The 100,263-nt window shown below is 64.5% G+C and carries 94 protein-coding genes and 1 tRNA gene; 49 read left to right on the top strand and 46 right to left on the bottom strand.

The features are described from left to right. Positions 1-268 precede the first annotated feature (268 nt). The 3 genes from IVB46_RS00470 to IVB46_RS00460 form a co-directional block, all read right to left on the bottom strand. The gene (locus tag IVB46_RS00470) at positions 269-1,456 is read right to left on the bottom strand and encodes an aminotransferase class V-fold PLP-dependent enzyme (protein WP_247314790.1); all 1,188 of its coding nucleotides are present in this window, start codon (positions 1,454-1,456) and stop codon (positions 269-271) included. Between the two features lie 103 nt (positions 1,457-1,559). After that, the gene (locus IVB46_RS00465; protein WP_085403671.1) at positions 1,560-2,285 is read right to left on the bottom strand and encodes a thermonuclease family protein; all 726 of its coding nucleotides are present in this window, start codon (positions 2,283-2,285) and stop codon (positions 1,560-1,562) included. Between the two features lie 159 nt (positions 2,286-2,444). Beyond that, positions 2,445-4,172 (bottom strand): hypothetical protein, encoded by a 1,728-nt coding sequence (locus IVB46_RS00460; RefSeq protein WP_247314788.1) that lies wholly within the window; start codon positions 4,170-4,172, stop codon positions 2,445-2,447. Positions 4,173-4,593: 421 nt separating this feature from the next. On the opposite strand from IVB46_RS00460, the gene IVB46_RS00455 reads away from it, so the two are divergent. Beyond that, positions 4,594-5,445, top strand: a complete 852-nt coding sequence (locus IVB46_RS00455; RefSeq protein WP_247314787.1) for a caspase family protein — start codon at positions 4,594-4,596, stop codon at positions 5,443-5,445. Positions 5,446-5,705: 260 nt separating this feature from the next. On the opposite strand, the gene IVB46_RS00450 is transcribed toward IVB46_RS00455, so the two are convergent. The 3 genes from IVB46_RS00450 to IVB46_RS00440 form a co-directional block, all read right to left on the bottom strand. Then, positions 5,706-6,593 (bottom strand): HlyD family efflux transporter periplasmic adaptor subunit, encoded by an 888-nt coding sequence (locus IVB46_RS00450; protein ID WP_028149312.1) that lies wholly within the window; start codon positions 6,591-6,593, stop codon positions 5,706-5,708. Positions 6,594-6,940: 347 nt separating this feature from the next. Next, entirely contained in the window at positions 6,941-8,071 is a 1,131-nt protein-coding gene (locus IVB46_RS00445; RefSeq protein ID WP_247314785.1) for a lactonase family protein, read from the bottom strand. A gap of 124 nt (positions 8,072-8,195) precedes the next feature. Further along, positions 8,196-8,333 carry a hypothetical protein gene (locus tag IVB46_RS00440; RefSeq protein WP_155257792.1) on the bottom strand — a complete coding sequence of 46 codons (138 nt, stop codon included), beginning with the start codon at positions 8,331-8,333 and terminating at the stop codon, positions 8,196-8,198. Between the two features lie 143 nt (positions 8,334-8,476). On the opposite strand from IVB46_RS00440, the gene IVB46_RS00435 reads away from it, so the two are divergent. Next, a complete protein-coding gene (locus IVB46_RS00435) occupies positions 8,477-8,653 on the top strand; it encodes a hypothetical protein (protein ID WP_247314783.1) in 177 nt (58 codons plus the stop codon). 86 nt (positions 8,654-8,739) lie between these two features. Further along, the gene (locus IVB46_RS44795; RefSeq protein ID WP_256376446.1) at positions 8,740-8,862 is read left to right on the top strand and encodes a hypothetical protein; all 123 of its coding nucleotides are present in this window, start codon (positions 8,740-8,742) and stop codon (positions 8,860-8,862) included. 30 nt (positions 8,863-8,892) lie between these two features. Here IVB46_RS44795 and IVB46_RS00430 read toward each other — a convergent pair whose 3' ends face one another. Further along, positions 8,893-9,189, bottom strand: a complete 297-nt coding sequence (locus IVB46_RS00430) for a transcriptional regulator (protein ID WP_247314781.1) — start codon at positions 9,187-9,189, stop codon at positions 8,893-8,895. Here IVB46_RS00430 and IVB46_RS00425 point away from each other — a divergent pair. Both IVB46_RS00425 and rpsU read left to right on the top strand, forming a co-directional pair. Beyond that, positions 9,149-9,475, top strand: a complete 327-nt coding sequence (locus tag IVB46_RS00425) for a hypothetical protein (protein ID WP_247314796.1) — start codon at positions 9,149-9,151, stop codon at positions 9,473-9,475. The genes IVB46_RS00430 and IVB46_RS00425 overlap by 41 nt on opposite strands. A 186-nt stretch (positions 9,476-9,661) precedes the next feature. Further along, the gene (rpsU, locus tag IVB46_RS00420) at positions 9,662-9,943 is read left to right on the top strand and encodes a 30S ribosomal protein S21 (RefSeq protein ID WP_063980487.1); all 282 of its coding nucleotides are present in this window, start codon (positions 9,662-9,664) and stop codon (positions 9,941-9,943) included. Here rpsU and IVB46_RS00415 read toward each other — a convergent pair. From IVB46_RS00415 to IVB46_RS00405, 3 genes are all read right to left on the bottom strand, one after another. Continuing rightward, complete coding sequence (locus tag IVB46_RS00415; protein WP_028149308.1) at positions 9,933-10,211, bottom strand: DUF1488 domain-containing protein; 279 nt, start codon at positions 10,209-10,211, stop codon at positions 9,933-9,935. The two genes, rpsU and IVB46_RS00415, sit on opposite strands and share 11 nt — an antisense overlap. Before the next feature lie 117 nt (positions 10,212-10,328). Then, the gene (locus tag IVB46_RS00410; protein ID WP_028149307.1) at positions 10,329-10,625 is read right to left on the bottom strand and encodes a hypothetical protein; all 297 of its coding nucleotides are present in this window, start codon (positions 10,623-10,625) and stop codon (positions 10,329-10,331) included. After that, the gene (locus IVB46_RS00405) at positions 10,618-10,884 is read right to left on the bottom strand and encodes a hypothetical protein (RefSeq protein ID WP_063986001.1); all 267 of its coding nucleotides are present in this window, start codon (positions 10,882-10,884) and stop codon (positions 10,618-10,620) included. The genes IVB46_RS00410 and IVB46_RS00405 overlap by 8 nt, the downstream gene beginning before the upstream one ends. Before the next feature lie 352 nt (positions 10,885-11,236). Between IVB46_RS00405 and IVB46_RS00400 the strand changes: the two genes are divergently transcribed. Next, complete coding sequence (locus IVB46_RS00400) at positions 11,237-11,578, top strand: hypothetical protein (RefSeq protein WP_208089604.1); 342 nt, start codon at positions 11,237-11,239, stop codon at positions 11,576-11,578. Positions 11,579-11,613: 35 nt separating this feature from the next. Here the strand turns inward: IVB46_RS00400 and IVB46_RS00395 are convergent, their stop codons facing one another. Continuing rightward, complete coding sequence (locus IVB46_RS00395; RefSeq protein ID WP_247341609.1) at positions 11,614-14,277, bottom strand: EAL domain-containing protein; 2,664 nt, start codon at positions 14,275-14,277, stop codon at positions 11,614-11,616. 158 nt (positions 14,278-14,435) lie between these two features. Then, positions 14,436-15,131, bottom strand: a complete 696-nt coding sequence (locus tag IVB46_RS00390) for a hypothetical protein (protein ID WP_247314777.1) — start codon at positions 15,129-15,131, stop codon at positions 14,436-14,438. A gap of 187 nt (positions 15,132-15,318) precedes the next feature. Between IVB46_RS00390 and IVB46_RS00385 the strand changes: the two genes are divergently transcribed. After that, positions 15,319-16,344 (top strand): LysM peptidoglycan-binding domain-containing protein, encoded by a 1,026-nt coding sequence (locus IVB46_RS00385; RefSeq protein WP_247314775.1) that lies wholly within the window; start codon positions 15,319-15,321, stop codon positions 16,342-16,344. 142 nt (positions 16,345-16,486) lie between these two features. Next, the gene (locus tag IVB46_RS00380; protein ID WP_247314795.1) at positions 16,487-17,755 is read left to right on the top strand and encodes a Spy/CpxP family protein refolding chaperone; all 1,269 of its coding nucleotides are present in this window, start codon (positions 16,487-16,489) and stop codon (positions 17,753-17,755) included. Here IVB46_RS00380 and IVB46_RS00375 read toward each other — a convergent pair whose 3' ends face one another. The 3 genes from IVB46_RS00375 to IVB46_RS00365 all read right to left on the bottom strand — a co-directional run bounded on the left by IVB46_RS00375 (position 17,756) and on the right by IVB46_RS00365 (position 23,572). After that, a complete protein-coding gene (locus tag IVB46_RS00375; RefSeq protein ID WP_247314773.1) occupies positions 17,756-18,622 on the bottom strand; it encodes a hypothetical protein in 867 nt (288 codons plus the stop codon). A gap of 212 nt (positions 18,623-18,834) precedes the next feature. Then, complete coding sequence (locus IVB46_RS00370; RefSeq protein ID WP_247314771.1) at positions 18,835-21,282, bottom strand: adenylate/guanylate cyclase domain-containing protein; 2,448 nt, start codon at positions 21,280-21,282, stop codon at positions 18,835-18,837. A 247-nt stretch (positions 21,283-21,529) separates the two neighbouring features. Continuing rightward, positions 21,530-23,572, bottom strand: a complete 2,043-nt coding sequence (locus tag IVB46_RS00365; RefSeq protein ID WP_247314769.1) for an AsmA family protein — start codon at positions 23,570-23,572, stop codon at positions 21,530-21,532. A gap of 247 nt (positions 23,573-23,819) precedes the next feature. On the opposite strand from IVB46_RS00365, the gene IVB46_RS00360 reads away from it, so the two are divergent. After that, a complete protein-coding gene (locus IVB46_RS00360) occupies positions 23,820-24,494 on the top strand; it encodes a Crp/Fnr family transcriptional regulator (RefSeq protein WP_028149299.1) in 675 nt (224 codons plus the stop codon). 141 nt (positions 24,495-24,635) lie between these two features. Here IVB46_RS00360 and IVB46_RS00355 read toward each other — a convergent pair whose 3' ends face one another. The 4 genes from IVB46_RS00355 to IVB46_RS00340 form a co-directional block, all read right to left on the bottom strand. After that, positions 24,636-27,770, bottom strand: coding sequence for an efflux RND transporter permease subunit (locus IVB46_RS00355; RefSeq protein WP_063980494.1), 3,135 nt, complete (start codon positions 27,768-27,770; stop codon positions 24,636-24,638). Beyond that, a complete protein-coding gene (locus IVB46_RS00350; protein ID WP_071908567.1) occupies positions 27,770-28,699 on the bottom strand; it encodes an efflux RND transporter periplasmic adaptor subunit in 930 nt (309 codons plus the stop codon). Before IVB46_RS00350 ends, IVB46_RS00355 begins: the two co-directional genes overlap by 1 nt. A gap of 160 nt (positions 28,700-28,859) precedes the next feature. After that, positions 28,860-29,531 (bottom strand): OmpA family protein, encoded by a 672-nt coding sequence (locus tag IVB46_RS00345; protein WP_166346490.1) that lies wholly within the window; start codon positions 29,529-29,531, stop codon positions 28,860-28,862. Between the two features lie 146 nt (positions 29,532-29,677). Further along, entirely contained in the window at positions 29,678-31,198 is a 1,521-nt protein-coding gene (locus tag IVB46_RS00340; protein ID WP_247314767.1) for a caspase family protein, read from the bottom strand. A 367-nt stretch (positions 31,199-31,565) separates the two neighbouring features. On the opposite strand from IVB46_RS00340, the gene IVB46_RS00335 reads away from it, so the two are divergent. After that, complete coding sequence (locus IVB46_RS00335) at positions 31,566-32,372, top strand: N-acyl homoserine lactonase family protein (RefSeq protein WP_247314764.1); 807 nt, start codon at positions 31,566-31,568, stop codon at positions 32,370-32,372. A gap of 19 nt (positions 32,373-32,391) precedes the next feature. On the opposite strand, the gene IVB46_RS00330 is transcribed toward IVB46_RS00335, so the two are convergent. After that, positions 32,392-33,156, bottom strand: coding sequence for a methyltransferase domain-containing protein (locus IVB46_RS00330; protein WP_247314762.1), 765 nt, complete (start codon positions 33,154-33,156; stop codon positions 32,392-32,394). A 44-nt stretch (positions 33,157-33,200) separates the two neighbouring features. Continuing rightward, positions 33,201-33,743, bottom strand: coding sequence for a MarR family transcriptional regulator (locus tag IVB46_RS00325; protein ID WP_247314760.1), 543 nt, complete (start codon positions 33,741-33,743; stop codon positions 33,201-33,203). A 110-nt stretch (positions 33,744-33,853) separates the two neighbouring features. Here IVB46_RS00325 and IVB46_RS00320 point away from each other — a divergent pair, with 110 nt between their 5' ends. The 5 genes from IVB46_RS00320 to fahA all read left to right on the top strand — a co-directional run bounded on the left by IVB46_RS00320 (position 33,854) and on the right by fahA (position 39,521). Then, positions 33,854-35,470, top strand: a complete 1,617-nt coding sequence (locus IVB46_RS00320; RefSeq protein ID WP_247314758.1) for an FAD-dependent oxidoreductase — start codon at positions 33,854-33,856, stop codon at positions 35,468-35,470. An 8-nt stretch (positions 35,471-35,478) separates the two neighbouring features. Continuing rightward, positions 35,479-35,703: a DUF2783 domain-containing protein gene (locus tag IVB46_RS00315; protein ID WP_014490505.1), complete on the top strand. Its 225-nt coding sequence runs from the start codon at positions 35,479-35,481 to the stop codon at positions 35,701-35,703. A gap of 23 nt (positions 35,704-35,726) precedes the next feature. Then, a complete protein-coding gene (locus IVB46_RS00310; RefSeq protein ID WP_247314756.1) occupies positions 35,727-36,683 on the top strand; it encodes an MBL fold metallo-hydrolase in 957 nt (318 codons plus the stop codon). Between the two features lie 2 nt (positions 36,684-36,685). Further along, positions 36,686-38,032: a homogentisate 1,2-dioxygenase gene (gene hmgA, locus IVB46_RS00305; RefSeq protein ID WP_247314754.1), complete on the top strand. Its 1,347-nt coding sequence runs from the start codon at positions 36,686-36,688 to the stop codon at positions 38,030-38,032. A gap of 217 nt (positions 38,033-38,249) precedes the next feature. Beyond that, complete coding sequence (fahA, locus tag IVB46_RS00300; RefSeq protein WP_247314752.1) at positions 38,250-39,521, top strand: fumarylacetoacetase; 1,272 nt, start codon at positions 38,250-38,252, stop codon at positions 39,519-39,521. Positions 39,522-39,622: 101 nt separating this feature from the next. On the opposite strand, the gene IVB46_RS00295 is transcribed toward fahA, so the two are convergent. Beyond that, a complete protein-coding gene (locus tag IVB46_RS00295) occupies positions 39,623-39,934 on the bottom strand; it encodes a DUF1272 domain-containing protein (RefSeq protein WP_063980502.1) in 312 nt (103 codons plus the stop codon). A 73-nt stretch (positions 39,935-40,007) separates the two neighbouring features. Beyond that, complete coding sequence (locus IVB46_RS00290) at positions 40,008-40,487, bottom strand: Lrp/AsnC family transcriptional regulator (RefSeq protein WP_038959069.1); 480 nt, start codon at positions 40,485-40,487, stop codon at positions 40,008-40,010. A gap of 119 nt (positions 40,488-40,606) precedes the next feature. Here IVB46_RS00290 and hppD point away from each other — a divergent pair, with 119 nt between their 5' ends. After that, the gene (hppD, locus tag IVB46_RS00285) at positions 40,607-41,725 is read left to right on the top strand and encodes a 4-hydroxyphenylpyruvate dioxygenase (protein ID WP_085403706.1); all 1,119 of its coding nucleotides are present in this window, start codon (positions 40,607-40,609) and stop codon (positions 41,723-41,725) included. Positions 41,726-41,855: 130 nt separating this feature from the next. Here the strand turns inward: hppD and IVB46_RS00280 are convergent, their stop codons facing one another. From IVB46_RS00280 to IVB46_RS00265, 4 genes are all read right to left on the bottom strand, one after another. After that, positions 41,856-42,962, bottom strand: a complete 1,107-nt coding sequence (locus tag IVB46_RS00280) for a CaiB/BaiF CoA-transferase family protein (RefSeq protein ID WP_247314750.1) — start codon at positions 42,960-42,962, stop codon at positions 41,856-41,858. Between the two features lie 196 nt (positions 42,963-43,158). Beyond that, entirely contained in the window at positions 43,159-43,959 is an 801-nt protein-coding gene (locus IVB46_RS00275) for a xanthine dehydrogenase family protein subunit M (RefSeq protein ID WP_247314749.1), read from the bottom strand. A 13-nt stretch (positions 43,960-43,972) separates the two neighbouring features. Next, positions 43,973-46,315: a xanthine dehydrogenase family protein molybdopterin-binding subunit gene (locus tag IVB46_RS00270; protein WP_247341607.1), complete on the bottom strand. Its 2,343-nt coding sequence runs from the start codon at positions 46,313-46,315 to the stop codon at positions 43,973-43,975. 84 nt (positions 46,316-46,399) lie between these two features. Next, positions 46,400-46,885: a (2Fe-2S)-binding protein gene (locus tag IVB46_RS00265; RefSeq protein ID WP_247314747.1), complete on the bottom strand. Its 486-nt coding sequence runs from the start codon at positions 46,883-46,885 to the stop codon at positions 46,400-46,402. A 341-nt stretch (positions 46,886-47,226) separates the two neighbouring features. On the opposite strand from IVB46_RS00265, the gene IVB46_RS00260 reads away from it, so the two are divergent. The 5 genes from IVB46_RS00260 (at position 47,227) to IVB46_RS00240 (ending at position 56,029) form a co-directional block, all read left to right on the top strand. Then, positions 47,227-49,266 carry a HAMP domain-containing methyl-accepting chemotaxis protein gene (locus tag IVB46_RS00260; protein WP_247314746.1) on the top strand — a complete coding sequence of 680 codons (2,040 nt, stop codon included), beginning with the start codon at positions 47,227-47,229 and terminating at the stop codon, positions 49,264-49,266. A gap of 213 nt (positions 49,267-49,479) precedes the next feature. Next, on the top strand, positions 49,480-51,513 hold the full coding sequence (locus IVB46_RS00255) for a HAMP domain-containing methyl-accepting chemotaxis protein (RefSeq protein ID WP_247314745.1): 2,034 nt from the start codon (positions 49,480-49,482) through the stop codon (positions 51,511-51,513). A 504-nt stretch (positions 51,514-52,017) separates the two neighbouring features. Then, positions 52,018-53,505 (top strand): MFS transporter, encoded by a 1,488-nt coding sequence (locus IVB46_RS00250; RefSeq protein ID WP_247314794.1) that lies wholly within the window; start codon positions 52,018-52,020, stop codon positions 53,503-53,505. Positions 53,506-53,508: 3 nt separating this feature from the next. Continuing rightward, positions 53,509-54,330, top strand: coding sequence for a trehalose-phosphatase (gene otsB, locus IVB46_RS00245; protein WP_063980508.1), 822 nt, complete (start codon positions 53,509-53,511; stop codon positions 54,328-54,330). Positions 54,331-54,565: 235 nt separating this feature from the next. Continuing rightward, positions 54,566-56,029 (top strand): trehalose-6-phosphate synthase, encoded by a 1,464-nt coding sequence (locus tag IVB46_RS00240; protein ID WP_247314744.1) that lies wholly within the window; start codon positions 54,566-54,568, stop codon positions 56,027-56,029. 37 nt (positions 56,030-56,066) lie between these two features. On the opposite strand, the gene IVB46_RS00235 is transcribed toward IVB46_RS00240, so the two are convergent. Beyond that, positions 56,067-56,408 (bottom strand): hypothetical protein, encoded by a 342-nt coding sequence (locus IVB46_RS00235; RefSeq protein WP_247314743.1) that lies wholly within the window; start codon positions 56,406-56,408, stop codon positions 56,067-56,069. 196 nt (positions 56,409-56,604) lie between these two features. Here IVB46_RS00235 and IVB46_RS00230 point away from each other — a divergent pair. Beyond that, positions 56,605-56,694: transfer RNA gene (locus IVB46_RS00230), tRNA-Ser, on the top strand. 147 nt (positions 56,695-56,841) lie between these two features. Here the strand turns inward: IVB46_RS00230 and IVB46_RS00225 are convergent. Next, on the bottom strand, positions 56,842-57,804 hold the full coding sequence (locus IVB46_RS00225; protein WP_247341605.1) for a helix-turn-helix domain-containing protein: 963 nt from the start codon (positions 57,802-57,804) through the stop codon (positions 56,842-56,844). A gap of 300 nt (positions 57,805-58,104) precedes the next feature. Between IVB46_RS00225 and IVB46_RS00220 the strand changes: the two genes are divergently transcribed. From IVB46_RS00220 to IVB46_RS00190, 7 genes are all read left to right on the top strand, one after another. Continuing rightward, complete coding sequence (locus IVB46_RS00220) at positions 58,105-58,638, top strand: PaaI family thioesterase (RefSeq protein WP_247314740.1); 534 nt, start codon at positions 58,105-58,107, stop codon at positions 58,636-58,638. Between the two features lie 157 nt (positions 58,639-58,795). Then, the gene (locus IVB46_RS00215; protein WP_247314738.1) at positions 58,796-59,656 is read left to right on the top strand and encodes an SDR family oxidoreductase; all 861 of its coding nucleotides are present in this window, start codon (positions 58,796-58,798) and stop codon (positions 59,654-59,656) included. Positions 59,657-59,797: 141 nt separating this feature from the next. Beyond that, positions 59,798-60,220, top strand: a complete 423-nt coding sequence (locus tag IVB46_RS00210) for a tautomerase family protein (protein ID WP_247341604.1) — start codon at positions 59,798-59,800, stop codon at positions 60,218-60,220. A gap of 184 nt (positions 60,221-60,404) precedes the next feature. Continuing rightward, a complete protein-coding gene (locus IVB46_RS00205; RefSeq protein WP_085403633.1) occupies positions 60,405-60,725 on the top strand; it encodes a hypothetical protein in 321 nt (106 codons plus the stop codon). A 125-nt stretch (positions 60,726-60,850) separates the two neighbouring features. Next, on the top strand, positions 60,851-61,012 hold the full coding sequence (locus tag IVB46_RS00200; protein ID WP_247314734.1) for a hypothetical protein: 162 nt from the start codon (positions 60,851-60,853) through the stop codon (positions 61,010-61,012). A gap of 347 nt (positions 61,013-61,359) precedes the next feature. Then, positions 61,360-63,093, top strand: a complete 1,734-nt coding sequence (locus IVB46_RS00195) for a long-chain-fatty-acid--CoA ligase (protein WP_247314732.1) — start codon at positions 61,360-61,362, stop codon at positions 63,091-63,093. Further along, complete coding sequence (locus tag IVB46_RS00190) at positions 63,026-63,352, top strand: hypothetical protein (RefSeq protein WP_247314730.1); 327 nt, start codon at positions 63,026-63,028, stop codon at positions 63,350-63,352. The genes IVB46_RS00195 and IVB46_RS00190 overlap by 68 nt, the downstream gene beginning before the upstream one ends. Positions 63,353-63,447: 95 nt before the next feature. Here the strand turns inward: IVB46_RS00190 and IVB46_RS00185 are convergent, their stop codons facing one another. Continuing rightward, positions 63,448-64,008 carry a TetR/AcrR family transcriptional regulator gene (locus tag IVB46_RS00185; RefSeq protein ID WP_247314727.1) on the bottom strand — a complete coding sequence of 187 codons (561 nt, stop codon included), beginning with the start codon at positions 64,006-64,008 and terminating at the stop codon, positions 63,448-63,450. 100 nt (positions 64,009-64,108) lie between these two features. Between IVB46_RS00185 and IVB46_RS00180 the strand changes: the two genes are divergently transcribed. The 3 genes from IVB46_RS00180 to IVB46_RS00170 all read left to right on the top strand — a co-directional run bounded on the left by IVB46_RS00180 (position 64,109) and on the right by IVB46_RS00170 (position 67,333). Beyond that, positions 64,109-65,518, top strand: coding sequence for an amidase (locus IVB46_RS00180; protein ID WP_247314725.1), 1,410 nt, complete (start codon positions 64,109-64,111; stop codon positions 65,516-65,518). 228 nt (positions 65,519-65,746) lie between these two features. Next, on the top strand, positions 65,747-66,712 hold the full coding sequence (locus IVB46_RS00175) for a LysR family transcriptional regulator (protein WP_247314723.1): 966 nt from the start codon (positions 65,747-65,749) through the stop codon (positions 66,710-66,712). Between the two features lie 186 nt (positions 66,713-66,898). Next, positions 66,899-67,333 carry a cupin domain-containing protein gene (locus tag IVB46_RS00170; RefSeq protein ID WP_014490468.1) on the top strand — a complete coding sequence of 145 codons (435 nt, stop codon included), beginning with the start codon at positions 66,899-66,901 and terminating at the stop codon, positions 67,331-67,333. Positions 67,334-67,380: 47 nt separating this feature from the next. Here IVB46_RS00170 and IVB46_RS00165 read toward each other — a convergent pair whose 3' ends face one another. Continuing rightward, positions 67,381-68,331 carry a LysR family transcriptional regulator gene (locus tag IVB46_RS00165; RefSeq protein WP_247314721.1) on the bottom strand — a complete coding sequence of 317 codons (951 nt, stop codon included), beginning with the start codon at positions 68,329-68,331 and terminating at the stop codon, positions 67,381-67,383. 98 nt (positions 68,332-68,429) lie between these two features. Between IVB46_RS00165 and IVB46_RS00160 the strand changes: the two genes are divergently transcribed. Together IVB46_RS00160 and IVB46_RS00155 are read left to right on the top strand one after the other, a co-directional pair. After that, positions 68,430-69,611, top strand: coding sequence for an MFS transporter (locus tag IVB46_RS00160; protein WP_247314719.1), 1,182 nt, complete (start codon positions 68,430-68,432; stop codon positions 69,609-69,611). 10 nt (positions 69,612-69,621) lie between these two features. Continuing rightward, positions 69,622-70,656 carry an aldo/keto reductase gene (locus IVB46_RS00155; RefSeq protein ID WP_247314717.1) on the top strand — a complete coding sequence of 345 codons (1,035 nt, stop codon included), beginning with the start codon at positions 69,622-69,624 and terminating at the stop codon, positions 70,654-70,656. A gap of 7 nt (positions 70,657-70,663) precedes the next feature. On the opposite strand, the gene IVB46_RS00150 is transcribed toward IVB46_RS00155, so the two are convergent. Both IVB46_RS00150 and IVB46_RS00145 read right to left on the bottom strand, forming a co-directional pair. Further along, the gene (locus IVB46_RS00150; protein ID WP_247341602.1) at positions 70,664-72,274 is read right to left on the bottom strand and encodes an amidohydrolase family protein; all 1,611 of its coding nucleotides are present in this window, start codon (positions 72,272-72,274) and stop codon (positions 70,664-70,666) included. Further along, the gene (locus IVB46_RS00145; protein ID WP_247314712.1) at positions 72,271-73,089 is read right to left on the bottom strand and encodes a uracil-DNA glycosylase family protein; all 819 of its coding nucleotides are present in this window, start codon (positions 73,087-73,089) and stop codon (positions 72,271-72,273) included. The genes IVB46_RS00150 and IVB46_RS00145 overlap by 4 nt, the downstream gene beginning before the upstream one ends. A gap of 264 nt (positions 73,090-73,353) precedes the next feature. Between IVB46_RS00145 and IVB46_RS00140 the strand changes: the two genes are divergently transcribed. The 5 genes from IVB46_RS00140 (at position 73,354) to recQ (ending at position 80,535) form a co-directional block, all read left to right on the top strand. Then, positions 73,354-74,928 carry an amidase family protein gene (locus tag IVB46_RS00140; protein WP_247314710.1) on the top strand — a complete coding sequence of 525 codons (1,575 nt, stop codon included), beginning with the start codon at positions 73,354-73,356 and terminating at the stop codon, positions 74,926-74,928. A gap of 273 nt (positions 74,929-75,201) precedes the next feature. Further along, on the top strand, positions 75,202-76,503 hold the full coding sequence (locus IVB46_RS00135) for an O-acetylhomoserine aminocarboxypropyltransferase/cysteine synthase family protein (RefSeq protein WP_247314708.1): 1,302 nt from the start codon (positions 75,202-75,204) through the stop codon (positions 76,501-76,503). Positions 76,504-76,515: 12 nt separating this feature from the next. Then, the gene (locus IVB46_RS00130; protein WP_247341600.1) at positions 76,516-77,517 is read left to right on the top strand and encodes a homoserine O-succinyltransferase; all 1,002 of its coding nucleotides are present in this window, start codon (positions 76,516-76,518) and stop codon (positions 77,515-77,517) included. A gap of 106 nt (positions 77,518-77,623) precedes the next feature. Beyond that, a complete protein-coding gene (locus tag IVB46_RS00125; RefSeq protein ID WP_346016101.1) occupies positions 77,624-78,367 on the top strand; it encodes a polysaccharide deacetylase family protein in 744 nt (247 codons plus the stop codon). 302 nt (positions 78,368-78,669) lie between these two features. Continuing rightward, on the top strand, positions 78,670-80,535 hold the full coding sequence (gene recQ, locus IVB46_RS00120; RefSeq protein WP_247314703.1) for a DNA helicase RecQ: 1,866 nt from the start codon (positions 78,670-78,672) through the stop codon (positions 80,533-80,535). 187 nt (positions 80,536-80,722) lie between these two features. Here the strand turns inward: recQ and IVB46_RS00115 are convergent, their stop codons facing one another. Next, positions 80,723-81,736, bottom strand: a complete 1,014-nt coding sequence (locus tag IVB46_RS00115; RefSeq protein WP_028153143.1) for a 1-aminocyclopropane-1-carboxylate deaminase — start codon at positions 81,734-81,736, stop codon at positions 80,723-80,725. Between the two features lie 163 nt (positions 81,737-81,899). On the opposite strand from IVB46_RS00115, the gene IVB46_RS00110 reads away from it, so the two are divergent. The 3 genes from IVB46_RS00110 (at position 81,900) to IVB46_RS00100 (ending at position 84,243) form a co-directional block, all read left to right on the top strand. After that, a complete protein-coding gene (locus IVB46_RS00110) occupies positions 81,900-82,364 on the top strand; it encodes an Lrp/AsnC family transcriptional regulator (protein WP_247314700.1) in 465 nt (154 codons plus the stop codon). A gap of 45 nt (positions 82,365-82,409) precedes the next feature. After that, positions 82,410-83,573 carry a PLP-dependent cysteine synthase family protein gene (locus IVB46_RS00105; protein WP_247314698.1) on the top strand — a complete coding sequence of 388 codons (1,164 nt, stop codon included), beginning with the start codon at positions 82,410-82,412 and terminating at the stop codon, positions 83,571-83,573. A gap of 109 nt (positions 83,574-83,682) precedes the next feature. Next, entirely contained in the window at positions 83,683-84,243 is a 561-nt protein-coding gene (locus IVB46_RS00100; RefSeq protein ID WP_166060847.1) for a carboxymuconolactone decarboxylase family protein, read from the top strand. Positions 84,244-84,258: 15 nt separating this feature from the next. Here the strand turns inward: IVB46_RS00100 and IVB46_RS00095 are convergent, their stop codons facing one another. Together IVB46_RS00095 and IVB46_RS00090 are read right to left on the bottom strand one after the other, a co-directional pair. Continuing rightward, complete coding sequence (locus IVB46_RS00095) at positions 84,259-84,459, bottom strand: diguanylate cyclase (protein ID WP_247314696.1); 201 nt, start codon at positions 84,457-84,459, stop codon at positions 84,259-84,261. Then, positions 84,459-84,755: a hypothetical protein gene (locus tag IVB46_RS00090; RefSeq protein ID WP_247314694.1), complete on the bottom strand. Its 297-nt coding sequence runs from the start codon at positions 84,753-84,755 to the stop codon at positions 84,459-84,461. Before IVB46_RS00090 ends, IVB46_RS00095 begins: the two co-directional genes overlap by 1 nt. A gap of 181 nt (positions 84,756-84,936) precedes the next feature. On the opposite strand from IVB46_RS00090, the gene IVB46_RS00085 reads away from it, so the two are divergent. Then, positions 84,937-85,185 (top strand): hypothetical protein, encoded by a 249-nt coding sequence (locus tag IVB46_RS00085; RefSeq protein WP_063986016.1) that lies wholly within the window; start codon positions 84,937-84,939, stop codon positions 85,183-85,185. A gap of 108 nt (positions 85,186-85,293) precedes the next feature. Here the strand turns inward: IVB46_RS00085 and IVB46_RS00080 are convergent, their stop codons facing one another. Further along, positions 85,294-86,229 (bottom strand): alpha/beta hydrolase, encoded by a 936-nt coding sequence (locus IVB46_RS00080; protein WP_247314692.1) that lies wholly within the window; start codon positions 86,227-86,229, stop codon positions 85,294-85,296. Between the two features lie 104 nt (positions 86,230-86,333). Here IVB46_RS00080 and IVB46_RS00075 point away from each other — a divergent pair, with 104 nt between their 5' ends. Continuing rightward, complete coding sequence (locus tag IVB46_RS00075) at positions 86,334-87,221, top strand: branched-chain amino acid aminotransferase (RefSeq protein WP_247341598.1); 888 nt, start codon at positions 86,334-86,336, stop codon at positions 87,219-87,221. A gap of 21 nt (positions 87,222-87,242) precedes the next feature. Here IVB46_RS00075 and IVB46_RS00070 read toward each other — a convergent pair whose 3' ends face one another. Next, entirely contained in the window at positions 87,243-87,860 is a 618-nt protein-coding gene (locus tag IVB46_RS00070; protein ID WP_247314688.1) for a class I SAM-dependent methyltransferase, read from the bottom strand. 103 nt (positions 87,861-87,963) lie between these two features. Then, positions 87,964-88,563 (bottom strand): polyhydroxyalkanoate synthesis repressor PhaR, encoded by a 600-nt coding sequence (phaR, locus tag IVB46_RS00065; protein WP_247314686.1) that lies wholly within the window; start codon positions 88,561-88,563, stop codon positions 87,964-87,966. 304 nt (positions 88,564-88,867) lie between these two features. Between phaR and IVB46_RS00060 the strand changes: the two genes are divergently transcribed. The 3 genes from IVB46_RS00060 (at position 88,868) to IVB46_RS00050 (ending at position 91,988) form a co-directional block, all read left to right on the top strand. After that, positions 88,868-90,046 carry an acetyl-CoA C-acetyltransferase gene (locus tag IVB46_RS00060; RefSeq protein WP_166346296.1) on the top strand — a complete coding sequence of 393 codons (1,179 nt, stop codon included), beginning with the start codon at positions 88,868-88,870 and terminating at the stop codon, positions 90,044-90,046. Positions 90,047-90,292: 246 nt separating this feature from the next. Beyond that, positions 90,293-91,018, top strand: coding sequence for an acetoacetyl-CoA reductase (gene phbB, locus IVB46_RS00055; protein ID WP_028149509.1), 726 nt, complete (start codon positions 90,293-90,295; stop codon positions 91,016-91,018). Positions 91,019-91,118: 100 nt separating this feature from the next. Then, positions 91,119-91,988 carry an EamA family transporter gene (locus tag IVB46_RS00050; RefSeq protein ID WP_247314792.1) on the top strand — a complete coding sequence of 290 codons (870 nt, stop codon included), beginning with the start codon at positions 91,119-91,121 and terminating at the stop codon, positions 91,986-91,988. Between the two features lie 51 nt (positions 91,989-92,039). Here the strand turns inward: IVB46_RS00050 and IVB46_RS00045 are convergent, their stop codons facing one another. After that, positions 92,040-92,462: a cupin domain-containing protein gene (locus IVB46_RS00045; RefSeq protein ID WP_247314684.1), complete on the bottom strand. Its 423-nt coding sequence runs from the start codon at positions 92,460-92,462 to the stop codon at positions 92,040-92,042. 23 nt (positions 92,463-92,485) lie between these two features. Continuing rightward, positions 92,486-93,253 carry a hydroxyacylglutathione hydrolase gene (gloB, locus tag IVB46_RS00040; protein ID WP_247314682.1) on the bottom strand — a complete coding sequence of 256 codons (768 nt, stop codon included), beginning with the start codon at positions 93,251-93,253 and terminating at the stop codon, positions 92,486-92,488. Positions 93,254-93,360: 107 nt separating this feature from the next. On the opposite strand from gloB, the gene IVB46_RS00035 reads away from it, so the two are divergent. Then, positions 93,361-94,101: a methyltransferase domain-containing protein gene (locus tag IVB46_RS00035; protein ID WP_014490441.1), complete on the top strand. Its 741-nt coding sequence runs from the start codon at positions 93,361-93,363 to the stop codon at positions 94,099-94,101. Between the two features lie 57 nt (positions 94,102-94,158). On the opposite strand, the gene IVB46_RS00030 is transcribed toward IVB46_RS00035, so the two are convergent. Beyond that, entirely contained in the window at positions 94,159-94,953 is a 795-nt protein-coding gene (locus IVB46_RS00030) for a DUF4167 domain-containing protein (RefSeq protein ID WP_247314680.1), read from the bottom strand. A gap of 464 nt (positions 94,954-95,417) precedes the next feature. Then, complete coding sequence (gene prmC / locus IVB46_RS00025; RefSeq protein WP_175617952.1) at positions 95,418-96,314, bottom strand: peptide chain release factor N(5)-glutamine methyltransferase; 897 nt, start codon at positions 96,312-96,314, stop codon at positions 95,418-95,420. A gap of 90 nt (positions 96,315-96,404) precedes the next feature. Here prmC and IVB46_RS00020 point away from each other — a divergent pair, with 90 nt between their 5' ends. Continuing rightward, positions 96,405-96,857: an HIT family protein gene (locus IVB46_RS00020; RefSeq protein ID WP_247314678.1), complete on the top strand. Its 453-nt coding sequence runs from the start codon at positions 96,405-96,407 to the stop codon at positions 96,855-96,857. A 107-nt stretch (positions 96,858-96,964) separates the two neighbouring features. Here the strand turns inward: IVB46_RS00020 and IVB46_RS00015 are convergent, their stop codons facing one another. The 3 genes from IVB46_RS00015 to IVB46_RS00005 form a co-directional block, all read right to left on the bottom strand. Then, positions 96,965-97,906, bottom strand: a complete 942-nt coding sequence (locus IVB46_RS00015; protein ID WP_247314676.1) for a DUF5996 family protein — start codon at positions 97,904-97,906, stop codon at positions 96,965-96,967. A 155-nt stretch (positions 97,907-98,061) separates the two neighbouring features. Next, the gene (locus tag IVB46_RS00010) at positions 98,062-98,760 is read right to left on the bottom strand and encodes an ABC transporter ATP-binding protein (protein ID WP_071908500.1); all 699 of its coding nucleotides are present in this window, start codon (positions 98,758-98,760) and stop codon (positions 98,062-98,064) included. Continuing rightward, positions 98,757-100,263: branched-chain amino acid ABC transporter ATP-binding protein/permease (locus IVB46_RS00005; protein WP_247341596.1), on the bottom strand; the 1,507-nt coding region annotated here is incomplete at its 5' end. The genes IVB46_RS00005 and IVB46_RS00010, both read right to left, overlap by 4 nt.

Raw genomic sequence — 100,263 nt, 5'->3', positions numbered from 1 at the left:
TGCATCCGCTACGTCGGTCTGATCAAGGCGACCGGACAAGTCGTGCTCGCCTCGATCGCCTTCAACATGAGGCGGTGGGCCACGATCGCCGCGTGAGCCCCCCTCCGAGGGCGACAACTACAGATCTTGGCAGGCAATTGCCGGGACCAGGGCATTTGCTCCTGACGTCTTCAGCCTCAAGAGCCGATAACGCAACAGGCCCACAAGGGGAGAAGGAAGAAAGAAGCCGTGCGTTCGCAGGAACGACGGAGGTGCTTGTGGCTTACCGCTACACCGCCACCTGCTCGCCGAGATACGCGACCGCGGCTTCCAGCCCGCCCTTGCCGTGCGGGATCTTCAGCGCATTCAGCCCGATCTCGACCACCCCCAACGTGCCGAGCAGCATCGGCGCATTGACGTGGCCCATATGGGCGATACGGAAGGCTTGTCCCGAGAGATCGCCGATGCCGGTGCCGAGCACGACGCCGCACTTGTCCTTGCAATAGCGCTGCAGCAGCGCGGGGTCATGGCCATTGCTCATGGTCACCGTAGTCACGGTGTTGGAGCGCTCGCTCGCCTCCGCGACGTTGAAGCCGAGCACCTGGCCTTCCGACCAGGCGGAGACGGCGCGGCGCGCGGCTTCGCCGAGCAGGCTGTGGCGGCGGAACGCGTTTTCCAGCCCTTCCTCGTGCAGCAGGTCGATCGCCTTGCGCAGCGCGAACAACAGATGCACCGGCGCGGTGCCGGCATATTTGCGATAATTCTCGCTGCCCTCGCGCTCGCTCCAGCTCCAATAGGGCGTCGACATGTTGGCCTTCTTCTGTACCTCGAGTGCGCGCGCGTTCGCCGCGACGAAGCCGAGGCCGGGTGGCGTCATCAGGCCCTTCTGCGAGCCGGACATCGCGACGTCGATGCCCCATTTGTCCATCTCGAACGGCATGCAGCCGAGCGAGGCGACAGTGTCCACCATATACAGCGCGGGATGGTCGCTGGCCTTGATCGCCTTGCCGATCGCCTCGATGTCGTTCTGCACGCCCGAGGCCGTGTCGACCTGGACGACGACGACGGCCTTGATGGTGTGCTCCTTGTCGCGGCGCAGGCGCTCTTCGACCTCGTGCGGCCGCACCGCGCGGCGCCAGTCGCCCTTGAGCACCTCGACCTCGGCGCCCATCAGGGCGGCGGCGTTGCCCCAGCCGATCGCGAAGCGCCCGCTCTCCAGCACCAGCACCTTGTCGCCGCGCGACAGCACGTTGCTCAGCGCGGCTTCCCAGGCGCCATGGCCGTTGGCGATGTAGATGTAGGACTTGCCCTTGGTCGCGAACAGCTTCGAGATGTCTGCGAGAAGTGTATCGGTCAGCTCGTGCATCTCTTTGGAGTAGATGTCGATCGCCGGACGATGCATCGCCTGCAGCACCTCGTCGGGCATCGTGGTGGGCCCGGGGATGGCCAGAAATTCCCGGCCCGCGCGAACGGTCATTGCTGTTGGTCCTTGTTGCTTGAGAACAGGCTGGTGGGTCGCTGACTCACGTTCTACGCGCCGTGGAAGCCCAAGAAAAGCACGCAAAACGCAGGTCTGGGGCTCATCTCTTGGTCTCGCGGCAGCCGGCGGCTTCGGCCTCTTCCACCGAGCAGAACCAGCGGGTGCCCTTGCTGATCTTCATCTTGATCTGGGTGTACCAGCGGCTGGTCGGCTGGTGATAGATGCACTCGCCGGCGGTGTTGACGTTGCCCTTGATAGTGCAGTCCGGCGAGGGCGCGACCGGCCCGGAGGCCGAGGCGAGCAGCACCGCATGCGCGCCCTCGGGCGGCTTGGTCGCGCCCAGGATGGTGGTCTTCTTGTTGCGGACGCGCCAGTCCCATGGTGCGATGAAGGCGCCCTGCCACATGCCGGCCTTTGCCTCGCGCGCGGCGGCCTCATCGGGTTCGTAGTCGTGAGAGACGCGGGTGTAGGCGAGTGCCCAGCCGCTGCGCACCAGCCACTTCTGGATGTCCTCGCCGCCGACCTCGCAGCGCGCCACAGTGCGGCCGCGCCGGTCGATCGCGCGGGCGTGGCAGACCCAGCTCTTGCCTTCGGTGTATTTGGCGAGCTCGTCGCGCGCCGCGATGCCGCAGGTCCAGCGCTCGGTTTTTGTATTGAGGCAGAGCTGGTCGACCGCGGGCGCGTCGATGCCGCCGAGCCGGACCCGCGTGTTCCCGATCAGGACGGAATCGCCGGAGCGAACCTTTGCGGTGCCGGTGATGTCGGCGGCCTCGGCCAGCGAGGGGATGGCGAGCAAAGACAGCGCAATCAGGAATTTTCGCAACATGCCGGTCCGCGTGTGAGGAAAATCTCGATAGACGTCGCAATTGTGGTCGGCTTTTGGCCGCCGGGCCAGCGCCTGCCTAACGATTGAGCTTTCAACTTCCCGTCATTGTGGCGGGGGCTTGCTTACCCTCCCCCTCCAGGGGAGGGTAAGAGCGAACCCTCACCCTCGCGCCATCGCCCGCTTCGCCACCGCCAGCCCCATCAGCACGAAGGCCGACGTCACCTCGGGACCGCCGACCAGAATCCGCGTCGGCGTCTTCATCTTGTTCCATTCATAGGCGCGGAACGGGCCGCGGCGGCCGCCTTCGCCGAGGCTCGCGACGATTACGTTCAGCGCCGGCGCGAAAGCGCGCGGGTCGGCGCCGAGATGGCCGAGCGCGATCAGCGCCAGCGCCGCGTCGAACACGTTCATCTCCGCGGCCATCAGCTCGCCCTTGACGTAGGAGAGCACGCGATGGCGGATGAAATCGAAATCGCCGTCGGGGTCGATCGCGGCCTGTGCCGCCAGCGGCAGTGCGAGGAAGGCCGCATAGCAGCGGCCGAAATAGGCGCTGTAGAGCTCGGGCAGATAGTAGATGTGCGAGCGCGGATTGGCGAAGGCGCCGCTGGCGGCGAGCCGCTTCTGGAAGCCGATGATGCGATGCACGGTCGCCAGCCGCGCCGGCGTCTCCAAAATCTTCCAGCGCGCGAGGTTGCGGAAGCTGACCTCGAGAATGTCGAGATTGAGCGTCGGATCGAGATCGTTGCCGTAGGGCCGCTCGCCTTTGAGGTTATCGATCCAGGTCGCGACGCCGCCCTCGTAGTCGATGTTGTCGTTGAGCGGCACGGTCACGCGCGGTTCGTTGACGCCGGCGAGCACCTGATAGCCCGAATAGAAGTCCAGCAGCGGCTGGTCGATGATCGGATCGGTGCAGCCGGCTTGCGTCGCCGCCGAGATCGAGCACGCCGTGGTGTCGCAATCCGGCACGTAGACGCCGAAGCCGAGGTCCTGTTTGATCTGGGCGAAGAAGCGGGAGAAGCGCGGATGCGGCGCCGGCGCGAGCGCGGTGATGACATTGAAGCGCGTGCCGTCGATACCCTCGACCTCTTCGCGGCTAATGTTGACGCAGAAATCGACCATGTCGGTGATCGCACGCTCGGATGCAATCTTGTCGGCCGGCGAAGCGAGCCCGGTCTCGACATAGCTCAGCAGCGCCTCGATGAAGAACGCGTCGTAATAGGCCGAGCGGTGTCGGATCTGCACCGGCTCCCACATCGGCTCGGCAATGCCGCTCCAGGGCGGATTGACGACGGCCGCTGCCTGTGAGCGCGCGATGAAGACGCGGGCGAGGTTGAACAGCAGCGAGGAGTTCTTGTAACCGCGCGCGTTCAGCCCCGTCAGCGCCATGGTCAACTCGCGCCCGCGGACATCGGGGTCGCCGATCAGGTTGAAGGCGGCATAGGTCGGCAGGAAACCGTTCTTGCGGTACGAGCCGAGCAGATGCTGCGCGCAGTCGCGGATCACGCCGTCGATCTGCGCTTGTTGCGGCGCTAAGCCGGTGAATATCGCCGGCGGCGGCTTTGGATGGTCGAGCGCGATGCTGTCGACGAGATCGGCGACGGGCTGGCCGACCGCCGCCCAGTCGGGCTCGGCGTCGTCGCGTGCCCGCACCAGTGCCGTGCGAAGCCGGGTCAGCTTCGCCTCGTCGCGCAACTCGGGCAGCCCGGCGCGACGGAGCAGGATCCGCAATGCGGGATTGCCGAGCGCGGTCTTGTAGAACTTGGCCAGATGCGGATCGCCGCTGGCTGGGCCCGACAATACGGGATCGCAGACGTCGTAAAGCGAGGGGCCGTCTTTTCGCGCCGTCAGCGCCCGGCAGGCGGCGCCGGCAAAATAATGAAAGCTCATGAAATACCTGGTCGCGGGGCTTTGGCCGGGGGCCGGCCGGCGCGCTCCCATCTGCGCGCCACCCCCTCCAAGTCTTTGAAAAAGCTACCCGGATTCGCGGGAAATTCAAATGTGATGGCGGTCACGGAAAAATCCGGCACGGGAGCTGCTTGATTAAGGCCGTTACAAGGGGCTCGCGACGAAAAAACGTGCAAATTCTGCTCGGAGGATTAACCAATATCCTCAGTCACTTAGCTCAAATTTTGGGCGATCTATTGCCGGGGAGGAGATATCCGGTTAAGGCTTTGTTTGGTGCGGCGCCGCAAATTGCGCGCAGTTCGGGGGCACATCCCCGGCCAATCCCTCAAACCTGAAGCCACCATCGCGCTACTCAACCATTGTGCGCGCGCTTGGCTGGTCTTTGGCACAGGAACGAACCGAGATGAATGTAAGGCAGCTCGAGCTTTCCAGACGCACGATTGCGGTGGCCGCAGCCCTCATCGGCACGGTGTCGCTCGTGATCGGCGCCCATGCTGCCCTCAACATGCGCGCGATCGATGCCGCCAAGGCCGTGTCGACCGACCTGGTCACCGGCTCGATCGGCCAGTCGTCCCGCCTCGCCCTCGTCATCGGCAATGGACATTATCCCGACGCCAGCGCGCCGCTGACGCAATCGATCAACGACGCCCGCGCGCTGTCCTCGTCGCTCCGCAAGAGCGGCTTTGACGTCGATATGGTGGAAGACGCGACCAAGGACGACATGGTCCGCGCCGTCAATCGCCTGAAGTCCCGGATCAAGCGCGACACCGTCGTCATGCTGTTCTTCGGCGGCTACGGCGTGCAGGCCGGCCGCGAGAGCTACATGCTGCCGGTCGATGCCGTGATCTGGAAGGAAAGCGACGTCCGCCGTCAGGGCGTCTCCATCGACGGCGTGCTCGACATGATGAAGGAGCAGGGCGCCAAGGCCAAGCTCGTCGTCGTCGACGCCTCCCGCCGTAACCCCTACGAGCGCCGCTTCCGCTCCTATAGCCACGGCCTCGCGCCGATCAGCGCGACGGACAACGCGTTGATCCTTTCCTCGGCTTCGCCCGGCAAGGTCGTCGACGACGGCAAGGGCGAGCACAGCGTGCTGGTCGGCGAGTTCCTCACCAACCTCACTGCGCAGGGCAGCGCCGAAAGCGTCTTCAACAAGACCCGCGTCGCCATCTCCCGCGCCTCCGAAGGCGACCAGGTCCCGACCATCTCCTCCTCGCTGCTCGAGGACGTCCATTTCGGCGAAGCAGCCGGCGGCTAGCCGCAAATTGTAGGGTGGGCAAAGGCGCAAAGCGCCGTGCCCACCATCTCTCCAAGAATTCGACAGAAGACGTGGGCACGCTTCCGCCTTCGCTCGCCGAGCTACGGCGGACAAGTCGCTTTGCCTACCCTACGGTCTGCGTGTGTAACGCACCTCTGCCCCCACATCGTCATTGCGAGCGCAGCGAAGCAATCCAGGGTCTCTCCGCGGAAAGATTCTGGATTGCTTCGCTTCGCTCGCAATGACGGTTGAGGCGAGACTTACTTCGCGGCTTCCGTGGCCATCACTGGGCGCACCGGATCGCCTTCGCGCAGGATCGCGCCGGCGCGGGCGACGACGATATCGCCTTCGTTGAGGCCGTCGCGAACCTCGATATTGCCGCCCGACATCAGCCCGATCTCAACCCGCTTGGTCTCGACGCGGTTGCGGCGGATCACCTGCACCACGGTGCCGGCGGTAGAATACTGCACCGAGGTCAGGGGCACCGCGACGTTGCAGCTCTGCCCGGTCTTGATCAGCGCGCGCCCGCTCGCGTTCAGCAGCAGCCGCTTCTGCGAGGAGATGCCGATATAGACCATGCCCTGCTGGATGTTCGGCTCGACGGTCGGTCCGATGCGGCGCACCTTGCCGTCGAGATCGCCCGCGCCGGCAATGCGCACGGTCGCCTGCTGGCCGACCGCGAGCTTCCGAATATCGGTGGTCGCGACCAGGCCGACGAGATCATATTCGCTGCGCGCCACTATCGTGAACAGCGCCTCGCCCTTGGCCGAGGCGAGGTTGCCGATCTGCGCGGTCGACGTCGCGATCACGCCCGCCACGGGGGCGGTGACCTGAAGCGTGCCGCCTTCGGGCAGCGCCAGCCGTGCCAGCACCTGGCCGGCCGTGGTGGTGTCGCCGGCTTCCGCCAGCACGTCCGTGACCTTCAGGCCGGGACGTTCCGGCCGCACGGAGGTCTCCTCGCGCGCGATGATCGTGCCGGTGGCCTCGACGATGTCGGAGAAGCAGGATTTTGCGACCTTCAGCACCGTGACCGCGGGCCCCTTGGGCGCGTCGTCATCGGCGGCGCGCGCGGGCTGGGCGGACAGCAGAACCAGTCCGGCGAGAGCAACGAGTTTTTTGGGAAAGGAACGCGCAGGCAATGGACGCATCGGTCATTCCGGTTGGGGCCTTGACGGCCTCATCGTTAGCAGAAGCAACCGCGGCGGACCATGGGCCGGCCGGATGAGAATGCCGCAGCGCAGGCGGCGCGATGCCGCTTGGTAGATTAGTCGTGGCGCGAGCCAAGAGGTTCGTTGTCTCTTACCCTCCCCTGAAGGGGGAGGGTCGATCGCGCGCAGCGCGAGCGGGGTGGGGTGATCTCTCCACTCGGGTACTGTCGGACGTGGAGGCACCGTCACCCCACCCCGCTATGCATTTCGCTTCGCTCAATGCCTAGCGACCCACGAGCGAGCTACGCTCGTCTCGGACCCCTCCAGGGGAGGGTAGGAAAGTAGCCTCACGGCAGCGTCAAAAACTCCACCCAGTTCGGCTTCTTGCCGGTGGGATAGGATTTCAGCTTGGCGAGCGTGCCGCTGCTTTGGTCGATCGCATAGACCGTCATGCTGTCGGAGAGCTCGCCGACCGCGGCGAGGTAACGCCCCGATGGATCGATGTGGAAGCCGCGCGGCTGCTTCTCCGTCGGCACGCTGCCGATCGTGGTCAGCTTGCCGCTTGTTGCGTCGACCTTGTAGCCGGCGAGCGTGTTGGTGGTGCGCTCGGAGGCGTAGAGGAAGCGGCCGTCCGGGGTGATGTGGATGTCCGCGGCCCAGGGCTTTTTATCAGAATCCTTGCCAGTAAAGCCTTCCGGCAGCGCGGTGGTGCGCTGGATCTCGTCCCATGCGCCGCTCTTGGCCTCATAGCTGAACGCCGCGACGTCGCCGTTCAGTTCATGGATGAGATAGACGAACTTGCCGTTGGGATGAAACACGAAGTGCCGCGGTCCCGATTTCTCCGGCACCTTGGTCACCGGCGGATCGCTCGGCGCCAGCGTGCCCGCGACTGCATCGAACGCGAAGGTCAGCACCTGATCCGAACCGAGATTGGTCGCGAACACGAAGCGGTTGTCGGGCGAGGGCAGGAAGGCGTGCGCATTCAGCCCGGTCGGAATCACCTGCTTCGGCTCGCCGGCGACGCCGTTGGCGAGCAGCGGATTGAGCGCGACCTTGTTGCCGCCATAGGAGGCGCTGAACAGAAATTTGCCGCCGCCGTCGACGGCGATGTTCGCCATGCTGTCGGCGAGCGGCCCGTTGCCGATAGGGCTGAGCTGGCCCGTCTTGGGATCGATCGCAAAGCTCACCGCGAGGAACGGCTGCGAGCGCACGCCGGCAATCAGCACGCGGTGGTCGGGCGTGATCGCGAGCGGTGTCGAGGAGCCGGGCTTGTCGACGCCGGTGAAGGCGGCGGTCTGCACCGGTGTCATCTCGCCGCTCTCGGCCAGCTTGAACACGCTGATGTCGTTGCTGTCGGCGTTGCCGACATAGGCGAAGGTCTCGGCCATGCCGGGGCGGACTCCTGAAACGAGGGTGAGGAAGGCGAGGGTGGTGGCGATCGCAGCGCGTGGCGCGATGCGGCGTGTCGGTCTCGGCATGGGGCTCCTCCTTACAGCGTTACGGCCTTGTCGTTTTGTCCGGAGGATAGCGGGAGCCGTGCCGCCGTACCAAGTTCCGGTTGAAGATCGATCGATGCCGAAATTGTATCGGTCGCGCGGGTGGCTACCGCACTGCGGCCGTCTGGCTGCGGGAGGGCAGGTGCGGGCCGGCCCCAGTGTTGGGTGCCCCGAGCAGGCCCCACACGGCCACCGCGAGCAGCGCGCAGGTCAAAATGGTCCAGGCGACCAATCGTTTCCGCATCAAGCCAAGTCCATCCGTTGTTTGAAACCCCGGGGCCCGCACATGATCGTGCACTGCAAACGGCGACGATCCTATGAACTCGTTCACAGGCACAACATCGCATCGGCATTGCGAACCAATGCCGCGGGAGTGCATTGACCCATATGCCCCGTGAAAACGACCTCGAAGGCAAGACCGACATGGGTGGCAAGCATGGCGGCCAGAAAGGCCAGCCCAAGCCGCCGCCGCGCCCGCGCGAGGGTCCGCGCGATGAGGACGTCGTGGCAAAGCGCCACACCGGCCAAACCGATCGCACGCCGCCGCCGACCAAACAAAAATAGCGCTGTATTTCGCGCCGGGAACATCAGCCTCGCCTTGCCGTTATGCTGATCCCGCAAGCGGACGAGGTCGAACCGGAGGCTGGCACGTGTTTTGGATCTATTGGAACACCGCTTGGTCGCTCATCATCAGCGGCATCATGTTCACCACCATCGTCACCCATCCCGACGCCGAGTTCGCCGAGATCCGGGCGGCAAAGCAGGCGAAGTGAGCCCGCGCGCCTGAGGCCCGATCTCCGGGGCTATGAACCGTTCGCGGGTAGCGATGGCTGCTCCGTCGCCGGCGTCGAAGACGGCTTTCGCGCCGCTCTGCTCGCGCGCTTCCTGACCGTGGGCGCCGGCAAGGTCGCCTGAAGGGCTGCGTCGGCCGCTTGCTTGGCCTCGCGTGCCTCTCGAAGCCGCGCCATGTTCTTGCGAATCTCGATGGACAGCCTTTCGACGTCTGCCATTGCAAGTGCTCCCTCTTCGGCGGCGAGGCGCCTGCGATTGGAGCGCGCGATGCTTTCGGGTGACAGCTCGGCGGATTTCCTGGCGCTCATGCTTCACTCGGTTGTGCAACCGGCAAAACCCGCGCGATCCGGGGATCGAACGGGCTGGCGCGCGACAATCGCGCGAACGCTTTCAACTCCGTCGATGTCTTTGGAAAAGGTGCCCGCGGGCGCATTCAACAAGGCACAGCGGCTGATCGAACGCCCTCGATATATGTCTCGTTCGATTTTCTGCAAGGACGGCAAGGCCGATTTGGCTCAGCCAGGCAGCTCCGGCGCCTCGATCGAGAGGCTTCACACGATCCGGTCGAGGTACAGCCAAGGCTTTATCGATTGACAGGGCTGCACTGGAGTGGTCACGTGCCAGCGCGAAGTTGCATCGCTGTGACAAGCGCATCGACTTGTCCGAAGCTGGCGACGAATGTCGCAGCGCTATCCTCAAAATTCGCAATGAAGCTCCTGCGCAATTGGCTGCCATGCAGGGCGTGTCGCATTTGCAGCCCCAAGCGAGGAGGAGGATCGATTGCAGGTACTCGTCAGAGACAACAATATCGAGCAGGCACTCCGTGTTCTCAAGAAGAAGATGCAACGCGAGGGCGTCTTCCGGGAAATGAAACAGCGGCGTTCCTACGAAAAGCCCTCGGAGAGAAAGACTCGCGAGAAATCCGAGGCCGTTCGACGCGCCCGCAAGCTCGCGCGAAAGCAGGCAATCCGCGAAGGATTGCTGCCCGCGCCGCCGAAGAAGAAGCCGTTTGAGCGCAAGCCGCCCCTGCCGGATGTCAAGGCCCGGGTCCCTATAGCCTGAAGTCGATGCCTCGCAGCACGATGCCGGGCGGCGTACCTTCGAACTCCGTCGCGCGATATTTGCTTGCCGCGCGTGCTTCGATGCGATCCCGCAGGCGAGTGAACTGGGCTTCACGTTGCTCGGGCCTGACCTGCGGGCTGGGCTCGAGGTAGTCCATCGCCGAGGTCGAGATTGCGCAAGGAATCTCCCTGGCACCGTCATGCATCGAGAACCGGACGATCATCCGATCGTATTCGTGGCCGATAAAGCGGCCGCTGGTCAATGTCATGGCTTACTCCGTCACCTGATTGCTTCTTGGCATGATTGTCCCTCAAATCATCGCCGCCCGATTCCCGGTTGGCCGGAGCATGGCGCGCGTCGAGACTGCAGGCGGTCGTCGTTTGCCTCAGTCATCCCCCGACAGCCGGACGAAATCGTCCAGCAGCGCCGCCACCAGCGCGCGGTGGCGTGTGTCCTCGGCGGGCAGGCTCGCAGCATAGAGGTTGAGCAGATGGCGCGCCTTCACCGCCGCTTCCGGCCAGGACGTGGCGGGCACCGTCATCATACGGTTCTCGAGATCGGCCTCGCGCTCGCGCAGTTCCCTGACATTTGCCTCGACCTCCGCCAGCGCGCGGCGCAGGTCGGTCGCCTTCTGCGCGGCCATGCCCCGGTGCTTGTCGAGATCGACGGTGCGGTCAGTCATTCGCCACGCTCGCGTCTGCGGCCTGCGCGTTCGCAAGATCAACCGAGCCGATCGACAGCATCTCCAAGGTTCCGCGGGGGCCTTCGGCGGGCACGGTGATCATCGTGGCAACGCGGCGATAGGCCGCGAAGGTCAGGCCCTCGATCGCCTCCTCGTCAGTGACGACCTCATAGGCGCCGGCCGGCAACATGCGCTCGACGCCGCGGATGCGGAACGGATGCCTGAAGGTGACGGTTTCACGCCGCGAGCGGATGGTCATGCACGCCTGCCTTTCGCAAGTGAAGCCCCAACCGGTGCCGGCCGTCACGACCATGCGCGCTCGCCGCGGCAATAGCCAGTACTATCGTCGCCGGGCCGGCAAGCGACGATGTCACAGCAGCCATTGTTTCCGCAGCATTTTAACCCTCGCTATTGGCTCGGTGCGGGCGTAGGGTCGCTGCCATCACCGCACGTCTCAACGGCTTCGACCGGTGACTGAGGGGCACGTGTGCTCCCGCCGAAGGCTTCGCAGGAGCGTTCGATGGCGTGCGTTCGCTTCGCGGATCGGATCGTGCCGCCGGTGATGGTTCCGCGGTTTCTTCTGCTTCTCGTCGGCGCGGCCGCCATCTTCAATGGCTAGGGCAACAATTGTGCCGTATCTGGTCAGCGGGACCAACGAATACGGCAGCTCCAATCTCGGTCGCGGCAAGGCGACGTTCGCGCTGCGCCTCGCTCGAAAACTGCTGCGCGAAGGCTACATGGACGTCAGGGTCTGCACCCCTCGTGGACGGCTGCTGCAATCGGATGAGCTCGACGAGCTCGAACCAACGGAGAGCGACATGGCAAAGGGTCAGCAACGCGGTAATCGCGAAACCAAGAAGCCGAAGAAGGAAAAATCCAAGGTGATCGCGGCGGCGCCGAGCCGCAAGGAAGCCGCCTGGCAACCGGATTTCGGACCGGCGAAGAAGAAGTAGCGAGGCGTCGGCGAGGGATGGGGTGACTGGCCGCGCTAAGCCGCCACCGCCTGCGCCGACAACAGCTGCCTCAGCTTCGCCGCCGGCACGGCGGGGCTGAACAGCCAGCCCTGCATCTGGCTGCATCCGAGCTGCCGCAGCACCTCGCGCTGGGCTTCGGTCTCGACGCCTTCGGCCGTCGTCGCCATGTGGCGGGCGGCCGCCATGTGCACCACCGCCTGCACGATCGGAGAGGAATCCTCGGACCGGCCGATGTCGCTGATGAAGCTGCGGTCGATCTTGATCTTGTCGAACGGGAAGCGGTGCAGATAGCTCAGCGACGAATAGCCGGTGCCGAAATCGTCGAGCGCGATGCGCACGCCGAGCTCGCGCAGCTGCTGGAGAATCGTCAGCGCCTCCTCGTCGTCGCGAATGAGCACGGTCTCGGTGACCTCGAGCTCGAGCCGTCCGGGCGCAAGTCCTGACTCCGCGAGCGCGGCTGCAACTTTGAGCGCTAGCGTCCTGGCGCGGAACTGCACCGGCGAGACGTTGACCGCAACGTGGATATCGCCGGGCCAGCTCGCGGCCTCGGTGCAGGCCTGCTTCAGCACCCATTCGCCGATCTCGCCGATCAGTCCGGTCTCTTCCGCGACCGGAATGAAGTCGGCGGGCGAGATCATGCCGCGCTCGGGATGGCGCCAGCGCAGCAGCGCTTCGCAGCCGTTGACCACATTGGCCGCGAGATCGACCAGCGGCTGGTAGTGCACCTCGAACTCGCCGCGGGCGAGGGCCTGGCGCAGGTCGAGCTCGAGCTGGCGGCGCAGCCGCGCCTTGGCGTCGTATTCGGGCACGAAGAGGCGGAAGGTGCGGCGGCCTTCGGACTTCGCGGCATACATCGCGAGATCGGCGCGCTTGAGCAGATCGTCGAGATTGTCGCCGTGATCGGGCGCGATCGCGATGCCGATGCTGGCATCGGTCGGGATCTCCTGGCCCTTGCAGTCCACGGGCGTACGCAGCGCTTTCAGGATGTTTTCGGCAAGCGCCGTCAGCTCGGCCCGGTCGCTGGTGCCGGCCTTGACGATGGCGAATTCGTCGCCGCCGAGCCGCGCAATGAGGTCGTTGCCGCTGACGCAGGCGCGCAGGCGGTTGGCGACCTGGCGGAGCAGCTCGTCGCCGACCTCGTGGCCGAGCGAATCGTTGACGCCCTTGAACTCGTCGACGTCGATGTAAAGGATCGCGAACGGCTGGCCCTGGGCAAGCTCCGCGATGCGGCGCTCCAGATGGCCGCGCATCAGCACGCGGTTGGGCAGGTCGGTCAGCGCGTCGTAATGCGCCATATGCGCGATGCGCTCGTCGGCGCGGATGCGCTCGGTGACGTCGTCGTGGGTCGCGAGCCAGCCGCCGGCGGCACCGGGCTGGTTCTTGATCTCGATCAGGCGGCCGTCCGCGGTCTCGACGACGGCGCTCTGGGTTCGCCCGGTATTGCTCAGAATGTCGTCGCAATAGGACGCGACGTCACCGTGGAACGATCCGGTGTCATAGCGATGCTGGATCACGTCGCGGAAATAGGCGCCGGGCTTCACCACGTCGGCCGACAGTCCGTACATCTCGATGTAGCGCCGGTTGCAGACGATCAGCCGCTCGTCCTGGTCGAACATCAACAGGCCTTGCGTCATGGTGTTCATCGCGGTGTCGAGCTGCTGCTTCTCCGCGGCGAGCCTGCGCGTCATCTGGCGGAAGATCAGGAACAGCGTGAGCACGAGCAGGCCGATCGACAGCACGGCGACGGCGACGAAGAATTTTGTCTGCGTCCGCCAGGTGGCCAGCGTCGCGTCCAGCGATTTGGTCGCGACCACGACCAGCGGCTCGCCGGTCAGGAGGCGCGCGGCGACGATGCGGTCCTTGCCGTCGATCGGGCTGGCGAGCTGCGTCGTGACGAAGGTGCGCTCGAACACCGCCATCTGCTCGCGCGTGCCGTTGCGAAAATTCTGTCCGATCATCGCGTCGACATGCGGAACGCGCGCGAGCAGCTGGCCATTCTGGTGGTGCATCGCGATCGAGGATTCCTCGCCGAGCCCGGCCGAGGCGAAGAAGGATTCGAGCTGCTCCGGCGAAATGGCCCGCGACACCATGCCGAGGAATTCGCCGTGGGGACCGGAGACACGTCGCGCGAACACGATCGCAGCTCCGTTGTCGAGCCGGCCGGGCACGACTTCGATCTCTTCCTGCGAGGCCGGATCGTTCCTGAGGCGATTGAAGTAGCCGCGGTCGGCGACCGAAATATCGGCGACCGGCCAGCGCCGCGACGAGTTGATCAGCACGCCGTTGGAATCGAACACGTTGGCGCCGGCAACGTCGGACCAGCCGCTGGCTTTGGCGCGCAGCACCTCGTGCATGGCCAGCGTGGCCATCTCGCTGCGGAAGACATCGGCGGATGTGATGCCGTGGCTCTCGAGCTCGGCGATGACGCTCTTCTGGAGCACCGCAAAGTCGGCGAATTCGCGGTCGAAATGCCGGGCGAGCATGCGCACGGAGTTTTCCAGGCTGTCGCGGCCGCTCTCGATTGCATTTTGCCGGAAACGATCGACGGTGAGCGCGGTGCCGATGGCCATCGCGACCATCAGCACGAAGCCGCCGGCGATCAGCCACGTCAGCGGCGCGCCCTGCCAACGGCGGAGCAACGCGCGCATGCGCGTGGTCCATCGGATTGATGTGCCCATCCAGCCCTCCCGTGGGATGCAAGATGCAGCAAAACCGACAAGAGCCCGTTACCAGTAAGGGTTAGGGAAACGTGAATCGGAACGGAATCAGAGGGTTGGTTTCCCTCGATCGGCGAGAGTTCCGCGGGCCGGGGTTACGGTGACGCGATTCCGGTGGATCACCGGCGGATTTCCCACCTCAACGCTTCCACATTTTTCTTGGCGAACGTCTCGGGCACGTCGAACTTTCCGGTCTCGAGATCATAGCGGCAATGCCAGCCGCCCAGTCCCTTCATGGCGACGTTCTTGGGATGATTGTCATATTCGCCCGACAGCGAGATCACGAGGTAGCGGTTGTTGGGCCAGTCCATGCCGAGCGAGCGATAGGCCTCTTCCGTACCCTCCATGAGATTGGCCGAGATGTGGAAGTCGAGCTTGGCGAACCTCTTCGTCTCCGGCCGGCCGTAGAAATAGGCCCAGGCGAGACCGCTGAGCGGCTTCTTCGTCGCGCTCGCGAAGGCGCCCTTCTCGACATGGTAGAGATAGAGGTCCTGCTCGCCCGAGCCGGTCTTCTGCATCCGCACCAGCCATTGCGAGTCGCTGGTGAAGCGGAAGCCGGCCCCGTAGCCCTGCTCGGGCTTCAGCTCCGTCATCTGCTCGCCGCGGCGAGCCCAGACCTGCCATTTGACGTCCCAATCCCCGCCGTCCTTCATGTACTGCTCGATCCTGGTGGCGCCATCGGGCGAGGTGAAGGCGAGGCCGGCATTGTTGGTGAGGATGTAGTCCGGCGGCGGGCCGGATGCGGCGAGCGCCGGAGAGGCGGCCAATGTCAGGACAAGCGCCAGCCATGGTGCGGGACGGCAAAATGCGGTCACGGAAAAAAATCCTCAAGAAATGACCGCGATGCGGCCTCGGTGATTTGACGCCGTCGGTGCCCCGCCGGTTCATGCCGGGCGTGCCGGAACGAAAGGTGCATCATCCCAATGATCGACTTGCTGACGCAGCCAAATCGGCGCAATTTGCCGGCCTCGGTTGATTTGCGACCCAAGGGTTCATTGTCTGATGATCACCGCTTCCAAGGCCTTCATTGCATTCTGCCTGCTCGCGGTGGGCGGCACCCTGCTGGTGATCGGTCCCACCGAGCTGCGCCGCCTGCTGCCGGGCGGCGCGCAGACCGAGATCGCCGTCGCCGCCAAGCCGGAGGCAAAGCCCGAGGCCAAAGCGGAGACCAAGCCAGAGCCGAAGCTGGACGAGCCAAAGCTCGCCGCCGCGCCGCCTGCGCCATCGGCGCCCCCGGCCTCCGCGCCGAAGGTGGATGCGCTGGCCGAGACGCAGAAGCAGGCCATGGCGCTGGCCGATCTCGTGCCGGCCAAGCCGCCGGCGGCCACGACCGATGCCGGCCCGCGGTTCGACGTCGCGCGCGTCGACGATCACGGCGAGGCGGCGGTGATCGCGGGTCGGGCCGCGCCGGGTGCACAGGTCGAGCTGCTGCGCGACGGCAAGCCGCTCGATACGGTTGTCGCCGATGCCTCGGGCCAGTTCGTGATGACCCCGCCGCAGCTTCCCGCCGGTTCCTATGAACTGACCCTGCGGGCGAAAGCGCCCGATGGTACCGTCACGCAGTCGGGCCGCAGCATGCCGGTGACCATCGCCGAAGCTGCTCCGCCGCCCGCGCGGGTCGCGAGGCAGGAGCCGGCCCAAGCGCCGAAGCACGCCGAGAAGCCCGACGACAAGTCTGATGTCGTGGCATCCCTGCCGTCGGCATCGTCGCGCCAGGCATCGGCGCATGACAGGCCCACGGTTCAGCCGAGATTTATCGGTGCACCGAAACCCAGGGTCATGGCGCGAGCGCCCGCGGCCACGACCGTTGCATCGGCGTCGCCGGCGGACGCCATCAGCGGCGCACCGGCCGAAGCAGGCGGCAACCGGGTGATCTCCCGCGGTGACAGTCTGTGGGCTCTCAGCAAGCTCGCTTACGGTGACGGCGCCCACTACGCGGTGATCTTCAACGCTAACCGGGGCAAGATCCACAACCCCAACCTGATCTATCCCGGCCAGACTTTTGTGGTGCCGCGGAAGGCGGATTGAGGTCGCATCGGCAACGCCGGTGCGCGTTGCGACGCTTTGCCCTCCGTCTCTCCGGAACATTCGGTTCCCCAGCGCGTCATTGTGATGCGACCCAGTGCGTGCTTGGCGCTGGGAGGAGGCCGAGGTGGTCAGGTCCGCTTTCATGTCCGGACGCATGGGACTGGCGCTGGCGGGCGCTGCTCTCATGATTGCGGCAGTGCTGCTGCCGAATAAGGCCGAGGCACAGTTCGGATTGCGCGGTGGTCCGCTCGGTGTCGCGCGCTTTGCCGTCGGCCACGTGATCGGCATGACACGCCTGCGCCATGCGCGCATGGCGGTACGGGGCGGCCGATACCGCTCCGCCGCGTTGAGGTCGCAGGATCCTCGCGGCGCCGAACGCGGCCAGCCGGCCAACCCCTACATCCTGCGTGCGGCGCTCACGGCGCAAGCTGCGCTGTCGGGCTGGCACGGTGGCCGCCGCCCGCAGGGCTGGTGGCGCCACCCCGATGGCAGCTATGGCTGGGCGGGCCCGGTGTTCTGGCCGTTCGCGCATGACGACCTCACCACCGCGATCATCCTGGGCGATACGACCAGCCTCTCGCTCTATGGCTATGGCGACATCTACGCCGCAATCTTCGCGCCCTATGCGGCCACGGAGTTCGCCGCCTACAGAGCGCCGCAAGGCAGGCGCGCGCGAAAGGTGCCTTCGGTTGAGGCCGTTTGCGATGCCAGCGACACCGGCGGCCTGCCGGTCGACCGTATCGTCGCCCTGGTGCAGCCGAACGAATTGCAGCGGGCAGCGCTCGATGAGCTCGCGACCGCCTGGGTCGCTGCGCGCGACACCATCCGCACGGCCTGCCCGACGCAGGCCCCCGCGACCGCCGCGGAGCGCCTCGGCCTGATGCAGACGCGCCTCGCGGCCATGATCAAGGCGACGGACGCAATCGCGCCGCCGCTCGCAAAATTCGTCGATCTTCTCGATGCCGGCCAGAGGGCAAAGCTCGACGCGCTGGCCAATGAGCGCCGTGCCGCGCTTGCGGCCGGCCAGCGCAAGGACGCGCAGGCGCCAGCCGCCTGCGAGGCCGGCTACGATCCCCGCTATGATGTTCAGGCGCAGCGGCAATACGAGCAGCTCATGCAGCAGCAATGGCCCGCCGGCGAGATCGCGTCCACGCTGAGGCTTGACGGCACCGCTCGCGCCCGGTTCGAGGTGCTCCAGGACACCACGCTGCGCACCATGGAGACACTGAGTGCGTGCCCGTCCAAGGCCGAGCCCACGCCGCAGGCCCGCCTCACGGCCGTGAAGGCGCGGCTGGAGACGATGCTGCAGGCGGTGAAGGGCGTCGGCGACGCGCTCGACGATTTCGAGGCAGACTTGAGCGACGAACAGAAGGCCGGCTTCGAGGCGATCGGGCCGAAGCGCGGGGCGTGATCACCCGCACGCCCAGTCGAACTTCATGTCCTTGAAGTCGAGCTGCGCATTGCCGCCGCCGAAATTGTAGCCGCCGAAATATTCCTCGAACTCGATGTAGAACGGGCTCATCTCCGGCACCGCTTGGCACGGCCGCATGGTGCCGCCGAGGTGGTTGTGCGCGTGATCCTTGCCCCAGTCATGCAGGCGGAAATTGTCGCGGCTCGGCACGCCGCCGACATAGTAATAGTAGGGCTGATAACCGGTCGGTGGGTCTTGCCTTGTGTGCTCGTCCTGCGGGCCCTTGCCGGCATTGGGATCGGTCGCGCGCGGCACAAGCGCGATCGCGCGGGTCTCGCTGAGATCGGCGCGCGGCTGCGCGGCAAACATCTTTTTTGCGTAAGGCGCGGCGGCCTCGAAGAAGGCACTGGCGCCGCCGACGTCGAGCCAGCGCGGCCGATCGGCTGTCGCAAGCGGAAGCGGTGCCGGCGGCGCCGCGAATGCGCCCTCATATTCGGCCTTGGTCAGCAGCAGCGCGGCATATTCGTAGTCGAGAATATCGGTCATGCGCGAAAGCCGCGGATGCGCGGGTCGCGCCGCCACGGCTTCGCGAATCTCGGGATCATCGGGCGCCCCGCCGTCATTGTGGTCGGGCGCCGTGGCGAAGAACGACACCGCGACGATGTCCTCGCCATGCACGCGATAATCGTCAGGCAGCTTCAAGGTGAAGCCGTGCATCAGTGGAAAGCCGGTGACGGGATCGAGCGGCCATTGCTCGCTGCTGATGCCCGGCGGCAGGCCAAAGACCCAGCCGTGATCGCGCGCACGATCGGCGGGACGGTCCAGCATCTGCAAATCATACGCGCGCGAAGGCAAGGCAAACGCCACGATCGTCTCCCATCCGAAATCGAGCCTCGACGCCGAGGCGATGGTTAGTCGCGGGGAGGAGGGATGTGGTTCGTGGGCGCGGTGTGGGAGATGATGCCATTCTGCCGGTGTTTTGCCCGACGTGTCAAACCACTCCGGTACCCGCGTAAGTCATTGATCCGACAGTCCCCGCCTACTGTGCATGGGGTTGTTTTCGCACTTTTTATTAGAGGCTACCCTCGCCGGCGCGCCGCCGCGGCATCCACCACGTTCTCCACTTCCTCGCGCCAGGACAAAATCTCCATCGCCAGCACCGGGTGGTTGAACCCCTTGAGCACGAGGTCGTCGAGCGCGCGGGCTTCGACCCAGGGCTCGACGATGCCGTAGACGCGGCGGCTGACCACGATCTGGTTGGCCTTGGCTTCGTCGCAGAGACGCGAGGCGAGGTTGGTGACGCTGCCGATCGCGGCATATTCCAGCCGCTGCTCGAAGCCGACCTGGCCGAGCGTGGCATAGCCGAGCGCGATGCCGATGCCGAAGCCGAGCGTGTGTCCGCGGTTGCGCCACTTTTCGGTCAGCGGGCCGATCGTGTCGCGCATCTCCACCGCCATCTGGACCGCGCGCCGCGTGTGGTCCTCGAACTGGATCGGCGCGTTGAACAGGATCATCACGCCGTCGCCGGCATATTTGTCGAGCGTGCCCTCGTATTTGAAGATCAGCTTGCCGAGCGCGGCGTGATATTCGCGCAGCACGTTCATCGCCTCTTCCGGCTCGGTCGCCTCGGTGAAGGCGGTGAAGCCGCGCAAATCGCAGAACAGCACGGTGACCTCGCGGCGATGGCTGTCGAGCAGCGAGTCATGACCATCCGACGACGCGATGAGCTGGGCGACCTGCGGCGCGAGAAAACGTTCGAGCCGCTTGATGCGGCTGATCTCGCCGAGCTGCTTCTCGACGCGCTCTTCCAGGGAGCGGTTCCAGTTGCGAAGCTGCTCGGTCTGCTCCTGGAGCTTGGCCGCCTGCTGCTGCACGGTGTTATGTGCCGCGGCGAGCTCGCGGCCCTTGTGATCGACCTCGGTGAACAGCCGCGCATTGCGCATCGCCAGCACGGCCTGGTTGGCGAAGGTGCGCATCAGGCCGGTGAGGCTTCCGCCGAACTCGCCGCCGGCCCGGCGCAGCACCACGAGCGAGCCGAGCGTGCCCTGCTGGTCGAACAGCGGCACCACCAGCACCGAGTGGAAGCCGGCATCGATCGCGACGTCGCGCAGCGGCTGCTCGGAGGCCCGGTCGAGATCGGCAATCGCGATCGGCTCGCCGCTGTCGGCGGCATCGCTCAGGATGTTCGCGCCTTGCTGGATCGTGACATGCGCGCCGTCGGCCGATTTGTCGATGCCGTTGGATTCGATCAGGTTGAAGCTGTGCGTCTCGGCATCGAAGCCGTAGATCAGCACCGCATCGGCATGGGTGATCTCGATCGCGCGCGCCGCGATGGTCGGCAGCACGGCGTTGAGGTCGAGCGAGGAGGCGACCGCGCGGCCGACCTCTTCCAGCGCCTTGAGCTCGTTGATCGACTGCGCGAGATCGCGGGTGCGCTCCTCGACCTTGGTCTCCAGGTCCGAATAGGTTTCCTGGAGCTGGCCGGCCATGCGGTTGAACTGGCCGGCGAGGTCTTCCAGCTCGTCGGAGGTATGGACGTCGATGCGGTGGCTGAAATCGCCTTCGCCGAGCTTGTGCGCGCCGTCGCGCAGCGCCGTGATCGGGATGATCATGCGGCGGGCGAGCAGCGTGCCGGCGAGGATCGCGACCATCAGGCCCATGCCGATCAACAGCGCGATGCGCACGAGCTGGTCGCGGATCGGCATCAACGCCTGCGTCGTCGGCTGCTCGAACATCACGTTCCAGCCAAGCTTCGGCACGGTGCTGGCGGCGCTCATCACCGCATGGCCGTTGAAGTCGGTGCCCGAGGTGTCGGGCTCGCGGCCGGGCGCAATCGCCGCCGCCACCTGCGGCAGCTTCGACAGGTCCTTGCCGACATCGGGCCCTTTCGACGACGTCGCCAGCACGCGGCCGCGCGGATCGACCACATAGGCGAACGCGGCCTTGCCGACCTGGGCGTCGGACAGGAAGTCGGAGAGGAAGCTGAGGTCGATTTCGGCCACGGTGACGCCGGCATTGAAGCCGGAATGCGCCACCGAGATCGACGTCATCGGCGTCCGGTCGGAGAACCAGGCCGGCGCGTAGCTGACGCCGCGGGCAACCGTGTCGGTGAAGCGCATGTCGCGGGAGAGGTCGGCATTGCCGCCGGTCGTGGTCGACTGGCGCGAGACGCGCAGCACCTCGCGTCCCTCGCCGTTGAGCTGGAACAGCTGGTTGACGACCGAGACCTGGTGCAGGAGCGATGCGTAGTCGGCGCGGCGCTTCTCGAGCGTGTCCTGGCTTGCCCGCGTCACCCAGCTGATCTGGCGCTCGAGCTCGGAGATCGACTGCTCGATCCGCCGGGCGGCTCCTTGCGCCTTGTCGTCGAGCCCGTCGGTCAGCTGGGTCTTGGTGGCGCGATAGGAGATCCAGGTCTCCATCGCGCCGTTGACGGCGAGGACAAACACGACGAGGCCGACGAGGGAGACGACGTATTTGGCGAACAGGCCCTCGCGCAGAAACCGTGTCTTGTCTTTCGCTCCCGCCATCCAGATCCTCTCGCGCCGTCATCGACGCCGGCGCTACGGGCCGTACCGGTCCAGGCGCCCTTCTACCACAATTCGGGCCAGGAGACGGTCCTGCGACCGGTCGACCGGCCAGCGTGGTTACCCGATGTCGACGCCGGGCTGGGCCGGAAGGGTCGTGAATTGTCGCGGCCTCATCCCTTTGGATGAAGCGGCGGACGGGGAGGCCGATGTAGGGATTGGCGTGGAGTCCAGTGCGTTGGTCGGCCAATCATCGATTAAAGAGCTGTCGCAGCACGTCGTTCATCGGCTGGCTGTCCTGCTGCACCACCGCCGGGTCGTCCTGGGCCGGGGGCGCGGGAGAGGCTTGCGGAGCGGGGGTGGACGGTGTTGCCGGCAGGCCGCGGCTGCGGCCGGTGCCAGTGCTGGTCCCCGCGCCGCTGGAAAGCCCCTGCTGGATCAAATTGCCGATCGCCTCGCCCAGCGGACCGCCGAGCGGGTTATTCTGTCCCGGCTGCTGGGTTTGCGGATTGGCATTGCCGGCCGCGTTGCCGCCGCCCGGCGCTGCGGCGCCGCCCAACCCGAGGCTGCCCAGGAGATTGCCGAGCCCTGCGCCGTCAGGGCCGAACAGGCCCTTGCCCATCTCGCGCAGCTTGGCGTAGGCGGCGTCCGGATTGTCCAGCATGCCGGCCATGTCAGGGTAGATCCGCGGCTGCGACCAACTGCCCTGGATCATCACGGGAATGCCGAAGCCGACCGGCTCCGACGTGCGGCCTTGGCCTTCGGTGGTCATCACGAGCTTCGGCTCGACGCGAAAACCCATCATCTTGGTGTCGAGCGCGATGGTGCCGGCGCCGGTTACGCGCACCAGCGGTCCGATCAGATTGAGATCGGTCGTCACCGCCTGACCCTTGTCGATGCGGAAGGACGCCGAGAGCTGCGACAGATCTGTGCTCTGGGCCTCACTGTCCTGCCAGCCGGACAGCGTGCCCGATGTCAGCGAGCGGATCATCTGCGCGATATTGATGCCGCGGATGGCACCGTCCTGGAAATTGACGAAGGCCGTGCCCTGCATGTTCGCCATCAGCGCGCGCTGGCTGGTGCCGGCGCTGCGCAACGCGAGCTTGGCCTGCAGCTTGCCGTCGATCCGGTCGAACTCGGCGAGGCCCTGGAGCAGCGGCAATGCGCGCACGCCGACGAGATCGGAATGCATGGCAAAGCTCGGTGCGCCGCTTGTGGCATCCAGGATCACCTCGCCCGAGACCTGGCCGTCATAGGCGCCGAGATTGGCGGTGCCGGCCTTCAGCACGCCGCCGGCGAGCTTCGCATCGAGCGCCAGCGGCGCGAGGCGCGTATCGCCGATCACGGCCTCGTTCGCGGAGATCCTGATTTGCGCGTCGACATAATTGAGCCCGGACACGTCGATCGGTGCATTGCTCCAGGGCTGTCCCGATGTGCCCTCCGGCGATTTCGCCACCGGAATCGCGAGCCGCTGGAAGTCGAGATCGACCTTGACCAGAGGCTTGCTCGCAATATCGACCGAGGCCCAGCCGTTGAAGGCGCCGTCGCCGAGCCTGCCGTTCACGCCGTTGATCATCACGACATCGCCGCTCAGCCGCATCTCGGCATGACCGGTGAGCTGGGACTTCAGCACATCAGGCATGTCGATGGCGAAATCCACCGGAATGGTCGGCCGGTCGGCTGGCGGCGCCGGCGTCGACGCCTTGATGTCGAACTTGGTCGGGTGATCACCGACCCGCGCGGTGCCGGCGATGTCGACCTTGCGGTCGCGGCCAACGACGGCGTCGGCGTTGATGGCACTGATGCGGCCCTCGACACGGTCGCGCACGCGCGCGAATGCGACTTCACCGTCGATGACCTTGACGCGGTCGATGGTCGCACCACCGGTGTCGAGCGCCAGCGGCTTCGACGCGGTGCCGGCATTCGGCAGTCGCTCACGCAGCAGCGGCTGGTGGAGCACGGGATGGGTGACGACGAGTTCGCTGATCTTCGGGCTGCCCGACCATACGCTCGAGAGCGACATGTCGGCCTGCACGCTGTCGACCGTCAGGCGCGTGATGCCGCTGCGGTCCTTCGGGTCCTGAAGCGTGAGATCGTTGAGCGTGACGTTCAGCGTCGGCCACAGGCTGATCTTCGTGGTGCCGTCGATGGACAGGCGATAGCCGGTCGCGCTCTCGACCCGCGAGGCAATCGTCGTGGTCAGGAATCCCGAGGGAATCCCGATCACGAGGAGAAGCCCGATCAGGATGATGACGGCGGCTATCGCCGCGCCGGCGAATTTCACTGCTCTCATGTCGACTTTCCAACGACGGACAATCGGCGGCGAATCCCGCAGATGACCGTCCTATGCATCCGTCCTTTGCGCCTGAGTTTATCCCCGGACGGGAAGCGGCTCCAAGCACGTAAAAATAGTCAGGGGGTGCTGCAAAGTTATGTGACTTATGACACACTTCCCCGGCGCGGTATTACGCGATCCTGATTTGATGGTTCCAAGCGATTTGCCAGGGAAACTGGCTAAGGAAATTCACAAGGACATTGAAATGAGCAAGCAGGCCGAATTTGCGGTCATCCTGAAGATGAACGCGATGTTCGCCGATCTCGGCGCAGACGAGCTCCAGCGGCTGTCGAATCTCTGCCACACCCAGCATCTGGGGAACGGCGAGGTGCTGTTCCAGAAGGGCGATGCGGGGGACGCGCTGTTCGGCGTGCGCCGGGGCCAGGTCCGTATCGAGACCGGCGTCTCCGACGGCAGCCGTCTGACCCTGAACTTCATGGGGCCGGGCGACCTGTTCGGCGAGGTCGCGGTGCTGGACGGCCAGAGCCGCACTGCGGATGCGACCGCAGGCGAAGCCAGTGAATTGTTCGTGCTGCGGCGCGAAGATTTTCTCAGCTTCCTCGAACGCGAGCCGAAGGTCGCGATCAAGATCATCGCACTGCTGTGCCAGCGCATCCGCTGGCAGAGCGAGCGCATGGAAGAATCCATGCTGCAACCGCTGCCGGTGCGGCTGGCGCGGCGGCTCTGCGCGCTCGCCGCCGATTTCGGCTCGGAGGTCCACATCTCGCAGGAGCAACTCGGCATCTTCGTCGGCGCCGCCCGCGAGAGCGTCAACCGCCAGCTTCAGGCCTGGCGCAAGGAGGCGATCCTGGATCTCCAGCGCGGCCGCATCCTGCTGCGGAACATGACCAAGCTGACGGCGATCGCGCGGAACGAGTAGGGGATCGGCTAAACCGCTTCGTCGTTCGGACGGCGCGACCGGTGCGCTTGAACGCTTCGTAGCGGAGACGATCTCCTGCGACGTCGGGTTCGCTGACGCCGCTCGCTGAACCAGCTTGAGCTGTCGACGTCCGTATCACGGCTACTCCGCCGCGGGGTGTACCATGCCCTTTTTATCCGGCGCCGTGCCGTGATGATCGGCGGTGTCGGCATCCTCGCTGTGCACGATCAGGCGCTTTGCGAATCGCCAGATCAGGGCGCCGAGATCGTCCATCACCATGAACATCGCGGGCACGAACACCAGCGACAGGATGGTCGAGAAGATCAGGCCGCCGATCACCGCGAGCGCCATCGGCGAGCGGAACTCGCCACCGGCGCCGACCGCGAGCGCGCTCGGCGTCATGCCCGCGGCCATCGCGATCGTGGTCATCACGATCGGGCGCGCGCGCTTCATGCCGGCGTCGATCATCGCTTCCTCGCGCGGCTTGCCGGCCCGGATTGCCTCGATGGCGAATTCCACCAGCATGATCGCGTTCTTGGTGACGATACCCATCAGCATCAGAATGCCGATCCAGACCGGCGTGGTGAGCTGCTTGCCGGTGATGAGCAGGGCGGCGATGGCGCCGCCGATCGAGAGCGGCAGCGAGAACAGGATGGTGATCGGCTGCAGGAAGGTGCCGAACAGCAGCACCAGCACGGCGTAGACCATCATCAGGCCCGCGGTGATCGCAGTGGCGAAGCCGTCGGACAGCTCGTTCAGGCTTTCGGCGTCGCCGGAGGGCGAGACCTTCACGCCCTTCGGTCGGCTCTTCATCACCGGCAGGTCGTAGATCTTCTTGGTCGCGTCGCCGAGCGCGGCGGAGCCGACGAGGTCGGCGGCGACGGTTGCCTGCCGCTCACGATCGTAGCGGTTGATGCTGGTCGGACCCTGGTCGAGCTTGACGTCGGCGATGACCGAGAGCGGCACGCCGCCCTTCTCGCCGCGCTCGCCGAGCGGCACGCGCAGCTGTTCGAGCGTCCTCAGATTACCGCGCGCGGCGTCCTCGAGCTGGACGCGGATCGGCACCAGGCGGTCGCCGACGTCGAACTTGGCGAGCGCGGGCCCGACATCGCCGATGGTCGCGACGCGGATGGTCTGCGACAGGCTTTCCGTGGAGACGCCGAGGCGCGCGGCGAGATCTGCGCGCGGCTCGATGCGCAGCTCGGGCCGCTCGAGCGTGGTTTCCGAGATCACGTTGGAGATCGTCGGAATCCGCTTCATCTGCGTCGCGAGCTCGCTGGCGACGTTGTTGACGATGTTGGCGTCGACGCCGGTCACGACCAGAGAGATGGCGCGCAGGCCGTTCTCGTCGAGGAACCAGAAGCGGATGTCGGGAACGTTCTCCAGCTCCTGGCTGATCGAGAATTCGAGCTCGCGCTGGGTGATGTCGCGGCTGTCCTTGGGCGTGTAGTTGATGATCAGAGAGGCGCGCCGGACTTCCTGGGTGCCCGGCGGGACGCGCCCGCCATCGACGAAGATGCTCTTCACCTCCGGCCGCTTGCGCAGGCGTGCGACGATGTCCTCGGTGACCTTCTCGGTGTAGGCAAGCTGGGTGCCCGGCGGCAGCTCGAGCGCCAGCAGCGAGCGCGCGCTGTCCTGCGCCGGCAGGAAGCCCTGCGGCAGCAGAGTGATGCTCCAGATTGAGGCGGCGAACACCCCGAAGCCGATCAGCACGGTGATGAAATGGTGCTTCACCGACCAGGCCACGATCCTGTGATAGGCCCGCAGCACGCGGCCGGGCGGCGGCTCTTCGTGCGCATGGTGCTTGAGGAAGTAGGCGGCCAGCACCGGCGTGACGAAGCGCGCCGCGAGCAGCGAGAAGAACACTTGCACCGAGACGGTGATGCCGAACTGCTTGAAGAACTGTCCGGCGATGCCCGACATGAAGCTCGCTGGCGCGAAGATCGCAATGATCGTCAGCGAGATCGCGATCACCGCGAGGCCGATTTCGTCGGCGGCCTCGAGCGCGGCACGGTAGGGCGATTTGCCCATGTTCATGTGCCGGACGATGTTCTCGATCTCGACGATGGCGTCGTCGACGAGAATACCTGTCGACAGCGTGATGGCGAGGAAGCTGACGAGGTTCAGCGAGAAGCCGAGAAGGTCCATCGCCCAGAACGCCGGGAAGATCGACAGCGGGAGCGAGATCGCGGCAATGATGGTGGCGCGCAGGTCCCGCAGGAACAGGAGCACGATGATGACGGCAAGGATGGCGCCTTCGAACAGGGTCGAGATCGCCGCGTGGTAATTGCCGTTGGTATATTCGACCGAGGTGTCGATCACCTTCAGGTCGACGTCGGGATAGGCGGCCTTCAGCGCGTCGATGCGCTTCTGCACGGCCTCGGCCACCTTCACGTCGCTGGCGCCCTTGGATCGCTTGATGCCGAGCGCGACCACGGGCTCGCCGTTGAAGCGGGCGAAGGTGCGGCGGTCCGCGATGGTGTCGGTGACGGTGCCGAGATCGTCGAGCCGGACCTCGCCGCCGCCGAACAGCGGGATCATGGTGCCGGCGAGATCGCCCAGTGTCTTCGCGCCCGCAAGCGTGCGGATCGCCTGGTCGTTCTTGCCGATCTCGGCGCGGCCGCCGGCGACGTCGACATTGGTGCCGCGCAGGCTCTGGCTGACATTGACCGCGGTCAGGCCCATCGCCTGCATCCGGTCCGGGTCGAGCGAGACCAGGATCTCGCGCTCGACACCGCCGATGCGCTCGACCTGGGCGACGCCGCGCACGCCCTGCAGCGCGCGCTTGACCACGTCGTCGACGAAATAGGAGAGCTGCTCCGGCGTCTTGCCGGGCGAGATCGCGGCATAGGTGACGATCGGCAGGCCGATGACGTCGACGCGCTGGATCAGCGGCTCGGTGACGTTCTGCGGCAGGTTCGATCGTACCCGCGTCACCGCGTCCTTGACGTCGTTGAGCGCGCGGTCGGTGTTGGTTTCCAGCGCGAACTGGATGGTGGTCACTGACACGCCGTCGGTGATCGAGGAGGTGATGTGCCTGACACCCTCGACGCCGGAGACGGCGTCTTCAACCGTCTTGGTGACCTGGGATTCGAGTTCTGCGGGTGCGGCGCCGAACTGCGACACCACGACCGAGATCACGGGAATGTCGGCCGAAGGCAGCCGCGTCACGGCGAGCTTGGTGAAGGACACCCAGCCGAGGACCAGGAGGATGATCGAGAAGACGACCGACGGCAGCGGATTGCGGATCGACCAAGCCGAGATATTGAGAGCCATCAGCGTACCCGCGTGCGATCGAGTTCATCGGCGAACATGGTCTTGATCTGGTCGCCGTCATGGAGCGAAGACCCGGCGTCGGCCACGACGATTTCGCCAACCTCGAGGCCTTCCAGGATTTCCGTCGCGCTGTCGGACGACAGCCCGACCCGTACCTTGCGCGTCTCGACAATATTGTTTTTGACGACCTGAATGGTGAGATGGTCGATCGCGGTCTTGGGGATCGAGACGCCGCAGCTTCGCTTGGCGTCGATCGAGGCGCGGGCAAACACACCGACCTTGAGCGATGGATTGTTGGTGACGCTGATGCGGACGCGGCCGAGCTGCGTGGTGCGGTCGATTTCGGGCGCGACCAGCCGGACCCGGCCGATCAAATCGGGCGCGTCATCGCGGCTGATGCGCACGGTCGCGCCGGGATTGAGCTTGGGCATGTGCACCGCCGGGACCTGGGCGTCGAGCTCGATCTCGTTGTTGACGGCGATGCGGAACATCGGGCCGGCCTGCGGCGAGGCGGGCGCGCCGACGATGGTGCGCACTTCGGTGACGAGGCCTGGCGCGGGCGCCTTCAGCGAGATCGGGCCTTGCGGGCCGGGTCTTTGCGGCTGGCCGGGGATCTGCGGCGGCGCCGTCAGGCGCGCCAGCTCCTGATTGTCGGTGACCATGGCGCCTTCGGTGACGAAGAGGTCGGTGACCCTCGAGCCTTCCTGGTCGGCGACGACCACGGCCTCGCGGCGTGGCACGAAGAAGCCGGTCACCCGCACGAGGTCAGAGAAGCAGGCGTTGGTCGACTTCGTCACGATGACGAGCGCCTCGCTCGGCGTTTCCTTCGCCTCGGGGCGATGCCGATGCTCGAACAGATAATAGCCGACGCCGAGCGCAACGACGAAAACCACGGTTCCGGCAGGCTTGAGATATTCGGAGGCGTTCATCGCCGGATTGTCCTGGCCTGGCTCACGGCCATCCGCACGAGGCCTGCTGAGAGCGTTTCCCTGAAATAAAGCGGCGTCCCGCAAGGCTGCGGGACGCGCTTTTGAAGCAAGACTTTACACCACATCACGACTTGGCACTTCAAAGGATTACGTCGTGCTCTCACTTCGATGCGGTGGTCTTGTTTTCCATGTTGACGACCTGGACGCGACGATTGACCTCCGCCATCGGCTGGGCCGGGTCCTTCAGCTTGCTCTTGCCGTAGCCGACGGTGACGAGATCGGTCGCGGAGATGCCGTACTTGTCGACGAGGTAACGCTTGATCGAGTCCGCGCGGCGCTCCGAAAGGTCCTGATTATAGCCCTCGCCGCCGGCGGCGTCGGTGTGGCCGGCCACCACGAAGGTCGAGCCCTTCAGGTCGGGGCTGGTCAGCGCGCGACCGAGCGCCTGTACCGAGGCGAGCGACTTGGCGCTGATATTGGCCGAGTTGTAGTCGAACGTGATTTCAAGATCGATGTTCGGCTTGTCCTTGGCCACTGAGGCGATTTCTTCACGCTCGGTCGACGAAAGTGAGCGCGTCGAGCGGCCGCGCACGGACTGGATCAGCTTGGTTTCCGCCGCACTGGGTGCGGGATCGGCCTGCGGGGCGATCGAGAGGCCGCGGGTCAATGGCTTCTTCGGCGGCGGCGCCAGCGCGCGGACGATCTCGTCCTCGGTGACGTTCTTGCTGTTGCCGTCGTCGCCCGCGAATGCGAGCGGAGTCGTCAGCGACAGAGCGGCGCCGACCGTGATGATGGACAGGATCGCGGTAAATCCCTTTGCAGCCAATCTCATTGCCAGTCCCTCCTGCGCAGCTGACCGCGCGGTTCCAAAATTCCTGCAATGGCCCCCCCGGGAAAGGCCGCCTGCGGCATCCGTCCGTTAGTCTTCCCTGGGCCGCCGAGGGTTCGAGGCGTCTGCCGCCTCAATTCAAAAAAATACTAGCGTACTCCGTAGCTTGCGAACTCCTGAACAATGTTCGGGTCCATCGCCTTGGCATTGGCGATGTCGAGCGCGCCTTCCTGCGCCGAGCCGTTGCGCTGCTTGGCAATCCCGCGGCCAAAGAGCGAGGAGGTCAGGCGCGGGTTGATCTTCAGGGCCGCGTCGAAATCGGCGATGGCGTTCTTGACCGCTCCCGACTTCAGATTGACGAGTCCCCGGCTGTCCAGCGCATCGACGAAATTCGGCCGCAGCCGCAGCGCCTCGTTGCAATCCTTCAACGCGCCCTGGAGGTCGCCGACCACGGTGCGGGTCCAGCAGCGGTTGTTCAGCGCCTCGACGTCCTTCGCGTTGATCCGAAGCGTCTCGTCGAAATCCTTGATCGCCAAATTGTAGGCGCCCTTGCTGGCATAGACCTGACCGCGCCGGTACAGCGCATTCACGTCATCAGGATTGGCGGCGATCTTGGCCGTCAGGCCCTTGATGGTCGGATCCTCCGCCAGCGCGGCCGCGCTCGGCCCGCTATCCATGCTCGGTGCGGGGGTGGTCTCGGCTGGTTTCACCGGCGGTGGCGCCGGGGGCAAGGCGGCCTCGACCTGCGGTTTCGGTGAGGGCGCCGGTGCCGGAGCAGGAACAGGTGCTGGAGCAGATGCCGCTGCCGTGTCTGCGGGCTTCGGCGGCGGAGGCGGGGCGGGCGGAGCCGGCGGCGGGTTGTTGGCGACGACCGGCGGCGATGGCGGTGGTGCCGTCATCGACGGACGCGATCCGCCGGCGCCCGGAATGAACGAAAAATCCTCGGCGAGCGACGAGGAGATCCACGGCACCTGCTCGCCGCGCGAGGCGCGGGTGACGCCCATCTTGGTGCGGTTCAGCGTCTCCTCGGCCATCAGGTCGGGGACGCGGATCTCCTTCAGGAGCTCCTGGACGAACAGGCTGTGATCGCCGCCCGCGTCCGAGACCACCGAGGCCAGTGCCGCCGAGTACATCACCAGCGTGCCATTCGGCGCGATGACCGGCGTCAGGCCGGCCGAGAAGCTACGGAACCGGCGCTCGAAGGGATTGCGCCTGGAGGCGTCGACCAGCGCGATCTTGACGCCCGCGCCGCGGGTATTGAGCTCGCCGAGCACGGTCTCCAGGCTGAAACCGTCGCGGCGGACGTCGGATTCGGTCCAGATCTGCGCGTCGATCGGCAGCATGTAGCTCTGGCGCGCTGACTGGATGCCGAAACCGCTGAAGAAGATCAGTGCTACCGAGCCCGGCTTGATCTTGCCATAGAGCTTGTCGAAGGCGCGGCGCATGCCGTCGCCGGTCAGGTTCTCGCCGATTTCAACGGAAAAGCCGTCGCGCTTGAGCTCGTCGGCGACGTCGCGCGCGTCGTTGAGCGGTTCCTTCAGCGGGGCGTCCGCGTCCGGATATTTGGCGTTGCCGATGACCAACGCATAACGGTCGCCGGCGGCCAGGGATGGCGCAACCGGGACGAGCGAAACGAGCAAGGGCAGAAGAAAAAGGAAGCGAATTTTCATAATCAGCGCGGTCCAGCCAAAAAGGCGCCGTTACCAGCTTGCGCCGCGGCGACCTTAACTTACGCAATGTGCATTATCAAACCGCGGAAGGGGGGCGTCAACCGCTTGGAGATTCGGCATTATCGCGACAATTGACCGCGATGCGTGGGCGCGCCGGGAGGGGAATAAGCGGACTGTCACGGTTGTGCTCGGCGCCATCTGGTTCGACTCTGCAGCAGGATGCTGGAGCAGCCGCGACAAAGAAGATGTGAGGGGTCTCACATAGCAGGCTGGACGCTGTCGCAGCCCTCCGGTGTTTGACCTTTGCGGCGGACGATGGCTTGGTGCGCTTGATCGTCCCCGAAGGTCCAACTCAGAAAAGAAAGCCATGGGAAACGCCTACGAAATCTACGCCCTGCGTTATGCGACGATGTCGCCACGCACCCCCAACATGAATTTCCTTCAGCCCGACCCGCATGACAGCGCGGCGCAGGATCTCGACTATTTCGTCTGGCTGATCCGCGGCGGCGGCCGCGAGATTCTGGTGGATACCGGCTTCAATGCCGAGGAGGCGAGCGCGCGGGCGCGCAAGCTGACGCTCAATCCGGTCGATGCGCTGGAGCGCTTTGGCGTCGCGGCGTCGAGCGTTCGCGACATTATCGTGACGCATCTGCATTACGACCACGCCGGCAATCTCGATCGCTTTCCGAATGCGCGCTTCCATCTCCAGGAGCGCGAGATGGCTTACGCGACGGGACGCTGCATGTGCAACGGACTGCTGCGACATCCGTTCTCGGTCGAGCACGTCACGCAGATGGTGCGCCATGTCTATGGCGAGCGCGTCAATTTCTATTCCGGCGATGGCGAGATCGCGCCCGGCGTCACCGTGCACCGTGTCGGCGGCCATTCCGACGGCTTGCAGGTGGTCAAGGTCGAGACCGCGCGCGGGCCGGTGGTGCTGGCGTCCGATGCCGCGCATTACTACGCCAATCTGCAGCGCAAGAGCCCGTTCCCCATCGTCTACAATGTCGGCGATATGGCGGTGGGCTGGGAGACGATCGAGCGCCTCGCGGGTCATCCTGACAGGTTCATTCCCGGCCACGATCCGATCGTGACGGAGATCTATCCGCGTGCCAGCGACAAGGTCGATGCCTGGGCGCTGCATTTGCCGCCGTCGCGGTCGTTTGCGAAGTGACGGAATCCGGGGCGTGGCGTCAGCGAGTGCCGGCAGGATCCGCACAAGCAACGATATCGCGGGGAGATTTTCGAGCCGCTACCTCCGGCGGAGAGAATACCGCCAGATATCCTCCGTCCCCTGCGAGCTTATATGTGGCGACCTCGCGATAGCCGACGGCGGTCAATTCGCAGCGCAAGAGTTCAATTGGCGTGCCGTGCTTCGACGTCGGAAGCTCAAGATCGACAATTCCGACCCGCGCATCCTGCTTTAGAGCGGCCGCGAGATTGTAGAGGAAGGCATAGGGTTGGGCTATCTCGTGATACATGTGCACGAGGATTGCAGCATCCAGCGAGGAAGCGGGCAGACGCGGGTCGTGTGGTTCGCCGAGGGCGAATTGCACGTTCGTCAACTTCAGACGTTCTGTTCGCCTGGCGAGCTCGATGAGGTAATCCCGCGTGACGTCCTGGGCAACGACAGAGCCGGCGGGGCCGACGAGGTGCGAGAGCCTGACCGTGTGGTAGCCGCTGCCTGCTCCAATGTCGCCCACTGTCATACCTGGTTTCAGTTCAAGAGCACGTGCGATTTGACCGGCCTCATTGAGGGCGTCTCGGCGCTCTTCGGCGGCACGGCGCGGGCTGACGATCCGTGCAACAGGGCGCTGTGGTGAGGGAAACTCGTTTGCAGCGACTCCGGGGAAAGCCAGATAACCTATGTCAGCGGCGTATGCGCGAGTTACGGCAAACGCCGCAAGTAGCGCCGTTATATAAGCCAGTGCCGTCACGGACCTGCCAAGCTTTCTCAATCGGCCTCCCAAAAGCCGACGTCTGCACCTCTTGAGTACGCGCCCTAATACGCCTCTTTCGCGTCGGCCTCTTCGCTGGTCTGGATCAGGTCGAGGCTCTGTTCGATCTTGCCGAGCAGGGCCGAGAGCTGCTTGCGCTCCTGCGCGGAGAGGCAGGCGAGGATCTCGTCTTCCCGCCGCAGCAATTGCGGGAACAGCTCTTCGTACAGCGCGCGTCCCTTCTTCGTCAGTTGCAGGCGGAATTCGCGGCGGTCGGCTTCGTTCTCGACCCGCTCGATCAGCCCCTGGTGCAGCAGCGCGGTCACGGCGCGGCTGATGGTGGATTTGTGCGTGCGGGTGCATTGCGAGATGTACTGCGCGCTACAAGCATCGTTACGGAAGCCGAGCGTGGCAATCACGCGCCAAGCCGGAATGTCGAGGCCGTGACGCTCCTGATATTCGACCGAAAGCGCGGAACTCACCTCCGCCGCAAGCCGGTTGAGGCGGAACGGCACGAACTTGAACAAATCGAGCCGCGCCTTCGGCCGCAATGAAGCCTCGTCGGCCTCACGTGCCTTCAGCGCGATGTCGCTGGATGTCCTCGCCAAAGAGAGCGCTCCGAATTCCAGTTGACGGCCGGCCGGCTCCGGTCCAAAATAGTTGCACGTGAGACTATCTAGCAGATCAGTCCTCTCTTGACCAGAGCCGAGGTTAGCGCATGGCGCAGGCCAATACGCAGCAGGCCAAAACCCAGTTCGGCTATCGCCGCCACCCCGACCAGGATCGTCCCGGCCAGAGTGCGGCCGAGCATCCCGTGGTGGTCGTCGGCGCGGGGCCGGTGGGGCTGTCGCTCGCGATCGACCTTGCCCAGCGCGGCCAGCGCGTCGTGCTTCTGGATGATGCCGACCGGATCGGCGAAGGCTCGCGCGCGATCTGCTTCTCCAAGCGATCGCTCGAATATTGGGACCGGCTCGGCGTCGGCGACCGCATGGTCGAGAAGGGCGTGGTCTGGAGCGTCGGCCGCATTTTTCATGGCGAGTCGCAGCTTTACCAGTTCAACCTGCTGCCGGAAGACGGTCACAAGCGGCCGGCCTTCATCAACCTCCAGCAATATTACGCCGAGGCCTATCTGGTCGATCGCATCAGCGATCTCCCTGAGATCGATCTGCGCTGGCGCAACAAGGTGACGGCGCTTGAACAGCGCAACGATTCCGTCGCGCTGACGATCGAGACGCCGGAGGGCGCCTATCGCCTGCACGCGCAATATGTCGTCGCCTGCGACGGCGCGCGCTCCTCGCTGCGCCAGATGGTCGGCGCCGAGTTCGCGGGACAGGTGTTCGAGGACCAGTTCCTGATCGCCGACGTCAAGATGACTGCGGAGTTCCCGACCGAGCGCTGGTTCTGGTTCGATCCGCCGTTTCATGCCGGGCGCTCCGCGCTGCTGCACCGGCAGCCCGACGACGTCTGGCGCATCGATCTCCAGCTCAATCGCTTTGCCGATCCCGTCGTCGAGAAGAAGCCCGAGAACGTGCGGCCGCGGATCGCGCGCATGCTCGGTCACGACAAGTTCGAGTTCGAGTGGATATCGCTCTACAAATTCCAGTGCCGGAGGATGGATCGCTTCCTCCACGGCCGGGTGATTTTTGCGGGCGATTCCGCGCATCAGGTCTCGCCCTTCGGTGCGCGCGGTGCCAATTCCGGGCTAGAGGACGCCGAGAATCTGTCCTGGAAGCTCGACCGCGTGCTGCGCGGCACCTCGCCCGCGGGCCTGCTCGAGAGCTACCATGTCGAGCGGAGTCTCGCGGCCGACGAGAACATCCGCGAATCCACCCGCTCGACGGATTTCATGGCGCCGAACTCGCATCAGGAAGCGCGGCTGCGCAAGGCGGTGCTGTCGCTGGCCAAGGAGACCGAGTTCGGCAAGCGCATGGTCAATGGCGGGCGGCTCTCGGTGCCGTGCAGCTACGAATCGCCGCTGTCATCGCCCGATGCGGAGGCGTGGCGCGGCGGACCGTTGCCCGGCGCTTCCATGCTCGACGCGCCCGTTGGCGAGCAGGCCTATCTGACCGATGCATTCCGCCGGGGTGGAACGGACTTCACCTTGCTGTCGTTCAGCAATGGCGCGGCGGTCGATGCGCCCGATGGTGTCAAGGATATCCGCATCGGTGGCGAGGGCGGGCTTGCCGATCCCTCGGGCCTTGTCGCAAAGCGCTATGACGCCGCGCCTGATACAGCCTATCTGCTCAGGCCCGACGGCTACGTTGCGGCCCGCTTCCGCCATCCGACGCGTGCGGCGATCGCGGCCGCGTTGTCGCGGGCGCAAGGCTTGAATTGAGGATTCGCATGCCGCTTTCAACCAGCTCCAACTTCGCGCGGCCCGACGATGCGTTTCGCGCCATCGTCGAGGCGCACCGCGGCTTCACCGACGAGCAGAGCGCCGATTTCGACGCGGCACTGGTCCTGATCCTCGCCAACCATATCGGCGACATCGACGTGTTGCGGGAAGCGATCGTGCTCGCGAAGCGGCGCATGACCGACGGCCAGCAGCAACAACAGCAACAACAATAACCCAAAGACCTGAGGACGAATTGATGGCGAAGAACTTCGCATCCACCGGCGATCTCTCCGAGAAGAAGATCACCTTCTCCGAGATCGGCACCGATCTCTATGCCTTCACCGCGGAGGGCGATCCGAACACCGCGATCATCGTCGGTGACGACGGCTGCCTGGTGTTCGACGCGCAGTCGACGCCGGCGATGGCCAACAAGGTGATCGAGCGCGTCAAGACCGTCACCGACAAGCCGATCAAATATGTCGTGCTGTCGCACTATCACGCCGTGCGCGTGCTCGGCGCCTCCGCCTACAAGGCGCAGGGCATCGTGGCCTCGCAGGAGACCTATCGCCTCATCGAGGAACGCGGCCAGCAGGATTGGGATTCCGAATATGGCCGCTTCCCGCGCCTGTTCCAGGATGCCGCGAGCATTCCCGGCCTGACCTGGCCGACGCTGACCTTCGAAGGCGAGATGTCGATCTATCTCGGCAAGCGCGAAGTGCGGCTGATGCAGTTAGGGGCCGGCCACACCTCCGGCGACATCGTCGCTTGGGTGCCGGATGCCGAAGTGATGTTCTCCGGCGACCTCATCGAATATCACTCGGCCTGCTATTGCGGTGATGCGCATTTGCGCGAATGGCCGCTGACGCTGAACGAGATCCGGAATTTCAATCCCAAGGCGATCGCGCCGGGCCGCGGCGATGCGCTGAAGGGCACGGCCACGGTGCGCGAAGCGATCGCGATGACACGCGACTTCGTCACCTCGCTCTATGGCGCGGCCGAGATCTCGGTCGCCAAGGGGCGTACGCTGAAGGAATCGATGGCGGCGACGCGCGAAGTGATGGACCCGAAATTCCACAGCTTCGCCATCTACGAGCACTGCCTGCCGTTCAACGTGTCGCGCGCCTATGACGAGGCGTCGGGGATCGACGACCCCGTGATCTGGACCGACAAGCGCGACCAGGAAATGTGGGCCGCCCTGCAAGGAGGAGGATAGTCATGAACGTCAACACCTCGCCCGACCAGATCATCCGCAGTTCGGCGCAGGTCACGCCGGGGTACATGTCCGGCTTCGGCAACAGCTTCGAGACCGAGGCGCTGCCGGGCGCGCTGCCGATCGGGCGCAACTCGCCGCAACGCTGCGCCTACGGGCTCTATGCCGAGCAGCTTTCCGGCTCGCCATTCACCGCGCCGCGCGGCACCAATGAGCGCTCCTGGCTCTATCGCATCCGTCCCTCGGTGAAGCATTCCGGCCGGTTCGAGAAGGCCGATGCCGGCCTGTGGCGCTCGGCGCCCTGCCACGAAAACGATCTGCCGATCGCGCAGCTGCGCTGGGACCCGGCACCGATCCCGAAGGAGGACATGACCTTCCTTCAGGGCGTGCAGACCATGACGACCGCCGGCGACGTCAACACGCAGGCCGGCATGGCCGCCCATGTCTACCTCATCACCAGGTCGATGGTGGACCAGCACTTCTACAATGCCGACGGCGAGCTGATGTTCGTGCTCCAGCAGGGCAATCTGCGCGTCGTCACCGAGTTTGGCCGTATCGACGCCGAGCCCGGCGAGATCGTGGTGATCCCGCGCGGCGTCAAATTCCGCGTCGAGATTCCGAACGGTCCTGCGCGCGGTTATCTGTGCGAAAACTACGGCGGCGCCTTCACGCTGCCGGAGCGTGGGCCGATCGGCGCCAATTGCCTCGCCAACGCGCGCGACTTCCTCACCCCGGTTGCTTACTACGAGGACAAGGACACGCCGACCGAGCTGTTCGTGAAATGGGGCGGCGCGCTGTTCAAGACCACGCTGCCGCATTCGCCAATCGACGTTGTCGCCTGGCACGGCAATTACGCGCCGTACAAATACGATTTGCGCACGTTCTCGCCGGTCGGCGCCATCGGCTTCGACCATCCCGATCCCTCGATCTTCACGGTGCTGACCTCGCCGTCGGAGACCGCGGGCACCGCGAACATCGACTTCGTGATCTTCCCCGAGCGCTGGATGGTGGCCGACAACACCTTCCGCCCGCCCTGGTATCACATGAACATCATGAGCGAGTTCATGGGCCTGATCTACGGCGTCTACGACGCCAAGCCGCAGGGTTTTGTCCCGGGCGGAATCAGCCTGCACAATTGCATGCTGCCGCACGGCCCCGACCGCGATGCGTTCGAGCATGCCAGCAACGGCGAGCTGAAACCGGTGAAGCTGACCGGCACCATGGCCTTCATGTTCGAGACCCGCTACCCGCAGCGCGTGACAGCGCATGCCGCGGAGTCGTCGACGCTGCAGGACAATTACGCGGACTGCTGGACGGGCCTGGAGAAGCGCTTCGATCCGAACAAGCCGTAGTCTTGCTTACCCTCCCCTGGAGGGGGAGGGTCGCTACGCATGCAGCGAAGCGGAATGCGTAGCGGGGTGGGGTGATGGTCTCTCCGCAAGGAACACTGCCCGTGTTGAGAGATCACCCCACCCCGTCTCATATTTCGCTGCGCTCAATATGAGCCGACCCTCCCCCTCCAGGGGAGGGTGACAGAAGTTCAGCACCAGAATTCGTATGGCAGGAAACATGCCCCACCCCAACGACCCCAGCCTCCGCTCCTTCATCGACGTCGATCCTGCCTCCGACTTCCCGATCCAGAACCTGCCCTATGGCGTGTTCTCGACCGCGGCGAATCCCACGCCGCGCGTTGGTGTCGCGATCGGCACTTATGTGCTCGATCTCTGGGAGCTGGAGCAGGACTCGCGGCTCGACGTCGGCCCGCTCGGCGTGTTTGCCGGCCCCTCGCTCAATCCGTTCATGGCGCTCGGACCGAAGGTCTGGACGAAGACACGCGCGCGGATCAGCGAGTTGCTGCGTCATGATCATCCGGAGCTGCGTGACAATGAGGAGCTGCGCAAGCAGGCCTTGGTGCCGATGCGCGATGCAAAATTGCATCTGCCGTTCGCGGTTTCCGGCTACACCGATTTCTATTCGTCGAAGGAGCACGCCACCAATGTCGGCGTGATGTTCCGCGGCAAGGACAACGCGCTGCAGCCGAACTGGCTGCACATGCCGATCGCCTATAATGGTCGCGCCTCGACCGTCGTGGTCTCCGGCACGAAGGTGAAGCGGCCGCGCGGCCAGTTGAAGCCGCCGAATGTCGAGGTGCCCAGCTTCGGGCCGTGCAAGCGGCTCGACTTCGAGCTGGAGATGGGCGTCGTGGTCGGCCAGCCATCGCCGATGGGCGGTATGCTGACCGAGCAACAGGCCGAGGAGATGATCTTCGGTTTCGTGCTGCTCAACGACTGGAGCGCGCGCGACATCCAGCAATGGGAATATGTGCCGCTCGGCCCGTTCCTGGCAAAGGCGTTCGCGACTTCGATCAGCCCGTGGGTGGTGACGCGCGAGGCGCTGGAGCCGTTCCGGCTGAAGGGACCGGAGCAGGAGCCGGTGCCGCTGGATTATCTCAAGCAGGCGAAGCCGCAGAACTATGATCTCGAACTCGACGTCTCCCTGCGCGCGGTCGGCGCCAATGCGCCCGCCGGCATCAGCCGCACCAATTTTAAATACATGTACTGGTCCTCGGTGCAGCAGCTCGTGCACCACGCTTCCAGCGGTTGCGCGATGAATGTTGGCGATCTCCTTGGGTCCGGCACGATCTCCGGCCCGGAGAAGAACCAGCGCGGCAGCCTGCTGGAGGTCAGCTGGAACGGCACCGAGCCGGTGGAATTGCCCGGCGGCGCCAAGCGCTCGTTTTTGGAAGACGGCGACAGCCTCGTCATGCGCGGCTGGTGCCAGGGCAACGGCTACCGGGTCGGGTTCGGGGAGGTCGAGGGGACGATTTTGGCGGCGGAGTAGCCGCGCGTTCCGGTGTCGTAGCGTGGGCAAAAGCGAAGCGTGCCCACCATGCCGATCATGGTGGGCACGGCGCTAAGGCGCCTTTGCCCACCCTACGAGACCTACCGCCTCTCCGGCGGCACGTCGCGCACCCGCGCGCAATGCGCCGCAACATCCTCCACGCTGTACTTCAAATGCACCCGCTTGTCGGACGGCACGTGTTTGGTGACGCACACGCCCGGCCGCCATTCCTGCGTCGGCCTGATCGGGCGCGGCGCAAAGCCGCCGCCGCAATTCGGGCAGACGTTGGAGAGTTTCGTCTCCACGCAATCCGCACAGAACGTGCATTCATAGGAGCAGATCCGCGCGTCCGTCGCATCAGGCGGCAGGTCGCGGTCGCAATATTCGCAGTTCGGTCGAAGCTGGAGGGCCATGGCTGAATCTCCGCAGATTGAGCTCATCATTGCAGACCGCGCGTGAAGCGCGAATGGCGTAGTTCCCTCGATTTCAGCCAGCCTTCAAATCCTTCAGCGGCAGGCGCGAGCTCTCCTTCAACCTGTCGAGCACGATCGAGGAACGCACATGCGCCACGCTCTGGTGCGGCATCAGCACGTCGTTGACGAGGTTGGAGAGACCCTTGAGATCGCGCAGCACGGCTTTGAGCACGTAATCGGCGTCGCCGGTCAGCGAATAGGCTTCCTGGATCTCGTCGATCCGGTTGACCAAGGCGCGGAAGCGTTTCGAATTGTCCGGCGAGTGGGTCGCGAGCCCCACCTGGATAAAGGCGATCACACCGAAGCCCAGCGCTTCGCTGGAGAGATCGGCGTGATAGCCCGAGATCACCTTTTCCTCCTCCAGCCGCATCCGCCGCCGCGAGCATTGCGAGGCCGAGAGCCCTGCGAGATCGGCGAGCTCCTGGTTGGTGAGGCGGCCGTCATCCTGGAGCGCGCCCAGGATCTTGAGGTCGAATGCGTCTACGGAGATCATGCGTAATTTATCCATTTCATGCACGGACCGTGCATATGATAGCCAAAATGCGACCCGTTTGCACGCTCATTGCACGCCCGATGAAGGATAGTTCATGGCAGCAGCAATTGGAGAGCACCATGGGTCCGTTTCCGCACGATGCACCGCCGGCCACCATCACCGCCGACAATCCGATGGGCACTGACGGGTTCGAGTTCGTCGAATATGCGCATCCCAATCCGGAAGAGCTGCACGCGCTGTTCAAGCTGATGGGTTATGCGCCCGTCGCCCGCCACAAGAGCAAGAAGATCACGGTCTATCGCCAGGGCGACATCAACTATCTCGTCAACGAGGAGCCCGGCACCCACGGCTTCGACTTCGTCGCCGCGCACGGCCCCTGCGCGCCGTCGATGGCGTTTCGCGTGGTCGATGCGAAGGCGGCCTATGACCGTGCGATCGCGCTAGGCGCCGAACCTGCCGACGTGTCGTCGGCGCAGAAGACGCTCGATGTGCCCGCGATCAAGGGCATCGGCGGCAGCCTGCTCTATTTCGTCGATCGCTACGGCGCCAAGGGCTCGGCCTATGATGCCGAGTTCGAGTGGCTGGGCGCCCGCGATCCCAAGCCCGTCGGCGCCGGCCTGTTCTATCTCGATCACCTCACCCACAACGTCCATCGCGGCCGCATGGATGTGTGGACGGGCTTCTACCAAAAGCTGTTCAACTTCCGCCAGATCCGCTTCTTCGACATCGAGGGTCGCGCCTCCGGCCTGTTCTCGCGCGCGCTGACCAGCCCCGACGGCAAGATCCGGATTCCGATCAACGAGGACGCTGGCGAGTCCGGCCAGATCGAGGAATATCTGAATATCTATCGCGGCGAGGGCATCCAGCACATCGCCTGCGGCTGCCGCGATATCCACGCCACCATCGAAGGCCTGCGCGAAGCCGGCCTGCCCTTCATGCCGTCACCGCCCGACACCTATTTCGAGAAGATCGACGCGCGCCTGCCGAAGCACGGCGAGGACGTCGCGCGGCTCCAGACCAACGGCATTCTGATCGATGGTGAGGGCGTGGTCGATGGCGGCCAGACCAAGGTGCTGCTGCAGATCTTCTCCGCGAACGCGATCGGCCCGATCTTCTTCGAGTTCATCCAGCGCAAAGGCGACGACGGCTTTGGCGAGGGCAACTTCAAGGCCCTGTTCGAATCGATCGAGGAGGACCAGATCCGGCGCGGCGTGTTGAAGGTGGATAACGCGGCGTAGGTCGCTGCGTTCGGGCACACTGCCGTAGGGTCGCAAGCGTGCCCACCACTTCTATCAAGATTGTGGAGAGATGGTGGGCACGGCGCTTAGCGCCTTTGCCCACCCTACGCGATCTTTGCCGGGGCTAGATCTACCTCTTCCACGCAGCCGTCACGGCACCAATCTCCGCGCCCTCCGGCTCCCGCACCGCCGACGGCGTGCGCGAGAACCGTGGTGCCGGCGCCGGCTGCTTCACGCCGTGGCGCTCGAGGAAGACGTTGCGGGCGACCATGTGCGGATGCTCGGTCGCTTCCGACATGGTCAGCACCGGCGCGAAGCAGATGTCGGTGCCTTCCATGATCCTGCACCAGTCCTCGCGGGTCTTGCTCTTGAACACGGCCTGCAATTTCTGCTTCAGCGCGGGCCAGGCCTTGGGGTTCATCTGCGCGTCGAAGTCGGCATCGGTCAGGCCCGCGTGCTCGCGCAGCAGCGCGTAGAACTGCGGTTCGATCGAGCCGATCGAGACGAAGTGCCCGCAGGCACATTCATAGACGCCGTAGAAATGTGCGCCGCCGTCGAGGAAGTTCTGGTTGCGCCCCTCGCTCCAGCGGCCGATCGTCTTCATGTCGAAGAAGAACGACATCAGCGATGCCGCGCCGTCGCACATCGCGGCGTCCACGACTTGGCCCTTGCCGGACCTTTGCGCTTCGAGGAGGGCGGCGAGCACGCCGACGACGAGATAGAGTGCACCGCCGCCGAAATCGCCGACCAAATTGAGCGGTGGCACCGGGGCTTCCTTGGTGCCGATCGCGGCCAGCGCGCCGGTGATCGAGATGTAATTGATGTCATGGCCGGCGGCGTTGGCCAGCGGGCCTTCCTGGCCCCAGCCGGTCATGCGGCCGTAGACGAGTTTTGGATTGCGCGCGAGCACGACGTCGGGGCCGAGCCCAAGCCGCTCCATCACGCCGGGACGAAAGCCCTCGACCAGCGCATCGGCGCTGGCAAGCAGGTCGAGCACCTCTGCGATCGCCGCCTTGTCCTTGAGGTCGAGCTCGATCACCTTGCGGCCGCGGCCTGCGACCGACTTCATGCTCTTCTTCGCACCGACGCGATCGAGCGTGACGACATCGGCGCCCATGTCGGCGAGCATCATGCAGGCGAATGGGCCGGGTCCGATGCCGGCGAATTCGACGACACGGAAACCCGAGAGCGGGCCGGAGGTGCGGTCGGAGGAGGTGGGCGCTGGTTTATCGAGCACGTTGTTGTTTCCTCGGGTCGCCGGCGAATGCCGGTGGTCCGGCAATCGCCTTAGACGTTCCTCTTTGGGGGCGAGTTAATTGGCTGATTAACTTTTCTCGCCTTCATGTCCGCGAGGCAAGCGCTTTTCATGCATGGCGCATAATAAAAGCGGCGCGCATTGCTGCGCGCCGCGGAAAATTTGTGTTCAGGCGCTATCAGCCCGCTGCAGTCACGGCGCGCTGCGCCATCACCTTGATCAGATTGGCCCGGTACTCCGACGTGCCGTGAATGTCCGACAGCAAATTGCTCGCCGAAATGCTCACGCTGTCGATCGCCGCCGGCGACCAGTTGGCCTTCAGCGCGGCTTCGATCGCGGGCACTCGCATCACGCCGCTCTGTGACGCGCCCGTCGCAGCAACGCGGACGTCGCCCGACTTGGCCTTGGCGACGAACACGCCGGTCAGAGCAAAGCGCGAGGCCGGATGCGGGAATTTTGAGTAGCCCGCTTTGGCCGGAACCGGGAACGAGACGGCGGTGATGATCTCGCCGTCTTCAAGTGCCGTCGTGAACAGGCCCTTGAAGTAGTCGTCCGCCGCAATCGAGCGCTTGTTGGTCTTGATCGTCGCGCCGAGTGCCAGCACTGCTGCTGGATAATCTGCGGCGGGGTCGTTGTTGGCGAGCGAGCCGCCGATCGTGCCGCGATAGCGCACGGCGGGATCGCCGATCAGCGACGCCAGATAGGCGAGCGCGGGGATCGCCTTCTTCGCGGCATCGCTGGTCGCGACGTCGTAATGCGGCGTCGCGGCCTTGATGGTCAGCGTGTCGCCGGAAGCCTCGACACCGATCAGCTCCTTGATCTTGCCGAGGTCGATCACGTCGGACGGGCTGGCGAGCCGCTGCTTCATGACCGGCAGCAAGGTCTGGCCGCCGGCGAGGAATTTCGCCTCACTGCTCTTGCCGAACAGGGCGACGGCCTCGTCGACCGAGGAGGGGCGATGATAAGTGGTCTGGTACATCTTGTTGCTCCTCTCAGGCCGCGTGGATCGTGCGCCACACCCGGTCCGGGGTTGCGGGCATTTCCAGGTTGTTCTTGCCGATCGCATCCGTGATCGCGTTGATCACGGCCGCAGAGGCGCCGATCGCGCCGGCCTCACCGCAACCCTTGATGCCCAGGGGATTGCCCGGGCACAGCGTCGTGGTGTGGGAGAGGTTGAACGAGGGCAGGTCGTCGGCGCGCGGCATGGAGTAGTCCATGAACGAGGCCGTGACGGGCTGACCGTTGGCATCGTAGATGGCGTGCTCGAGCAGCGCCTGCCCGATGCCCTGGGCAAGGCCGCCATGGACCTGTCCCTCGACGATCATCGGGTTGATCAGCCGGCCGAAATCGTCGGCCGCGACGAAGTTGACGAAAGAGGTCTTGCCGGTGCCGGGATCGACCTCAAGCTCGCAGATATAGGCGCCGGCCGGGAAGGTGAAGTTGGTCGGATCGTAGAAGGCGCTTTCCTTCAGGCCCGGCTCCATCCCGTCAGGCAGATTGTGCGCGGTGTAGGCCGCGAGCGCGACCATCGGGAAGGCGATCGCCTTGTCGGTACCGGCCACCTTGAACTCGCCGTTCTCGATGACGATGTCGCCCTCGGACGCTTCGAGCGCATGCGCTGCGATCTTCTTGGCCTTGGACTCCATCTTCTCCATGGCCTTCAGGATCGCGGTGAGACCGACGGCCGCGGAGCGCGAGCCGTAGGTGCCCATGCCGAACTGCACCTTGTCGGTGTCGCCATGGACGATCGAGACCTGGCTGATGGGAACGCCCAGGCGCTCCGCGACGAGCTGGCAGAACGTGGTCTCGTGACCCTGGCCGTGGCTGTGCGAGCCCGTCAGGATCTCGATGGTGCCGACCGGGTTGACCCGCACTTCGGCGGATTCCCATAAGCCGACGCCGGCGCCGAGGCTGCCGACCGCCTTCGAGGGCGCGATGCCGCAGGCCTCGATGTAGCAGGACACGCCGATGCCGCGCAGCTTGCCGTCCGCCTTCGCCTTGGCCTTGCGGGCTGCGAAGCCGGCATAGTCGATCGCCTTCATCGCGGCGTCGAGCGAGGCGTTAAAGTCGCCGGTGTCATAGGCCATGATCACGGGCGTCTGGTGCGGGAACTGGGTGATGAAGTTGCTCCGGCGCAGCTGGGCCGGATCGACCTTCAACTGCCGCGCGGCCGTCTCCATCAGCCGCTCGATCAGGTAGCTCGCCTCGGGGCGGCCCGCGCCGCGATAGGCGTCGACCGGCGTGGTGTTGGTGTAGACCCCGACCACCTCGGCATGGATCGCCGGGATGTTGTACTGGCCCGACAGCAGCGTGGCGTAGAGATAGGTCGGGACCGACGAGGAGAACAGTGACATGTAGGCGCCGAAATTGGCGTAGGTCTTCACCTTCAAGCCGATGATCTTGTTGTTGGCGTCGAACGCCATTTCGGCATGGGTGACGTGGTCGCGGCCATGCGCATCGGTGAGGAAGGCCTCGGTGCGGTCGCCGGTCCATTTTACCGGGCGGCCGACCTTCTTCGAGGCCCACAGCGCCACCATCTCCTCGGGATAGATGAAGATTTTTGAGCCGAAGCCGCCGCCGACGTCGGGGGCGATCACGCGCAGCTTGTGCTCGGGGGCGATATTGTAGAACGCCGAGAGCACGAGGCGGGCGACGTGCGGGTTCTGCGAGGTCGTATAGAGCGTGAAGTGCTCTTCCGCCGCGTCATAGTCGGCGATCGCCGCGCGCGGCTCCATTGCGTTCGGGGCGAGGCGGTTGTTGGTGACGTCGAGCTTCACCACATTGGCGGCCTTGGCGAAGGCGGCATCCGTTGCGCCCTCGTCGCCGATCACCCAGTCATAGACCTGGTTGCCGGGAGCTTCGGGGTGAAGCTGCGGCGCGCCGGCCTTGATCGCGGCGTGGACGTCGGCGACTGCCGGCAGTTCCTCGTACTCCACGACCACGGCTTCGGCGGCGTCGCGCGCCAGGTTCTTGCTGTCGGCGATCACGACCGCGACGGCCTGGCCGACGAAGCGCACCGTCTCGGGCGCCATCGCGGGCCATGCGCCCATCTTCATCGGGCTGCCGTCCTTGGAGGTGATGGCCCAGCCGCAGATGAGATTGCCGACCTTGTCGTCGACGATCTCCTGTCCGGTGAGGACTGCGACCACGCCGGGCATCTTCAGCGCGGCGGACGAATCGATCTTCTTCACCTTGGCGTGCGCATGCGGGCTTCTGATGAAATGGGCATGGGTCATGCCCTGCAATTTGATGTCGTCGACGTAACGGCCCTTGCCGGTAATGAAACGCTTGTCTTCCTTGCGCACGACTCGCGCGCCGATGCCTTCAACACCCATGTCTGGTCCTCCCGACCGGAATTGTCTTGACTGCGCTTTCCCTCGAAAGCAGCAGCGGTGGTTCTTTATTCGAGGCGCGCCGGTTTACTCGGCCGCCTGCGAGACCTTCATGCGCCCGGCTGCGTCCAGCACGGCTTTGACGATGTTGTGGTAGCCGGTGCAGCGGCAGATATTGCCTTCGAGCTCGTGGCGGACCGTGGGCTCGTCGAGCTCACCACCATGGCGGTGCACGATGTCGATCGCCGACATGATCATGCCCGGCGTGCAATAGCCGCATTGCAGGCCGTGATTGTCGCGGAAGGCGGCCTGCATCGGGTGCAGCTCGTCGCCCTTGGCGATGCCTTCGATGGTGGTGACACTGGCGCCGTCGGCCTGGCCCGCCAGCATGGTGCAGGATTTCACTGCCCGGCCGTCCACGTGCACGACGCAAGCGCCGCACTGGCTGGTGTCGCAGCCGACATGGGTCCCGGTGAGGTTGAGGTGATCCCGCAGGAGCTGGACCAGCAGCGTGCGGTCCTCGACGTCGACGGCAACGGCCTTGCCGTTCACCGTCAGTTTGACTGTAGACACGGAACATACCTCCCCGGATTGATTTTGATTGTTTCTAATTAGAGACCGCCGCCCCCGGACATTGCAACTAGGATTTTGGTCACGCCGGTCATGGAAAAGTCATCGATCCCGACGAGCGGGCAATGACTTGGGCGGGCGAAGCGGGTCGACCGCCGCAAAATGGCCGGCCCATGTGGGATGCCAGCCGTCATCCCATCCGGTCGGCTTTTGGCCGACAAAGCCAGAAATTGCGCAGGTGCGGCGAATTTACCGCCCTTTATCCATTCTGCCCTAGTTTTGCGCATCCGGGTCTGGAGGCGGGGCGCCTCCGGATCACGGCTGAATAGAAAATGGGGGTTGGAATGTCCGGGCGTATCGCGTCGCCGTCGAAGCGTACAATATTTCCGACCCTCCGGTTCCGCGCCAAGATCATCCTCGGCTTCGCCGCGGTGCTGGTGATCTCCGCCGGCAGCATGGCTTTCTCCTATTTCGGCTTCGAGCGGGTCTCGGCCGGGGTCGGGTCCTACCGCAGCAGCGTCACCGAGGCCGATCTCGCCCGCAACATCGACCGCGAGCTGCTCGCCTACCGCTCGGCCGTCCGTTATTTCGTCGTCACCGGCAAGGAGGACGATGCCAAGGCGGCGCTGGACGCCGAGACCGGCCTGAAGAACGCCATCGATCAGGCCGTCAAGAGTGCCCAGAAGCCGGCGCGGCAGGAGGGCCTCAACAAGCTCGCCAAGGAATTCTCCAACTTCTCCGCAACCTTCGCAAAGGTCCTCCAGGCCAAGCGCGACAGTGCGCTGCTGGTGCAGAACCAGCTGACGCGCCAAGCCAATCTCCTGAAATACAAGCTTGACGATATCGGCAACAACGCCTCCGATTCCGAGGCGCAGTCGATCGAGTTCGGCACCAAGCAGGTCAACGCCCAGTTCCAGACCGCGAGCGCCGCAGCCACCAATTTCGTGCTGACCTCCGACCAGGCGATCGCGACCAGCGCGCTGGCGCGGCTGAAATTCGTCGAGAATTCTCTCGGCGCGGTCTATTCCATGGACGACAAGATCGTCGCCGGCCTGAAGGACGCCAAGACCATCCTCGTGGCTTATCGCGAAGCGCTGGAGAGGCTGATCGCGAATGCCAAGATGGTGGATGAGCTCGTCACCGAGATGAGCGGTTCGGCCGGCGCGATCCTGCAAGGCGCCACCGCGATGAAGGCGGACCTCGTCGCCGAACAGCAGCGGCTGGATTCGGAGTCGGAAGCGACCATCGGACGGACCGAGCAACTGGTGCTGATGCTGGCCGTCGGCGGCACGCTGCTCGGCGCGATCCTCGCCTTCCTGCTCGGCACCGGCATCTCGCGTCCGATGATCGCGATGTGCAAGGCGATGCGCGAGCTCGCGTCGGGCAATTTCGACGTCGTGCTGCCGGGCCTCGGCCGCAAGGACGAGATCGGCGAGATGGCCGGCGCGGTCGAGGAATTCAAGGTTCAGGCCGTGGCCAAGGCCGAGCGCGACGCCGCCGCCAGCGAAGCCCAGAACAAGGAACTGGCCACAGCACGCCGTTCCGAGCTGATTCGCTTCGCCGATGACTTTGAAAGCGCGGTCGGCGCCATCGTGTCGAACGTGTCGGCTTCCGCCGTGCAGCTCGAATCGGCGGCTTCCACACTGACCCGAACCGCCGAAACCACGCAGACCCTGTCGAGCCAGGTTGCCGGCGTGTCCGAGCAGGCCTCGAGCAACATGCAGTCGGTCGCAACCGCCACCGAAGAGCTTTCGGCCTCCGTCGAGGAGATCGGCCGCCAGGTCCGCGATTCCAGCCGTATCGCGGAAGCTGCGGTGGTCCAGGCCAAGGAAACCGACGGCCGGATCGGCAAGCTGTCGCACGCCGCCCAGCAGATCGGCGAGGTGGTCAAACTGATCACCGCGATCGCCGAGCAGACCAACCTTCTGGCGCTCAACGCCACCATCGAGGCGGCGCGCGCGGGCGAGGCCGGCCGCGGCTTTGCCGTGGTCGCCAGCGAAGTGAAGTCCCTGGCCAGCCAGACCGCGAAGGCCACCGACGAGATTTCCTCGCACATCGCGGGAATGCAGGGTGCGACCGCCGAGTCGGTCGCCGCGATCAAGGAGATCGGCGCCACCATCGGCAAGATTTCGTCGATCTCGACCTCGATCGCGAGCGCCGTGGAAGAGCAGGGCGCCGCGACGCAGGAGATTGCCCGCAGCGTCCAGACCGTCGCGCAGGGCACCCAGACCGCCGCCACCGACATCGGCCAGGTCAACCGTGGCGCCGCCGAAACCGGCTCGGCCTCGGAGGAGGTCCTGAATTCGGCCAAAACCCTGTCCAGCGAAAGCACCCGCCTGCGCGCCGAGCTCGACCGGTTCATGGGGAATATCCGGGCGGCGTAGCTGCGCTACGCCTGAGGCCCTCGCGGTCGCTCCATTCTCGGCTGTCGTCCCCGCGTTCGCGGGGACGACAGGCTCGGCCGCGTCACCTAACCGCAAGTTGCGACGCCATAAATTTACCGTGGCTTATCCTTTGCACTCTACCGTGCTCACGAGTCAGGAAGCGGGCTGCTTCCGGGCTGCGCCTGGTTTTCCGCGAATGGAATGGGGTGGGGAATGCCCGTCAAGTCGACGCCGAACACATCGAAGCTCTTCACCCTGCGTTTTCGTGCAAAAATCATCCTCGGCTTCGTGGCGGTGCTGGCCATCCTCGCCGTCAGCATGGCTTTCGCCTATTTCGGCTTCGAGCGGATCCAGGCCGCCGTGGCCTCCTACCGGGCCAGCGTGTCGGAAGCGGACCTCGCGCGGACCGTGGACCGCGAGCTGATCGCCTATCAGGGACTGGCGCGGGCCTATACGCTGACGGGCGCGACCGATGACGAGACCGCGGCCAAGGCCGCCGAAGAGAATCTGAAGGGCGCGATCGCCAAGTCGGTGGCGGCCACGACCGGCGCGGCTCGCCGCGAGCAGGTCGGCAAGCTCGAGGCCGAATTCCAGCGCTTCACCAAGGTGTTCGGTGAGATCATCACGCTGACGCGCGAGAACAACAAGATCGCCGCCGACGAGCTCAACAGCGTCGGCAACAAGATCCGATTCAAGTTCGACGATCTCGCCGATACTGCCGCGCTGGCGGGCCTGAACTCGGTTCAGACCACGGCCAAGGACGTCACCTCGCAATATCTCGCGGTCTCCACCTCGGTCAGCGCCTTCGTCGCCAAGCCGGAGCCGAAGACCGCCGACGGCGTGATCGCCCGCATCAAATTCCTGGAGACGCTGCTGGTCTCGATCTATGCCAATGACCAGAAGATCACCGACCGCGTCACCGAGATCGGCAACCTGCTGAAGCAGTACCGCACCTCTTTCTCGAAACTGACCGAGAACGTGAAGATCATCGTCAAGTTGAACGGCGAGATGACCAAGACGGCGGCGGGCATCCTCAAGCTCTCGGCTGAGTTGCGGTCCGATCTGACCTCGGATCAGCAGCGCATCGAAGCGAGCACCAACTCCACCATCACCGAGACCGAACGGCTGATGCTGATGATGGCGCTCGGCGGCCTCGCCATCGGTGCCGTGCTGGCCCTGATGCTCGGCAACGGCATCTCGCGCCCGATGATCGCGATGTGCAAGGCGATGCGCGAGCTCGCGTCCGGCAATTTCGACGTCGTGTTGCCGGGCCTGGGCCGCAAGGATGAGATCGGCGAGATGGCTGGCGCGGTCGAGGAATTCAAGGTTCAGGCTGTTGCGAAAGCCGAGCGCGACGCCGCCGCCAGCGAAGCCCAGAACCGGGAGCAGGCCGCAAGCCGCCGCTCCGAGCTGATTCGCTTTGCCGACGATTTCGAGAGCGCCGTCGGCGCCATCGTCTCCAACGTCTCGGCCTCGGCCGTGCAGCTCGAATCGGCGGCCTCCACGCTGACCCGCACCGCCGAGACTACGCAGAGCCTGTCGAGCCAGGTTGCCGGCGTGTCCGAGCAGGCCTCCAGCAACATGCAGTCGGTCGCAACCGCGACGGAAGAGCTTTCGGCTTCCGTCGAGGAGATCGGCCGCCAGGTTCGCGACTCCAGCCGCATCGCGGAAGCTGCCGTGGTGCAGGCGAAGGAAACCGACGGCCGCATCGGCAAGCTCTCGCACGCCGCCCAGCAGATCGGCGAAGTGGTCAAGCTGATCACGGCGATCGCCGAGCAGACCAATCTTCTTGCGCTCAACGCCACCATCGAGGCGGCGCGCGCGGGTGAGGCCGGCCGCGGCTTCGCAGTGGTCGCCAGCGAAGTGAAGTCGCTGGCTAGTCAGACCGCGAAGGCGACCGACGAAATCTCCTCCCACATTACGGGGATGCAGGGCGCGACCGCCGAGTCGGTTGCCGCGATCAAGGAGATCGGCGCGACCATCGGCCAGATTTCGTCGATCTCGACGTCGATTGCGAGCGCCGTCGAGCAGCAGGGCGCCGCGACGCAGGAAATCGCGCGCAGCGTCCAGACCGTTGCGCAGGGCACCCAGACCGCCGCCACCGACATCGGCCAGGTCAACCGGGGCGCCGCCGAAACCGGTTCGGCCTCGGAAGAGGTGCTGAACTCGGCCAAGACGTTGTCGTCCGAAAGCACGCGCCTGCGCGCCGAACTCGATCGCTTTATGGGCAATATCAGGGCCGCGTAAGGCTCGCCGCGCGTCAGGCGCTTGGCGCCTGAAGACCTCGCTATCGCCTCATACTCCGCTGTCGTCCCGGACAAGCGCGCCCTTAGGCGCGCGCCGATCCGGGATCCATACTCCCAGCGGATAGTTGAGACGGACGGTGGTAACTCCAAGTCTTCGCCAAACCACTTTCTGTGGTTAGGGGTCCCGGATCTGCGCTTCGCTTGTCCGGGACGACAGCGGGGTAAAGAGCGCGAGTCTCACTCCCTCCCGAACGTCCGCTTCAACTCCACCTTCGCGCGCTCCAGGTTTTGCGCGAATGTGTCGTCTTTCTGACGTGAGCCATGCGTCAACTCCCTGCGGCTCCATCGGAAACGGACGATCCCAGGGGCTGTTCCCGCGGGAACCCGCCTTTGCCGCAGGCGTTGTCGCAGGTGGCAGGCGGAATCCCGCACCTCCATGATCGGAACGCCCCCGTCCACACCATGTGAACCGGGGCCGCTTCCATTGGTTAGACCCAGCAACGCGATGGAATTGCAGCAAAGCCCAGCGCTGAATTATGGACCTGCTGTCTCTGCGGCGGTCGCGGCTGACCGCATCATCGAGACCAGCATTCCCGCGCGGCTCGATGCGCTGCCGTGGAGCGGCTTTCATACCCGCGTCGTGCTGGCGCTCGGGATCACCTGGATCCTCGACGGGCTCGAGGTGACGCTGGCCGGCGCGCTCTCCGGCGCGTTGAAGCAGAGTCCGTCGCTGCAATTCTCCAATCTCGATCTCGGTATCGCCAATTCCGCGTATCTCGCCGGTGCGGTGCTCGGCGCGCTCGGCTTCGGCTGGCTCACCGATCGCATCGGCCGCAAGAAACTGTTCTTCATCACACTGGCGCTTTATCTCTCCGCGACTGCCGCGACCGCCTTGTCGTGGAATGTCGCGAGCTACGCGCTGTTTCGTTTTCTCACCGGCGCCGGCATCGGCGGCGAGTACACTGCGATCAACTCGACGATCCAGGAACTGGTGCCGGCGCGTTATCGCGGCTGGACCGATCTCGTCATCAACGGCAGTTTCTGGATCGGCGCGGCGATGGGCGCGGTGGCGGCCATCGTGCTGCTCGATCCCGCATTGATCGGTCCCGATCTCGGCTGGCGCCTCGCCTATCTCATCGGCGCGATCCTCGGCCTCGTCGTGCTGTTGATGCGGATGTGGATTCCGGAGAGCCCGCGCTGGCTGATGATCCACGGCCGGCCCGACCAGGCCCACGCCATCGTGGACGAGATCGAGCGCTCGGTGATCGGGCACGACCAGCATGCGAGCGACGGCCGCTTCACGAAAATCCGACTGAAGATGCGCGACCACACGCCGATCAGGGAGGTCGTGCACACGTTGTTCTCCGTCTATCGCCAGCGCTCCCTGGTCGGCCTCGTGCTGATGGTTGCGCAGGCATTCTTCTATAATGCGATCTTCTTCACCTTCGCGCTGGTGCTGACCGACTTCTACGGCATCAGCGCCGAGCATGTCGGCTGGTATCTCCTGCCGTTCGCCGCGGGCAACTTCCTCGGTCCGCTGCTGCTCGGGCGCCTGTTCGACACGCTCGGCCGCCGCGTCATGATTACGTTTACCTACGGCGTGTCGGGCGTGCTGCTGGCGATCTCAGGTTATCTGTTCTCGATCGGCGCGCTGAGCGCGCAGGGGCAGACCATTGCCTGGATGGTGATCTTCTTCTTTGCCTCGCCCGCCGCGAGCGCGGCCTACCTGACCGTCAGCGAGACGTTCCCTCTGGAAGTGCGCGCGCTGGCGATTGCGGTGTTCTACGCAATCGGCACCGGCATCGGCGGCGTGATCGGGCCCGCGCTGTTCGGCGCGCTGATCGACACGGGATCACGCACCAGCGTGTTCGCGGGCTATTTGCTGGGGGCCTTCCTGATGATCGTGGCTGCGATCGTGGCCTGGCGCTACGCCGTCGCCGCGGAACGCAAATCGCTCGAACAAATCGCGCGGCCGCTTGCCTTTATGGAGTAGACTATGAAATCGGAGCTCGCGGAATTGGATCAGAAGCGCCCCATGGTTGACGAAGAAGCGCCCGACGCGGTGCCGGTGCCGCATGCGCTCGTGCCGCATCTCGGCGAGACCGCGATCCTGCTCGACATCGACGGCACGCTGCTCGACCTGATGCCGACGCCGCGCGAGGTGTGGGTGCCGCCGGGCCTGTCGGAAACGCTGAACCTGTTGACCGAGCGCACGTCCGGCGCGCTGGCGATGGTCAGCGGCCGTTCGCTCAACGACATCGACCTGATCTTCGCACCCGACGTGTTTCGCGCGGTCGCCGGTCACGGCGCGGAAATGCGCCTGTCGGTGGGCAATGAGGCCGACGACGTGCACGCGCCGCCGATGGACAAGGAACTGAAGCGGCGCCTGGCTGCGATCGCCAAGCTCAGCCCCGGCATTCTGCTCGAGGACAAGGGCTATTCGCTGGCGCTGCATTATCGTCTCGCGCCGCATGCGGAGAAGGCGATCTTCGAAGCCGTCTCGCTGATCCGCGCCGATCTGCCCAATGCGCCGATTGAGGTGCTGCCCGGCAAGTTCGTTTGCGAGATCAAGCATTCCGGCTTCACCAAGGCCACCGGCGTGCGCGAATTGATGAAGCATGAGCCCTTCAAAGGGCGCCGTCCGATCTTCATTGGCGACGACGTTACCGATGAGACCGTGTTCGCGATCATGCCCGACATGAACGGGCTGTCCTTCTCGGTCGGTCGCCGCGCCATCGGCGTCAACGGCCATTTCGATGAGCCGAAGGATGTGCGCGCGTTCCTCGCGCGTCTGCTCGACGACACAAGGTTGGAATAAGGCACCGACACCTCGGGGCCACATTGTCGCTCGCGTCGTTCGCTTGCGCGCGCAATTCATGCTGGGCAACACAGTCACGAAAACTGACTTTGTTGAGCGAAACCGCCGGGTTCCCAGCAGAAAAACTGGTTCCAACGCATGTGCCTGATTTTGGTTTCATTTCGTACAAATGATGGACAGGAACCATATTGATGAACAGCAGTTAAACGGGTTGGAATGAAGGAGGGGACGACCTGTGAATTTAGTCGTCGTTTCAAATCGAGTTGCGCGCGGTAAACCCAACGAGCCGATGACGGGCGGCTTGGCTGCGGCATTGCTTCCCGTGGTGGAACATTCGGGTGCTATCTGGGTGGGTTCGTCGGGCCGTGTGCGCGACGGCCATCAGAAGGAACCGTTCGCCGAGATCGAAGCGCTTGGGTCGGGTGCGATAGCGACGCTGGATCTGCCGGCGGCGCATTACGGCGGCTATTACGAAGGTTTTGCCAATTCGGCGCTGTGGCCGGCGCTGCATTCGCGCAGCGATCTGATCCGCGTCTCGCGCGACGACTATGTCAGCTATCGCGAGGTCAACGCCTTCATGGCGCGCGCCTTGATGCGCTTCCGGAAAGCGAAAACGGCGTTCTGGGTGCAGGATTATCATTTCCTCGCGCTCGGCGCGGAGCTGCGCGATCTCGGCGTCGATGATCCGATCGGCTTCTTCCTGCACACGCCGTGGCCGGTCGTCGCGGTGATGCAGGGCGTGCCCAATCATCGCGAACTGATCACGGCGATGCTGGCCTACGATCTGCTCGGCTTCCAGACCAATGAGGATTGCCAGAATTTCCTCGGCTATGTCGCGAGTGAACTCGGTCTCGCCGTCGAAGACGGCGTCGCGATCTCGCAGCATGGCCGTACGCGTTGCGAGGTCTTTCCGATCGGCATCGATGCGGAAAAGTTCGCGGCTTACGCGGCGAAATCGGCCTCGCATCCCGACGTGTCGCGGCTGCGCCGCAGTCTCAACGGCGAGCGGCTCGCGATCGGCGTCGACCGGCTCGACTATTCCAAGGGTCTCGTCAATCGAATCAGCGCGTTCGACCGGCTCTGGACCGAGCATCCGCAGTTTGCGCGCAGCATCTCGCTGCTCCAGATCGCCAACCCCTCGCGCGGTGCGATCGAGGCCTATGGCAATCTCCAGAACGAGGTCGCGCGTCTCGTCAGCGACGTCAACGGCCGCCACGGCGAGGTCGACTGGACGCCGATCCGCTACCTGAACAAGGGTTTCAGCCAGGCCGTGCTTGCGGGTCTCTACCGCACCGCGCAGATCGGCGTGGTGACGCCGCTGCATGACGGCATGAACCTCGTCGCCAAGGAATATGTCGCCGCGCAGAATCCGGCCGATCCCGGCGTGCTGGTGCTGTCGAAGTTCGCCGGCGCCGCCAACGAGCTCGAAACGGCGCTGCTGGTCAACCCGCACGACATCGACGGCATGGCCCGCGCGATCGCGGTCGCGGCCGCGATGCCGCTCGCCGAGCGCAAGATGCGCTGGGATGCGATGATGAAGAAGCTGCGCGGTCACACCATCCAGCAATGGTCCGCCGACTTCGTCGCCGAGTTGGAAAAGTGCCGGACCGAGAAGGCCGTCGTCACGCCGCTCGAGACCCAGCCGCCGCAGGCCCTGCGCTGGCTGAAGTCGGCGATATCAGGTGTGCGGCTGATTTAAGCTCTCTTGCTCTCCCCTTTCTCGCGGGGGGAGGCGCTCAATAACAATACGACACCCCGTCCAAAATCGCGCATTGCCGCTTGTTCGGTGCGTTGGGATCGTCCAGCGGCACCATGCCCTTGCCCTGGCCGACGAACACGCCGGGTCCGACATGCACCGAGCTCTTGTTGCCGATGATCACGCTCGGGTGCGGCGAGGCGCTCGAGCGCGTCCCGTCCGGCCAGATGATGGCGTCGCCCGAAAGCACGCCGCGCCGCCCGTCCTCGCAACTCACGTCGACGCCCTGCCGGGTGCAGACCTGCGCGGCGGCCGGCACGGCGAAGGCGGAGCCAAGGGCCGAAATCAGGCCCAGCGCGACGATGGTCTTTTGGATGGTCATGGCGTCCCTGGTCGTGTTTGGCGGTCTTGAGTGAATCGTCGCGCCAAACCCGCTTCCGGTTCAGCCTTTGAGCGGTTCCGAAGCGCCAGCTGACGCCAGATATTATCTTTCAAATACAATATCTTACGGAAAATTCACCCGATTTCCCCGCGATCCCTTGCAAAATGATCGGCTCCCCTTCAAGAGAGGGCGCTCCGGAGAGATGGCCGAGTGGCTTAAGGCGCACGCTTGGAAAGCGTGTGTGCGGGAAACCGTACCGTGGGTTCGAATCCCACTCTCTCCGCCAGCTCCTATCGAAATGTGAGGTAGATCTCTGTTTTCGACGGTCGACCCCCGGATTGCTTCTGGGCGCGACAGGGGTTGGAAAGCGAGATCCTTTCTGAATTCGGTCGAGAGCCGAGCTTAACTGCGCTTGCCTCTGTTTCTGCAGCCTTCACACCCGTGCGCTGTCGTTACCGGTGGCGCCTGCTCCGACGGCGCCCGGCGCGGTGCCGAAACGCCGGCGGAAGCCGCGCGCAAAATGCGTGTAGTCGCGAAAGCCGCAGGCGTAGGCAATATCGCTGAGCGGCTGACCTGTCTTCATCAACGCGCGGCGTTCGATCAGACGCGCCGCATGATCCAGACGGGCCGAACATATGTAGTGACCGCATGTCGACCCACGGACCGTGAACAGTTTCTGCAAATAGCGCAGTGAAATTCCCGCCTCGGCAGCCACCTCCCGCGGAGAGATGTCCGGATCGGCAAAGCGGTCCTTTATGATGCCGCAGACGCGCATGAACAGCTTGTCGTTGTGACGCGAGCCAAGCGGGGCGGGAGGTGCAAACAGTGCGCCGAGGAGATCGTAGACCACCAGATGCATAAAGTTATCAGTCGACGCGAACGCCGGTTCTGCATCGCTGATCGGGTCAAGAGCGAGTTGACAAAGCAGACGTGACGCTTGCGCCTGCCGAGGACCGCACACGCCACCTTGCGGTTCGAAGCCGAGATGCGACGCCAGCTTCTGGCGCGGCACTTGCACACCAAGCCATCGCGCGCTGTCTTGGGCCCGCGAGATGAATGTCACGGGCTTTGTGGAATCGAGCAGGACGACATCGCCAGCAGTGACATTTACGACTCGGTCGTTGTGAATGATAATCGATTCGCCGGTATCCTGAACTGTGACGAAATAGTACTCCATATTATCACGGCGAATGTCCTGTTCCGTCCGCTCAAGGCGGGTAGCGCTGCAGGTGAGATCCACTGCGGCGAATCCGAAGAGGCGCCGCGTGCGCACCTTGCTGGCGAAGATGTTGGTTTCGCGAGCAGGAGTAAACCATCCCCAATCCTCGCGCATTGCAGCTCGGAAACCGTCATAGTCCAATTCTGGAGCGCTGAGAAAATCGTCGCTCGGGTGCATCATCGCCTCCGCGGGTCTTGGTAAAGCGAGTCTTGGCAAGCCTAATCGCACGGTTTGTAATGGCCCGCGCCGAAACCACGGGCAGACGTTTGATCAAGCTAGCGTGGCCCGGGACGGGTCCCACTCAACTCTGCGTCACGCCAAATCACGCCCCCGAGATCGTGTCAGCATGGCCGCGAGGCGCGCCAGGCGGTGCGCGTTCGTACGGATGATTGGGCGCGATCGTCTCACGACACCTGCGGTCCAGCCGCCTAGATTCCGATCCTCGTAGTCACGCTTTGACGAGAATCGGAGACAACAATGATTGCAGAAGTTCAGAATACAATGACGCTAACGGGAAACCGGGCTCTTGTGACCGAGCAGGCAACGCAAAACGAGTCCGATCCTGCCTTGGGAGTTAGGCGGCCTGGAATTCCGGTTCCGCTTCATTGTCTGCCAGTGACGGATGCCACAGTTCTCGAGTTGTACGAATATGTTTTCGCGCCTTGGGTGAAAATGCTCGGCCTTCGCGAGTTCAAGGTTTGCCCGGGCATCGTGTCCGCGATGCTTCCACAAAATGATGCGCTCAAATTGTCAAGCTGTGCGGTATGTGGCCAGGCAATTATGGCGGCCATTGACTCGGTTGCATCACTGTCCGTGGGCACGACGGGGCTCATCACTAAAGGCACCGTGTATCAGCACACTCACTTCCTGCGTCCAGCCGTCAACGATGACTATCATGTAAGAGCAGAAGTATTGCGCTTTGGCAAAGCGTCGGCCTTCACGGAAACCCGCGTTTCGTTTGCGTCGACGGGAAAGTTGGTTGCGCACGCCAGCCTGGAATTCGCCTTCTGACTCGCATCCAAGGCTTCATCACTCCAGCCCGCCGCTCCCGACGTCTGTTCAAGCTCGTTCTCGGACATCCCGGTCGCGGTACCCCGTCAGTTCCTGACCAGCCATACCGGCTGATCATCTCGCATTGACCCGCAACCCTCATCACCGGAGGCAAACCATGACCAGGACTATTCTCATTACCGGCACATCGAGCGGCTTCGGCCGCGAAACCGCGGAAAAGCTGGCGCGCGACGGCTATCGCGTGTTTGCCGCGATGCGCGACATCGCCAGCCGCAATCGCAGCCACGCCGACGCGCTGCGGAGCCAGAAAATAGGCGTCGTGGAACTCGACGTTACCGATGACGGCTCGGTCGATCGCGCCATTGCTTCTATCCTCGCCGAGGCCGGCAAGATCAACGTGCTGGTCAACAACGCCGGCATTGCGTCGGTCGGCGTAACCGAAGCCTTCACGGCGGATCAGGCGAAGGCGATCTTCGACACCAACGTCATCGGGTTCCTCCGCGTTACGCGGGCAGTACTGCCTTCGATGCGTCGGGAGCGCGAAGGCCTCATTATCAACATGGGCTCGGTCCTCGGCCGGGTGACGTTCCCCTTCGTCGGCATCTACGGCGCGAGCAAGATGGCGATCGAAGCTTTGACCGACAGCATTCGGCTGGAGGTCTCCCAACTCGGCGTAGACGTGGTGGAAGTTCAGCCTGGCGCTTACCCGACAAGCCTGTACTCGAGCATCCAGAGGCCTGCCGACGGCGACATCACGAAGTCCTACGGCGAGGTCGGCCAGATTCCCGACGCCATTTACAAGACCTTCACGTCAATGTTGCAGGGAAAGGACGCTCCGAAGCCTCATGACATTGCCGAGGCCGTCGCCAAGCTCGTCGGCCAGGCGAAGGGCAGTCGCGCCGCTCGGACGGTGGTGGGCACGTCGTTCGGTGCTGACAAGATCAATGCCGACATCGCGCCCGTCCAGAGGGCCGTCGTCGACGGTCTGGGCCTCGGGCATCTCGAAAAACTCGCGTGATGGAGCGTTCCGGGTCGGCGCCTGCCGTCGACCCGTCCTCACGCGGCAGCACGCTGGCGGGCGCGCCCTGCCAGGAATAGGCCCTCGAAAGAATGAAGAAGCCAGGACGAATATCGCCAAAGCTTAACAAGGAGAGCTCAAATGCCTCTGTGGCATATTTACTGTCCGGAAAATGCGTACTCAGCCGAGGACAAGTGCGCGCTTGCGACGCGTATCACGGACCTCTACGCGGATGTCGGCTTGCCCCGGTTCTATGCAAGCGTTGTCTTTCACGAATTGCCAAGGAACTCGTTCTTTATCGGTGGAAAGGCAGCGAACGATTTTGTCAGGATTTGGATTGATCAGATTGCTCGCGCAACTGCTCCCGAGCGGCGAGCGTGGTGGCTGGAGCGCGTCAACACTACGCTCAATCCCTTCACACGCGAGCGGGGTTATCGCTGGGAGGTCCACATTGACGAAACGCCAATCGATTTCTGGACCATCCAAGGAATGAAGCCGCCTGACCCCGATTCTGAGGCTGAAAAGCACTGGGTCAAAGAGGACCGCCCGTCAGCATATACCTGAGTGTGGGCGCAACCTTCAGCGAGCTGATCGCGGCGATGGGTATCAATCCGCCAAGCTTCGGCGGCGCGAACGCCAAAATGCCGAAAGGCGCCGGGCGGACGTAATACCGCCCGGCCGGCTCGTCGCAGTGTTCTTCAGCCTCGACGCTTTACAGGTTTTATGTCGCAACCCAAAGGAGATCGCTATGTCGATCCGTAGCCTGCTTGTTGCCGCAGCATTCGCCTCTCTGCAGCCCGCCCACGCCGATGGCCTGCGTCCGATTGATGCCATGAGCGTCGACGTTGGCGAACTGTCCGGTGTCGCCTACTACACCGTAGAGCGCGACGGATTCCATGTCGTAACGACCCTTGCACAGGGCATGACGGGAACGCCGATCCGTGTTGTGTGTGTTCTTGCCCCGGGTCAGAGCGTGGCGTTCTCAACACCGCACCAGGTAAATGCGCTCGAAATCAGCCGGAACGGCGACAGCGTGCTCGTCCGCAAGGTGAAATCGGTCTCGAACTAATTTCCGGCCAAATGGCGCCTTCCCAGCGAACGGGAAGGGCGATGAGCGTGATCAGCGGCAGAGCGGTCCATCGCATTTTCGCCGAACCTGCTCCACCGATCCATTTGAATTAGGAGTAGCCGAACATGAAAGAAGCCATTCTGCGCTCCGGCATCGACCGTCGTACCCTGCTCACGACGTTGGCGTTGCTTCCAGCCCTATCCGCGCCGCCCCTATCCGTCTCCGCGTCGGCCCTGACCGCTTCGCGGCGCGACGTGGCAGCGAGCGGTGCGTGCCAGTACCGGTGAAAGGGCGCCGGCGGCTCACGACATCCAGCTTCCAGAGTCTTAGCTTCATTCACAGCATCGAATCTAAATCGTGTTTGGAAGACAAATGCCCCTGTCAGTCATATGGCTCGTCACGTCCTTTGCGATCAGGCTGCTAGTCGTTCACTTCAAGCTCGCCATCCTTCTCAGGTCTCGCGCGAAGGCGCGTGTTCGGGGACCGGGCACCAAAGGGCGAGAGGGCGGGCGAGACGTCGTCCTGGTTGATGAAGACCTCTCGCCAAATGGATACCCGTGCGGACCATCTCCTGCCCGCACGAACAGTCGCTTGCGGCTGAAGTGAAAGCGTTGAAACCGAGGGAACATTCGCCATGCTTGGCTTAATGATGCAAACTCCGTTGCTCCTGTCGTCCATTCTCATGCACGCGGCGCGCTCCTTTCCCGATGTCGAGATCGTCTCCCGAACTCCCGACAAGCCCGATCACATCACGAGCTACAGCGGCCTTCTCGAGCGCAGCTCTCGGCTCGCAAATGCATTGGACTCGATCGGCATTAAGCCAGGCGATCGCGTGGCGACCTTAGCCTGGAATAGCTATCGGCATCTGGAGCTATACTTCGGCATTTCCGGAATGGGAGCCGTTTGCCACACGATCAATCCAAGGCTGTTCGTGGACCAGATCATATACATCATCAACCACGCCGAAGATGCGGTTGTATTCTTCGATCTGGCTTTTATCGATCTCGTACACTCTTTAATGCCGCAATGTCCGACTGTTGAAGCGTGGATATATCTGGGCGAGGCTGGCGACGCAAAGATCGTGGGAGCCAAAGGCTTCCCATCCTATGAAGGATTTCTCTCCGGGTGCTCGGAAGCCTATGCATGGCCGGAGTTCGACGAGAACACGGCATGCGGACTGTGCTACACGTCGGGAACGACAGGAAACCCAAAGGGTGTGCTGTATAGCCATCGCAGCGCCGTGCTGCATTCCTGCGCCGCAGCGCTCCCAGACGCTTGTCGCATTTCTCTGGATGATACGGTCGCGCTTGTCTCGCCGATGTTCCACGCAATGTCTTGGGGAATGCCGTATTGTGCAACGGCGACGGGTTCGAAGCTGGTGATGGCCGGCCAAAACGTCGACGGTGAGAGCCTGCACAGTTTGTTCGAGGACCACGGGGTGACTTTCGCCGGCGGCGTGCCGACGGTCTGGCTGGGCTATGTTCGATACCTGCAAAGCGCCGGCGTGAAGCCGACGACGCTCAATCGCGCGCTGATCGGTGGCACGGCATGTCCGGCCTCCCTGATGGAAACGCTGCAGGACGAATACGGAGTAGAAGTTCTGCATGGTTGGGGCATGACGGAAACCAGCCCGCTCGCGACGATCTCGAAGCCACTGCGCAAGCACATGACCTCGTCGAGAGCTGAACGGCGGTCTCGCCAGGTCAAACAAGGACGTGCGCTTTTCGGGGTCGAAATCGGGATTCGCGATGGCGACAACAGAAAACTCCCCCACGATGGCAAGGCAGTTGGCGACCTCGTGGTTCGGGGGCCCTGGATTGCCCGCGCGTATTACAAGATGCCGGAAAGCGAGCGTGCCGATGGCTGGTTTTTCACGGGTGATGTCGTCACGATCGACAGCGACGGTTATATGCAGGTTACGGATCGCTCGAAGGACGTCATCAAGTCCGGAGGCGAATGGATATCGTCTATCGAGCTCGAAAACCTGGCGATGGCCCACCCCGAAATCGTCGAAGCGGCGGTGATTGGTATTGCGCATCCAAAATGGGACGAACGCCCGCTCGTGCTTGCGGTCCGACGCCAGGGATCGAGGCTCGAGGCGCAAGATCTCCTGACCTTTTACGAGGGCAAGATCGCGAAGTGGTGGATGCCGGACGATGTTCTGTTCGTCGACGAGCTTCCGCACGGGGCGACCGGAAAAGTCCTGAAGACCAAATTGCACGAGCTTTACGGAAACCGCGATTCCGCCGCGATCAGCCAGACGGGCAACCCGCCCGCCGCCGAAGCCAACGGAGGTTCCTATGTCAGTCCGCAGCTCGCTTCTCGCAGCCGCCGTCACCTTCGCCTCACTCGGGGCCGCACACGCTAACGGCCTGCGGCCGATCGAGGGCCTGAGCATCAATCTCGGCGATGTATCCGGCGTCGCCTACTACACGGTCGAGCCCGATGGATTCCGCGTCGTTACGACTCTTGCACAGGGTGAAGCGGGAACGCCGATCCGCTTTGTGACAGTACTGGCGCCCGGTCAGCGCGTCGTCGTCTCAACGCCATACCAGGCACCCGGGCTCGAAATCAGCCGAAAGGGCGATGAACTGCTCGTCCGCAAGGCGAGCACGTTCTCCAATTGACCGTCAATTGGCACGCAAGCGTCGACGTCAAGGAGCCAAAGATGTCCACGATACATCTCCGCCAGCTATTTGGACGGCGCAGGCAGGATCGGCTTTCAAGTCGGGATCAAGCCTGATCCGCGATAGCTTTCGATCAGCACATCGAAGAGTTTCAGGTCTGCGCGGCTCCGCGCCATCAGCTGCGCGCCGGCAACGGCAGCGTAGATCGCGCGCGCCCTTGCTTCACGCTTGCTGGCGGGAACTGAAGCCGCAGCGAGCATCCTGGTCAGCCAGGCCACGTTGACATCGGCGAAGGCCTGCACCTCGGTTTTCACGGCGTCCGGCAGATCATCATATTCGGCTGCCATGAAGCTGCAGAGGCACATGCGATTGTCGTGCTCGAGCGATCGACGAAAAAGTCCCGGATAGGCCCGGAGCGCCTTTCTCGGATCTCCGTTCGCTTTTGAAAGAGCTTCGAGGTTCGCTGCCGTATCCTCCCAGTAGCGTCTCGCCACCGCCGCACCGAGCTCGGCCTTGCCGGGGAAGTGATGATAGATGCTCGCAGCCTTGATGCCGACTTCAGCTCCGATGTCGCGGAAGTTCAGCCCGCCATACCCGTGGGCCTGAGCTGTCCTGCGCGCTGCAGCCAGGATCGCTTCCTTCGCATTTTCGCTCATCGTGATCACCTTAACGTGTCCCTACCAAATGACAGGTAGGGATTGAAGTCCATAAATGCGAGAGACATGTCCAGCCTACCAAATGGCAGGTAGGACAGATATGATGGATAACATTGTTGGAATGGACGCCACCCGCATCGCCCAGCTGATCGCTCAACGGGAGCTTTCGCCCGTCGAGGTCATGCAGGCGCATCTCGACCGCATCGCGGCGGTCAATCCCAAGCTGAATGCGATCGTGACGCTGGCCGACGGCGCGATCGAAGGCGCCAGGACCGCCGAAGCGGCGGTGATGTCGGGCGCCCAGCTCGGCCCTCTCCATGGCGTTCCGTTCACCGTCAAGGACGGAATCGACACGGCGGGTGTGCTGACACAGCGCGGTTCGCCGATTTTCAGGGGGCGCGTGCCTGACACTGATGCCACCGTCGTGGCCAGGCTGAAGGCCGCCGGCGCCATTCTCATCGCAAAGACGAACCCGCCCGAATTTTCCTATTCGATCGAAACCGACAATCTCCTGACGGGCCAAACCAACAACCCCTGGAACCTCGACTACACTCCGGGCGGATCGAGCGGCGGTGAATCCGCTGCCATCGCAGCGGGCATGTCGCCACTCGGCGTGGGCAGCGATCTCTCGATCTCGTTGCGCGGCCCGGCAGCGCATACCGGTATCGTTGGATTCAAGGCCACTCACGGTCGAATGCCGATGACAGGCCACTGGCCCCGGGTGCCACGTCGCTTCTGGCATATCGGTCCGATGGCACGTTCGGTTCGTGATGTGGCACTGGCCTATTCCTTGATGGCAGGCCCTGACGGCGCCGACGGCTTCTCGGTCAGCTCGCCCGGCCTCGATACGGGGATAGGTACGAAATCGACCCGTGAGCTTCGCGTGGGCTGGATGGCCTCTCCGGGCTTCTTCGGACCCATCGATCCGGAAGTGGTCGCGACCGTGAAGGCAGCGGCACATGCGCTGAGCATTGCCGGCTACCACGTCGAACAGGTCCGGTTGCCAGTGGTGGAGCAGACCGATGCCAACAGCGTGCTCTGGCAGCTCCAGCAGATGGAATCCCGGCGCGAGTTCGAGAAGGTCACCGCCGGCCATGAGGCCGAGATCTTTAGGCACGCCAAACTGGTCCTTGATGCACCCGATACGCCGATCGCCGATTTCGTCGCCGCCGAGCAGGCCATAGAGCGCCTTCGCGACAGCTTCGCCGAATACTTCCAGCGCTACGATGTGCTGCTCTGTCCGGTGACCCCGTTCCCGGCGACCAAACACGGTCTCAAGGACCTCGTGGTCGATGGCGTGACGGTTTCGCCCTTCCACGTGATGAGCGCGACATCACCGTTCAGCCTGACGGGAATGCCCGCTCTATCAATGCGGTTTGGAACGAGCCACGATGGCCTTCCGATCGGCGTACAACTCGTCTCCTCCTGGCTGGCGGAATCGACGGTGCTCAAGGTCGCCTCGCTCCTCGAGGAGGTGAGCCCCGTTCGCGACCTTCATCCGACTATCTGACGATGAAAGGGCGGGATTCATCCCGCCCTCTCCCCTGAGAGCATCCACCATGAACGATGAGCTGACGATATCGCGGCTTGCTCAATCAACCGACGGTCACGTTCAATTGCGTCGCAAATCCTGGTGCGCTCCGGTCATTGTTGCCGTCCATAGGTTCGCTATCGGTTGCCGCTCCCTTCCCTCATGAAGTTCCCGCGCGCGCCGGACCATCACCGGAAGCAGGACGTCATGAAGGCACACAGCAGCGCTCTCGAAGAGGCCGAGAAGGATGATCAGAATGAACATTCAAGTCTCGCTCACACCGACGCGCAGCCGATCGACCTGAATTCCCTGCAGACATTCGTCGCTGTCGTGCGCGCCGGCGGATTTGCGGCGGCAGCCCGCGAAACCAACACGCCGAGGTCGTCCGTCAGCTTGCGCATCCGCAGCCTGGAGGCGGCGCTCGGTGCGCGGCTCTTCAAGAGGTCCACGCGCGCTTTTGCCCTCACGGCCGCAGGACGAGAACTCTACCAGCGTTCGGCTGGCGCGCTTGCCCTGCTTGTCAACGCGCTCCGGGGGGTAAGCGGTGCTGACGACCCATATGCCGGCGAAATCCGCATCACGCTGCCGGCCGACTTTCCGGTCAGGATCGTGGCAGCCGCGATCGGGGATTTCAGAAACGAACACCCCAATGTGCGCTTTGAGGTGTCGCTCACGAACGACGTGCTCGATCTCATCTCCCAGGATATTGATATTGCGCTCCGCATCGGAGCGGCCAATCCTCAGGAAGCCCTGATCAAGGGCGCAATCGACATGAAGTTTGGTCTTTATGCGAGCGCAGACTATGTGAGCAGTCACGGGATCCCCGTCGATATTCGCGACGCGTCGACCTTGATCGGGCCATCGAGGCGTGAATTGCTGCGCCTTCTATCCCGCTCCTTGCCGGGCGGGGCGACGTGGCCCGCCTTTCATGTCGCGGTCGACTCCTTCGCTCTTGCTCGTGAACTTGTGCTGAATCACCAGGGGATTGGTCTGCTTCCGGAAGCCCTCTGCAGAGTGGAATACGCATCGGGGCTCGTCGTGCCGATTTTGCCAGAGCAGTTCTCCGGGACGATCCGCCTGCATCTCACATATCCGTCGCGGGCCGATCTAAGCGCCAAGGTCGCGGATTTTACCCGTGTGTTCGAGCGACACCTTGCAGCTGCGGGGCGGTGATTTCCGTTGTTGTCGTTATTCATGCCGACAGTTTGAGGTGGACCGTTCGGGCAGCAGAACTGGTCTTCAGGAAACTCCGATGCCAATTGGCCAGAACTACAGCCGCTGTGGCTTGCGGAGGGGGACTAATCCGCAGCCCTCCCGCATGCAATCTATCGAGCTCCGAAGTCAATGGAGCCTTGGCCAATGCAGAGCGTCATCACGACGAAGTTCGAAACGACCGAATTTGCCGGTCTCACGACGAAAATTATCAATCCGCAGGAGAGCCCGTTCACGGTGCTGGACATGACCATCAAGCCGGGCTTCGGCGCACCCGCCCACATCTCCGAGGAGGAGGACAAGCTGTTTGTCCTCCTGGAGGGCCAGGTGAAATACCTCGTGGGAGACCAGACCGAGGTCGCTGGACCCGGTTCGCGGATTCTCGTGCCGAGAGGAGTTGTTCACGGCTTCACCAATGAGGGGCCGGCCGACGCGAGACACATCCTCGTCTCCACGCCGCGTCGTCACGAGGAATTCTTCCGCGATCTGCACAGGATCCCCGAGCCGCGCGAGCAGCACATGGACATGCTGCCGACGATCGCAGCGCGCAACGGCCAACGGATAGTTGGTCCGCTCCCATGACACGATGGGCAGCACCGAACGCGCGTATCGCCGCGATTTCGACGTCCCTAGGCCACCCTCCACCTCCCGTCCCCCGCGCGCTTCAGCGCGGGGTCGCTCACCCGCACATGCTCGGCGAGAAAATCGATGAACGCGCGCACGCGCGCGGGCAGGGGCGCGGTGTGGCCGACATAGACGGCGTGGATGTCTTCGCGGTCGCTGGGATTGTAGCTTTGCAGCACCGGGACGAGGCGGCCCGATTCGATGTCGGGGCCGATGTGGAAGAGGGCGAGGCGGGCGAGGCCGACGCCGCCGAGGGCGAGGCGGCGGGCGATTTCGCCGTCGCTGGCGCGCGCGGCCGGTGGCGGCATGGCTTCCTCGGTGCGGTCGCCGCGCCGGAATGGCCAGCCGCCGCGGATGCGCGGAAAGGTCCAGCCGATGCCGCGGTGCTCGGTGAGATCTGCCGGCGTCTTCGGCGTGCCGAAGCGCGCCAGATAGTTCGGGGTGCCGACGACGACCATGCGGCTGGTGCCGAGCTTTCGCGCGACCAGGCGTGAGGCTTTCAGGGGCCCGACGCGGATGGCGACGTCGGCGCGCTCCTGCATCAGATCGATCAGCGTATCGGTGAGCACAAGATCGAGCGTGATCTCGGGATGCCGTTCGAGGAAGCGCGGGATCAGGGGCATCATATGCAACATGCCGAAGGGAATGTTGCAGTTGACCGTGAGGCGGCCGCGCGGCGCCGCGCCTGAAGCCGCCTCGCGCTCGGCCTCTTCCATCTCTCCGAGGATGCGCACGGCGCGCTGGTAGAAGGCCTGGCCTTCCTCCGTCAGCGTCAGCTTGCGCGTGGTGCGGTTGATCAGCCGCGAGCCGAGGCGCGTCTCCAGCCGCGAGATCAGCTTGCTGACGCCCGACGGCGTCAGGCGCAGTTTTCGCGCGGCCTGGGTGAACCCGCCGAGATCGATGACGCGGACGAAAACCTCCATCTCGGCGGAGCGGTTGGTGTCGAAACGGGCCATGTTGAATTCACGTCATAAATGATTGGATTGCGGACATCCTAATGGTTTTGCGGCGCTGCGGCTATCTGCGTGGCTCGTCCCTCGCATTGGAGCCACGCATGCCTCCCGCCGTCCTCGCCCTCACCGCCGGTGCCTTCGGCATCGGCACCACCGAGTTCATCATCATGGGCCTGCTGCTCCAGGTCGCCGCGGACATGCATGTCTCCGTGCCGGTCGCGGGGCTGCTGATCTCCGGCTATGCGCTCGGCGTCTTCGTCGGCGCGCCTGTGCTGACGCTGGCGACGCGGCGGATGCCGCGGAAAACCGTCCTTCTCGCCCTGATGGCGATCTTCACGCTCGGCAATGCCGCTTGCGCGCTGGCGCCGAACTACGAATGGCTGATGGCGGCGCGGGTGCTGACCTCGCTCGCCCACGGCACCTTCTTCGGCGTCGGCTCGGTGGTCGCCACCAGCCTCGTCGCCGAGGACAAGCGCGCGTCGGCGATTGCGACCATGTTCATCGGCCTGACGGTCGCGACACTCCTGGGCGTGCCCTTCGGCGCCTGGTTCGGCCTGATGCTCGGCTGGCGCGCGGCCTTCTGGGCGGTGACGGTGATCGGCGTGATCGCCTTTGTGGTGGTGGCGGCGCTTGTGCCCGGCCATGTCGGCAATGGCGACAAGCGGATCTCGCTCTCCGAGGAGGTCGCGGTGCTCGGCCGTCCGCAGGTGCTGCTCGGCCTCGCCATGACCGTGTTCGGCTTTGCCGGCCTGTTCGTCGTCTTCACCTATATCCAGCCGATCCTGACGCGCTTCACCGGTTTCTCGGAAGCCGCGGTGTCGCCGATCCTGCTGGTGTTCGGTGCAGGTCTTGCGATCGGCAATGTCGCCGGCGGCAAGCTCGCCGATCGCGGCCTTGCGCGTGCCCTGATCGGCACGCTCGCTGCGCTCGCCATCGTGCTGCTTGGCCTTGCTGCAGTGCTGTCGGTCAAGATCGCAGCCATCGCGCTGATCCTACTGCTCGGCATCGCGGCCTTTGCGACTGTCGCGCCACTCCAGCTTCGCGTGCTGGAAGCCGCCGGCCCCAGCGGCCGCACGCTCGCCTCCAGCCTCAACATCGCCGCCTTCAATCTCGGCAACGCGCTCGGCGCCTGGGCGGGCGGCGTCACCATCGATCGCGGGCTCGGTCTCTCCGCGCTGCCGCTGGTCGCGGCCGGCATCACGGCCGTCGGTCTCGTGCTCGCGCTATGGAGCCTTCAGCTCGATCGAACGCAGCCCGCAGTCGCGGCGTGCCCGGCGGAATAGGAGAATGATCATGGAATATCGCAATCTCGGCGCCTCCGGCCTCAGGGTACCCGTTCTCAGCTTCGGCACCGGCACGTTTGGCGGCCAGGGCCCGCTATTCTCGGCCTGGGGCCGCAGCGGCGCCGAAGAAGCGCGCAGGCTGGTCGACATCTGTCTCGAGGCCGGCGTCAATCTGTTCGACAGCGCCGATGTCTGTTCGAATGGCGCATCAGAGGAAATCCTCGGCGCCGCGATCAGGGGACGCCGCGACAAGGTGCTGATCTCCACCAAGATGAGCCTGCCGATGGGCGACGGTCCGCTCGATGCCGGCTCTTCGCGGTATCGTCTGGTCGCCTCGGTCGAAGCTGCGCTGCGCCGGCTCGGTACCGATTACCTCGATCTGCTCCAGCTTCACGCCTTCGATGCGTTCACGCCGATCGAGGAGGTCCTGTCCACGCTCGATACGCTCGTACGTGCCGGCAAGCTGCGCTATGTCGGTGTCTCCAATTTCGCCGGCTGGCAGCTGATGAAGTCGCTCTCCATCGCCGACCGGCACGGCTGGCCGCGCCATGTCGCGCATCAGGTTTATTACTCGCTGCTCGGCCGCGACTATGAATGGGAACTGATGCCGCTCGCACGCGACCAGGGCGTCGGCGCGCTGGTCTGGAGCCCGCTCGGCTGGGGCCGGCTCACCGGCAAGATCGGGCGCGGAAAGCCGCTTCCCGCGAACAGCCGTCTGCGCGCCACCGCGCAGTTCGGTCCGCCCGTGGACGAAGAGCGGCTCTATGCCATCGTCGACGTGCTTGATACGATCGCCGCGGAGACCGGCCGCACCGTGCCGCAAATCGCGATTGCCTGGCTGCTGTCGCGTCCCACCGTATCCTCGGTGATCATCGGCGCCCGCGACGAAGCGCAGTTGCGCGACAATCTCGGCGCGGTTGGCTGGTCGCTGAGCGCTGCGCAGATCGCGCGTCTCGACGAGGTCAGCGCCGTGATGCCGCCTTATCCCTACTACCCCTATCGCATCCAGGAGGGCTTTACGCGCCTCAATCCGCCGCTGGTGTGACGAACGACTAGTAAAAAGCCGCGATCGCCGTCGCGATTCCCGCTGGAAGATTCGGCTCGCTCTTCAGCGTGTCCAGAAACGCGGGATCGCCTGATACCGTGAGGCCATCCAGCTTGATCGGCTGCAGCGGCTCGGCCGCTGCCGCGACCGCCGCCAAATCCGGACCGGTCCTGACGCCATTATACTCCAGCCGCGGGCGGAGCTGGACATTGTTGCCGAACTGCTCGTCGAGCGCGAGGCGCCATCCGGTGCGTGACACCGCTCCGCGGGCGATCGCATCACTCATGGCGAGGCTGTGCGGTTGCAAGGTGCCGAGATTGCCGAGCGCGGCACGGAGGCGGCTCGTCGCCTCCGCCAGCGTGATCCTCTCGATCCCGGGATCCTGGTCGGGCGAGGTGAAGTCGATCACCCGCGCGCTGCTGCCGATCTTGAGCGCCTCGCCGATTCCGCCCGCCTTCTGCATGACCGTCTTCGTCCCATAACGGGCTCGTCCGCCGATGGTGACCAGAACGATGTCCTGCTCACGCGATTTGATCAGATGAGCGTAGGGATCGCCGGTGACTCCTTTCACGAGCAGAAGGTCGGCGAACTTGCCATTGGCAATCGATCCCAGCTTCGTATCCCACTTGAGGATCGCGGCCGGATTGCGCGTCGCCATCGAGACGATGTCGTAGTCGCTGAAGCCGAGATTGAAATGCGCGGACACGACCTTGGCCGCCTTCAGCTCGCCGAGCAGGTTCTTGCTGCCGGACGGCGACCAGTCAGAACCGAGCGCAATGGTGAGGCCGGCCGTGCGCGCGGCAACGACATTGGTCGTCTTTCCGTAGAGCAGGAGATTGCTCAGGGGCGACCAGACGACCTTGGCATGGTTTTCGGCCATCGTTCCGAAGTCGGTCGCATCGAGTGCCGTGCAATGAATGCCGGCGAGTGACGGCTCGATCGCCCAATCTCCCTCGGAATTGCGCAAGGCGAGGAAGTGGCTATGCGCCTTGGTGTCGATGCCTTCGCTGAGATGCAGCAGGAAGCACGATGACGATTTCAACTCGTTGTCGAACTTCGCCCAGTCCTCGGCATCTATGTCGGGAATCTTAGAGTGTGCCTTCGGCAGATCGGGAGGGCTGCCGATCTCGGCGGCGCGCAACGCGCCCTTGTAATATTTGTGGATCGTGCCGCTCCAGTTCGACAGCGTGATCCCCTGGCTCGTCGTGGTCCCTGCGACCATGCACTTGGCTTCGACATAGCGGACCAGGGCCGGCAGCAGCGAGCCGTCGTCGGCCAGCGCGATCGCGCTCATGGGGCCGGTGACCGACGTCTTGTACGATTTGGCATTCTGCCATTGGTCGCGATTGCCATAGGACTGCGGCACGCGCCAGAGCGGCAGGATGTTGTAGCTCAGGTGATTATGCAGCTCGATCAGGCCAGGATAGATGGTGCCGCCGGTCGCCACTGCAACGACGGCCTCGAAGCCTGCCGGGGCCGGCTGTCCCTTGGGTACGATCGCCGCGATGCGATTGTCCTCGATGAAGATCGTCCCGCTCTTGATGACGTCGCTCTCAGTGGTCATCGTCACGATCCGCCCGCTCAGGGCCCATCGTTTCGGGTTGGCAGCCGGGCTCATGGGATCACTCCGTCGGGGATGGTGATCGTGATCGTGCGCCGCTTGGTGGCCGCGTCGGCGCCCTGGCGCACGGCCCATGGCGTGTCTCCGCGCATCCACGCCGGCAGTCCGGCGGGAAGATCCTTTGCGATGATGTCGAAGAGCTCACTCGGCTTGAAGGCGTCGCCATACAGCACGAGCGTCGTCGGCACGTCGGGATGCTGGACCTCAGGTGCGAGAGCCGCGAGCGCGGCATTCCACTTGGTCAGCATGATCTTGGTGTTCGCGGCCCGCGTCGCGTTATCGTGGGCCGAGCTTTCCGGCCAGGTCGGGTGGGTGATGTGCTGATACGCGAGGGTCTTGTAGGCCGCGCCATCGGGCGTCTTGAGCCAGGCCTTCCACGCCTCGTCGGCGAGGCCGCCAAGCGAGACAACGGCTTCGATATTGCCCGACGCAAGCACGGCCTTGAACCATTTGTTGCGATACTCGACGATGCCCGGCTCGTTCTTGTGCTTGTTGCCGCCGCTCTGCCCGTAGACGCTGTACAGGAAGGTGTTCACCATCACGTAGCTCCGCGTGATGCCGAGCTTGGCGAGAAAGCCCTGAGTGCGGCGCCCCGCGGTGCCGACTAGAATTCTGCGCACGATCGTCTCGTGCTGGGCGGGATCCTGACCGACGACGAGCACACGCGCCGATCCGTCGAGCCGGCCGCGGTGAAAGATCGGCCCCCATTCAATCCGGAAATCGTCGGGATCGTAGGTTTCAGCGCCCGGATAGTCGGCGCACAGATCACGAAATGGTTGCTGGTCGTATCCGCTGTCGAATTCCACGAGCATGGCAAATGCTCCGATGCGTCACTGTCAGAATAGCTACGTCAAAAACCTAATCGCCATGGCACAATCCTGATGGCACAATCTTGGCGGTGGTTTGTTCCATCATTCAACCAGTATATGGGTCAGGAGAGCGGGGCCAAAGGTTCATGCGCGTCTCTCGCGCCGGCCCGTGGCAGAGCGTCGCGGCGACGCGCCATGCAGAAACGCGCCTGTACACGCTCGCGTGATCTCCATAACCTCCGCCGCGCAATTTTTTGGAGATGCGGCGTGGCGAAGAAGACGGCGACGAAGAAGAAAAGTGTTGCAAGGAAAGTAACGAAGACCTCGGTCAAGGCGAGCACCGCCCGCAAGGTGGCCGTTGCGAAGGCGGTCAAGAAGACGGTCAAGAAGCCGGCACCGCGTAAGTCGGCCACGGCACGCCGTCCGAAAGGTCCGGTCTGGCAATGGTCCGCGGTCGACACCGCAGCCGCGATCCGCAACGGCGCGATCTCCGCGGTCGAGACCGTCGAAGCGCATCTCGAACGGATGCGCGCCGTCAATCCGCGGCTGAACGCGGTTGTCGTCGATCTCAGCGAGGAAGCGCTGAAGGCTGCGCATACGGCCGACAAGCAGCGCGGCAGGGGCGGCGCGCTCGGCCTGCTGCACGGCGTGCCCATCACGATCAAGGAGAATGTCGACTACGAAGGCCGGCCGAATTTCAACGGCGTGCCCGCCAACAAGGATCTTATCGCGCCGTCGGATTCGCCCGTGGTGCGCAATCTCAAGAAAGCCGGCGCGATCGTCATCGGCCTCACCAACACGCCGGAATTCTCCTTCCGCGGCTTCACCGACAATCCGCTGCACGGGCTGACGCTGAACCCCTGGGACCCGAACATCACCTGCGGCGGTTCCTCGGGCGGAGCGGGCTCGGCAGTGGCCGCCGGCATCGGCACCATCGCCCATGGCAACGACATCGGCGGCTCGCTGCGCTGGCCGGCGCATTGCAACGGCGTCGCCACCATCAAGCCGACGCAGGGTCGGATCCCCGCCTTCAACGGAAGCGCAACGGCGGAGCGGCCGATGCTGGCGCATCTGATGTCGGCGCAGGGCCCGCTCGCCCGTCACGTCGGCGACGTCCGCCTCGCGCTCGATGTGATGAGCCAGCGCGATCCGCGCGATCCCTGGTGGGTGCCGGCGCCGCTGGCCGGGCCGAAGCCGAAGGGACCGATCAAGGTCGCACTGGCCAGGATCCCGGAGGACATGGACGTCGATCCGTCCGTCCGCGCGGCGCTGCGGCAGGCCGCCGATCACCTGGAGCGTTCCGGCTACCGCGTGACCGAGGTCGATGTCCCCGACATCGACGGCGTCTGGCAGACCTGGTGCGACATCATCACCAACGAGACCGTGGTGATGCAGGAGGCCGGCATGCTGAAGGTGACGTCCGAGGACTTCCACAAGGCCTGGGGCGGCATGAAGACCAAGGCCAATGTGCTTGATCTCAAGGCCTGGATGCAGGCGACGGCCGCACGCAACGGCCATATCCGTGCCTGGCAATTGTTCTTCGAGGAGTATCCGGTCGTGCTGGCGCCGACCACGGTGAAGCCGACGCCGGGTCCGCGCGACGACACCGTCAGTGCCGATCGCGTGAAGGAAATCTTCTGGGGCGAGATCCGCTTCATCTCCGCCATCAACGTGCTGGGCCTGCCCGGCGCGGTGGTGCCGGTGACCCTGCATGACGGCAAGCCGATCGGCGTGCAGCTCATTGCGGGACGCTATCGCGAGGACCTCGCGCTCGATGCGGCGGCCGCGATCGAGAAGCGTGCCGGTGTGCTCGCCCACCGGCTCTGGGAGACGATGGAGTAGGGAGTACTCTCACCCTCTCCCCTTCTTGTGGGAGAGGGTGGCTCGCCGCGCAGCGGCGCGACGGGTCTCTCCCGCGCGTTAAGGTGTACGAATTCATTAATCCAATTCGATTCAAGTTTTAGCCAATTCACCAACAATCGTTAGGGTTACTTCCTCGATCTCTAGGCGAATTATTGCCCGCTTTACCACCCGCCTCTAACAGAGGAACGGCGGACAACGCACATGCCTCATACAGGCCAATAAGTGCGGCCCGCTCCACGCGGAGGTGGCACGATGCGCAACGAGACGATCGCTATTCACGCCGGCTACGAGCCCGAAGCCACCACGCACGCGGTTGCCGTGCCGATCTACCAGACCGCGGCCTATGCCTTCGACAGCGCCGATCACGGCGCCGCGCTCTTCAATCTCGAGGCCGAAGGTTTTCGCTACAGCCGCATCGCCAATCCGACCAGCGCGGTGCTGGAGAAGCGTATCGCGCAGCTCGAAGGCGGCGTCGGCGCGCTCGCGGTCGCGACCGGCCAGGCTGCGCTGCATTTCGCCTTCGTCAACGTCGCCGATCACGGCGGCAACATCGTTTCCGTGCCGCAGCTCTACGGCACCACGCACACGCTGCTCTCGCACATCCTGCCGCGGCAGGGCATCACCGGCCGTTTCGCCGACAGCGACAAGCCGGATGCGATCGCAAAACTGATCGACGAGAACACACGCGCCGTGTTCGCCGAAACCATCGGCAATCCCGCCGGCAATGTCTGCGACATCGAAGCTCTCGCCAAGATCGCGCATGCGCACGACGTGCCGCTGATCGTGGACAACACCGTCGCGACCCCGATCCTGCTCAAGCCGTTCGATTACGGCGCCGACATCGCCGTGCATTCGCTCACCAAGTTTCTGGGCGGCCACGGCACCACGCTCGGTGGTGCGATCGTCGATTCCGGAAATTTCCCCTGGGCCAAGCACGCCGACCGCTTCCCCGGCTACAACAAGCCGGACGCCTCCTATCACGGCCTCGTCTATGCCGAGCGCTTCGGCAAGACCGCCTATATCGAGCGCGCGCGGAGTATCTATCAGCGCACCATGGGCTCGGTGCTGTCGCCCTTCAACGCCTTCCTGCTGCTCCAGGGCATCGAGACCGTCGCGCTGCGTATGGAGCGCCATGTCGAGAACGCCCGCAAGGTCGCCGAATTCCTGCGCAAGGACTCGCGCGTTGCCTGGGTCAACTACACCGGCTTTCCGGACAGCCCGTACTATCCGCTCGTTCAGAAATACCTCGACGGTAATGCTTCCTCGCTGTTCACCTTCGGCATCAAGGGCGGCATGGAGGCCGGCAAGACCTTCTACGATGCGCTGAAGCTGATCACGCGCCTGGTCAATATCGGCGATGCCAAGTCGCTGGCATGCCATCCGGCCTCGACCACCCACCGGCAGATGTCGGCGGAGCAGCAGCGCGTCGCCGGCGTGCTGCCGGAGACGATCCGCCTCTCGATCGGCATCGAGCATTCCGCAGATATTATCGAGGACATCGACCAGGCGCTCGAGAAGGCCTGCCCGTCGGCACGCCTCCAGGCCGCGGAGTAGGCGACGGCGCCGATGACGATCTTGATCGACAGGGATCAAGGTATATCGAGCCCGGCGCTGGTACCGGCCGAGGGCGATCTCGCGCGCGACCACGGTCTCGCCGATCTCACGATCGGTCTGATCAACAACATGCCGGATCCGGCGCTGAAGGCGACCGAGCGGCAGTTCATGCGGCTGCTCCAGGCGGCTGCAGGTCCGCGCCGCATCCGTTTCCATTGTTTCTCGCTGCCCTCGGTGAAGCGGTCGCCCGAGGCGAAGTGGCATGTCGAAAGCGAATATTCGGAACTCAGCGAGCTCAGGCAACACAAGTTCGACGGGCTGATCGTGACCGGCGCCGAGCCGGTCGCGCCCGAGCTCGACCAGGAGCCGTATTGGCGCGACCTCACCGACCTGATCGACTGGGCCAAGGTCAACACGCGCTCGACGATCTGGTCGTGCCTCGCCGCGCATGCGGCGGTGCTGCATCTCGACAGCATCGCGCGGCGGCGGCTCCCGGCCAAATGTCACGGCATTTTCGACTGCGAAGCTGCGACGAACGATCCGCTGACGCGCGCTGCGCCCGCGCCCCTCAAGGTCTCGCATTCCCGCCTGAACGAGATCGCCGAGAGCGATCTCACGCAGGCCGGTTACCAGGTGCTGACGCGTTCTGCAGAGGCCGGCGTCGATATCTTCGTCAGGCAATATGCCAGCCGCTTCGTCTTCTTCCAGGGCCACCCGGAATACGATGCGCTCTCGCTCCAGCGCGAATATCTGCGCGACATCGGCCGCTATCTCGCGCGCGAGCGCGAGGCTTATCCGCACCTGCCCGTGAGTTATTTTGACGCAGCGACCGAAGAGAAGCTCGCCCGCTTCGAGAAGAAGGCGACCCAACAACGCCACCCCGCGCTCACCAACGAACTGCCTGCGCTGTATCTGCGCGCCGATATCGCCGCCGGCAGCGCCGCGGCGGCGCTTTTCCGCAACTGGCTGCAATATCTCGGTGCGGAAGCCGATATTTCGGTCCTGGCACGCTAGACGAAGGGCGTTGGTTCCGCGTTAGGATTACCCGGGCGTTAGGCTTGCCTCTACCAGCGCACGAATGTTTCAGTAGAGAAATAGGGAATCGCAGGAAACCCAGTCGGTGTGGTCGGCACTCCAGGGACGCGTGAGCAATCGGCTGGCCCGGCATTTCCGTGCCGCGCCGCACCGGCTGCCTGCGCATGCGCCGATGGTGAGCTTCACGTTTGACGACGCGCCCGATAGCGCCGCGGGCGAGGGCGCCGCGCTTCTGGAGAAGCACGGTGGCCGCGGCACGTTTTACCTCGCCGGCAGCCTGATCAATCGTCCGTCGGATCATTGGCACGGTCTGTCGAACGACGCGATCGTGCGGCTTCACCGGGCCGGTCACGAGATCGGCTGCCATACCTTTTCGCACCAGAGCTCGGCCGAGCTCGACGAGGCCGCCATGGCGCGCGAGATCGAGCGTAACCGCAGCCATTTCCACGCCATCGATTCCTCGATCGTGCTGGAGAACTTCGCCTACCCCTATGGAATCGCCTCGGTCTGGCGCAAGCCGCAGCTTGCAAAGGCCTTTCGCTCGGCGCGCGGCATCCTCCCCGGCGTCAATCGCGACGTCATCGACCTCCAGTTCCTGCGCGCCTCGCCTCTGGTCGATCGCGAGATCGATATTGCTGGCGTCGATCGCTATTTCGACGAGGCGGTCGCGAGCGGCGGATGGCTGATCTTCTACGGCCACGACGTCGCCGACGCGCCAAGCCCCTACGGCTGCACGCCGCACCTGATGCGCCATGCGCTGGAGGCGGCCGGGAAGCGCGACATGCCGATCGTGACGGTGGCGGAAGCGCTGCGACGGATCGGGGCGTAGCTTCTTCTTCCTTCTCCCCTTGCGGGAGAAGGTGGCATAGGCGGCCTTCGGCCGCCGTTCCTAGGAACGCCGAAGCAAAGCTTCGGCTATGGCGCCGGATGAGGGGTATGTCTCCACAGAGCAAGCTTTACCGAATCCGTGGATAGATACCCCTCACCCGTCTCGCCGCTACGCGGCGATCCACCCTCTCCCGCAAGGGGAGAGGGGAAGAGTCCTGCCTGCCATCCAAACAGTCTTGCCATGCCCGCGCGGTCATGCGACTGGCCTTGTGACGAATCCTACGGCCTTGCACCGACGCACCCATGTCCGCACCTTCCACCGCCCCGCTGCCTGCGCCGGCCAACGGCCGCGACGCGCTGTCGGTGCTGCATTCGGTGTTCGGCTTGCCGGGGTTCCGCGGCGCGCAGGGCGAGATCATCCGGCACGTCACGGATGGCGGCAATTGCCTGGTCTTGATGCCGACCGGCGGCGGCAAGTCGCTGTGCTATCAATTGCCGTCACTGCTGCGCGAAGGCTGCGGTATCGTGGTGTCGCCGCTGATCGCGCTGATGCGCGACCAGGTCGCCGGCCTGCTCGAGGCCGGTGTTAATGCCGCGGCGCTGAACTCGTCGCTGACGCTGCAGGAAGCTTCCGACATCGAGCGCCGCCTGATCGCGGGCGATCTCGACCTGCTCTATGTCGCGCCGGAACGCCTTGTGACGCCGCGCTGCCTGTCGCTGCTGGCGCGGGCGAAGGTCGCGCTGTTCGCGATCGACGAGGCGCATTGCGTCTCGCAATGGGGTCATGACTTCCGCCCCGAATATGTCGGCCTCTCCATCATCGCCGAACGTTTTCCGAACGTTCCACGCATCGCGCTGACCGCGACCGCCGACGAGCTGACCCGCAAGGAGATCGTCGAGCGCCTCCGGCTCGCCGACAGCCCGCAATTCGTCTCCAGCTTCGACCGCCCGAATATCCGCTACGAGATCGTCGACAAGCGCAACGCCGTGTCGCAATTGAAAGAATTCATCCGGGAGCGGCACGCGGGCGACGCCGGCGTGGTCTATTGCCTGTCGCGCAATCGCGTCGAGGAGGTTGCCGCCGCGCTCGACGACGCCGGCATTGCGGCGCTGCCCTATCACGCCGGGCTCGACAGCGGCATACGCTCGCGCAACCAGGACCGGTTCCTCAACGAGGACGGCATCGTCATCGTCGCGACCATCGCCTTCGGCATGGGCATCGACAAGCCCGACGTCCGCTTCGTCGCCCATCTCGATCTGCCGAAGAGCATCGAGGCCTATTATCAGGAGACGGGGCGGGCGGGGCGCGACGGCAAGCCGTCGGCGGCCTGGATGGCCTATGGTCTCTCCGACATCGTGCAGCAGCGCCGCATGATCGACGAGTCCAGCGGTTCTGACGATTTCAAGCGGGTGTCGATCGGCAAGCTCGACGCACTGGTCGGCCTCGCCGAGACCGCGCAGTGCCGGCGCAAGCGGTTGCTCGGCTATTTCGGCGAGGCCGTGGACGGCGAGACCTGCGGTAATTGCGACAACTGCCTGACGCCGCCCAAGATGCGCGACGGCAAGGTGCTGGCGCAGAAGCTGCTGTCCTGCGCCTATCGCACCGGGCAGCGTTTCGGTGCAATGCAGCTGATCGACGTCCTGATTGGCCGCCTCACCGAAAAGGTGACCCAGTTCGGCCACGACAAGTTGTCCGTGTTCGGCATCGGGCGCGAGCTGAACGAGAAGCAGTGGCGCACGGTGCTGCGGCAGCTGGTGGCGATGGGGCATTTGTACAGCGACAGCGAGGCGTTCGGCGCGCTGAAGCTGACGGAGAGCGCGCGCGGCGTGCTACGTGGCGAGACCGAGGTGTGGCTGCGCGAGGAGGCGCCGGGTACGCGCGTTCGCGCGAGCCGGACAAAATCGCGCCGTGGTGACCTCGCGCCTGCGGCCAACGCGCCGCAGGGTGATGTCGATCCCGAATTGCGGGCGCGGCTGAGGTCCTGGCGTTCGGACATCGCGCGCGAACGCGGCGTGCCGGCCTATGTCGTGCTGCACGATGCCACCATCGACGGCATCGTCCGGGCCTGGCCGACGACGCTGGACGAGCTCCGCAACGTGCCCGGCATCGGCGACAAGAAGCTCGAGCATTACGGCGACGAGCTGCTCCAGATCGTCAAGACGCGGTAGAGCTTCTCGTCATCCCGGACAAGCGCAGCGAAGCGGTGCGCAGATCCGGATCCATACCGCGTGATTTATCTTGGGGCACGTGAGGAGACGTTCTTCGCCAAACATCTCCCTGGGGTTATGGGTCCCGGGTCTGCGCTTCCGCTTGCCCGGGACGACAGCGAGTGGAGGCGCGAGGTACGGCGCAGCTTCAGCCGTTCCGGAATGCGTAACCGTAGCCGTTGAGCGCCGGCGCGCCGCCGAGATGGGCGTAGAGAATCTTTGCGCCCTTCTCGAAATGGCCCTTTTGGGTCAGGTCGATCAGGCCTTGCATCGATTTGCCCTCATAGACAGGGTCGGTGATCATCGCCTCTAACCGTGCGGTGAGGCGGATCGCTTCCTTGGTCTCTTCCGACGGCACGCCATAGGCGGGATAGGCGTAGTCCTCGATCAGCACGACGTCGTCTTCGACGATGTCCTTGCCGAGCTCGACGAGCTTGGCGGTGTTCTGCGCGATCGAGAGCACCTGCGCCTTCGTTTGCGCCGGCGTGAAGGACGCATCGATGCCGATCACCTTTCGCGCGCGGCCGTCGGCGGCGAAGCCGACCAGCATGCCGGCATGGGTCGAGCCGGTGACGGTGCAGACCACGATGTAGTCGAACTTGAAGCCGAGCTCGGCTTCCTGCTTGCGCACTTCCTCGGCGAAGCCGACATAGCCGAGGCCGCCGAATTTGTGCACGGAGGCACCGGCGGGAATCGCATAAGGCTTGCCGCCCGCCGCCTTCACCTCCTCGATCGCCTGCTCCCAGCTCTTGCGGATGCCGATGTCGAAGCCGTCGTCCACCAGGCGCACGTCGGCGCCCATGATGCGCGACAGCATGATGTTGCCGACGCGGTCGTAGACGGCGTCCTCGTGCGGGACCCAGGCTTCCTGCACCAGGCGGCACTTCATGCCGATCTTGGCCGCGACGGCGGCGATCATGCGGGTGTGGTTGGACTGCACGCCGCCGATCGAAACCAGCGTGTCCGCGTTCGAGGCGATCGCGTCGGGGATGATGTATTCGAGCTTGCGCAGCTTGTTGCCGCCATAGGCGAGCCCGGAATTGCAGTCCTCGCGCTTGGCATAGATCTCGACATTGCCGCCGAGATGCTTCGACAGCCGCTCCAGCTTCTCGATGGGCGTCGGGCCGAAGGTCAGCGGATAGCGCGCGAATTTGTCCAGCATCATTGGGTCATCCCGATTGGCGTTGAATTGGCTCTAGCGCCTAGCACTGCCGTGGACAAATGTGCTTTCAAATATTGCGCAGCAACTTCCACAAAGCTTGCGCCGTAGCGTCTAATAGATCTACTTTCTTCCGAATTTAAGGCAAATAGCGAAAGCTTCTTCCATGGCTGCCCGACTCGATCGCACCGACCTCAAGATGTTGAGATTGCTGCAAAATAACGGCAGGCTGAGCAACGCCGAGCTGGCCGAAACCGTCGCCATCAGCCCCGCCACCTGCCATCGCCGCACCCAGCGCCTGTTCGAGGACGGCTTCATCGCCGCGGTCCGCGCCATGGTCGCGCCGAAGAAGGTGGCGAAGGGCACGCTGGTGATGGTCGGCGTCGTGCTCGACCGCTCGACCCCGGAGAGTTTTGCCACCTTCGAGCAGGCGATCACCAGGCTGAAATCCGTGCTCGACTGCCACCTCGTCGCCGGCGACTTCGACTACTTCCTCAAGATCCGCGTCGGCGACATGGAGGACTTCAACCGCATCCACGGCGAGCAGCTGATCGCGCTGCCCGGCGTACGCCAGACCCGCACCTTCTTCGTGATGAAGGAGGTCGTCGACAACGCACCGCTGGAGTTTTGAGCAGCTGCTATTGATGCGCGATCCGCATCATGGGAGGTTCAGGCGATGCAGACATTTCCCTTCCGCCAACTCAATCCGGCCGGGCCGGCCTATCGGCGCGGTTGGGTGGACGAGGCCGTCGCCGCGATCGAGGCCGACCAGTGCCGCACGGCCGACACGCATCTGATCCGGCTGATCGTGCCGGCGCTATCAGGCATCGACATCTATCTGAAGGATGAGTCCACGCATCCGACCGGCAGCCTGAAGCACCGCCTTGCGCGCTCGCTGTTCCTCTACGCGCTCTGCAACGGCCACATCCGCGAAGGCACGCCTGTGGTCGAGGCCTCGTCGGGATCGACGGCGGTGTCGGAAGCCTATTTCGCGCAGATGATCGGCGTGCCCTTCTACGCCGTGATGCCGCGCACGACCTCGGCGGAGAAGATCGCCGCGATCGAGCATTATGGCGGCAACTGCCATCTGATCGACGACGGCCGCGCGCTCTACGCGGAAGCCGCCGCGCTCGCCACCCGACTGAACGGCCATTACATGGACCAGTTCACCTTTGCCGAGCGCGCTACCGACTGGCGCGGCAACAACAACATCGCCGAATCGATCTTCACGCAATTGCAGGGTGAGCCGCGTCCGATTCCCGACTGGATCGTGATGGGCGCGGGCACCGGCGGCACCTCGGCCACCATCGGACGGTACTTGCGCTATCGCCAGTATCCGACACGGCTGTGCGTCGCCGACGTCGAGCATTCCGCCTTCTTCGACTGCTTCCGCACGCAGGACCGCTCTCACGTTTGCGAACGCCCATCGCTGATCGAGGGCGTCGGCCGGCCGCGCTGCGAACCCTCCTTCGTCCCCGGCGTGGTCGACCGCATGATGAAGATCCCGGATGCGGCAACGATCGCGGCGATGAACGTGCTGTCGCGCCGGCTGCGCCGCGCGGTCGGTGGCTCCACCGGCACCAACTTCCTGGCACTGTGCCGCCTCGCCTCGGAGATGCGACAGGCGAACGTATCAGGGTCGCTGGTGACGCTGATCTGCGATTCCGGCGAGCGCTACCGGCAGACCTATTACGAGCCCGAATGGCTGAAGGGGCGCGGCCTCGATCCTGCGCCGTTCGAGGCGGCCCTGTCGTCGTTCCTCACGACGGGCGAGCCACTGACGCTCGACGTCGACGACGTCGCAAATCCGCAGATCATACCAAGCCCCGAGGCATCCTAGCCGACGTTTCCCTGCCACTTCCAAAATGGCACGATCGTCACGGCAACTTCACTTGCCTTGCACGCACACGCGGGTGAGCTTCGCCTCTTCTCAACGAGGAGATCATGCCGTGCGCCTTCCCATTCTCGATCCGAAAGACCTGAGCGCCGAACAGAAGCCGCTCTATGACGACATGCGAGCCGGCATCAAGGACCACTTCAAGGGCTTCGTGAACATGCGCGACGACGGCGCGCTGCTGGGGCCGTGGAATCCCTGGATCCGCGAGCCGCGCTTCGGCAAGCCGGTGTGGGAGCTGGTCAAGGCGATCGCATCGAACCCGTTGCTGCCGGCGCCGGTGCGCGAGGTCGCGATCCTCGTCACCGGCTCGCATTTCCGCTCCGGCTACGAGCTCTATGCTCATGTGCTCGTTGCCGAGCAGCGCGGCCTCTCCGACGAGAAGCTCGCGACCATCGTCGCGGGGCAGCGGCCGGTCGATCTCACCAAGCAGGAGGCCGTCGCCTACGACGTGGCGTCCGCATTGGTCAGTGGTGGCGTGCTGCCGGAATTGACCTGGCGCGCCGCGGTGAAGGAGTTCGGCGAGCACGGCGCGGCCGAGCTGTCCTATCTCGTCGGCGTCTACTGCATGGTCTCGGTCACGCTCAACACGTTTGACGTGCCGGTGCCAGAGTAGACGCTGCTTCGACGATCACTCCGCCGCCTTGCTTACAGGCGGCGGGGGCGCCCAGGCGATGCAGCGATTGCGGCCTTCGGCCTTGGCCTGGTAGAGCGCATGATCGGCCGCGCCCATCGGCGCGTCGATGCCGGAAATGCTGACGGTGGCTGCCGCCATGCCGATGCTCATGGTGAGGCCGAACTGAACCTTGTCGGCAAAGACCTGCGCGCTCATCACGCGCTTGCGGACGCCGCCGGCAAACCGCTCGGCAGCGTCGTGCCTCTGCGTACCGCCAGCGCTTCGAATGCGGCCGACAATGATGTGTTGCCGAAGCCGAGCCCGAGCGTGACGGCGGGGATGGTCGCATAGATCGTGCGAAGATCGAGGTAGATGTTGGGGACATCGGGCTTTGCCGGCGCGTCGTCCTCATCGTCGGCAGCGAAGGCAGTGCCTGCCGAGATCGTCAGACAAAGCAGTCCCATCGCGACAGCGCGCGAAGCCTGGCGATGCGATGGGTTGTGATGGGACACGTGACAATCCGACGCGTGGCGATTTGATGACGGAACCGTTGTTGGATGGAACGTGATCGCTCGGGTGGTCAAGCGGTATCCGTAAGCGATGGACGGCACGGATGTGCGCGGCTACCCTGCCGTGATCGCACCGACACACGCGCCGGCCGGAGTGCGGGCCGGACATTGGAAGGACACAGCCATGAACACGTCACGCCGCATCCTGCTCACTGGTCTGGCGGGCCTCGCTGTCGCTCCGACCGCGGCGGCGGCTAGCGTACCGTCGGCCGAGCCTGGCGACGTGACGGTCGCCGAAGAGCGATTCGCGCGCACGATTGCCGCCGCCCATGCCCCTGACGTCAGCTGCGCACGGCAGGCCGAACGCTATGCGGATGCGCATTGGCTGGAATATGTCGTGGCGGCGCGGGCCGTGCTCGGCGCGCGCGCGTGATGCTTTCTTCCCTTCTCCCCTTGCGGGAGAAGGTGGCGCGAAGCGCCGCTACGCGGCGGTCCACCCTCTCCCCGGTCTGAACACCCACAGGGGGAGAGGGTAAGCGCCTCATTTCTCCACCGCCCGCCGAACCTGTTCGCCGATCTGCGACAGCACGAGCTGCGCCTGCGGCAGGATCGCGCCCATGGCGTGGAAATTGTGGACCATGCCGTCATGGCAGACATGCTCGACCGCGACACCCGCGGCGAGCAGCTTGCGCGCATAGGCATTGCCCTCGTCGCGCATCGGATCGAATTCGGCGGTGTGGATGATCGCGGTCGGCAGGCCTGCAAGCCGCGTCGCGCGCAAGGGCGAGATGCGGGGGTCGGCGGTGTCGATGCCATCAGGCAGGTAATCGGCGAGATCGGCTTCGATGGTGGCGCGATCGATCAGATGGCCTTCGGCGAATGCCTCGCGCGAAGGCGAGGTCTCCTCGAAATCCAGCACCGGGCAGATCAGGCATTGCGCGACGATCGAGAGGCCGGCGGTCTGCATCGCTTCCTGGCACACGATCGCAGCGAGCGTGGCGCCGGCGGAATCACCGCCGACCACCAGCCGTTCGGCGTCGATGCCCAGCGACGAAGCTTGCCGCGCGACCCACTCCGTGGCCGCGATCGCATCAATGACGGCAGCAGGAAATTTGTGCTCAGGCGCGAGCCGGTAATCGACCGAGACGAGGCGACAGCCGGTTACATGCGCCAGCGCCGCCGCGATGCGGTCATGCGTCGCAATGCTGCCGGCCACGAGCCCGCCGCCATGAAAGAACACGAAGCCCGGCGCGCGGTCGCCGGCAGAAGCAGGCGAATAAAGGCGATAGGGCAGCTCTCCACCGGGACCCGGAAGCGTGCCGTCGGCGGTGGTCACATCCGGCGCATCAGTGCGCGCAAACTGCATCAGCTTCGCCAGCGACTGCCGCTGCGCCTCCACGCTCGGCCGGCTCCGCCCCTGCGGGGCGGCCGCAGCCATCATGGTCAACAAACGCCTTGCAAGCGGATCGAGCGGCATGGATCCTTCTCCCCTCGTCGGAGAGGGTAACGCACCATATCCCAGCAGGGAATCATTTAGACATTGGGACAATAGTGCCCGGATATTTCCAAGGGAGGCCGGTCATGGCCGAGATCAAGAAACAGATCGAATATTCGCCGAGCTGGACCTTCTTCGAGGGCAAATGGCACGACGGCAACGTGCCGATCATGGGCCCGCGCACGCATGCGGCCTGGCTCGGCTCGGTCGTGTTCGACGGTGCGCGCGCGTTCGAGGGCGTCGCGCCCGACCTCGACCGTCACGTCGCCCGCGCCAACCAATCCGCGATCAATTTTGGCCTGAAGCCGGTGGTCGACACCGGCACCTGGCTGTCGCTCGCACACGAAGGCATCGCGCGCTTCGCGGTGAATGCCGAACTGTACGTCCGCCCGATGTACTGGGCGCAGAACGGTTCGGGCGGCGGCGTGCTGTTCGACCCCGAGACGACCAATTGGTGCCTGTGCATCTATGAGGCGCCGATGCCGAAACCGGTCGGCAACGCCATCACGCTGTCGCCGTTCCGCAGGCCCACCGCCGAATGCGCGCCGGTCGAGGCCAAGGCCGCCTGTCTCTATCCGAACAATTCGCGGGCGCTCGCGGAAGCCGCCGGGCGCGGCTTCCAGAACGCGCTGATGCTCGACATGCTCGGCAATGTCGCGGAGTTCGGCAATTCCAACGTGTTCATGGCCAAGGACGGCGTGGTCTACACGCCGGTCCCGAACGGCACGTTCCTGAACGGCATCACGCGCCAGCGCGTCATCAGCCTGCTGTGCGGCGACGGCGTTACCGTGGTCGAGAAGACGCTGCGCTATGCCGACTTCCTCGCTGCCGACGAGATCTTCTCGACCGGCAATTTCGCCAAGGTCGCCCCCGTGATCCGCATCGACGATCGCGAGCTGAAGCCGGGGCCGCTCTACACCAAAGCGCGCATGCTCTATTGGGACTTTGCGCATGCGGTTAAGCTGGCGGCGTAGGGCGCCGCACTTTCCTTCGTCCTAGCCGCGTCGCTTAAACCGGCTGAACTGAAACGCCTGGGTCGACTTCCACGGCGTGTGATGCGTCTCGCTCCGCGTCTCGACCAGCTCGAACTCCGGCCCAAGCTCCGCAGCAAGGCTCGCGCTGTCGTGCCGCTGCACCGGCAGGCCGCTGCACTTCTCCGGGCCATCAAGCGCAAATGTCGCGATGATGATTTGGCCGCCGGGCGCAATCGCCGACCGCAGTCGCTCGACGTAAGCGGCCCTGTCGCGTGGATCGGTCAGGAAGTGGAATGCCGCGCGATCGTGCCAGACGTTGTAGCTGCGCCCCGGCCGCCATGTCGTGGCGTCGGCAACGATCCAGTCGACCGCTGAAGCGGCCCGGCCGATTCGTTTCTTCGCCGCTTCAAGCGCGTTGGCGGAGAGATCCAGCACGGCGAGGTCGCGGTATCCGTCCCGCAGGAGAGCGTCCACCAGCCGCGAAGCACCGCCGCCGATGTCGATGATGGCGGCGCCATGGTCTGGACAGGCCGAGCCGATCATCTCCAGCGAGATCGCCGGGCTGTCCTGAAACCAGCTTACCTCGGCCTCGCCCTTGGTGGCGTAGACGTTGTCCCAGTGGGTGCTGCGGTCGGACATGGCGGCTCCGGCCTGGCCGGGACGACAGCGCGCACGTCGCGCCGTTACGAACCGGCGGCCCGCGCGCCCGCCGCAGGTGGACGCGCCGGCGCGAACGAAATCCCTACTCGTCCTTCTTCGACATCCGCTCGAGGCGTTCCTGCATGTCCTTCATCTGCTGACGCAGGTCGTCGATGTTGCTGGTGTCCGTCGGCGCCGCAGCGCTTGCGTCGGCCTCCGGTTCGGGGGTGGTCGCCGGACGGCCCGCGTTGGGGGCAAACGGCTTGAACATCGAGAAGGTCTGCTGGAACAGCTCCATGTTGCGGCGGACCTGTTCTTCCAACGGAGCAAAAGGAGTGCCGGAGAGCGAGTTGGCGATCTGCTTGCGGAACTTCTCCTGCTCCTGGGTCAGCGTCGCGATCGACTGCTCCAGATATTTCGGCACCACCATCTGCATGCTGTCGCCGTAGAAGCGGATGAGCTGGCGCAGGAAGGTGGTCGGCAGCAGGTTCTGGCCGGCCTTGTTCTCCTGCTCGAAGATGATCTGGGCGAGCACGGAGCGGGTGATGTCGTCGCCGGTCTTGGCGTCGTAGACCAGGAAATCCTCTCCGTCCTTGACCATGGCGGCGAGGTCTTCGAGCGTCACGTAGGTGCTCGTTCCGGTGTTATAGAGCCGGCGGTTCGCGTATTTCTTGATGGTGGTGGGTTGGTCTGATTTCGCCATGGGCTCTCACTTGCAAGCGCGGAGAACGGGAACCCGGCGGATAATGCCGCAGGGCGGGAAGAGTACGCAACGCAACAAAATAAGCATTTTCAAAGGGGTCACGCTACCGTTTTGTGCGCCACGGTTAATCGGGCAGCAAAAACGTGCTTGCGAAAGCGCCAAGAACGCTATTTTGAATGCGTTGCGGCATGAATTCGGTCGCCGGCCGATTGACATGCCTCAACGACGTTAACAGGATGCCATTCGAGACTGGCGAGCCGTTTCCCCAGCCCCGCCTGCCCCCTTTCAACACCAGGAGATGCCCATGTCAGACGATGTCGTCATCGTCAGCGCCGCCCGCACCCCGGTCGGAAGCTTCAACGGAGCGTTCGCGACCCTTCCCGCCCATGACCTCGGCGCCATCGCCATCAAGGCCGCGCTGGAGCGTGGTGGCATCGAGCCTGGCCGGGTCTCCGAAGTCATCATGGGTCAGATCCTGACCGCGGCTCAGGGTCAGAACCCGGCCCGCCAGGCCTCGATTGCCGCCGGCATTCCGGTGGAGAGCCCGGCCTGGGGCGTCAACCAGCTTTGCGGCTCGGGCCTGCGCACCGTCGCGTTGGGCTATCAGGCGCTGCTCAACGGCGATTCCGAGATCGTGGTCGCCGGCGGCCAGGAATCCATGAGCATGGCTCCGCACGCCCAGTATCTGCGCGGCGGCGTCAAGATGGGCCCGGTCGAGTTCGTCGACACCATGATCAAGGACGGCCTGTGGGATGCCTTCAACGGCTATCACATGGGGAATACGGCCGAGAACGTCGCGCGCCAGTGGCAGATTACCCGCGCCCAGCAGGACGAGTTTGCGGTCCACTCGCAGCAGAAGGCCGAGGCGGCGCAGAAGGCCGGCAAGTTCAACGACGAGATCGTTCCCGTCACCATCAAGACCCGCAAGGGCGACATCGTCGTCAGCGCCGACGAATATCCGCGTCATGGCGCAACGCTCGACGGGATGGCGAAGCTCAAGCCCGCCTTCGAGAAGGAAGGCACGGTCACCGCGGGTTCGGCCTCCGGCATCAACGACGGTGCTGCCGCCGTGGTGCTGATGACCGCCAAGCAGGCGGCCAAGGAAGGCAAGAAGCCGCTCGCGCGCATCGTGTCCTGGGCGCAGGCCGGCGTCGATCCGAAGATCATGGGCTCGGGCCCGATCCCGGCCTCGCGCGCCGCGCTGAAGAAGGCCGGCTGGAGCGTCGGCGATCTCGACCTGATCGAAGCCAACGAGGCCTTCGCGGCGCAGGCCTGCGCCGTCAACAAGGATCTCGGCTGGGACACCTCGAAGGTCAACGTCAACGGCGGTGCGATCGCGATCGGCCATCCGGTCGGCGCTTCCGGCGCACGCGTGCTGGTGACGCTGCTGCACGAGATGCAGAAGCGCGATTCGAAGAAGGGCCTCGCCACGCTGTGCATCGGCGGCGGCATGGGTATCGCGATGTGCCTGGCGCGCGACTGAAGCTGACATCTAACTTACGTGTCACTTGCGCGTGCGCTGCACACATAGATGAGTGCGTTGCACGCGACTAAAAAGGCGGCGGTGGCAAATCAAATATTCTTCGCAACAGCGCCAGCCTCGACTAAATACAAACGCCCGGCTCGACGCCGGGCGTTTTGTTCTTGATGTCCGTCAAACCAACCGCATAATCCGCATCTAAAACGATCACACAGAAACGTCCGCAGAGTCCAAGGGAAGGAATACGATATGGCACGTGTTGCACTGGTGACGGGTGGTACGCGGGGCATCGGAGCTGCGATCAGCAAGGCGCTGAAGGCGGCCGGCTACAAGGTCGCGGCAAGCTATGCCGGCAACGATGCGGCGGCGGAGAAGTTCAAGGCCGAGACCGGCATCGCCGTCTACAAATGGGACGTCAGCAATTTCGATGCCTGCGCCGAAGGCGTGAAGAAGGTCGAGGCCGAGCTCGGCCCCGTCGACGTGCTCGTCAACAACGCCGGCATCACCCGGGACACCGCCTTCCACAAGATGACGCTCGAGCAGTGGAACGCCGTGATCAACACCAATCTCGGCTCGCTGTTCAACATGACGCGCCAGGTCATCGAGGGCATGCGCGCGCGCAAGTTCGGCCGCGTCATCTCGATCTCGTCGATCAACGGCCAGAAGGGGCAATTCGGCCAGGTCAACTATTCCGCAGCAAAGGCCGGCGACATCGGCTTCACCAAGGCGCTCGCGATCGAGAACGCCAAGGGCGGCATCACCGTCAACGCGATCGCACCGGGCTACATCAACACCGAGATGGTGCAGGCGGTGCCGAAGGACGTGCTGGAAAAGAACGTGATCCCGCAGATCCCGGTCAACCGGCTCGGCGAACCCGAGGAGATCGCGCGCGCCGTGGTGTTCCTCGCCGCCGACGAGGCCGGCTTCATCACCGGCTCGACGCTGACCATCAATGGCGGCCAGTATCACGCCTGATAGGGCGTCAAGCCTGTAGATTCAGGCGCGACAAGGCGATAGTGAAGACGAAATGCCCGGCCTCGTGCCGGGCATCATCGTCCTCAGGGCCTTTCGATTGATGACCCCGCGCACAGCCACACTGATCGGATTGACCGCGATCCTGATGTGGTCGCTGCTTTCCGTGATGACGGTGGCGACCGGAAAGATTCCGGCGTTCCAGCTCGCCGCCATGACGTTCGCGATCGGCGGTCTCGTCGGCCTCCTCACCTGGGTCGGCCGCGGCGATGCGGCGAGGAGCTTGCGTCAGCCGCTGGTCGTATGGGTCGTCGGCGTCGGTGGCCTGTTCGGCTATCACGCACTGTATTTCCTGGCGCTGCGCTTTGCGCCGCCGGCCGAAGCCGGTCTTTTGAATTACATGTGGCCGCTCCTGATCGTGCTGTTCTCGTCGTTCCTGCCGGGCGAGCGGCTTGCGGTGCATCACATCATCGGTGCCGTGCTCGGCCTCGTCGGCACCGTGCTGCTGTTCGCCGGAAGCACCTCCGGCTTCGCGCCGGGCCAGCTGCCGGGATTGATCGCGGCGTTCATCGCGGCGTTCGTCTGGGCGACCTATTCGGTGCTGTCGCGGCGATTGAAAGCGGTGCCGACCGATGCGGTCGCGGGCTTCTGCCTTGCCACCGCGGTGCTCGCCGCGCTGATGCATGGTCTGCTTGAAACCACGGTGTGGCCGGAGACGACGCTGCAATGGCTCTCCGTGGCCGCCCTCGGCATCGGTCCCGTCGGCGCCGCGTTCTACGCCTGGGACATCGGCATGAAGCGCGGCGACATCCGCGTGCTCGGCGCCGCATCCTATGCGACGCCGCTGCTCTCGACCGGATTCCTCATCGCCGCCGGTTTTGCAAAAGCCAGCGCCAACATCGCCATCGCCGCGGTTCTGATCGCCGGCGGCGGCCTGATCGCGGCGAAGGATATGGTGCTGCGGAAGCGGTGACCGTTGTTGTCGGGCTCGCTGCCATGCGCCGCCCCGGAATGACAGTGCGCCTTACGGCTCCCAGCCCTTCGGCGCGAGCTCGAATTTTGCGAACTCGAATGCGGGCGCCACTGTGCAGCCGACCAGCGTCCACTCTCCCATGCTCTCCGCCATCTGCCAGGCATTCGCCGGCACGATTCCCTGCGGCCGTTCGCCGCTCACAAGGTCCGTGCCGAGCTGTACCTCGTGTTGCGAGCAGCCTTCATGCGCGATGCGCAGCGTCAGCGGGCTGCCGGCGTAGTAGTGCCAGATCTCCACGGCGTCGATGCGATGCCAATGCGAGCGTTCGCCGCGCGCGAGCAGGAAATAAATGAGGGTCGAGCGCGACCGGCCGTTAGGGTCCGTAGTCTGGTCGCGAAACGTCTCGCGGTAGTGGCCGCCTTCGGGATGCGGGCGGAGTTCGAGGCGTGCGATGATCTCGGCTGCGGTCGGCATCGATCCCCGTCAGGATTTCTTCTTCAGGATTTGTTCTTGCGCTCGCGCAGTTCGCCAAACACCGCGGCAGCGTCCGCGCCCTTCATATGTAGCCTGGTTGCGACCGACGGTTCATCAGCACGCAGGAACACGTTTGCTCGCTTCTCGTCACCAAGTAGTGAAGGAATGGTCGGCTTGTTCTCGGCCCGCAGCTTCGCCACTTCCGCCGCGCGTGCCTGGAGCGCCACATTGTCGGGGTCGATGGTGAGTGCGAACTTGACGTTGGACGCGGTGTATTCGTGCCCGCAATAGAGCTTGAAGTCGTCAGGCAGCGCCCGCAGCTTCAGAAGCGAGTCCCACATCATCGGGTAGTCGCCTTCGAACACGCGGCCGCAGCCGATCGAGAACAGCGTGTCGGCCGCGAACAGCGTCTTCTCATTGTCGAACACGTAGGAGATGTGGTCGAGCGTGTGGCCGGGCGTCTCCAGCACGCGCCCCAGCAAGCTGCCGACCTTGACGATGTCGGCATTGGCGACGCGCAGGTCGACGTTGGCGATCTTCGTCGTCTTGTCATGCGGCGCGACGACGCGGCAATTGTATTTCTGCTTGAGTTCGGCGACCCCGCCGACATGATCGCCATGATGATGGGTGATCAGGATGTCGGTGAGCTGCCAGCCCTCGCGCTCAAGCGCCTTCAGGATGGGGCCGGCCTCCGGCGCGTCGATCGACGCCGTCGCCTTGGTTTCCACATCGTGGATCAGATAACCGAAATTGTCGTTTAAACAGGTGAAAGTACGAATTTCGGCGGCCATGTCATCTCCATCGCGCTCAGCCCCGCAGACAAATATGGCGTTAACGTTGCGCAGGCAATGCAATATTCCGCGGGCGGGAGCCGCCTCGTGCATGTTACATTGCCGTCATGACCATTGATGTCGTCGATCTCCGCGAGTTCTACTCCCGTCGCCTCGGGATTGTGGCGCGGCAAATGATCAATCGCGGCATCAGGGAGCGCTGGCCGACCGCCGCGGGCCAGCGTGTGCTCGGCATCGGCTATCCCACCCCTTATCTCGGCCTGTTCCGCGAGGACGCGGAGCGCTGCATCGCCTTCATGCCGTCGGCGCAGGGCGTCTTGAAATGGCCGACGGGCCGGCCGGCGCTGGCCTCGCTGGTCGATGAATTCTCGCTGCCGCTTCCTGACGCCGCGGTCGACCGGATCCTGCTAATTCATGCGCTGGAGATGTCGGATGATCCGGCCGCGCTCTTGCGCGAGGTGTGGCGGGTGCTGTCGCCCTCCGGCCGCGTGATCGCGGTGATCCCGAACCGGCGCGGGGTCTGGACCCGCACCGACAGCACGCCGTTCGGTCACGGCCGGCCCTATTCGCGCTCGCAGATCACCGACCTGTTGCGCCAGACCTGGTTCACGCCGACCGCCTGGGGCGAGGCGTTGTTCATGCCGCCCTATGCCGGCGGCTGGGTGCTGAAATCGGCGCAGGTGTGGGAGCGTGCGGGCGCGGCGCTGTCGTTACCCTTTGCCGGCGTGCACATTGTCGAGGCGACCAAGCAGGTCTATCGCGCGATCCCCGCCAAGCGCGAGCGCGCGCGGCTGATTCCCTCGTTGAAGCCTGTGCTGGTGCCGTCCTCGACGGTGACGCGCACCTGAAAACAAATCGTCCCGGCGCGAGGCCGGGACGATGCAGATCAGAATATCGGAAGAAGCTTACTCGCCGGAGGCGACTTCGTCGCTGGAGCCGGCCGGAGCCGCCTCGCGCTCGGGGCGCGGGCCATGCGGCCGGCGGCGCCGCCGCGGAAAGCGTTCGCCGCCACCGCCGCCTTCCAGGCCACCAGGACCGCCATTCGCGGCACTATTCACTTGCGGCTGTGCGCCGGTGATGAAGGAGGGCAGGCGATCGACGCTGCCGGTGTCGGCAACGACGGGCTGCGGCTGGTTCAGCGGCAGCGGCTGCGGCTGATATTGCGGCTGCGCACGATGGTCGCGTTCGCGATGTTCGCGGGGCTGCTGGTTGTCGCGCTGATAGGGCTGCTGGCCGTCACGCGGCTGATGATCACGCTGGTGATCGCGCTGGCCGTCGCGGTCGCGCATGAAGGGCTGTTGCTGCTGCGGCGGCTGCGGGACGAAGCCCGGCTCCTGGCCGAAATTCGAGAAATTCTCGCCGTCGTCCTCGCTGTCGTCGCTGCTGTTGCTGACGGGCTCGTCGCCGCGCGGCTGCTGGTTCTGGCGGAACTGTTCCTGGGCTGCCGCGATCAGGCGGAAATAATGCTCGGCGTGCTGGTAGTAGTTCTCGGCGGCGACCGGGTCGCCGGAAGAGCGCGCATCGCGCGCGAGCTGAAGATATTTTTCGGCGATGTGCGAAGCCGTGCCGCGGATCTTGATGTCGGGTCCGTTCGATTCGTAAACCCGGGTCATCGGGTTCTGGCCGCGCCGGTTGTTGTTGTTGTTATTATTATTGTTATTGCGGTTGCGCATCCGCTGCTTGTTCTGACCGTTTCTCATGTCCTGCCTTTAATTCCAGCCCTAAAGGTTGCACGCATTACTGATTGCTCGGAGTGACCTGATGACAGCGGTTCACATCTCTCATGCGCACCGCGCGCAGGAGCGGCTTGAACCCTGCCGATGTCCGTCGACCGTCGCGTTCAACAAAGACGCGTTCCCCACCCGCCAGCATCCATTGCCAGCGAACCCATTCATATCGCCTGCCGAAACAAGCCCAGCTTTGTTGCGTAAGTCTTCAAGCGCAATATCAGGCTTTCGTTCACTTTGCGGTCGGAGAGCAGCGCAGCTCCAATGGCCATCGCGCTCAACAGGACCTGCGGCTTGGAACCTTTAAATCAGTAAAGCTCTCGCCCGAGAGCCCGGCTTTTGCCCGTAGGTCTACGGGGCCGGCACCGATGTGTTGACCGGAACGTAGTCGTTCCCAAGGGATATTCCAAGAGGTTTTTTGCAACCCAATCCGGCTTTTATGGGGGCATTTTTCGGGCCGAAACCGCCCGCGGGATGCCCGCCAAATCGGCCTTGGGCGGCCTGTCCACAGACAACGCGGCAGCCGTCATCAAGGTTTCAATATCGCGGGCCTGCCCTTGCCCCGCCTCGACGATCAACGCTCCGCCGGGGGCGAGCCGCTCGGCCGCCTGCGGGATCAGGGCGCGGTAGGCGTCATAGCCGTCATTGCCGCCGTCGAGCGCCAGATGCGGATCGTGCTCGCGCACGTCGAGGCTCAGTTTCGGAATTTCCCCTGAGGGAATATAGGGCGGATTCGACACGATGAGATCGAACGGGCCGCGCAGCGCCGCCGCATAGGAGCAGGCGACGAAGCCGGAACGGTCGGCGAGGCCCAGTGCTGCGGCATTGCTCCGCGCGGTGTCGAGCGCGGAGAGGCTGAGATCGGTTCCGACACCGAAGGCATCGGGAATTTCGTGCAGCAGCGCGAGCAGGATCGCGCCGGATCCAGTGCCGATATCCGCGATTCGCGGGCGCGGCCCCGATATCGCGGCCTCCCGAAAGATTTCCAGTGCCAGTTCGACCACGGTCTCGGTGTCCGGCCGCGGCACCAGCGTCGCTTCGGACAGTTGGAACGGCAGGCCCCAGAATTCGCGCGCGCCGAGAATGCGGGCGACCGGCTCATGCGCGAGCCGGCGCTGCGCATAGGCTTCGAGCCGCGCGGCCTCTTCGGGCGTGAGCTGCCGCGCCGCCTGCGTGACGATGCCGGTCAAATCAAGCCTCAGCGCGGCTCCGACAAGCAGGCGCGCGTCGAGGGCGGGCTCTTCGATGCCGGCCGATTGCAGCCGCGCCGCAAGCGCGCGCCGCGCACTCTCGATGCTGTGTCCGGAATCGAAACCTGTCGCCAATGGAGCCATCCTGCCTAGTATCGTGGATAGATCGGCGGCATTGCTTGCGTCAACGGAAAGGAGCGCGTCTGATCGCACCTCGCAGCGAGCGAGGGGTTCATGACGGCTTACGACGATCAGAACGTCTTCGCAAAGATCCTGCGCGGCGAGATTCCCTGCTTCGAGGTTTTCAGGGACGACCGCAGCCTCGCCTTCCTCGACATCATGCCGCGCTCGCCCGGACATACGCTGGTCATTCCCCGGGCGCCGGCGCGCGGCATCCTCGACATCGCGGATGACGATCTCGCCGCGGTCGCCCGAACCGGCAAGCGGATCGCGATTGCGGCGATGAAGGCGTTCGACGCGGAGGGTATCATCCTGCAGCAGTTCAGCGAACCGGCGAGCGGACAGGTGGTCTTCCACCTGCACATGCACGTCATGCCGGTCAGGGCCGGAATCAAGCTGCTGCCGGCGCAGACGCGCAAGGAAGACATGGCCGTGCTCGCCGATCACGCCAAGCGGATGATTGCGGCGTTGGCAGTTGATCGAGATAGCGCTGCAGCAAGACCGTAGGACGGGTAGAGCTGTTGCGAAACCCATCATCGAGACAAACTGGAAATCGACTGGCGCAGCTTCGCTCCACCGAAACTGCGAGCCAGCGATCTTTCATCGAACCTTCATCAGTTCCTGTTCAGCGGGCGGGGTCGAAGGGGGGAGCCAATCGGACATTCGAGCGCGGCACGATCCCAGCGTCCGATATCAGCTGCAGCCTGATAGGTGGTTTGCAGAAACGCCATGAGCGCGGCCTCTGGCTCGCTGGATTTTCGCACAAGGTCGTAGGGCAGGAGATATTCGCCGAGCTTCCGATCGAAGTATGCGCCCGCCGGCATGACCTGTCCGTCAGCAAAGCCATTCGGGGTGGGGTAGGCATAGGAGTAGAAGGCCGCAAAGTCTGTACCACCTCCGCCCGGCCAAAAGCCGGCGGACGAGACCTCATCGCTATAGGCCTCGCGTGTCACGACGTCCGGCAAACCCGGAACGCCACCCGGGTGAAGCGGAGCGGAACGCCCAGAGAAGCGCGTCACCGCGAGATCGAAGCTGCCCCAGAAGAGATGGACCGGACTGACTTTCCCGATGAACCCCGTCCGAAACCGATAGAACACTCCGCTGATCGCGACGAGGGCGCGGAAGAACCGCGTCACGGCGTCTGCGTCATAGGGCCTGATTTGGCGGTCCTCCGTGAACGGGATCGGATCCGGGACCTCACTGGGCCGACCGTCAAATTCTGGTGTTCCGCCGAGATGTTCTACCAAATCACAGAATCGGGCGTGAAATTCGGCGACGGACATTCGCCCGAGCGGCATTTCCGCCCTGCGCCCATCAGCTGCTTCTCCGATCAGGACGTGACGGGAGAGATCGAAGACGATCTCGATACCTGATGCGTCTGGAATCAGCGAAGTCGTGAGCCCGCGTGCATTCACGTAGAAGGTCGCGTGCCAGGAATGGTTGACCCACGGCGTTCTCGCGAGCCGATACTTGCCGACAATCTGGCAATACAGATGAAGCGCGGAACAGGTTTCGCGCCATGCCTCGAAGGGAATCTCCGGCCAGATCGCGCTCATAGCGTCTCCTCCCTCAGGTTCGGTTCGGCTTGGCAAGACCTCACCTCGGCTAAAGGCGACCCTGTGTGCGCTTTGGGCCCAAGGCGACATTCCGGGGACGAGGCCGCATGCTGCGCCCTCGAAAGCAGATATCCCGGAGTTTAGGGGGACTCGAGCTAGACGCCAAGGTATCGCTGCAGCAGCTCCGGCTGGGCCTTGAGCTCCTGCGCCGGCCCCTCGTGCACGATGTGGCCGTTGTTGATGATGTAGATCCGTGTCGCCAGCGCCAGCGTTGCTGCCAGATTCTGCTCGACCAGCACGATGGTCTGGCCGGCGGCCGCGAGCTCGCGGCAGGCCTTGACGAGATCGTGGACGATGACGGGCGCGAGCCCCTCGAACGGCTCGTCCAGCAGCACGATCTTGGGATCGCGCACCAGCGCCCGGGCGATCGCGAGCATCTGCTGCTCGCCGCCGGAGAGCTCGGTGCCGCGGTTGTTGCGCCGCTCCTTCAGCCGCGGAAACATCTCGTAGACGCGCTCAAGCGGCCAGCGCTTCGGTGCGGTGATCCCGGCGAGGACGATGTTCTCCTCCACCGACAAGCTGCCGAAGATCCGGCGCTCCTCGTGCACGAGCTGCATGCCGGCCTGCGCGATTCTGTGGCTCTTGCGTCCGGCGATATCGATGCCGTCGAACTTCACGCTGCCGCTGCGAGGCGTCACGACGCCCATCAGACTCTTGAGTGTCGTGCTCTTGCCGGCGCCGTTCCGGCCGAGCAGCGCCACCACCTCGTGCCGCTCGACGCGCATGGCGACGTCGAACAGGATGTGGGAGTCCCCGTAATAGCTGTTCAGGCCGTTGACCTCGATCAGGCTCATGCGGCGATCTCTCCGTGAACGCCGCCGAGATAGGCTTCCTGCACTGCGGCGTTGGTTCTGATTTCCTCCGGTGTGCCGTCCAGCAGCACCTTGCCCTCCTGGAGCACCGTCACGCGCTCGACCAGCTCGAACAGCGAGTCCATGTCGTGGTCGATGATGATCATGGTGCGCCCGCGCGCGATCGATTTGAGCAGCTTGACGGTCTCGACCCGCTCGCGCGGGCTCATGCCGGCGAGCGGCTCGTCGAGCAGCAGCAGGCGCGGCGAGGTGGCGAGCGCAAGCCCGATCTCCAGCCGGCGCTTCTCGCCATAGGCGAGCTCGGACACCGGCGTGTCGGCGCGGCGGGTCAAATTGACCAGGGCAAGCGTGTGCGCCACCTGCTCCGTCAGGCCCTTCACGCCCGAGAGCTTGCGGAATAGGTCGAGCCGGAATTTTCCGCGCAGCTCGGCGAGTGCTGCGATCGTCAGGTTCTGCCGCACCGTCAGGCCCGTGAAGAGCTGGTTGACCTGGTAGCTCTTGGTGAGTCCGAGCTGGCAAACTTCGGTGACCTTCAATCCCGTGATGTCGCGGCCCTCGAACACGATCTGGCCGGAGGTCGGCGCGATCTCGCAGGTCAGCATCTTGAAGAAGGTCGATTTGCCGGCGCCGTTGGGGCCGATGATGCCGCGCAGCTCGCCCTGATTGACGCTGAAATCGATGTCGCTGTTGGCGACGAGGCCGCCATAGCGCTTGGTCAGGCCGGTGGCTTTCAGGATCGGCCCGGAATAGGCGGGATGCTCGACCTCCTTGGCCTGCATCGGTGCAGGCGGAGCTTGCTGTGGCGTCTCGATCTCAGCCTCCTGCTCCGTCTCCGCAGCCCTTCGCGCTCGCTTGCCGGACACGAGGCCGTAGAGATCGACGAGGCCGCCCACAATGCCGCCGCGCAGGAAGCAGACCAGCACCACGAACACGACGCCGAGCACCAGCTTCCAGGCCGCCCCGAGGCCCAGCGCGGACTGGAGGAAATCCTGAAGGAAGAGCCAAACTGTTGCGCCGACCAGCGGTCCGAACAGCGTGCCGCGGCCGCCAATGGCAGTCTGCATCACGAGCTGACCCGAGGTGTCGAAGGTGAAGGCGTCGGGCGGCATGAAGGCCTGCAATACGCCGAGCAGGCCGCCGGCGAAGCCCGCATAGGCCGCAGCGATCACGAAGGCGGTCAACTTGTAGCCGTGGATGTTGTGGCCGACGGCGGTGGCGCGCAGCGGATTGTCGCGGATCGCGCTGAAGATGGCGCCGACAGGCGAGCGGACGATCCTGAGCGCGATGATGACGCCGATGAAATAGCACAGCGCGATGAACTGATAGAGCGACCAGCCATTGGTGAAGTGGATGGTGGTGAAGCCGAGATTGAAGCTCGGCGTCGGCACGCCCGGCAGGCCGTTCTCGCCGCCGGTGAAGTCCGAGAGCGGATTGAACTCGACGAAGAAGAACACCTCCGCGATCGCCACCGTGATCATGGCGAAA

Origin of the sequence: Bradyrhizobium sp. 61 (assembly GCF_023073075.1) — a bacterium.
Lineage (GTDB): Bacteria > Pseudomonadota > Alphaproteobacteria > Rhizobiales > Xanthobacteraceae > Bradyrhizobium > Bradyrhizobium barranii.
This window is presented reverse-complemented; position numbering and strand designations above follow the sequence as displayed.

Excerpts from the sequence above, each read along its gene's own strand:
- IVB46_RS00470 (WP_247314790.1), bottom strand. The coding sequence starts at position 1,456 with ATGACCGTTCGCGCGGGCCGGGAATTTCTGGCCATCCCCGGGCCCACC.
- IVB46_RS00465 (WP_085403671.1), bottom strand. The coding sequence starts at position 2,285 with ATGTTGCGAAAATTCCTGATTGCGCTGTCTTTGCTCGCCATCCCCTCG.
- IVB46_RS00460 (WP_247314788.1), bottom strand. The coding sequence starts at position 4,172 with ATGAGCTTTCATTATTTTGCCGGCGCCGCCTGCCGGGCGCTGACGGCG.
- IVB46_RS00455 (WP_247314787.1), top strand. The coding sequence starts at position 4,594 with ATGAATGTAAGGCAGCTCGAGCTTTCCAGACGCACGATTGCGGTGGCC.
- IVB46_RS00450 (WP_028149312.1), bottom strand. The coding sequence starts at position 6,593 with ATGCGTCCATTGCCTGCGCGTTCCTTTCCCAAAAAACTCGTTGCTCTC.
- IVB46_RS00445 (WP_247314785.1), bottom strand. The coding sequence starts at position 8,071 with ATGCCGAGACCGACACGCCGCATCGCGCCACGCGCTGCGATCGCCACC.
- IVB46_RS00440 (WP_155257792.1), bottom strand. The coding sequence starts at position 8,333 with ATGCGGAAACGATTGGTCGCCTGGACCATTTTGACCTGCGCGCTGCTC.
- IVB46_RS00435 (WP_247314783.1), top strand. The coding sequence starts at position 8,477 with ATGCCCCGTGAAAACGACCTCGAAGGCAAGACCGACATGGGTGGCAAG.
- IVB46_RS00425 (WP_247314796.1), top strand. The coding sequence starts at position 9,149 with ATGCTTTCGGGTGACAGCTCGGCGGATTTCCTGGCGCTCATGCTTCAC.
- IVB46_RS00430 (WP_247314781.1), bottom strand. The coding sequence starts at position 9,189 with ATGAGCGCCAGGAAATCCGCCGAGCTGTCACCCGAAAGCATCGCGCGC.
- IVB46_RS00415 (WP_028149308.1), bottom strand. The coding sequence starts at position 10,211 with ATGACATTGACCAGCGGCCGCTTTATCGGCCACGAATACGATCGGATG.
- IVB46_RS00410 (WP_028149307.1), bottom strand. The coding sequence starts at position 10,625 with ATGACTGACCGCACCGTCGATCTCGACAAGCACCGGGGCATGGCCGCG.
- IVB46_RS00405 (WP_063986001.1), bottom strand. The coding sequence starts at position 10,884 with ATGACCATCCGCTCGCGGCGTGAAACCGTCACCTTCAGGCATCCGTTC.
- IVB46_RS00400 (WP_208089604.1), top strand. The coding sequence starts at position 11,237 with ATGGCTAGGGCAACAATTGTGCCGTATCTGGTCAGCGGGACCAACGAA.
- IVB46_RS00395 (WP_247341609.1), bottom strand. The coding sequence starts at position 14,277 with ATGGGCACATCAATCCGATGGACCACGCGCATGCGCGCGTTGCTCCGC.
- IVB46_RS00385 (WP_247314775.1), top strand. The coding sequence starts at position 15,319 with ATGATCACCGCTTCCAAGGCCTTCATTGCATTCTGCCTGCTCGCGGTG.
- IVB46_RS00380 (WP_247314795.1), top strand. The coding sequence starts at position 16,487 with ATGTCCGGACGCATGGGACTGGCGCTGGCGGGCGCTGCTCTCATGATT.
- IVB46_RS00370 (WP_247314771.1), bottom strand. The coding sequence starts at position 21,282 with ATGGCGGGAGCGAAAGACAAGACACGGTTTCTGCGCGAGGGCCTGTTC.
- IVB46_RS00365 (WP_247314769.1), bottom strand. The coding sequence starts at position 23,572 with ATGAGAGCAGTGAAATTCGCCGGCGCGGCGATAGCCGCCGTCATCATC.
- IVB46_RS00360 (WP_028149299.1), top strand. The coding sequence starts at position 23,820 with ATGAGCAAGCAGGCCGAATTTGCGGTCATCCTGAAGATGAACGCGATG.
- IVB46_RS00355 (WP_063980494.1), bottom strand. The coding sequence starts at position 27,770 with ATGGCTCTCAATATCTCGGCTTGGTCGATCCGCAATCCGCTGCCGTCG.
- IVB46_RS00350 (WP_071908567.1), bottom strand. The coding sequence starts at position 28,699 with ATGAACGCCTCCGAATATCTCAAGCCTGCCGGAACCGTGGTTTTCGTC.
- IVB46_RS00345 (WP_166346490.1), bottom strand. The coding sequence starts at position 29,531 with ATGAGATTGGCTGCAAAGGGATTTACCGCGATCCTGTCCATCATCACG.
- IVB46_RS00340 (WP_247314767.1), bottom strand. The coding sequence starts at position 31,198 with ATGAAAATTCGCTTCCTTTTTCTTCTGCCCTTGCTCGTTTCGCTCGTC.
- IVB46_RS00335 (WP_247314764.1), top strand. The coding sequence starts at position 31,566 with ATGGGAAACGCCTACGAAATCTACGCCCTGCGTTATGCGACGATGTCG.
- IVB46_RS00320 (WP_247314758.1), top strand. The coding sequence starts at position 33,854 with ATGGCGCAGGCCAATACGCAGCAGGCCAAAACCCAGTTCGGCTATCGC.
- IVB46_RS00315 (WP_014490505.1), top strand. The coding sequence starts at position 35,479 with ATGCCGCTTTCAACCAGCTCCAACTTCGCGCGGCCCGACGATGCGTTT.
- IVB46_RS00310 (WP_247314756.1), top strand. The coding sequence starts at position 35,727 with ATGGCGAAGAACTTCGCATCCACCGGCGATCTCTCCGAGAAGAAGATC.
- hmgA (WP_247314754.1), top strand. The coding sequence starts at position 36,686 with ATGAACGTCAACACCTCGCCCGACCAGATCATCCGCAGTTCGGCGCAG.
- fahA (WP_247314752.1), top strand. The coding sequence starts at position 38,250 with ATGCCCCACCCCAACGACCCCAGCCTCCGCTCCTTCATCGACGTCGAT.
- IVB46_RS00295 (WP_063980502.1), bottom strand. The coding sequence starts at position 39,934 with ATGGCCCTCCAGCTTCGACCGAACTGCGAATATTGCGACCGCGACCTG.
- IVB46_RS00290 (WP_038959069.1), bottom strand. The coding sequence starts at position 40,487 with ATGATCTCCGTAGACGCATTCGACCTCAAGATCCTGGGCGCGCTCCAG.
- hppD (WP_085403706.1), top strand. The coding sequence starts at position 40,607 with ATGGGTCCGTTTCCGCACGATGCACCGCCGGCCACCATCACCGCCGAC.
- IVB46_RS00275 (WP_247314749.1), bottom strand. The coding sequence starts at position 43,959 with ATGTACCAGACCACTTATCATCGCCCCTCCTCGGTCGACGAGGCCGTC.
- IVB46_RS00270 (WP_247341607.1), bottom strand. The coding sequence starts at position 46,315 with ATGGGTGTTGAAGGCATCGGCGCGCGAGTCGTGCGCAAGGAAGACAAG.
- IVB46_RS00260 (WP_247314746.1), top strand. The coding sequence starts at position 47,227 with ATGTCCGGGCGTATCGCGTCGCCGTCGAAGCGTACAATATTTCCGACC.
- IVB46_RS00255 (WP_247314745.1), top strand. The coding sequence starts at position 49,480 with ATGCCCGTCAAGTCGACGCCGAACACATCGAAGCTCTTCACCCTGCGT.
- IVB46_RS00250 (WP_247314794.1), top strand. The coding sequence starts at position 52,018 with ATGGAATTGCAGCAAAGCCCAGCGCTGAATTATGGACCTGCTGTCTCT.
- otsB (WP_063980508.1), top strand. The coding sequence starts at position 53,509 with ATGAAATCGGAGCTCGCGGAATTGGATCAGAAGCGCCCCATGGTTGAC.
- IVB46_RS00235 (WP_247314743.1), bottom strand. The coding sequence starts at position 56,408 with ATGACCATCCAAAAGACCATCGTCGCGCTGGGCCTGATTTCGGCCCTT.
- IVB46_RS00225 (WP_247341605.1), bottom strand. The coding sequence starts at position 57,804 with ATGCACCCGAGCGACGATTTTCTCAGCGCTCCAGAATTGGACTATGAC.
- IVB46_RS00220 (WP_247314740.1), top strand. The coding sequence starts at position 58,105 with ATGATTGCAGAAGTTCAGAATACAATGACGCTAACGGGAAACCGGGCT.
- IVB46_RS00215 (WP_247314738.1), top strand. The coding sequence starts at position 58,796 with ATGACCAGGACTATTCTCATTACCGGCACATCGAGCGGCTTCGGCCGC.
- IVB46_RS00210 (WP_247341604.1), top strand. The coding sequence starts at position 59,798 with ATGCCTCTGTGGCATATTTACTGTCCGGAAAATGCGTACTCAGCCGAG.
- IVB46_RS00205 (WP_085403633.1), top strand. The coding sequence starts at position 60,405 with ATGTCGATCCGTAGCCTGCTTGTTGCCGCAGCATTCGCCTCTCTGCAG.
- IVB46_RS00200 (WP_247314734.1), top strand. The coding sequence starts at position 60,851 with ATGAAAGAAGCCATTCTGCGCTCCGGCATCGACCGTCGTACCCTGCTC.
- IVB46_RS00195 (WP_247314732.1), top strand. The coding sequence starts at position 61,360 with ATGCTTGGCTTAATGATGCAAACTCCGTTGCTCCTGTCGTCCATTCTC.
- IVB46_RS00190 (WP_247314730.1), top strand. The coding sequence starts at position 63,026 with ATGTCAGTCCGCAGCTCGCTTCTCGCAGCCGCCGTCACCTTCGCCTCA.
- IVB46_RS00185 (WP_247314727.1), bottom strand. The coding sequence starts at position 64,008 with ATGAGCGAAAATGCGAAGGAAGCGATCCTGGCTGCAGCGCGCAGGACA.
- IVB46_RS00180 (WP_247314725.1), top strand. The coding sequence starts at position 64,109 with ATGATGGATAACATTGTTGGAATGGACGCCACCCGCATCGCCCAGCTG.
- IVB46_RS00175 (WP_247314723.1), top strand. The coding sequence starts at position 65,747 with ATGAAGGCACACAGCAGCGCTCTCGAAGAGGCCGAGAAGGATGATCAG.
- IVB46_RS00170 (WP_014490468.1), top strand. The coding sequence starts at position 66,899 with ATGCAGAGCGTCATCACGACGAAGTTCGAAACGACCGAATTTGCCGGT.
- IVB46_RS00165 (WP_247314721.1), bottom strand. The coding sequence starts at position 68,331 with ATGGCCCGTTTCGACACCAACCGCTCCGCCGAGATGGAGGTTTTCGTC.
- IVB46_RS00160 (WP_247314719.1), top strand. The coding sequence starts at position 68,430 with ATGCCTCCCGCCGTCCTCGCCCTCACCGCCGGTGCCTTCGGCATCGGC.
- IVB46_RS00155 (WP_247314717.1), top strand. The coding sequence starts at position 69,622 with ATGGAATATCGCAATCTCGGCGCCTCCGGCCTCAGGGTACCCGTTCTC.
- IVB46_RS00150 (WP_247341602.1), bottom strand. The coding sequence starts at position 72,274 with ATGAGCCCGGCTGCCAACCCGAAACGATGGGCCCTGAGCGGGCGGATC.
- IVB46_RS00145 (WP_247314712.1), bottom strand. The coding sequence starts at position 73,089 with ATGCTCGTGGAATTCGACAGCGGATACGACCAGCAACCATTTCGTGAT.
- IVB46_RS00135 (WP_247314708.1), top strand. The coding sequence starts at position 75,202 with ATGCGCAACGAGACGATCGCTATTCACGCCGGCTACGAGCCCGAAGCC.
- IVB46_RS00130 (WP_247341600.1), top strand. The coding sequence starts at position 76,516 with ATGACGATCTTGATCGACAGGGATCAAGGTATATCGAGCCCGGCGCTG.
- recQ (WP_247314703.1), top strand. The coding sequence starts at position 78,670 with ATGTCCGCACCTTCCACCGCCCCGCTGCCTGCGCCGGCCAACGGCCGC.
- IVB46_RS00115 (WP_028153143.1), bottom strand. The coding sequence starts at position 81,736 with ATGCTGGACAAATTCGCGCGCTATCCGCTGACCTTCGGCCCGACGCCC.
- IVB46_RS00110 (WP_247314700.1), top strand. The coding sequence starts at position 81,900 with ATGGCTGCCCGACTCGATCGCACCGACCTCAAGATGTTGAGATTGCTG.
- IVB46_RS00105 (WP_247314698.1), top strand. The coding sequence starts at position 82,410 with ATGCAGACATTTCCCTTCCGCCAACTCAATCCGGCCGGGCCGGCCTAT.
- IVB46_RS00095 (WP_247314696.1), bottom strand. The coding sequence starts at position 84,459 with ATGAGCGCGCAGGTCTTTGCCGACAAGGTTCAGTTCGGCCTCACCATG.
- IVB46_RS00085 (WP_063986016.1), top strand. The coding sequence starts at position 84,937 with ATGAACACGTCACGCCGCATCCTGCTCACTGGTCTGGCGGGCCTCGCT.
- IVB46_RS00080 (WP_247314692.1), bottom strand. The coding sequence starts at position 86,229 with ATGCCGCTCGATCCGCTTGCAAGGCGTTTGTTGACCATGATGGCTGCG.
- IVB46_RS00075 (WP_247341598.1), top strand. The coding sequence starts at position 86,334 with ATGGCCGAGATCAAGAAACAGATCGAATATTCGCCGAGCTGGACCTTC.
- IVB46_RS00070 (WP_247314688.1), bottom strand. The coding sequence starts at position 87,860 with ATGTCCGACCGCAGCACCCACTGGGACAACGTCTACGCCACCAAGGGC.
- phaR (WP_247314686.1), bottom strand. The coding sequence starts at position 88,563 with ATGGCGAAATCAGACCAACCCACCACCATCAAGAAATACGCGAACCGC.
- IVB46_RS00060 (WP_166346296.1), top strand. The coding sequence starts at position 88,868 with ATGTCAGACGATGTCGTCATCGTCAGCGCCGCCCGCACCCCGGTCGGA.
- phbB (WP_028149509.1), top strand. The coding sequence starts at position 90,293 with ATGGCACGTGTTGCACTGGTGACGGGTGGTACGCGGGGCATCGGAGCT.
- IVB46_RS00050 (WP_247314792.1), top strand. The coding sequence starts at position 91,119 with ATGACCCCGCGCACAGCCACACTGATCGGATTGACCGCGATCCTGATG.
- IVB46_RS00045 (WP_247314684.1), bottom strand. The coding sequence starts at position 92,462 with ATGCCGACCGCAGCCGAGATCATCGCACGCCTCGAACTCCGCCCGCAT.
- gloB (WP_247314682.1), bottom strand. The coding sequence starts at position 93,253 with ATGGCCGCCGAAATTCGTACTTTCACCTGTTTAAACGACAATTTCGGT.
- IVB46_RS00035 (WP_014490441.1), top strand. The coding sequence starts at position 93,361 with ATGACCATTGATGTCGTCGATCTCCGCGAGTTCTACTCCCGTCGCCTC.
- IVB46_RS00030 (WP_247314680.1), bottom strand. The coding sequence starts at position 94,953 with ATGAGAAACGGTCAGAACAAGCAGCGGATGCGCAACCGCAATAACAAT.
- prmC (WP_175617952.1), bottom strand. The coding sequence starts at position 96,314 with ATGGCTCCATTGGCGACAGGTTTCGATTCCGGACACAGCATCGAGAGT.
- IVB46_RS00020 (WP_247314678.1), top strand. The coding sequence starts at position 96,405 with ATGACGGCTTACGACGATCAGAACGTCTTCGCAAAGATCCTGCGCGGC.
- IVB46_RS00015 (WP_247314676.1), bottom strand. The coding sequence starts at position 97,906 with ATGAGCGCGATCTGGCCGGAGATTCCCTTCGAGGCATGGCGCGAAACC.
- IVB46_RS00010 (WP_071908500.1), bottom strand. The coding sequence starts at position 98,760 with ATGAGCCTGATCGAGGTCAACGGCCTGAACAGCTATTACGGGGACTCC.